A 112,285-nucleotide genomic window follows, 5' to 3' on the forward strand; every position below is an offset into this window, starting at 1 on the left:
GGTCGTGTCGGGCACGAACCAGGGTTTGGAGGCGACCTTCGGCACGTCGACGCGTGAATAGTCGCCTTCGACGTCGTTGAGCGCGCGGAGCAGGTCCTTGGCGTGGACGACGCCGACGATGTTGTCGAGCGAGCCGCGCCACAACGGCATGCGGGTGTAGGGGCTCTGCAGGATCTCGCGCACCAGTGTCTCGGGCGCCATGTCGGCATTGATCGAGCGGATGTTGGTTCGGTGGACCATCACGTCCGACACCTCGAGCTCATGCAGGTCGAGCAGGCCGCCGACCTGGTCGCGGTCCTGCTTGACCACCTGGCCGTCGCGATGGAGTTCATCGACCGCGCCGCGCAGTTCGGCGTGGCCGGAACGCTGCGGCGTCAGCGCAATCAATTCGTAGCCGAGCGAGGCAAGCAGCCGCTCGCGGAAGGCCAGCCCGGCAAGGACCAGCCCCGACAGCGCGCCCGCAGCGATCCAGCCGGCCTCGATCATCCCTGACGCTGCTCCTTGAGGAAGGAAATCACTTCGGAGGCCGGCACGTCCTTGGCGATGAAGGACTGGCCGAGGCCGCGCGTCAGGATGAAGGTCAGTGCGCCGCGCGTCACCTTCTTGTCCTGGGTAATGTAGTTGAACAGCGCCTCGGCGTCCGGCAGGTCCCCAGGGATGTCGGACATGCGCCACGGCAGGCCGACGGCGCGCAGATGCGCCTCGACGCGTGCCGCATCGTCGGGGCTTGCCAGATTGAGCCTGGCCGAGAAGCGGTGCGCCAGCGCCATGCCGATTGCAACACCCTCGCCATGCACCAGCCGTGCGCCGTCATAAGCGGTGGCAGCTTCAAGCGCGTGACCGAAGGTATGGCCGAGATTGAGAAGCGCCCGGTCGCCGGTTTCGAACTCGTCGCGGGCAACCACGTCGGCCTTGGCACGGCAGGACTGCGCTATAGCCTCGATGCGAGCCGCACCACCCGAAAAGACCTCCTGCCAGTTCTGCTCCAGCCAGGCGAAGAAATCCGGGCGGTCGATCAGGCCGTATTTGGCGACCTCGGCATAACCGGCGCGGAATTCGCGCAGCGGCAGCGTGTCGAGGGCCCCGGTGTCGGCCAGCACCAGCTTCGGCTGATGGAAGACGCCGATGAGGTTCTTGCCGCGCGGGCTGTTGATGCCGGTCTTGCCGCCGACAGACGAATCAACCTGCGCCAGCAGCGAGGTCGGCACCTGCACGAAATTCATGCCGCGCCGCACGATGCCGGCGGCAAAGCCGGTGAGATCGCCGATGACGCCGCCGCCAAGCGCGATCACCGCATCACCGCGCTCGAGCCGGGCGGCAATGATCTGGTCGACAACGGTTTCCAGCGAGGAAAAGCTCTTGGTCTTTTCACCGGCTGGCAGTGTGATGACAGCAGGCGCATTGCCGACGGCCGTGAGACTTTCGACCAGCGGTTCGAGATGGGCAGCAGCGACATTCTCGTCGGTGACGATGGCACAACGCGCCTTGGGCAGGCGCTGCTGGATCAGCTCGCCGCCGCGCGCGATCAGGCCCGGGCCGATCAGGATCTCATAGGCGCGGTCGCCAAGTCCGACTTCGACGGTGACGACGCTCATTCGTGATCCTCCGAACCTTCCGAAACGTGAATTCTGCCGGGCACGCCGAGATGGCTGCACAGCGCCTCGATGACCTCGCTGGCGATCGCCTCCTTGCGGTCGTCGCGTGTCGCAACGGTGAGGTCGGCAAGCCCATAGACCGGGTAGCGTTCGTCCATCAGCTTGGCCAGCACGGCACGCGGATCGGCATTCTGCAACAGCGGCCGGTTCTGCTTCTTGGAAACGCGTTCCATCAGAAGGTCGAGCTCGGCCTTGAGCCAGACCGAAACGCCGTGGCCTGCGATTGCCGCGCGGGTCTGTGCATTCATGAAGGCGCCGCCGCCGGTCGACAGAACCTGCGGGCCACCTTCCAGGAGGCGGCCTATGACGCGCTGTTCAAGCGCGCGGAACTCGACCTCACCATAGCGTTCGAAGAGCTCGGGAATTGTCATCCGCGACACGCTTTCGATCTCGTGGTCACTGTCGATGAAGCCGAGGCCGAGCGACTGCGCGACCTTGCGGCCGATGGCGGTCTTGCCGGCGCCCATGAGGCCGACGAAAACGATCGAACGGGTGCCGAGCCGTTCTAGCAGGGCGGCTACGGAGCCTTCGGGAAATGGAGTCTGCGCGTCGGGTGTCATGGCGTCCCTTTCGCCGGCGTATCGACATGAAAAGCCCCGTTGCGTCAAGCGCATGACCGCAAACGCGCCCTTGAATTGCCTGTGACGGCGTCCCATAAGGGCACAGGATAGGACAGACGGGCAAACACATCGATGCCGACACTTTTCCGGTTCCTTGTCACGCTCGCTGTTCTGGCGGGCATCGCATACGGCGCCATGTTTGCGCTGGTGATGTTCGTCGAGCCGAAGAAGGCTGAGATCACCATCCGCATTCCACCGGAAAAGCTCGCGCCAAAAAAATGAAAAGCGGCGCGCGCATCGAGGCCTTCCTCGAAATGATGAGTGCCGAGCGTGGCGCTGCCGACAACACGCTGGCCAGCTATCGCCGCGACCTCGAAGACGCCTCGGAATTTCTCGGCGGCCGCCTCGCCGACGCCGACGCCCCAGCCATCCGCGGCTATCTCGACGACATTGCCGGCCGCGGCTTCGCAGCGACCTCACAGGCACGCAAGCTGTCGGCACTCCGGCAGTTCTTCCGCTTCCTTTATGCCGAAGGCCTGCGAACCGACGACCCCACCGGCGTCCTCGACAGCCCGAAGAAGGATCGGCCGCTGCCCAAGACGATGAGCGAGGCCGAAACAGGCCGGCTGCTTGACCGCGCGGCGATGGAAGCGAGCGAATCCGCCGAGGGCGACAGCCTGGCGGCGACCCGGCTGCACGCGCTTGTCGAGGTGCTCTATGCCACCGGCTTGCGCGTTTCGGAGCTGGTCAGCCTGCCGCTGACGGTGGCGCTGCGCGACGAGCGCTTCTTCGTCGTGCGCGGAAAGGGCGAGAAGGACCGTATGGTGCCGCTGTCAGCCAAGGCGCGCGAGGCGATGCGGCGCTGGCTGGGTGACCGCAATGCCAACCCACGGTTGGTCGAAAGTCCGTTCCTGTTCCCCGCTTCGTCGGAAAGCGGGCACGTGCCGCGCCAGGTTTTCGCCAGAGAACTCAAGGGTCTGGCCGCCCGCGCTGGCATCGCATCGGCGAAAATCTCGCCACACGTACTGCGCCATGCCTTTGCCAGCCACCTGCTGCAGAATGGCGCCGACTTGCGCGCGGTGCAGCAATTGCTTGGCCATTCCGACATTTCGACCACGCAAATCTACACCCATGTGCTGGAAGAAAGGCTGTTGAAACTGGTCAACGAGCATCATCCGCTTGCCGATTAGGGCCCATATCGCTATGTGAGTGCCACGTTCCACTGGCGCGGTGCCACAGTCCCCGGCCCCCGGTGCCTCAAATTTTCAGCGTGGTAGTCCGCTCGCCAATGTACAATTACCTCGATTTCGAAAAACCGGTCCAAGATCTCGAAGGCAAGATCCTCGAGCTCAAGAAGCTTGCCGAAAATGGCGAGGCCGTCGATGTCGGCGACGAGATCAAGCGGCTGGAGAAGCGCTCGCGTGATGCTCTGCGTGACGCCTATAAGGCGCTGACGCCCTGGCAGAAGGTCCAGGTGGCGCGCCACCCCGACCGCCCGCACTGCCTCGACTACATCAACGGCCTGTTCACCGATTTCGCGCTTCTGGCCGGCGACCGCAATTTCGGCGAAGACAATGCCATGGTCGGCGGTTTCGCCCGCTTTCGTGGCGAGCCGGTGCTGGTGCTCGGCCAGGAAAAAGGCAACGACACCAAGAGCCGCCTCAAACACAATTTCGGCTCGGTCCGCCCCGAGGGCTACCGCAAGGCCGTGCGCCTGATGGAAATGGCCGACCGCTTCAACATCCCCGTCGTCATGCTCGTCGACACCGCGGGCGCCTATCCGGGCGTCGGCGCCGAAGAGCGCGGCCAGGCCGAAGCCATCGCGCGCTCGACCTCAGCCTGCCTCGGCCTCAAGGTGCCGTCGATCGCGGTTGTCATCGGCGAAGGCGGCTCGGGCGGCGCGATCGCCATTGCCACCGCCAATCGCGTGTTCATGCTCGAGCATGCGATCTATTCGGTGATCTCACCGGAAGGTGCCGCCTCCATCCTGTGGCGTGACACGACGCGTTCCAAAGACGCGGCGACCAACATGAAGATCACTGCGCAGGACCTGCTCTCGCTCAAGATCATCGACAAGATCATCGACGAGCCGCTGGGCGGCGCTCACCGCAACGCCGAGGCGGTCATTTCGGCCACCGGCGACCTGATCGCCAAGACGTTCGCCGAATTCAACGGCTCGAACATCGATTTCCGCGAGCAGCGCCGCGAGAAGTACCTCTCCATCGGCCGCAGCCTCTAGCATCCGCCCGAAAATCGGAATCGATCTTCGCAAGGCGCAATGCGCAGGCTGTGATTGCACAAACTGTGGGCCTCATGGGCCACGGCACGTTTTCGCCACAAAAATGCCGCCTCGCCCGGCTCAATGAACTTGCCGTGATTTTTCGCGCGTGGGACGGGCCAAGAACTTGCGGTAAGGATTTTTCAAGGTTAACGACCCTAAGGTCGAGGCAGTATCAGGACGGGCCGGTTGTTGGCGCATGCGCCATGACTGCAATGTAGAGACGACATTTAGACCGATGATCGCCAATATCGCACGCGCCGGATTGCTTCTCGCTGCCCTTGCGGTGGCAGGCTGTTCGGAATCCTCCGTGACCGACTTCGTGCCGCAGCACGCCAACAGGCAACTGCCGGCCAAGATCGTGGCCGAAATGAAGGCCAAGGGCATGAACAAGAGCTCGCCCGTGCTGGCGCGCGTGTTCAAGGAAGAGGGCAAGCTGGAGGTCTGGAAACAGAAGACCAACGGCCGCTACGACATCGTTGCCAGCTACGACATCTGCAAGATGTCGGGCAAGCTCGGCCCCAAGTTCACCGAGGGCGACCGCCAGTCGCCGGAGGGCTTCTACACCGTGCGTCCGGGACAGATGAACCCGAACTCCAGCTATCACCTCGCCTTCAACATCGGCTATCCCAACGCCTTCGACCGCGCCAACGGCCGCACCGGCTCGAACCTGATGGTTCACGGCGCCTGCTCGTCGTCAGGCTGCTTCTCGATGACCGATGCGCAGATCGAGGAAATCTACGCCTTCGCGCGCGATGCCTTCAAGGGCGGCCAGACCGAATTCCAGGTCCAGTCCTATCCGTTCCGCATGACCGCGGCCAACATGGCCCGCTACCGCAACGACCCGAACTACCAGTTCTGGGCGATGCTGAAGGAAGGCTACGACCACTTCGAGATCACCAAGGTGCCGCCGAAAGTCGACGTCTGCGAAAAGCGCTACGTCTTCAACCAGGTCCCGGAAGCAGGTGGCACGTTCAACCCGACGGGCGCCTGCCCTGCAGTGACCCAGCCGCAGGCGCTGCAGACCGCCTATCAGGCCTACAAGAGCAAGTATGACGCTGCTTTCGCCAGCGCCACCGGTGGCGACATTCCCGCGCCCAAGCCGACGATTGCCGGCATCAAGGAAGCGGCAATCGTTTCGGACTGGACCAAGCGCCGTGCCCGCGGCGAGCGCGTGACCCTGGAGCCGCCGGCGATGGCCCAGGACGGCAGCATCGTCCAGACCACCGCCCGCATGGGCCGTATCGATTCGGCCGAAGGCCGCCGCATGGCAGCGCTCGATGCGGCAGCGGAAGCCAAGAAGAAGGCTGCCGAGGAAAAGGCGCAAGCCATCGCTGCCGCCAAGGCTGCCAAGCTTGCCGCCCAGCAGCAGGTCGAGATCGCCGCCGTGCCGCAGCCACAGCCCGCAGTGACCGAAGCGCCGACGCAGGCCGCCCAGGCGGCCCCCGCCGAAGAGGCAGGCGCTGCCACCAAGCTCAAGAAGAAGCTGCTCGGCCTGTTCGGCAGCTGATCGGCGTGGGCGAAACCACCGAAATCTACGATCTCAGGGGGCTCAATTGCCCCCTGCCCGTGCTCAAGGCCAAGCGCCGGCTCGCCGACATGTCGTCAGGCGAGCTGTTGTGGCTCGAAACCACCGACCCGCTGGCTGTCATCGACATCCCGGCCTTCTGCCAGGAGGCTGGCCACCGCCTGATCGAGACCACGGCCGTTTCAGGCGGCCACCGTTTTCTGGTCGAACGCGGAAGCTGAGTTCGGAGTCGGTGCGTCCTTGGAGGCAGCGACAGGACCCTACCGCCCGGCGATCGCCAGCGGGTTGTTTTCCATCGCTTCGCGGTCCGGCGTGTCGATGGCAGGTTTGTTGACGAAGGCGGCAAACAGGCGTTCGACATAGTCGCGCGGCAGGTCGATGCCGATCAGCACCAGCCTTGTGCCGCGAACCGCATCCGGCCATGACGGCAAGCGTGCCGGCGGATGCAGCAGTTTCTGCACGCCATGGATGACCAACGGCCGCTCCCGGTCTTCCAGCAGTTCGACGATGCCCTTGATCCGCAACAGCTTGTCGCCTTGCGTCGACAGCAACAGGTCGAGGAACATCTCGACCGTCGAGAAAGGCAGCGCGCCGGCGTGCGTCAGCGAGAACGAGCCGACCCGGCTGTCGTGATGATGGCCATGGTCGTGATCATGATGATGGTCACCGTGGTGATGATGGTGACCGTGGTCACCGTGATGGTGGTGGTCATGCGCATGCGCCTCGCCCAGCCAGCGGCGCACGTCCGCGGTCTTGGTCGCCGGGTCGTAGAGCCCGCACTGCAACAGCTTTGCCACCGCTGCACCTTCGACGTCGCGGATTTCGGCACCCGGGTTGATGCGGGCAAGCCGCGCCCTGAGCGCATCGAGCCATTCGGCATCGTCGACGAGATCGGCCTTGGTCAGCACGATGCGGTCGGCCACCGCCACCTGCTTGGCCGCCTCGACATGGGCGTCGAGCGTCGATGCACCATTGACCGCATCGACAAGGGTGATGACGCCGTCGAGCCGGAAGGCGTGGATGAGTGCGGGATGGCCCATGATCGACTGCAGCACCGGCACCGGATCGGCAAGGCCGGTGGTCTCGATCACAACCCGCGCCAGCCGCTCGATTCGGCCGGTTTGCAGGCGGTCAACGAGATCGGCCAGCGTGTCGACGAGCTCGCCGCGCACGGTGCAGCAGAGGCAGCCGTCGGACAGCTCGATGACACCGTCGGAGGCCTTTTCGACCAGCAGGTGGTCGATGGCGACATCGCCGAACTCATTGATGATGACGGCCGTGTCGGTGAGCTCGGGATCCTTGAGCAGGCGGTTGAGCAGCGTCGTCTTGCCGGCGCCGAGAAAGCCGGTCAGCACCGATACCGGGATCGGGAAAACTGCCTGCGAATTCACGAGCGCGCCTTAACCTTGCCAGCAACTGGTGCAGCACCTGCGGGCGCTGGCCTGTCGGGACGCCAGGTCGGCAACGGCACGCCAGTGTCGACAACGATGTCGCGGCCGCCGAGCGCCTTGGGCATCGGCCCGGTGGCGCCGCCGAGGCTGACGGTGACCCAGTTACGCTGGCGTGTCATTTCAGGAATGATCGAGACCTTGTCGGGCGCAGCCCCTGCCTCGGTCGGCGCCGGCCCATCGGAAGCCGCATGCTTGGCCTTGGGCGAGCAGACTTCCTCGCGCATGCTCGTCGCGACGTCGCGGTTGTCGCCATAGGGCGCAAGCCCTGTAACGCTGACCGACGCGCCGTTGCGAACAAAACCGGTCTGCAGCATCTTCGCCGCCTCTTCGGCGCGATTGTCTGGTGAGTCCGCGCCGAGCACGATCGCCGCAAGTGTCCTGCCGTCGCGGGTGGCGGTGGCGATCAGGTTGAAGCCGGATTCGCAGACAAAGCCTGTTTTCATGCCGTCGGTGCCGGGGAAGCGGCCGACCAGCGGATTGAAGTTCTTGAGTTTGGCCTTGCCGGCAATGATGCCTTCGATGTCGAAATAGGCGGCATATTCAGGATATTCGAGGCGGATCGCCCTGACCAGGATCGCGAGGTCACGCGCCGTCGTATACTGCTCGGGATCGTGGAGGCCGTTGGCATTGACCCAGTGGCTGCCGACCATGCCGAGGCGCTGCGCCTCGGCGTTCATCCGTGCGGCGAAGGCCTCTGGCGTGCCGCCGACATTTTCGCCGATCGCAGCCGCCACGTCGTTGGCCGACTTGACCATGATGATCTTCAGCGCGTTGTCGAGCGTCAGCACGGAACCCGGCTTGTAGCCCATCTTGGCCGGCGGGAAGGCCGCCGCCTTCTTGGAGATCTTGATTGGCGAATTGAGCGCCAGCTCGCCAGCCTGGACGGCGCGGAAGGCGGTATAGGCGGTCATCAGCTTGGTCAGCGAGGCCGGATGCCAGCGCTTGAACGCTTCCTGGTGCTCGATGACGGCGCCCGAATTGACGTCGAAAAGCATCGCCGGATTGGCCGACGCGGGGACAGCGCCCAGCACGGTTGCGACCGTTAGGCCGAGGAGCATGCTTCTGACGAACCTAATCTTCATCATCAAATCCGAAATCGCCTCTTGCCGATCATAGCCGGCCGTCCATAAGATTTCCGTAAACCGGGATGGCAACGCGCTGGCCGGTACGAAAGACCCATGGCCACGGCGTCGCCGCCGCTGCTAAATAACCTATGTGACGCCAAGATGGCAGAGCTTGGGCGATCACAATTGCGAATCCGGACCCCTGGCTCAACAAACAGACGGTCCAACACACAGGAAGTCGAGACCAACATGCCGATCCTGAACCGAGCCGCCGAAATGCAGGACGAGATCGCCGGCTGGCGCCGTCACCTGCACCAGAAGCCGGAACTCAATTTCGACGTCTTCGAGACCGCCGACTTCGTCAAAGCCAAGCTCGAGGAGTTCGGCTGCGACGAGATCGTCACCGGCCTCGGCAAGACGGGCGTCGTCGGCATCATCAAGGGCAGCCTCGGTGCAGGCGGCGTGGTTGGCCTGCGCGCCGACATGGACGCGCTGCCGATCGAGGAGATCACCGGCAAGCCTTATGCTTCGACAGTACCTGGCAAGATGCATGCCTGCGGCCATGACGGCCACACGGCGATGCTTCTGGGTGCCGCCAAATATCTCGCCGAGACGCGCAATTTCGCCGGCCAGGTGGCCGTCATCTTCCAGCCGGCCGAAGAAGGCGGCGGCGGCGGCAACGAGATGGTCAAGGACGGCATGATGGAGCGCTTCGGCATCCAGAAGGTGTTCGGCATGCACAACATGCCGAGCCTGCCGGTTGGCCAGTTTGCCATCCGCCCGGGCGCGATCATGGCGGCGACCGCCGAGTTCACCATTACCGTCAAGGGCAAGGGCGGCCATGCCGCCATGCCGCACCGCGCCATCGACCCGATCGTCGCCGGAAGCCAGTTGGTGACCGCACTTCAGGCAATCGCCTCGCGCAACACCGATCCGGCCGAGGCGATCGTCGTTTCGGTGACCAAGTTCCTCGCCGGCACCGCCTACAACATCATTCCCGAGCAGGCTGTCATTGCCGGCACCGTGCGCACGCTGAAGAAGGAAATCGCCAAGCTCGCCGAGGAGCGCATGGGCGCCATCTGTCGCGGCGTGGCCGAAGCCACCGGCACGGCGATCGAGCTCGACTACGACGCCAACTACCCCGTCACCTTCAACCACGAGAACGAGACCGTGTTCGCAGGCGATGTCGCAGCCTCCGTCGCCGGCGAGCCGCAGGTGCACCGGGCGATCCAGCCGCTGATGGGCGGCGAGGACTTTTCCTACATGCTCGAAGCCCGCCCCGGCGCCTTCATCTTCATCGGCAATGGCGACACCGCCAACCTCCACCACCCCGCCTACGACTTCAACGACGAGGCCATCCCCCACGGCGTCAGCTACTGGGTCCGCCTCGCCGAAACCGCGCTCGCGGCCTGACCTTCGCCGCCCAAACGCCTCCAGGGCCGCCAACCGGCCCTGGACGCAGAAACAGGATTTGGCGGCATCAGTCGCCGCCAAACCGTTTCAGGCAAAGCCTGCCAAAAACCGTTGGCGAATCCGTTCGAAGCCGCTATGTGTGCAGCCGAGTGGTCCCGTAGCTCAGTAGGATAGAGCGGCAGATTCCTAATCTGTAGGTCACAGGTTCGATTCCTGTCGGGATCACCACTCCATTCTCTCGCAGATGTGTTTGAATGCGGCGCAATCGCATTTTGCATGCCCTCGGCGATCTGTGTATCCAAACTCATTCACCTCAATACTCATCTATGCCAACTGCTCATAGCTGTGTGCTGAAAATTCACTTTTCTGACTGACCGAACTTTCCTCAACTGACCACTCCGCCACAGGCCCCAAGCGAGGAACGCGGGCTGGCGGCCAACCGTCGGGAGGGACGTCATGACATCAAGGATTATCGCGATCGGCTGTTCGGTGCTGGCGCTGACCGCCAGCGTGGCTCGGGCCGCCGACTGGGGCAGCAAGGTGCCGACCGAGATCAACATCACCGACCCCTACCTTAAGCAGTGGAACGCGCTGACCTACGACAAGGCGCCGCCGGCGCTCGAGCCGGGCAAGGATTATGGCATGGCGGAGGACGGCACCTTCCGCGCGCCGCGCGCCACGCCTCTGGGCGACAGCCCGGCCTTTCCCGGCCAGCTCGAAGCCTGGGACGACAACAGCTACAGCCACAATGTCGAGGAGATCGCGTTTTATCCGCATATAAGCTCGCCCTGGCATGCCTGGCCCGACGTCGCCGACTTCGACGGCAAGCGCTACATGTATGTGCACGACCGCGACTATATGCGCGTGCTCGACATCACCGACCCGGCCAAGGCCAAGGTCGTCTATTCCAGGGGCGGCGTGTGGGGGCCGGAAGGTTCGAGCGAGGACTGGGACGCCAAGACGGTCCAGGACTATTTCGGCGGCATCACCATCGCCTGGAGCGCTAAGCTGCAGAAGAACGTCGTCGTCGCCTCCTACGAGATCGGCCGCTTCGGCATTCTCGACAACAAGCGCACCCAGCCCGACATCGTCGCGAGCCTGCGCAACTACAATTCGCTCAAGGGCTTCAAGGTCTATGAGATGAACGGGCCGACGCCCGACGACTGGAAGCTGATCGCCACCCGCACCACCGACACCAAGAACCCAAATGCGCCCGTTGGCCAGCAGGAGGGCTCGGGCTCGCTCGACGCACCCGCCTGGTTCGGCGGCAAATACATGTACCTGTCGGCGGCCCCCGACGATTCTTACGCACTGACCGAATACCCCGATTACCTGCACTCGCCGGGCTATCAGGTCTGGGATATGTCGGACCCGGCCAATCCGGTCTTTGTCAGCCAGGTGACGGTGCCCGGCCAGGTGGTCGGCGACAAGGCAAGCGAGGACGCCTATTTGATGAACCCGCGCGCAGGAAACCGCACGTCATGGATGGGTTCGCGCATGCCGCTCTTCCTGCCGACCCCGGTTGAAAAGGGCGGCAAGGTCGCTTTCGGCGCGATGGGCGGGCTCGGCCTCTACACCTTCGATCTTTCCAATCCCGACAGGCCGGAGATCAAGGGGCATGTCGAGACAGCACCGAGCTTTGCCGGCACCGAGTTCGACAATGTCGACACCAGCCAGTATGCGCGCACCGGATACGTCTTCGCCAATGGCTATCCGATGAACTCGAACTGCTACGAGCCCTACAAGGATGTGCTGGTGATCGACGCCAAGGATGTGGCGGCACCCAAGGTGGTGGCGACCTTCCCGCGGCCAACACCGCCGCAGGAAGCGAAATTCACCGACTATTGCCAGCGCAAAGGCAGCTTCGGGCCCAAGCGCTCCGGCACCACGCACCAGCCAGGCCATGGCCGCGACGGCATCGTGCCTTACGCCTTCTACAATGCCGGGCTGCAGATCTTCGACGTCAAGGACCCGGCACAGCCGAAGATATCAGGCTATTTCGTGCCGCGTTTCCCGACGACATCTGAGATGCCCGACTACACCTTCGACAATGCCAGCTTCGCGGTGTTCACCGAATATGACCGCAACATCATCTGGCTGTTTTCGGTCGGCGGCGTGCATGCGCTGAAAACGCCGCTGCTGGGCGAGCCCAAGATGGGGATGAGCGACCACGTCTGGCCGCCGCGCGAGTGAGCCGGCCAACCAGCCCTGAACAGAAAACCCCGGCCTCGCGCCGGGGTTTTTGTTTGGCAGCGCCCGTTCAGTGCCCGGGGTGCAGCGCGTCGTTGAGATACATGCAGGTCAGCATGGTAAAGATGTAGGCCTGGATCACCGCCATCAGAAGTTCGAGCGCCGTCAGCGCAACCGTCATGGCAAGCGGCAGCACGGCGGCGAAAATGCCGAGCGTGCCCATGCTGCCGAGGCTGACGACAAAGCCGGCAAAGACCTTGAGCGTGATGTGACCGGCCAGCATGACGGCAAAAAGGCGCACCGAATGGCTGATCGGCCGCGAGATGTAGGAAACGATCTCGATCGGCACGATGATCGGCGCCAAAGCCAGCGGCACGCCGGATGGCAAAAACAGCCTGAAAAAACCGAGCCCGTTTTTCCAGATGCCATAGAGCGTCACCGTGCCGAACACGATCATGGCGAAAGAGAAGGTGACGATGATGTGGCTGGTGACCGTGAAGGCATAAGGAAACATGCCGGCCAGATTGGCGATCAGGATGAAGACGAACAGCGAAAACACCAGCGGGAAAAATGTCATGCCGCCCTCGCCGGCATTTTCGCGCAAGGTCCTGGAGACGAATTCGTAGATCAGCTCGGTGATCGACTGCAGCCGGGTCGGCACAAGGGCGCGGGCGCTGGTCGAGACCAGCAGGAACAGCCCGCCGAACACCGCGACGCCGACCATATGGGCGGCGGAGTTGGTGAAGGCGATCTCCTGGCCGGCAAACTCGAACAGGGTGAAGATCGGCTTGATTTCAAATTGTTCTATCGGTCCGGCCATGGCGCCTCTCCGGTCTGGTCAATGCGAATGCGAAAGCGCGCGCCCCGGAACCCGATCCAGAAGCCTGACAGGGTCGAGCGCACAAAGCAGTCCGCCGCGCGGAGGCTGCATGTTTTCGCGGTTTCAAGGGGTGAATCAGTTCAGGTGACAAGTCTGCGGCGCCATCTCCTGGATGGGGCCGTCCCCGAACGTACTAGGCACTGGTCGTCCAGTGCGTGGGCTTGTTAGCCCAGCTTGGCTGATTGGGCAAGGCAGGAGGGGACGCGGCGCAAGGCCGCGTCCAAATCGGGATAGGGCATCAGATGTGCAGCGCGTGGCCGAGCGTACGCAGTGCTGCCTCAAGGAAGGCTTCGCCCTGGGTCGGGTGAGCATGGATGGTGCCGGCGATGTCTTCCAGCCTGGCGCCCATCTCGATCGCCAGGCTGAAGGCCGAGGAAAGCTCGGAGACACCGGTGCCGACGGCCTGGATGCCGAGCACCAGATGGTTGTCGGCGCGGGCAACGATGCGCACGAACCCGTCTTCGCCGAGCAAGGTCATCGCCCGGCCATTGGCCGAGAACGGGAATGACGACGACTTGATCTCGATGCCGAGCGCCTTGGCCTCGTCGGGTGAAAGGCCCGCGGTGACGACCTCCGGATCGGTGAAGCAGACGGCGGGGATCGAACGCTTGTCCCAGCTGCGCTTGTGGCCGGCGACGATCTCGGCGACCATTTCGCCCTGGGCCATGGCGCGGTGCGCCAGCATCGGCTCGCCGGTGACGTCGCCGATGGCATAGATGCCGCGCATCGAGGTGCGGCACTGCTCGTCGATGCGGATGAAACGGCCGTCGCGGTCGAGGTCGATCTCTTCGAGGCCCCAGCCTTCGACCAGCGGCTTGCGCCCGACAGTCACCAGCACCTTGTCGGCCGCAATCTTCTGCTCGCTGCCGTCGGCGGCTTCGACCAGAAGCGCATCGCCCTTGGCGGAAAGCCCCTTGGCCTTGGCACCGGTCAGCACCTTGACGCCGAGCGCTTCGAGCCTTTTGGCGACGGGCCGGGTCAGCTCGGCATCATATTGCGGCAGGATGCGCGGCAAGGCTTCGACGACCGTCACCTTGGCGCCGAGCTTGGCAAAGGCTGTGCCAAGCTCAAGGCCGATGTAACCGCCGCCGACGACGGCGAGCGCTTGCGGCACCTGCTTGAGTGCCAGCGCCCCGGTCGACGAGATCACCGCACCGCCGAAGGGCAGGAACGGCAATTCGACAGGCACCGAGCCGGTGGCGATGACGATGGTTTCGGCGCGGATCACCTGCAGGCCGGTTTCGGTGTCGACCTCGACGGTCTTGCCGTCGCGGAAGCGCGCCCAGCCCTGCACCGACTTGACCCGGGCCTTCTTGAGCAGGCCGGCAACGCCTGTGGTCAGGCGGCCGACGATGCGGTCTTTCCAGGCAACCGTCCTGGCGAGATCGAGTGCCGGCGCCGACAGGGAGATGCCGAGCGGGCTTGTGCCCGCCGCCATCTCCGAGACCTTCAGATATTCGTCGGCGGCATGGATCATCGCCTTGGAGGGGATGCAGCCGACATTGAGGCAGGTGCCACCGGGCTTGACCGCTTCGACGATGACGGTGTCGATGCCGAGCTGGCCAGCGCGGATGGCGCAGATATAGCCGCCGGGTCCGGCACCGATGATCAGAAGCTTGCAGGAGATTTCCTTCACAGCCTCAGCCCTCCACGAAGATCATTGCCGGCGCTTCGAGCAGCGCCTTGATGCGCTGGACGAAGACCGCTGCGTCCCAGCCGTCGATGACGCGATGGTCGAAGCTGGAGGACAGGTTCATCATCTTGCGCGGCACGAACTGGGTGCCGTCCCACATCGGCCGGATCATGATCTTGTTGACGCCGACGACCGCCACTTCCGGGTAGTTGATAACGGGCGTGGTGGCGACGCCGCCCATCGCACCGAGCGAGGTGATGGTGATGGTCGAGCCGGTCAGCTCCTCGCGCGTTGCCGTGCCAGCCTTGGCGGCCTCGGCAAGACGGTTGACCTCGGCGGCACAATCCCAGAGGTCGCGCGCCTCGGCGTGCTTGACCACAGGCACCATCAGCCCGCCCGGCGTCTGGGCGGCCATGCCGATATGCACGCCGGCATGGCGATGGATGATGCCGGCGTCGTCGTCATAAACGGCGTTGAGCTGCGGCTGCTCGCCGACGGCCTTGACCAGCGCCCGCATCAGGAACGGCAGGATGGTCAGCTTGGCGCGCTCGGGCTTCTTCGAAGCGTTGAGCTTGGCGCGCAGCTCCTCGAGTGCCGTGACGTCGACCTCCTCGACATAGGTGATGTGCGGGATGCGCGACTTGGCCAGCGCCATCTTCTCGGCGATGCGCCGGCGCAGGCCGATGACCTTGACCTCCTCGACGCCGGTCTTTTCCTGGAGGCCCGCGACGACGACGGCAGCACCACGGGCGGCGAACGCATCGAGATCCTCGTGGGTGACGCGCCCGGCGGGACCGGTACCCGGCACCTGGCGCAGGTCGATGCCTGCCTCCCTGGCGCGTAGCCTGACGGCAGGAGAGGCGAGCGGACGCTCGCCTTCGGGACGCGGCAGGCCGACCGTTGTCGCACGTGGCACAGGCTTGAGCGCTGCCGTGGTAGCGGTAGGCTTCGGGGTGGCTGGCGTTTTTTCTTCTTCTTTCTTAGCCGGCTCAGCAGAGGCTTTGGCAGCTTCTGGCGCCTTGGCCTCCGGCTTGGATTCGGCGGCCGGCTCTGCGGTCGACGGCGCATCGCCGGCGACCTTTATCCTGACAATCGGCGAGCCGACCGGAACCGTGTCGCCGATCTCGGCGCCGAGCCAGACAATTTCGCCGTCGACCGGCGACGGGATCTCGACCGTCGCCTTATCGGTCATGACGGCGGCAAGCACCGCGTCCTCACGCACGAGGTCGCCGATCTTGACGTGCCATTCGACAAGCTCAGCCTCGGCCACGCCTTCGCCAACATCGGGAAGCTTGATGACATGTTCGCCCATGCTCAGGCCTCCATCGTTTCGATCAAAGCTTCGCCGACACGCTTGGGGCCGGGGAAGTAGTCCCATTCCTGGGCATGCGGATAGGGCGTGTCCCAACCGGTAACGCGGGCGACGGGTGCTTCGAGATGGTAGAAGCAGTTTTCCTGTACCAGCGACACGAGCTCGGCGCCGAAGCCGGAGGTTAGCGTCGCCTCATGCACCACCACGCAGCGGCGGGTTTTCTTGACCGAGGCGACGATGGTCTCGAGATCGAGCGGCAAAAGCGTCCGGAGGTCGATGACCTCGGCATCGATACCTGTCTCCTCGGCCGCCGCCTGGGCGACATAGACCATGGTGCCATAAGCGAGAACGGTGACGGCGGAACCCGGCCGGCGGATCTCTGCCTTGCCGAGCGGGGTGGTGTAGTGTCCATCAGGCACCTCGCCCAACTCATGCTTCGACCATGCCGTGACGGGACGGTCGTGATGGCCATCGAAGGGGCCGTTGTACAATCGTTTCGGCTCCAGAAAGATCACCGGATCCGGGTCTTCGATCGAGGCGATCAGCAGGCCCTTGGCGTCGAGCGGATTGGACGGCACGACCACCTTGAGGCCGGAAACATGGGTGAACAGCGCTTCAGGGCTCTGGCTGTGGGTCTGGCCGCCGAAGATGCCGCCGCCAGTGGGCATGCGGATGACGATCGGACAGGTGAACTCGCCATTGGAGCGGTATCGCAACCGTGCCGCTTCCGAAACGATCTGGTCATATGCTGGATAGACGTAGTCGGCGAACTGGATTTCGATACATGGCTTGAGGCCATAGGCAGCCATGCCGACGGCGGCGCCGACGATGCCAAGTTCGCTGATCGGCGCGTCGAAACAGCGCTCCCGACCGTATTTCTGCTGAAGACCCTGGGTGCAGCGGAAGACGCCACCGAAATAGCCGACGTCCTCGCCGAAAACGACGACGTTGTCATCGCGGCCCATGGCGACATCCATGGCGCTGCGGATGGCCTCGATCATTGTCATGCGCGGCATCGGCTACACTCCCGCCTTCTGGCGCTGGCGACGGAGATGCGGCGGCATCTCGGCATAGACGCCCTCGAACATGTCACGCGTCGACGGCTTGCCGCCGGCATGCAGCGTGCCGTGGCTCTCGGCTTCCTTCTGCGCCGTGATCACCGCCTCGAGGATTTCCGCCTCGGTCTGCTTGTGGCGCTCGTCCGACCATAGGCCACGCTTGATCAGGTGGTTCTTCAGCCGGATCACCGGGTCACCCAGCGGCCAGGCATCGGACTCTGTCTTGGGCCGGTAAGCGGATGGATCATCTGACGTGGAATGTGCGCCGACACGGTAGGTGACATATTCGACCAGCGTCGGCCCGAGATTGAGCCTGGCCCGCTCCGTCGCCCATTTCGCCACCGCATGGACAGCGAGATAGTCGTTGCCGTCGACACGCAAGGCCGCGATGCCAAACCCAAGCCCACGCGCCGCAAACGTGCCGGAGCCGCCGCGGGCGATGCCCTGGAAGGTCGAGATCGCCCACTGGTTGTTGACGATGTTGAGGACGACGGGCGCCTTGTAGGTCGAGGCGAAGACAAGTGCGGCGTGGAAGTCGCTCTCGGCGGTGGCGCCGTCACCGACCCAGCCGACAGCGATCTTGGTGTCCCCCTTGATGGCGGATGCCATCGCCCAGCCAACCGCCTGGATATACTGGGTGGTCAGGTTGCCGGAAATCGAGAAGAAACCGTGATCCTTGGCCGAATACATGATCGGCAGCTGGCGGCCCTTCAGCGGATCCATCTCGTTGGAATAGATCTGGTTCATCATGTCGACCATCGGATAGCCGCCGGCGATCAGCAGGCCGGCCTGGCGATAGGTCGGGAAGTTCATGTCGCCCTGAACGAGCGCCTTGCGGAAGGCGCAGCTAACCGCCTCCTCGCCCATATGCTGCATGTAGAAAGAGGTCTTGCCCTGGCGCTGCGCCATCTGCATGCGCGCGTCGAAGGAGCGCAGCGTCATCATGTGGCGCAGCCCTTCGATCTGCTCCTCGTCGGTCAGCGTACCGGCCCATGGACCTACGGCATCGCCTTCGCGATTGAGCACGCGGATGATCGAATAAGCCAGGTCGCGGATCGTCCTGGGATCGACGTCGACCGGCGGCCTGTCGACCGAACCCGCCTTGGGGATCGGCACATTGGAGAAGTCGGGGGTGCCGCCCGGGCGCACTTCCGGCTCGGGCACATGGAACTTCAGCGGCGCGGGATTGTCCGTCACGGATGCTCCTCCTGTCGCGTGCGCAGGCCAATTGGTCCTCCCTGCGCGGCAGACAATTTATGTCAGTAACGCTGACCTATTATCCGATCGTCTTCGAAACCGCAATGGGTCTCGATGCTCCCGACTTTGGCATTCTCTCGGCCTCGGCGAAAGGCCGTTGACACGACGCCGGTTCCGCCTCCATGCTTAGGGTTCACCAGGGGGGTCCCGACAAGGGGCTGAGATTCTGCTGGCTCGCGCAGCGCAGTGACCCGTTGAACCTGATCCAGTTCATACTGGCGTAGGGACGGTGCGAGGCGCAGCAGGCCGGATATCCGGCTCAGGCATTCGGGCTCATTCTTGCCCGAAGTCCCCAGGCAAAACCTCTCCTCCTTCTCATCGCATGGACTGGGTCTCCAACCAGGAGGCTCACTCATGAATGCCCACACCCCATCAGTCACCGTTGGCGAACTTCCCGCGTCGCGGAAGGTCTACAAGCCAGGCAAGCTACATCCCGACATCCGTGTGCCGATGCGCGAGATCTCGCTTCATCCGAGCGCCGGCGAGCCGCCGGTCACCGTCTATGATTCGTCAGGCCCCTACACCGACACGTCGGTGACAACAGACATCGAGCGCGGCCTGCCGCGGCTGCGCGAAGACTGGATCATCGCCCGCGGCGACGTCGAGCGTTATGCAGGCCGCGCGGTCAAGGCTGAGGACAATGGCTTCGTCTCCGGCGAAAGGCTGACGCCGGAATTCCCGGTTCGCAACGCCCCGCTGCGTGCCACCGGCGGCCGCGCCGTCACCCAGCTTGCTTATGCCCGCGCCGGCATCGTCACGCCCGAAATGGAATTCGTCGCCATCCGCGAGAACCTCGGCCGCGAGCAGATCCGGGCCAAGCTTCAACGCGACGGCGAGAGCTTCGGCGCCGTCATTCCCGATTTCGTCACCCCGGAATTCGTCCGCGACGAGGTCGCTCGCGGCCGCGCCATCATCCCCTCCAACATCAACCACCCCGAGAGCGAGCCGATGATCATCGGCCGCAATTTCCTGGTCAAGATCAACGCCAATATCGGCAATTCCGCCGTCACCTCGTCGATGGCCGAGGAGGTCGAGAAGATGGTGTGGGCGACGCGCTGGGGCGGCGACACGGTGATGGACTTGTCGACCGGTCGCAACATCCACAACATCCGTGACTGGATCATCCGCAACGCGCCGGTGCCGATCGGCACGGTGCCGCTCTACCAGGCGCTGGAGAAGGTCGGAGGCATCGCCGAGGACCTGACCTGGGAGGTGTTCCGCGACACGCTCATCGAGCAGGCCGAGCAGGGCGTCGACTATTTCACCATCCATGCCGGCGTGCGGCTCGCCTACATCCACCTGACAGTTGACCGCGTCACCGGCATCGTCTCGCGCGGCGGCTCGATCATGGCCAAATGGTGCCTGCATCACCACAAGGAGAGCTTCCTCTACGAGCATTTCGAGGAGATCTGCGACATCTGCCGAACCTATGACGTCGCCTTTTCGCTCGGCGACGGCCTGCGCCCAGGTTCGATTGCAGACGCCAACGATGCCGCCCAGTTCGCCGAACTGGAGACGCTGGGCGAACTTACCAAGATCGCCTGGGCCAAGGACTGCCAGGTGATGATCGAGGGCCCCGGCCACGTGCCGATGCACAAGATCAAGGAAAACATGGACAAGCAGCTCGAGGTCTGCGGCGAAGCGCCCTTCTACACGCTTGGGCCTTTGACCACCGACATCGCGCCCGGCTACGACCACATCACCTCTGGCATCGGCGCTGCAATGATCGGCTGGTTCGGCACGGCCATGCTCTGCTACGTCACGCCCAAGGAGCATCTTGGCCTGCCCGACCGCGACGACGTCAAGGTGGGCGTTATCACCTACAAGATCGCAGCACACGCCGCCGACCTCGCCAAAGGTCATCCGGCCGCCAAGGTCAGGGACGACGCGCTGTCGCGGGCACGCTTCGAGTTCCGCTGGGAGGACCAGTTCAACCTGTCGCTCGACCCGGAGACGGCGCGTTCCTACCACGACCAGACCTTGCCCAAGGAAGCACACAAGGTGGCGCATTTCTGCTCCATGTGCGGCCCGAAATTCTGCTCGATGCGGATCTCCCACGACATCCGCGCCGAGGCGCAGAAGGAAGGGCTGGCAGCGATGGCGGCGAAGTACCGCGACGGCGGCGACCTCTACATGCCGGTGGAAAGCGCCGAACCCGCGGAGACGGCAGGCCAGCCATGAAGGTGCTGATCCGTGGCGCGGGCGTCGCCGGGTTGACGCTCGCGCATGAGCTGGCCACGCGCGGCGCAAGCGTGACCGTGGTCGACATCAGAAGGCAGATCGCCGGCAATGCCTCATGGCAGGCCGGCGGCATGCTGGCGCCCTGGTGCGAACGCGAGAGTGCCGAAGAGACGGTGCTTTCGCTCGGACGCGGTGCCGCCGACTGGTGGTCCGCCGCCCTGCCCGGGCATGTCATGCGCAACGGTACGCTGGTCGTGGCTCCGGCCCGGGACGCGGGTGAACTCGACCGCTTCGGCCGCCGCACCTCTGGATACCGCGCCATCGACGCCGAGGCGATCGCAGCGCTTGAACCCGACCTCGAAGGCAGCTTCACCCGCGCGCTGTTTTTCGCAGAGGAAGCGCATCTCGACCCGCGCCGGGCGCTGCTTGAGCTGCAGCAAAAGCTTGTCGAGATGGGCGTGCGTTTCGAGTTCGGCTACGGCGCGGTGCACAGTCGGTCGGCCGATGTCGAGGCCGACTGCACCGGCATCACAGGCAGGCTGACAGGCCTGCGCGGCGTGCGCGGCGAGATGCTGATCCTCAAGACGTCGGAGGTGGCGCTGGCGCGGCCGGTGCGGCTGCTGCATCCGCGCATCCCTGTCTATGTCGTGCCGCGCTCGGGCAATCTGTTCATGGTCGGCGCAACGATGATCGAAAGCGATGCCGCCGGGCCGATCACCGCGCGTTCGGTGCTGGAGCTGCTCAACGCCGCTTATGCGCTGCATCCGGCCTTCGGCGAGGCCGAGCTTGTCGAGACCGGCACCGGCATCCGCCCGGCCTTTGCAGACAATTTGCCGCGCGTCGAACGCGACGGAAACACCATCCGCATCAACGGCCTTTACCGCCACGGCTTCCTGCTCGCGCCCGCCATGGCGCACAAGGCGGCCGCCATGATCCTGGGCACAGAGACGGAGAAGGAGCGCGCCCATGAAGCTCACCATTAACGGCTGTCAGCACGAGGTGACGGCCACCACGCTCGCCGCCCTGCTTGCCGAGCTCGACTATGACGGCGGCTGGCTCGCCACCGCACTCAATGGCGAGGTCGTGCCGGCCAGGGAACGCGACGGCTGCGCGCTCGCCGATGGCGACCGCATCGAAATCCTCGCACCGATGAAGGGAGGCTGAGCATGCTCGAACTCTACGGACACCAGGTTTCCTCCCGGCTGCTGCTCGGCACCGCACTTTACCCCTCGCCCGCCATCATGGCCGAGGCGATCACGGCATCGGGCGCCGCAATCGTCACTGTCTCGCTGCGCCGCGAGACTTCCGGCGGCAAGACAGGCGGAAAATTCTGGTCGCTGATCCAGTCGCTCGGGGTGCGCGTCTTGCCCAACACCGCCGGCTGCCACTCGGTCAAGGAAGCGGTGACGACGGCGAAAATGGCGCGCGAGGTCTTTGCCACCCCCTGGATCAAGCTCGAGGTCATCGGCAATCACGACACGCTGCAGCCCGACGTGTTCGGCCTCGTCGAAGCCGCGGGGATTCTCGTTGCCGAAGGTTTCGAGGTCTTCCCCTACACGACAGACGACCTGGTCGTCGCCGGGCGGCTGCTCGATGCCGGCTGCAAGGTGCTGATGCCGTGGTGCGCGCCGATCGGCTCCGCCCGCGGGCCGCAGAACCTCGATGCCTTGCGCAGCCTGCGCGGCCATTTCCCCGAGGTGCCGCTGATCGTCGACGCCGGCATCGGCCGGCCATCGCATGCCGCCACCGTCATGGAGCTCGGCTACGACGCCGTGCTGCTCAACACGGCGGTTGCCAAGGCGGGCGACCCCGTCGCCATGGCTTCGGCCTTCGGCAAGGCGGTTGCAGCAGGTCGCCAAGCCTTCCGCGCCGGCCCGCTTGAACCGCGCGACATGGCCGTCCCCTCCACCCCCGTCATCGGCATGGCAGCATTTTCATGAAGCTCGACCCGTTCTACCTGATTGTCGATTCCGCCGCCTGGATCGAGCGCCTGGTGCCGTTGGGCGTCAAGCTGGTGCAGCTGCGCATCAAGGACATGGATGAGGCCGGCCTGCGCCGCGAAATCGGTGCCGCGAAAACCATCTGCGCGCGCCATGCCTGCCAGCTCATCGTCAACGATTACTGGCGCCTCGCCATCGACGCGGGCTGCGACTTCGTCCATCTCGGCCAGGAGGATCTGGCCGAGGCCGATGTGAAGGCGATCCGCCACGCCGGCATGAAGCTCGGCCTCAGCACCCATGACGACGCCGAACTCGACACAGCACTTGCCGCCGCGCCCGATTATGTCGCGCTTGGTCCCGTCTATCCGACCATCCTCAAGGCGATGAAATGGGCGCCGCAAGGGCTCGACCGCATCGCCCTCTGGAAACGGCGCGTGGGCGCGACACCGCTGGTCGCCATCGGCGGACTCAATGTCGACCGCATAGCAGGCGTCTTCGCGCAAGGCGCCGACGTAGCTGCCGTCGTCACCGACATCACGCTCAACGCTGATCCCGAAGCGAGGACGCGCGAATGGCTGGCAGCGACGGCTCAGTGGCGATGACCCCGCATGTGCTGATCATCGCCGGCTCGGATTCGAGCGGCGGCGCCGGCATCGTCCGCGACGTCGAGACGGTATCGGCCTTCGGTTTGCGTTGCAGCGTCGCCGTCACCGCGGTGACGGTGCAGACACATGCCCGCGTCGAGCGCATCGAACGGATGCCGCCTCAGCTGATTGCCGAGCAGATGCGCGCGGCCATTGCCGCCAATCCGATTGCTGCGGTCAAGATCGGCATGCTGGGAACGGCCGCGACGATCGACACCGTCGCCTCGGTGCTGGCGAGCAGCCTGCCGGTGCCTGTCGTGCTCGATCCGGTGCTTGCTTCGACCTCGGGACGTCAACTGCTCGACGGCGGCGCCGTCGACGCGCTCAAGCGCAATCTGTTTCCGCTCTGCACGTTGGTCACACCCAACCTGCCGGAACTGGCGTTGCTGACCGGCCTGCCGCTGGCCTCCGGCGAAGGCGACATCGTCAGCCAGGCAGCAAAGCTTTTCGAGACCCGAGCGCCCGCCATTCTCGTCAAGGGCGGGCATGCCACGGGAGCGAGCGCCACCGACATGCTGCTCTTGCCCGACCGTGAGCCGATCCGCTTCGAGGCGTCGCGCATCGCGGTTTCCATGCGCGGCACCGGCTGCATGCTTGCAAGCGCAATCGCGGCGCATCTGGCACAATATGAAACGCTGGAGATCAGCATCGGCAAGGCGAAGCGCCATGTCCTCGCCAAGCTGCTGGCGGCCAGGCCGTGAGAGCGACTTTCGGCGTTCAGCCCAGACGGGCGGCGTGCCACCTCAAATGGTCGTCCATGAAGGTCGAGATGAAGTTGTAGGAATGGTCGTAGCCATCCTGCATGCGCAGGGTGAGCCCGATGCCTGCCTTCTTGCAGGCCTCGTCGAGCAGCCAGGGGCGCAGGCCCTCCTGCAGGAAACTGTCAGCCGAGCCCTGGTCGACAAGGAACTCCGGAAACCGCTTGCCGTCCTCGATCAGAAGCGTCGTGTCATAGGCGCGCCATGCAGCTTCATCAGCACCGAGATACTTCTCCAGCGCCGGCTTCGACCAGCCGGCGGTCGACGGCTGGGCGATGGGTGCGAAGGCCGAGCAGCTCTTGAAGCGCTCCGGGTTCTTGAGTGCGATGGTCAGCGCGCCGTGCCCGCCCATCGAGTGGCCAAAGATCGCCTGGCGCGACATATCGGCGGGGAAGTTTGCGGCGATCAGCGCCGGCAGTTCCTCGGTGATATAGGAATACATCCGGTAGTTCGCGGCAAAGGGCTGCTGCGTCGCATCGACATAGAAGCCGGCGCCCGAACCGAACTGCCAGTTGTCCTTTTCGTCGGCCACGCCTTCGCCGCGCGGACTGGTGTCGGGGCAGACGATGATCAGGCCGAGCTCAGCGGCCAGGCGGCGGTATTCGCCCTTGTCCATGACATTGGCGTGGGTGCAGGTCAGGCCCGAGAGATACCACAGCACCGGCACGGGTCCGTTCTTGGCTTGCGGCGGTACGAAGACGGCAAAGGTCATGTCGCAGGCGCAGGCCTCGGAGGCGTGGGAATAGACGCCCTGGATGCCGCCATGCGACTTCGACGTGGAAACGGTCTTCATCTGCTCTGCCTTCTCGTCAAGAATTGCTGCCCCGGCATAACCTCGGGGGCGGCGACCTGCAACCGTTCAAAGAGATGCCGGCGGCGCGGCCGAGGGGTTGTGGAAACCTCGGACACGCCGCCGGTCGACGCCCAGCTTCGGGAACACGCGGGCCAAGCTGGGAGGCTTGAGGGCCGGCGAAAAAGCCGTGGCGTTTGGGGGAGCCGGCCATGGGGGCCTGGCCGGCTTTGGGAGTTAGTAGACGACCACGCTGCGGATGCTTTCGCCTGCATGCATCAGGTCGAAACCCTTGTTGATGTCTTCGAGCTTCAGCGTATGGGTGATCATCGGGTCGATCTGGATCTTGCCCTCCATGTACCAGTCGACGATCTTCGGCACGTCGGTGCGGCCGCGTGCGCCGCCAAAGGCGGTGCCTTTCCAGGTCCGGCCCGTGACCAGCTGGAACGGACGCGTCGCAATCTCCTGGCCGGCGCCGGCGACACCGATGACGATCGACTCGCCCCAGCCGCGATGGCTGGCTTCGAGTGCCTGGCGCATCACCTTGACGTTGCCGGTGCAGTCGAAGGTGTAGTCGGCGCCGCCGATCTGGTCGGCACCACGCTTGGTCATGTTGACCAGATAAGGAACGATGTCGCCCTCGACCTCCTTCGGATTGACGAAATGCGTCATGCCGAACTTCTCGCCCCAGGCCTTGCGCTCATTGTTGATGTCGACGCCGATGATCATGTCGGCACCGGCCAGGCGCAGGCCCTGCAGCACGTTGAGGCCGATGCCGCCGAGGCCGAAGACGATGGCCGTCGAGCCGATCTCGACGCGTGCCGTGTTGATGACAGCGCCGATGCCTGTCGTCACCCCGCAGCCGATGTAGCAGATCTTGTCGAAGGGGGCGTCCGGATTGACCTTGGCGAGTGCGATCTCGGGCAGCACGGTGAAGTTCGAGAAGGTCGAGCAGCCCATATAATGGAAGATCTTGTCCTTGCCGATCGAGAAGCGCGAGGTGCCGTCAGGCATCAGCCCCTGGCCTTGCGTCGAGCGGATCGCGGTGCAGAGGTTGGTCTTGCGGCTGAGGCAGGACGGACAGGAGCGGCATTCCGGCGTGTAGAGCGGAATGACGTGGTCGCCCTTCTTCAGCGAGGTGACACCCTTGCCGACATCGACGACGACGCCGGCACCCTCATGGCCGAGAATGGCCGGGAAGATGCCTTCGGGATCGGCGCCCGACAGCGTGAACTCGTCGGTGTGGCAGATGCCAGTCGCCTTGATCTCGACCAGCACCTCGCCCTCGCGCGGCCCCTCGAGGTCCACCTCCATGATCTCGAGCGGCTTTCCGGCTCCAACGGCGACGGCGGCGCGGGTTTTCATTTTCTTCTCACTCCCAATCTGGATTGTCAGCCGTGCATGTCACCGGCTTGAATGTTGTCTTCTGACTTCAGGCCGCCTTGGCAGGCCCTGCGGGGAACACGCCGGACATGACCGTGAAGCCCTTGATGCGTTTGACCCGATCGCACCAGCGGCGGATCGCCGGATAGTCCTGTCTTGAAATGCCGCCCTCTTCCGACAGCATGATGTAGGGGAAGCAGGCGATGTCGGCGATCGTCGGGTGTGACGCCGAGCAGATCCAGTCGCGCCCCTCCTGCTCGCCGAACCACAGATGCTCATCGAGAATGCGGAACAGCCGGTGCGCGCCAGTGCGGGCCGCCTCGACGTCGAAGTCGTAGAACAGAGCGTCGTGCAGGCGGGCGGCGGATGCGGTGGCGGTGATGCCGTCGGCAAAGGCCAGCCACTGGCTGACCTCGCCGAGCAGGGCGGGATTGTCGCGCGGGTACCAGGTTCCTGCCGCGTCATATTTCGAGGCGAGGTAGACGAGGATCGCCTGGGCGTCGCGCAGGATAAGCCCGTCGTCGTCGATGACAGGCAGCTGGCCGAGCGGATTGATCCTGAGGAACCAGTCCGACTTGTGCTCGCGCCCGGGGTAGAAATCGACCGGCACCGTCTTCCAGTCGACGCCGAGCATGCTCATCAAAAGGCGCAGCTTGTAGCAGTTGCCCGACAGTTCGTAGTCGTAGAGCGTGATCATCAAAAACTCCTAGAGGTCGAGCACAAGCCGCGCCGACTTGGCACGCGACACGCAGGTCATGATCTTGGTGCCGGACTTGCGCTCGGCATCGTTGAGATAGACGTCCTGGTGGTCGGGCTCGCCTTCGATGACGGTGGCAAGGCAGGTGCCGCAGGCGCCCTGCTCGCAGGAAGACGGCATGTCGATGCCGGCGTCGCGCATCACCTCGAGGATCGTCTTGCCGGCGGGCACCGTCAGCGTCATGCAGGAGCGCGCCAGCGCCACCTCGAAACTGGTGCTGTCGTCGATGACATTGGTGTTCTTGAAGTATTCGAAATGCACCGCCGTTTCGGGCCAGCCCATCTCAGCCGCGATATGACGCGCCGCCTCCAGCATCGGGCCGGGACCGCAGAGATAGACATGCTTGTCGGGACCGTAGCCGCTGAGGATCTCGCGCAGCTTGGCGCCGGTCTGGTCTGGCGAAAGGCCGAGATGCGGCTTGAGCGAGGCGCCGAGCGTGCTGGTCTTCTCCGGGAAGGCAAGCTGCGCTTCGTTCTGGGCAAAGTAGTGCAGCTCATGCACCAGGTTCTGGTTGTTGAGCGCCTGGGCCATGGCGAGCAACGGCGTGATGCCGATACCGCCGGCGATGAAGATGGTCTTCACCGCGTCGCGGCGCAGCGGGAAATTGTTGCGCGGCTCGGAAATCGCCAGCACGTCGCCTTCGCGCACTGTCTCGTGCAGGCAGGTCGACCCGCCCTTGGAATCGCGCTCCAGCTTGACGCCGATGACGTAGCTGTCGCTTTCGCCCGGGCCGTTGGTGATCGAATATTGCCGGATCAGCCCATTGGGCAGGTGCACGTCGATATGGGCGCCGGGCTGGAAGGTCGGCAGCAGGCCCTTGATCGGGCGAAGCTCGAAGCCGGCGATACCATCGGCGGCCGGCCACTTCCTGGCGACCTCGACACGGATCGTTGCCTTGCGGCCGTGTTTGCTCTCCTCGGGCATCTCGGCGAGTTCGGGCGAGACACGCTCGATCACCGGCTCCAGCGGCGCCGGTGCCGGCTCGCGCGCCGCCTCGGCCTCGACCGCCAGACGCAGCCTGGAGAGCAGCTCATTGTGATGGCGCAGCACGGCAAGGCGCGCAGCGCCTTCGACCTGCCCGTCGAGCACGCCACGGATCACCGAGCGATTGGAATCGACCGGCTGGACGAAAAACACGGCCAGCGTGGTGGCATCAGCCTCGCTTGAACGCAGCACCACCGAAAAGGTGCTTGCAGCTTCGACCGCGACCTTGGCGGCGGAGCCGTCGATCCTTCCGCTCGGCTGGAAGCGGTAGCCTTTCAGCCTGGCGGCGACCACGTCGGCCGGCGCATTGACCGGGATGCCGCGCAGCGCCAGCAGCCGACCCTCGGCGAGCCCTGCCACCTCCGGCACTTCGCCCTGCGGTTCTTCCGCCGACCAGACGAGACCGTAACGCTCGATGGCGGCAAAGGTGCGGTTGGTGATGGTGCGGGCCGGTGCGTCGGCCGGGTGCGCCGGGATGTAGGTGCAGCCGGCCGTGCGGTTCGAGTAGCGCCAACCATGGTACTGGCACTTCAGCTCGCGGCCATCATTGATGCCGATCGACAGGCGGACGCCGCGATGCAGGCAGCGGTTTTCCCAGATGTTGACGTATCCATCATCGGCACGCCAGACCGCGAACTCGCGGCCGAGCAGCTGGCCGTGAAAAACATGACGCAACGGAAGGTCGTGCGCCGCGGCGATGGGATGCCATCTGGATTTGGCTAGGTCGAGCATATGGTCCTCGCTAAGATCTTTTCGTTGGCGCCCTCAGGCGCTCAGGTGGCGGCCGGGATGACCCCGTAGGTCACGCCCTTCTGGCTCAGCCACCGGCGGTAGGCGATCGCCGACTTGTCGGCACGGATTGGTGTTTCGGCGCGCGGATCGAGCGGCAGGCGCTTCGGGAACTGGTTTTCCAGGATCGGCTTGTCCTGCCCGAAGATGGTCTGCTGGAAGCGCTTGATGACCTTGTCCTCATTGTCTTCGTCCAGCACGCACAGCAGCATGTGGGCGCGGACATGCTCCTGGTCGATAGGCTGCAGGAAGACGGCAATGACATCGAGGCGGCTCTCGTCGAGCGGGCTCGACTTGTAGAGCACCGAGCAATAGGGATGCGGCACGCGGTAGATGTAGTCGACGTCGGCGCCGCCGTCCGAGGCCGTCGATGCCATCGGCTGGAAGAAGCGGCAGCGTGTCGCCAGGATTTCGTCGCGATCGACGGAAATCTCGACATCGTATTCCTTCACTTCCGTGTGCGGTTCGGCGCCGAGGATATCGGTGTGGACATAGGGGAAGTGGCCCATATCGAGAAAGTTCTCGATCGCCCGCGGCGCCGAGACATTGACGCCAAAAGTGGCGGCGTTGAGCTTGCGGCGATCGACCTCGTCAAACTCCGGAATCGGGAACAAGTCGGCCGGCGGGTTGCCGAGCGAGGTCCAGATGTAGCCATAGGCGAGCTTCAGCGGCAGCTTGCCGGAAATGACGGCAATATCGACAGGGCTGCCCTCGGCGAGATCGGCGCGATCGCGCCAGACAGCCGCATTTCCCTCACCGTCAATGGCAAAGCTGAGACGCTCCTCGAGCAGCACCGTGTCGACGACGACACCAGCTGCCACTTCCGACAGGGCGGCCAGCGGGTGCCAGAGGTCGAGGATCACCTGATCCGTGCATCGCGTCTTGGTCATATGCATATCCTTCACAAAGGGTGCGGATCACATCCGCGCCGGTATTGCGCCGTAAGTGACCGGTTTGTCGCGCAGCCAGCGCCGGTACAGCACGGCGACGGCATCGGCCCGGATGGGCGTTTCAGCGCGAGGGTCGAGTGGCAGGCGCCTGGGCACCTGGTTCTCCAGGATCGGCTTGTCCTGGGCGAAGATCAGCTGCATGAAGCTGCGAATGCCAGCCTCGTCGATCCCATCCTTGAGGTAGGCAAGGAAGGGATGGGCAACACAATTGTCCTCATCGACCGGCTGGACGAACAGGGTGATGACGTCGAGCCGATCCTTCTGCACCGGATTGCTCTTGTAGAGCGCCACCGTGTAGGGCCGGATCACCTTGTAGATGTAGTCGACGACAAAACCTCCCTTGGCCGTCGGCGAAGCCACCGGCTGGTAGAACTTGCATTCGGTCGCGACCAGCTCGTCGGCGGCCGTCAGCTCGACCTTGTAGGGCGCGACCTCCGTATGTGGCTCGTCGCCGAGCCAGCCGGTGTGAACGAAGGGGAAATGGCCCATGTCGAGAAAGTTCTCGACCATCCTCAAGCCCGACACCTTGACCGCGATCGAGCCACCGGTGACGAGATACCGATCGCCTTCCTCGGCCTCCGGCACAAAAACGATGTCGCGCTCCGGCTTGCCGAGGCAGGCCCAGAGGAAACCGTAGCGCTTGGTCGAAGTGACCAGGGCGCCGGTGTCGTCGCGGACGACTTCCTTGTTGTAGCGCCCGCGGCAATGGATGGTGATGTCGACGCCCAGCAGACGGGTGTGAAACGGCGCGCCGACCGACAGGTTGGCGAGGTCCGCAACCACATGCCAATCGTTAAGCAGGACTCTGTCGCTACAAAGGGCTGCTGTGCTCATCGCACCCTCCCTGTTGGCTAGCACTTCCCCGTGAACCTAGCTCTGTTATGTCCTCATTGGAAACACAGGATTGGATATCAATCAATAAGAAATTGCATGCCGATGTGAGAATTTTGGTTGACAGGCGCCAGCGATTGAATACCGATATGGAAACCGTAACCCGGGATATGCGACGCCGCCGGCGTGGCGCGAACCCGGGCTGGCCGTCAAGCAAGCCGAAGGCGCTGGCGGGAAGGAGAACGCCATGAGCAACCGCTCGCAGGCCATTGCCGACATACTGACGCGGGCGATCCTCGATCACCGCCTCGTGCCCGGCTGCAAGCTTGGCGAGCGCGAGCTGTCGGAGGTCTTCGACGTCAGCCGCATCGTCATCCGCCAGTCGCTGATCCGCCTTGCCGACGACGGCCTTGCCCAAATCGAGCGCAACCGCGGCGCCTTCGTCGCCCGTCCCAGCATGCAGGACGCGATGGAGATCTATGACGCGCTGACCCTTGTCGAACAGGGCGTCGCCGCCCAGCTGAGCGACCGTCTCGGGCCTGCCGGCTGGGCCGAACTGCGCCAGCATGTCGAGCGCCAGCGCAAGGCCGTGGCTTCAGGCAACGACGCACTCGCCGACGTGCTCGGCCAGGAGTTCCACACCGTCTTCGTGCGCCTAAGCCGCAACAAGGTGATGCAGGAAATTCACGCCCAGCTGGTCCGCCGCACCACCTTGCTGCGTTCGCTGATCACCGCCGACTTCGACTATTGCAACCTGCTCGACGACCACGCCAAGCTCATCGAACTTCTCGAAAAGGGCCGGCTCAAGCCGGCAATGGAGCTGATCGACGCGCACCACCGCTCCGTCGTGCGCGGTTACATCATGGACCGCCAGGTCTTTCCCGAGCTGACGCCACGCGAAGCGCTCGAACCCTATCTCGACGGCAAGGCAGGCGAGCCGCCGAAACCGGCACCAAGGAAGAAGGCAGGAGAGAATGGCGGGGCACGGACGCACACCCATGTCCACGTCGTAAAATAGACCCGGCACAAAGCCGGGCGCATCCAACCAACAGAGGGTTACCACCATGTTCAATCTGACCAGACGGCAATTTCTGCAATATTCCGGTGCCGCGGGCGCGGCACTCGGCACCAGCGGCCTTGCCGGCATCGCCAGCGCCCAGGAGCCGCTCAAGATCGGCGTCGTCTACGTCTCGCCGATCGCCGACATCGGCTGGACCAAGCAGCACAGCCTTGGCGTCGATGCCATCAAGGCCGAGTTCGGCGACAAGGTGGCGCTCACCGTCATCGACAACATCTTCATGCCGCAGGACGCCGAACGCGTCTTCCGCGAGCTCGCCGCTTCCGGCAACCAACTGATCTTCGGCACCTCCTTCTCGCATGGCACGCCGATGCAGAAGGTGGCGCCGCGCTTCCCGAAGGTCGCCTTCGAGCATTGCTCCGGTATCGTCCACCTCGCCAATCTCGGCACCTTCGAGGCCAAGTATTACGAAGGCACTTTCGTTGCCGGTGCCGCCGGCGCGCATATGAGCAAGAATGGCAAGATCGGCTTCATCGGCGGCTTTCCGATCCCCGACATCGTCGGCCCGGCCAACGCGCTTCTGCTCGGCGCCCAGAGCGTCAATCCCGAGGCCACCTGCAACGCCATCTTCCTCAATTCCTGGTTCGATCCGGGCAAGGAAAAGGAAGCCGCCAACACGCTTTTGTCGCAGGGCTGCGACGTCATCTGCTCGATGACCGATACCGCCACCGGCGTGCAGGTTGCCGGCGAAGGCGGCGCATGGTCGATTGGTTACGCCAGCGACATGGCCAAGTTCGGCTCGGGCAAGCAGCTCACCGCCTTCACCCTCGACTGGTCGAGCGACTATGTCGGCGCCGCCAAGGGCGTTGCCGCGGGCACCTGGAAGCCCGAGGCGCGCTGGGACGGCCTGGCCGGTGGCGTCGTCAAGATGGCGCCTTACAATGAGGCGATCCCGGCCGACGTGATCACCAAGCTCAAGCAACTCGAGGCGGACATCGGCTCCGGCAAGATCCACCCCTATGCCGGCGAACTCAAGGACCAGGACGGCAACGTCAAGGTCGCGGCCGGCAGCGTGCTGGCCGATGCCGACATCCGCGGCATGAACTGGTTCGTCAAGGGAATGATCGGCAAGCTCGCCTGATCCTCCCTCGCAACCGCTAGCAATTCCACCGGGGCGCTACAGCGCCTGGTGTCCAGTTGGACACGCAAAGGACGCTGTAGCGCTTAAAATGGGTGCACGATCCTTCCCGAAAATCGGTTCCGATTTTCGGGGTCATGCACCGCCCCGGTTGGTCTATGGCTGCGCACCGTCCAACCCTCACGGCAGGACCCGGCTATGCCCCCACGCCTCGAATTGCGCAACATCACCAAAAGTTATCCCGGCATCATCGCCAATGACGACATCTCGATGTCGATCATGCCAGGCGAAATCCACGCCGTGCTCGGCGAAAACGGCGCCGGCAAATCGACCCTGATGAAGATCATCTACGGCGCCGCCCAGGCGGATTCCGGCGAGATCTTCTGCGACGGCAAGCCCATTGCCGCGCACACCCCGGCGACCTCGCGCGCGCTCGGCATCGAAATGGTCTACCAGCATTTCGCGCTGTTTGAATCGGTCACCGTGGTCGAGAACATCGCACTTGCGGTGTCGAGCAGCTTCGACCTCGACACGCTGGCGCGCCAGATCACTGAACTGTCGAACCGCTACGGCATGCCGATCGACCCCTATCGCCGCGTCCACGACCTGTCCGTCGGCGAGCGCCAGCGCGTCGAGATCGTGCGCTGCCTGCTGCAGGCGCCGAAGCTTTTGATCCTCGACGAGCCGACCTCGGTGCTGACGCCGCAGGCCGTCGTCAAGCTGTTCGAGACGCTGCGCCAGCTCGCCGCCGAAGGCTGTTCGATCGTCTACATCAGCCACAAGCTCGATGAAGTGCAGGAGCTCTGCGACACCGCGACAGTGCTGCGCAACGGCAAGGTCACCGGCACCGCAAGACCCAAGGAAAGCACCTCGGCGCAACTTGCGCGGCTGATGGTCGGCGCCGAGCTGCCCGAAATGCACGTCTCACCCTCGGTGCCGAGCGACAAACCGGTGCTCGAGGTGCGCGGGCTCACCGCCCCTGCCCGCGACAAATACGGCGTCGAACTCAAGAACGTCTCCTTCGAGGTACGCGGTGGCGAGATCGTCGGGCTTGCCGGCGTCTCCGGCAACGGCCAGGCCGAGCTGATCTCGCTGCTCAGCGGCGAACGGACACATGCCAATGCGCTGTCGATCCAGATCGGCGGCAAGGCTGCGGCCCATCTCAACGCCAGCGAAAGGCGCAAACTCGGCATGGCCTTCGTGCCGGAAGAGCGGCTTGGCCGCGGCGCGGTGCCGCCGCACGCGCTGTGGCAGAACGCCGTGCTGACGGCCCACCGCTCCGGCCTGGTGCGCAACGGTCTTGTCGACCGCAAGCAGGCAAACAGCTTCGCCGCCAAGATCATCGAGCGTTTCAAGGTCAAGGCCAACGGCCCGCAGTCGAGCGCCCAGAGCCTGTCGGGCGGCAACCTGCAGAAATTCATCGTCGGCCGCGAGATCGCGCTCGAACCGAAGCTGTTCCTGGTGGCGCAGCCGACCTGGGGTGTCGACGTCGGCGCCGCCGCCTTCATCCGCCAGACGCTTGTCGATCTGAGCCGGTCGGGCGCGGCCGTGCTGGTGATTTCGGAGGAGCTCGACGAACTGTTCGAGATCTGCGACCGGCTGCTTGTCATCTGCCAGGGCCAGGTCTCGCCGCCACTGATCAGGACAAAAACCAACCGCGAGGAAATCGGCCTGCTGATGACAAGGGTCGACCGCGGCAACGGCACCAATGGGAGAGGCGAAGTTGCGATTCAGGATTGAACAAAGACCGGAACCATCCGCCAGGATGCGGGTGGCGGCGCCGGTCATCGCGACCGTGCTCACCCTTCTCGTCGGCTCGCTTTTGTTTGCCGTGCTCGGCTACGACCCGTTGGCGACATTGCAAGCCTTCTTCATCACCCCGCTCAATTCGCTGAACGGGCTGTCCGAGTGGCTGCTCAAGGCGTCGCCGCTCATCCTCATCGCCTGCGGCCTTGCCGTCGGCTTCCGCGCCAATGTCTGGAACATCGGCGCCGAGGGCCAGTTGATCATCGGCGCCCTCGCCGCCTGCGGCGTGGGCTTGTTCTACCCCAATCCCGACAGCTGGCTGCTGCTGCCGCTGATGTTCTTCGCCGGCGCCATCGCCGGCATGGCCTGGGCCGCCATCCCTGCCTTCCTCAGGGCGCGGATGAACACCAACGAAATCCTGGTCACGCTGATGCTGACCTATATCGCGACGCTCTTGTTGTCGTGGCTGGTGCACGGCCCCTGGCGCGACCCGGCCGGCTTCAACTATCCGCAGACGGCCCTGCTGTCGGCGGCGGCGATGTTCGAGCCTTTCGACTATGCCTACCGGCTCAACGCCTCGGTGTTCATCACCGTGGTCGCCGTGTTCCTGATGTGGCTGTTCACTGACCGCAGCTTCCTTGGCTACAAGATGTCGGTCTCGGGCGCAGCCCCTCTGGCAGCACGCTACGCCGGCTTCCGCGAATCCGCTGCCGTGTGGACCGGTTTGCTTGCCGGTGGCGCTGCCGCTGGCATCGCCGGCATGGCCGAGGTCTCCGGCCCGCTCGGACAGCTGTCGCCGCAAATCTCGCCCGGCTATGGTTTCGCGGCGATCATCGTCGCCTTCATCGGCCGTCTTAACGCTTTTGGCATCGTGCTGGGCGGATTGCTGATGTCGCTCTTGTTCCTCGGCGGCGAAGCAGTGCAAATGAACCTCGGCCTGTCGGCTGCGCTCACCCGCATCTTCCAAGGCATATTGCTGTTCTTCTTGCTTGCCGCTGACTTCTTCATCTTCTACCGGCTTCGCCGCATTCCGGAGCATGCCTGATGGACTTGTTCATTGCCATCTTCACCGGCACCATCATTGCCGCAACACCATTGATCTTTGCAGCGCTCGGCGAACTCGTCGTCGAGAAATCGGGCGTCCTCAACCTCGGCATCGAAGGCATGATGCTGATGGGTGCCGCCTTCGCCTTCTGGGCCATCGTCGCCGGGCTGCCGATGCCGGTCGCCATCCTGGCCGGCGCGCTTGCGGGTGCCGCCGCATCGCTGCTGTTCGGCGTGCTGGCGCTGACCTTCCTGACCAACCAGTATGCCGCCGGCCTGGCGCTCGCCATCTTCGGCTCGGGCGTGTCGGCATTTCTCGGCCGCAATTTCGGCTCGGCGCCGATCGACGCACTGAAGAAGATCTACATCCCCTATCTCTCCGACATTCCGGTGATCGGGCCGATGCTGTTCCGCTTCGACCCGATGGTCTATTTCGCCATCATCATGTTCTTCGTCATCAGCTGGTTCCTGTACCGCACCAAGGGCGGGCTGGTGCTGCGCACCATCGGCGAGTCACCCGAGACGGCGCATGCCATCGGCTATCCGGTGATCAGGATCCGCTATCTCGCCGTGCTGTTCGGCGGGCTGATGGCCGGACTTGCCGGCGCCTATCTGTCGGTTGCCTACACCCCACTCTGGGTCGAGAACATGACCGCCGGCAAGGGCTGGATCTCGCTGGCGCTGGTTGTCTTCGCGACATGGCGACCACTGCGCGTGCTGCTCGGCGCCTGGCTGTTCGGCGGCATGACCATCCTGCAGCTGCAGGGCCAGGCGCTTGGTATCGCGGTGCCTTCGGAACTGCTCTCCGCCCTGCCTTATCTGGCAACGATCGTGGTGCTGGTCATCATCTCGCAGAACCGCCAGATGCTGGCGCTGCACTTCCCGGCTTCGCTCGCCAAGCCGTTCCGGCCAGCGACCTGACGGACGAAAGGCGGGGCTAAACGCCCCGCCGCTCACGCCCAGGGATCGCTCACCCGGGGCCAGATCGGACGGACAAGCTTGGTGTAATTGGTCACGCGCGGATTGCTCGGATAGGAGCTCGGCGCGTCGACATAGACGATCTCGGCCGCCACCGGCGCGAAACCGGCATAGAAATGGTTGGTCGACTTGACGAGCAAAATGTCCTTGTCCGCAGGATCAACGCCGAGATTTGAGAAAATGTCGGGCTCGAAGGTCTGGGTGCGGTTGGTGTTGAGGATGACGTCGACCTCGGTACCGACAATACGCACCAGCGCCGTCATCCCGAGCGTGACACGGCTCGGTCCGAAACTCTGCCAGCCTTCCTCGACGGTCTTCAGCACCTGAACCCTGCCGTCGATCGGCTCGCCGGCCTGCGGGCCTGCCTTGCCGCCGAAGCGCAGGTCGATGATGGCGCCTTCGCCGGCGGCATGGCAGAAGGTCACCGCAATCGGATCCCAGATGGTGGCGACGCCAACCTTGTCGAGGCCACGCTCCAGCATCCGGCGCAGAACGAAGGTGCCGTCGCCGGCAACGCCGCCGCCCGGATTGTCCCAGACGTCGGCAATGACGGCAGGCTTGGTCGGGTTGGCCTTGCGCGCGGCCAGCGCCCGGTCGATGCCGGCGTCAGTGTCGAGCATCTCCATCGCCGTCTTTTCGCGCATGGCATAGAGTTCGCGGCCGAGCTTTTCGGCCAGCGCATCGCCCTTGGCCTTGTCATTGTCGGAGACGACCACGATGCGCGAACCCATCTCCGGCACGTCGGAGCCCATGAAACCATGGATCACCGACACCGACAGGATGCCGTCCTTGCCGTGCAGCGCCTTGATGCGGTCGACGAAGGAGCGCATCGGCTCGCGGCTGGTCGGCAACACCGTGATCATGCGGCAGTCGAAGGTCGAGATGACTGGCTTGATCTCGCCGCGCGCAGCGGCCAGTCCAAGTTCGACGACATGTTCGCCGCGCTCATAGAAATCGGTATGCGGGAACTCGAGGAAGGCCGCGAGCACGTTGCAGGCGGCGACGCGTTTCGGCGTCAGATGGCTGTGCGGATCGAACTCGGAAGCGACAACGACGTCGGGCCCGACGATGTCACGGACCCGGGCGAGCAGGTCGCCTTCGCAGTCGTCATAACCCTGCGCCACCATGGCGCCGTGCAGGCCGAGGATGACGGCATCGACAGGCATGGCAGCCCGGAGCTGGTCGAGGATCTCGTCGCGCAGCGCCTCGAAGGTCTGGCGCTGCACCAGTCCGCCCGGCTCGGCCCAGGTCGCCGTGCCCTCGATGACGGTCAGGCGATCGGCCTCGGCGCGACGACGCAGCGCCACGATCGGCGACGAGCACAAGGTCGGCGTCTCCGGATGCTGGCCCGGCCCGGCATAGAACGCCATCTCGAACGATGCACGGTCTGTCGGCACCGGCGAGAAGGTATTGGTTTCTGTCGCCAGCGAGGCGGTGAAGATGCGCATCTTGGGTTCGTTTCTTTGTTGTCGGGAGGTAAGGGTTACTTGACGGCGCCGAGGGCCAGCCCGCGGACCAGGTAGCGCTGCAACCAGACGAACAGGATGGCGACCGGCACGGTGGCGACGAGCGTTGCAGCCATGACGTAGTGCCATTCGACGGTATAGCGGCCGGCGACGAGCGAAAACACCTGGATCGGCAGCGTGTAGCTTTCCTGGCTGCGCAGCATGGTCAGTGCGACGACGAACTCGTTCCACGCATTGATGAAGGTGAAGATGGCGGTGACGGCGATTGCCGGCACGCAGAGCGGCAAAAACACCTTGCGCAGGGTCAGCCAGCGGCTGCCACCTTCCATCCACGAGGCTTCCTCGAGATCGCGCGGGATGGTGTCGAAATAGCTCTGCAGCATCCACACGGTGAAGGCGATGTTGAAGGCCATGTAGACGCCGCCGACGGCATTCAGGCTTTCGACAAGACCGAAGGAAGCGAGCAGCCGGAACAGGCCGAGCACCAGCACGATCGGCGAGATCATCTGCGACACAAGCAGGAAATGCCGGAAGGCGCCATGCCCGGCAAAGCGGAAACGCGACATGGCATAGGCGGCGGGAATAGAGACGAGGATGGCGCCGATGGTGGCGATCAGCGACACGCGCAACGAGTTGACCAGCGCCTGGCCGAAACCGGCCGCGACCCACATGTCGTAGAAATTGCGCCAGCGGAATTCGCTCGGCCACCAGCTTGGCGTCAGCACTTCCTGGGCCGGCTTGACGGCGGTCAGGAACATCACCGCGAACGGAAATAGCGTGACCACAACCAGCGGCGCGAGCAGCGCCCAGGCGATGAAGGTGCGCTTGAGCTTCGGCGAGATCATGCCCGTTCTCCCCGCATGGCGAGCCTGATGTAGATGGCGGTGAAGACGAGCAGGATCGCCAGCATCACCAGCGAGACGGCCGAGGCCTCGCCGAGTTTGCCGACACGGAAAGCCAGCTTGTAGAGATGGGTGACGAGGATGTCGGTCGAATTGGCCGGCCCGCCTTGCGTCATCACCCAGATGATCGGGAACGAATTGAAGACATAGATCGTGTTGAGCACGATGGCGATGTTGACGAAGGGTTTGAGCAGCGGAAAAGTGATCCGCTTGAACTGCTGCACCGGCCCCGCACCTTCGAGGGCGGCGGCTTCGTAGAGGTCGTCGGGGATCGACGATAATCCGCCCAAAAAGATGGTGGTGGTGAACGGCACCGTCACCAGGATGCCGATCATGATTTGCATCGGGAATGCGGTCGCAGCACTAGCCAACCACTGGATGTTCTGGTCGGCGAGGCCGAGCCCGCGCAGGGCAGAGTTCAGCATGCCGCTTTCGCCGTTCAGCGCCCAGCGCCAGACGATGGCCGTCATCGTCAGTGACACCGCCCAGGGCAGCATGACGATGACCCGCGCCACTGAGCGGCCGTAGAAGTCAGTGTTGAGGACGACCGCCACGGGGATCGAGACCAGGAGCGCGCCGCCAACCACGGCGGCCGTCCACACCCCGGTCCGCAGCAGCGCCTTGATGAAATCGGGATCGGCGACCAGCGCCGAGAAATTGGCCACGCCGTTGAAGTCGCGCAGCTGGCCGAAGCGGCTGACGTCATGGGTGGCGATCTGGATCAGGTCGACGACGGGCCAGAAGATCACCACCGCGGCCAGGATCAGGCTCGGCAGCGTCAGCAGATATGGCAGGGCGCGATTGTGCATGAGAGCCTTGGCCGGAGCACGGGAAAGGGAACCGGCGGCGCACCCAGTGCGCCACCGGCGGAAGGAGAAGAGACTACTTCTTCAGGATGCCGTCGGCCTTAACAGCTGCTTCCTTGAGAAGGGCTTCCGGATCGCCCTCGCCAAGATAGACCTTCTGCATCGCATCAGAGGTGATCTGGGCGATTTCTTCCCAGCCCGGAATGACCGGCGCGAAGCGGGCGTCGGGCAGGAGTGCCGTGAAGGCGGCGAGGTCGGCGTTGTTGACGTAGTAGTCCATCTTGGCCTCTTCCTTGTTCACCGGCAGGAAGCCCTCACCCTGGGTGAACTTGGCGCGCCAGTCGGTCTGGAACAGGAAGTCGAGCAGCTTCCAGGCCTCTTCCTTGTTCTTCGAGTTCTTGAACATGACGATGGAATCCGTGACGCCATAGGTACCGCGTGCACCCGTCGGTCCAGCCGGGATGGCAGCGACGCCATATTTCAGGTTCGGCGCTTCTTCCTTGATCTGGTTGGACAGGAAGGGCGCGGTGATCATCATGCCGACCTTGCCCTGCTTGAACAGGTTCTGCACGTCCTCACGCGCATAGGAGGTGACGCCGGGTTGGGTCAGCCCCTCATCGATCAGCGACTTGTAGAGCTTGGCCGCCTCGATGGCGCCGGCGCTGTCGAGGCCCGACGTTCCGTCCTTGTCGAGGATCTCCGAGCCCTGCGACCACATCGCGTAATAATAATAGACGTCGGTCTCGATTTCCTTGCCCTGCAAGCCGTAGCCATAGTTCTCGCCGCCCAGCGCCTTGATCTTGGCGGCAGCGTCCTTGAGCTCGGCCCAGGTCGCCGGCGGGTTGGCGACACCTGCCTTCTCGAGCAGTTCCTTGTTATAATACATGGCGCGCGCCGAAGCGGCGATCGGCAGGCCGTAGGTCTTGCCGTCCATGATCGAAGGCGACAGGAAGGTGTCGATGAAACGGCCCTTGAAGTCGGGCGTGATGTAGCTGTCGAGCGGCTCAGCGACGTCCTGCTGGACGAAGTCGATCAGCCAGCGCGTGCCGATGATCGACAGGTCGGCATTGGTGCCGGCGGTGATGTCGGTGGTCAGCTTCTGCAGCAGCACGTCCCACGGCACGACCTCGAACTTGACGTCGATGCCGGGATTGGCTGCCTCGAACGCCTTTTCCACTTCCTGGAAATAGGGGCCGGTCTTCGAGCTGTATTCGGCAACCGTCACCCGGACCTCGCCGGCATTCGCCTGAGCCGCCAAGGCCAGCACGCTCAACCCGGCCAGCAGGCCGGTCTTCCACTTTGAAATCGCCATGTCGGTGTTCCCTTGCTCCCGCGGGCGCAAGCCCGCTCCTCCAGCGCATTTGCGCTTATATGATTAAGTGACTTTCTTACATTATCGGCGATTTTCAGCATATCAAGCAATTTTCTTTGTTGCTTAATTACATTTTCAGCCATAGTCCTGAAGGCAGAAAGCGGCCAAGATCGCTGTGGGAGCACAGAATTGAACCTAGACGACGAGTTTCGGGAAAAGTCCGTCCTGATCACCGGAGCCGGCGGCGGCCTCGGCCGGGTGCTGGTCACTATTTTTGCCGCGCGCGGCGCCCGCGTCATCGGCTGCGACCAGTCCATCGAGGCGATGGACGGGCTCGAACTCGCCGGCCGCCACAGCTTCGACCTGACCGATCGCGCCAGACTGGAAGCCGCCTCGCGCAAGCTGGTCGAAGCTGACGGCGTGCCCGACATCGTCATCAACAATGCCGGCTGGACGCGCGCCGAAACCATGCCGACGCTGACCCAGGAGCGGATCGAAACCGAGATCGACCTCAACCTGACCGGCGTCGCCAGCCTCACCAACGCATTGCTCAAGCCGATGGTCAAGCGCGCCTCGGGTACCTTCATCTTCATCTCCTCGGTCAACGCGCTGTCGCACTTCGGCAATCCGGCCTATGCGGCTGCCAAGGCCGGCATCAATGCCCTGTCGCGCGCCATTGCTGTCGAGCACGGCCGCCAGGGCATCCGCGCCAACGTCGTCTGCCCGGGCTCTATCCATACGCCCGCCTGGGATCATCGTCTTGCCAAGGACCCCGCGATCCTCGGCAAGCTGCAGCGGCTCTATCCGCTCGGCCGCATCGTCAATGCGCAGGAGGTGGCCGAAGCGGTCGCTTTCCTCGCCTCGCCGCGCGCCTCAGGCATTACCGGCACGGTGCTGCCTGTCGACGCCGGGCTGACCGCCGGCTGCCTGCCTTTCATCGACGACATATTGGGAGCGTGAAGACCATGACCGGCGTGACCTTCCGCAACCTGTCCAAGTCGTTCGGCCAGCACAGCGTGCTCGACAACATCAATCTCGACATTCCGAGCGGCGAGTTCGTCGTGCTCGTCGGCCCCTCCGGCTGCGGCAAGTCGACCTTGCTGCGTATGCTGGCTGGGCTCGAACCGATCAGCCATGGCGATCTTCTGATCGGCGGCGTGCGCGCCAACGACCTGCCGCCGCAGAAGCGCAACATCGCCATGGTGTTCCAGTCCTATGCGCTGTTTCCCCATCTCACCGCGGCCGAAAACATCGGCTTCGGCCCGAAGATCAGAGGTGAGGCAGCGGCGGCGATCGATGCCAAGGTGAAGAACGCCGCTGCCATCCTCAACTTGCATTCCTATCTCGACCGCTATCCGCGCCAGCTCTCCGGCGGCCAGCGCCAGCGCGTCGCCATGGGCCGCGCCATCGTGCGCGAACCCTCGGTGTTCCTGTTCGACGAACCGCTTTCCAATCTCGACGCCCAGTTGCGCGTCCAGATGCGCACCGAGATCAAGGCGCTGCATCAGCGCTTGAAATCGACGGTCGTTTACGTGACACACGATCAGATCGAGGCCATGACCATGGCCGACCGCATCGTCGTCATGAACCAGGGAAAGATCCAGCAGGTGGGTGCACCGCTCGAACTCTACGACAGACCGGCCAACAAGTTCGTCGCGAGCTTCATCGGCTCGCCGTCGATGAGCTTCGTCTCGGGCAGGCTCGGTGCGGCGGGCGCCTATTTCGAGACGGCCGACGGCGAAAGACTGAAGCTGAACGGCGGTCGCGCGTCGGCTTTCGCAGGCGCGGTCGAGGCGGGCATCCGGCCGGAGCACTTCGTCATCAGCGGCACCGATGCGGCGATGAAGCTCAGGATCGACGTCGTCGAGCCGACCGGTTCCGAGACGCACATCTATGGCGCGGTCGGCGGCGAGCAGGTGCGCGCCGTGTTCCGCGACCGCGTGTCGGTCAAGCCGGGCGAGACGCTGCCGGTGACCGCCGATCCCAGGAACATCCATCTTTTCGACAAGGCAACCGGCCTGCCCGTATGAGCAACATCGCCGACATCATCACCCGGCTTCAGGTCATGGCGCAGGACGGCTCCAAGTCCGACAAGCGCCTGGCCAGCCTTGTGCTGTCGGATCTCGACTTCGCTTCCAAGGCCGCCATTTCGGAGATCGCCGCGCGTGTCGGCGTCAGCGAACCGACAGTTACCCGCTTCTGTCGCAACCTCGGCTGCGACGGCGTGCGCGATTTCAAGTTCTTCCTGGCACAGGCCATAGCCATCGGCGGCCAGTATCTCAAGCCCGAGCCGCTGAGCCGCGACGCACGCGAGCAGCGCATCGCCTCCGCCGTCACCGAAGCCGCTGTCGTGGCGATCCAGCGCGCTTCGGACAGTCTCGACATGGGCACGCTGATCTCGGTGGCCGAGCGGCTTTCGGCCTCGCCGCACATCTTGTGCTTCGGCTCCGGCGGCATCTCATCGATGATGGCGACGGAGTTGCAGAACCGCCTGTTTCGCCTCGGCCTGTCTGCCGTGGCCCAGGTCGACGGCCAGCTGCAGCGCATGTACGCGGCGGTCGCCAGGCCCGAGTCGACCGTCGTTGCCTTCTCCGTTTCCGGCCATGCCAAGTCGGTGATCGATGCCGTGCAGGTCGCCCGCCAATATGGCGCGCAGACCGTCGCCATAACCGCGCCCGGATCGGCACTGGCCAAAGTCGCCGACATCGTCATCCCGTTCCAGCCGATCGAGGACGGCAACATCTACAAGCCAACCTCATCGCGTTTCGCCCTGCTCGCCATCCTCGACATGATCGCGACAGCCACCGCCGAATCCCGCGGCACGAACGTGCTCGAAGGCCTGCGCCGCATCAAGCAAAGCCTCAGCATGCTGAAGGTCGACGACCCAAGACTTCCCCTAGGTGACTGAATGAACTCCAGGCAGAACCCCTTCCCCGACGACATCGACCGCGCCCGGATCTGGGAGATGCTGGTCGAGCGCGATATCGCAGCCTTTGTCGATCAGGACTGGTCGATGGTCGCGGACGACTTCGACGAACAGCGCTTCCTCGGCATCCATGCCCACAACGCTGCCAATCCTGACGACTGGAATGCCGCCTTTCCGTCGCTCGGGACCTATCGCGACGAGTGGCTGCGCCAGGCGGCCGAGACGGCTGCAACCGCCTATGCCGAGCCGCTTGCCGACGGCATCTTCCGCGCCACGAACCTGACCGAGATCGACATATCAGGCGATGTCGCCCTGGCGCGCAAGAAGTTCGACGGCACCATCCGCCGCGCTGACGGCAGCGACGACGTGCTGAACTGGCAGACGCTCTACTTCTGCCGCAAGCAGAACGACCGCTGGAGGATCACCGGCTTCGTCGGCTACATGAAATACAAATAGGCTTGCGGCCTGTCCGAACTCTCCAGGCGCCCCGAGGGCGCCTTTTTCGTTTTCCGCCATCTGGTCCCTGCAAGGCAGAAAGTCTGATCTTGCAACCTTTGCGCTTGACTGCAAGATATCTTGCATCTTAAGAGTCGAGTGCAATATGGATGCAAGATGATGACGCTGCTGGATCGCATCAAAAGCCATTCGACCCGCCTCACCGGGGCCGACCAGCGGCTCGTCTCGGCCTTGCTCGAAAACGCCGCCGAGGCAGCCTTCCTCTCGAGCGCCCGGCTTGCCGAACGCGCCAGCGTGCATGAGGCGGCAACGACCCGCCTCGCCCAGAAGCTCGGCTTCAAGGGCTATCCAGAACTGCGCTCACAGCTGCAGCGCGAGCTTGTCGAGAGCCAGGACGCCGCCGAGCGAATGCGCCGCTCCGTCGCCAAGGTCGAGCATGGCGACTTTCTGCTCGACCTGATCGACAGCGAGATCGCAGCGCTCGAGCACCTCCGCCTTGCCGTTTCGCAAGACAGCATCAACCGCGCCGCCGACATGATCGTCGATGCCAAACGCATCTTCCTGTTCGGCCAGGGCCATGCCCAGTCGATCACCCAGTTCCTGCGCCGCCGGCTCGACCGCTTCGGCATGACCACCATCGTGCTCGAAGGCCGTGGCCGCGACATCGCCGAGCGTGTCGTCGGCATGCAGCAGGGCGACCTCGTGCTGGCGCTCGCCTTCCGCAAGCAACCAGCGAGCTATGCACCACTGGTCGAGCATTGCCACGCGCAGGGCGCCAAGGCGGTGCTCGTGACCGACCTCGCCGGCACGATGATGCAGCCGGCTGTCGACCTCGTGCTGGCGGCACCGCGCGGCCGCTCGGGCAGCGAGTTCCAGACGCCGACGGTGCCGTTCGCCATCGTCAACGCCATTCTTCTGACCATCGCCGGCCGGCACCAGACCCGCGTCATGGGCGCGCTGGAGCGCCTGTCCGGCCTGTTCGACGAATTCGATTGAGAAAACCTGGGAGGGAAAGATGCTCAAGTCGATGAAATGGGCGCTGTTTGCAGCGGTCGCCATACTGCCCCTGACGGCAAGCGCCGCCGAACTCGACGCGATGAGCGTCAAGGAACTGCTGCCGCTGGCACAGAAGGAAGGCAAGGTCACCGTCTTCTCGCTGTCGAGCCGTATCGCCAAGGTGGAGAAAGCATTCGAGGAGGCCTATCCCGGCATTGACCTGGTCGGCATCGACATGAGCTCGGTCAAGCAGATCGCCCGCGTCGTCGCCGAGCAGACCGCCGGCGTCAACGCCGTCGACGTGCTCTACATCGCCGACACGCCGGTGGTCTATGAGGACCTGGTCAAGACCAACCGTGTCGTGCCCTACATTCCGCCACGCGTGGCGGGCGAACTCGCCGACGAGCACAAGACGCCGCTTCTGACCCAGCGCCTGTCGACCAAGGTTTTGATGTACAACGAAGTTGCCAATCCCAATGGCGCGCCGGTCAAGAACCTGTGGGCACTGACGACGCCGGAATGGAAGGGCCGCGTGCTGATGGTCGATCCTCTGCAGCGCGGCGAGTTGCTCGACCTCTTGGTCGAGTTCTCGCTCCGCCCCGACGAAATGGCCAAGGCCTATGAGGCGCAGTTCGGCAAGCCGATATCAGTCGACAGCGACCTGCAGGGCGCCGGCGAGCAATTCGTCCGCGACCTCTTTGCCAACGACCTCGTCCTGGTGCCCAACTCCGATGTCATCAACAAGGCGATCGGCGACAAGACCGCCAAGAACCCGCCAGTCGGCTTCGCCACCTATTCCGACCGCCGCGACAACGAGAAGGAAGGCTGGGCACTGCAGGTCGCCAACGACGTCGAGCCGTCCAACGGCATCCTGTTCCCGGCGGTTCTCGCACTGGTCGATAAGGCGCCGAGCCCGGCGGCGGCGCGGCTTTTGATCGACTTCATGATGGGCGACGATTCTGCCACCGGCGGACCGGCCTTCGAGCCCTTCAACGTCGCGGGCGACTATGCCGTGCGGCCGTCGATCAAGGACAACGCCGACTCCGTGCCGCTCAAGGAGCTCAAGGCCTGGCGCATCGATCCGGTGAAGACAGCCGCTGCCCGCAAGCGTATTGCAGACCTGGTGCTGACGCTGCAATGACCGCGGCCGGACCGGCGCCTTGGGGGAGGCGCCGGTCTGTTCTCCGTGCCCAGTTGTCCGCCGCCTCGTGTTGCCGCGGCACCGTTGCCCGCGCACTGCAATTCCCGGAAAGAATGTCATGTCCGCCGTAACAACATCCGTGTTGTCCCGGAGAGGCTTTTTGCGCTCCGAAACACTCGTTCCCATCATCCTGATCCTTGTCGTCGGCATCCTGGTCATCGCGCCGCTGGTCAAGATTGTCCTGTCGACGCTGACCATCGAAGGTCGTGACGCCTGGCAGGCGGTGCTGGCCTCGAAAATGTCCGAAAACCTGTGGTGGCGCCCGCTCTTGAACACGGTGCTGCTCGGCATCGGCGTTGCCACAGGCTGCCTTTTGATGGGCGGCTTCCTTGCCTGGCTCGTCGTGCTCACCGACGTGCCGGCGCCAAGGACGCTCGGCCTGCTCGCCACTCTGCCCTTCATGATCCCGAGCTTTGCCGCGGCCCTTGCCTGGGGTGCTCTATTCCGCAACAGCCGGCTCGGCGGCTCGGTCGGCTTCTTCGAGGCGAACGGCCACATCGTGCCCGATTGGCTCGCCTGGGGCCTGTTGCCGACATTGATCGTGCTCATCGCCCACTATTATTCGCTTGCTTTCACCGTCATCTCGGCGGCCTTGAGCTCCATCGGCGCCGATCTCGTCGAGGCAGCGCAGGTCGCGGGTGCCAAGCGCTCGCGCATCTTCTTCGGCATCATCCTGCCGGTGGTCACACCGGCGCTGATCGCCGCCGCATCGCTGACATTTGCCGGTGCCGTCTCCAACTTCGCCGCCCCTGCCCTGCTCGGCCTGCCGGTCAGGATGCAGACGCTGTCGACGCGCCTGTTCGGGATGATCGAGACCGGCCAAACCGAACGCGGCTTCGTCATCGCACTGCTTCTGATCGTCGTCTCCGCCTCCTTCCTCTGGCTCGGCGAGCGCCTTGTCGCCGGCCGCAAGAACTTCGTCACCGTCACCGGCAAGGGCGGTCGCACCAAACGCTTTCCGCTCGGCAGATGGCGCTGGCCGCTGTTTGCAGTCGCTGTCCTGCTCTGCCTGCTCACCACCTTCCTGCCGGCGCTGATCCTCACCGCCTCCAGCTTCGCCTTGCAGAACGGTTCGCTGTTCTCCAACTGGACGACGCATTTCTGGATCGGCGAAGGCGGCACCGACATGGCCCAGGGCCAGGCCGGCATCTTCCGCAATCCGGTGCTGATCGAGGCGCTGTGGATGACGCTGAAGCTGGCTGTCACGGTGGCGATCACCACCATGGCGCTCGGCCTGGCGCTGGCCCACACCATCGCCCGCAACAAGGGCAGCGTGCTCGCAACCGTCCTCGGCCAGGTCTCGTTCACCCCGATCCTGATTCCCTCGATCGCCTTCGCCGCCGCCTATATCGCGCTGTTCGGGGCGCCGATCGGACCGTTGCCGTCGCTCTACGGCACCTTCCTCCTCCTGGTGCTTGCAGCCTCGGCGCATCTCTTGCCTTATGCCGTGCAGTCGGGCCGCTCGGTGCTCGGCCAGATCTCGGCCGACATCGAGGAAAGCGCGCGACTGACCGGCGCCGGCTTCTTCCGCCGCATGGGCGCGATCATCATGCCGCTCGCCATCCGCGGCCTGCTCGCCGGCGCCCTGCTGGTCTTCGTCAAGATCGTCCGCGACCTGTCGCTGGTGGTGCTTTTGTTCACCTCGACCTCGCCGGTGCTCAGCATGCTTGCCTACCGCTATGCCGCCGAAGGCTTCATGCAGTTCGCCAACGCCATCACCATGGTGATCCTCGTCCTCTGCGTCATCGCCACGCTCCTGGCGCACCGCCTGCAGAACCGTGTCCAGAAGTGGAAATCCGCATGAACCCCGCCAACGGCAATCCGGCTGCGATCGCGATCCGCAACGTCAGCAAGCGTTTCGGCAGCTTCACCGCCGTCGACAATGTCGACATCTCGGTGCCGCAGGGCGCGTTCCTGGTGCTTGTCGGCCCGTCCGGCTGCGGCAAGTCCACGCTGCTCAGGATGCTCGCCGGACTGGAAACACCGAGCGAAGGCGAGATGGCCTTCATGGGCCGCACCGTCTCCGACGGCACGCGCGGCCTTGTCGCCGACGCCGGCGGCCGCGACGCCGGCCTCGTCTTCCAGAGTTATGCATTGTGGCCGCATATGACGGTCGCCGGCAACATCGAGTGGCCGCTCAGGGTAGCCAAGTGGAGCAAGGCGGATCGTGCCGCGCGCGTCGACGAAGTGCTCGGTCTGCTTGGCATCTCGGCGCTGAAGGAACGCTACCCGGCCGAGATATCCGGCGGCCAGCAGCAGCGCGTGGCGATTGCCCGCACCATCGGCCCCAAGCCGAGCATCCTGTTGTTCGACGAGCCTTTGTCCAACCTCGACGCCAAGCTGCGCATCGAGATGCGCAGCGAACTGATGCGCATCCACCGCGCCACAGGTGCCACCTCTGTCTACGTCACCCACGACCAGGTCGAGGCGATGACAATGGCGAGCCATGTCGCTGTGCTCAATAACGGCAAGGTCGACCAGTTCGGCGCGCCGCTCGAGCTTTTGGAAAACCCGCGCACGACCTTCGTCGCCACCTTCCTCGGCACGCCGCCGGCCAATCTCATCTCGGTGACGAAACAGGACGGTGGCCTCGTCTATGATGGCCTGCGGCTGGCCGATGCGCAGCGCGCCAAGGCGCATGACGGCGTCCAGCTTCTCTACCGCGCCCATGACATCAAGGTCGGCGACATCGAGGGGCAACTTGCGATCACCGCGCGCTTCGAGGAAGCCGCCCCTATCGCAGGGCGCACCATGGTGACGGCATTTTCCAACGGCCAACGGCTGACCGCCATGGCCGACGGCTATTTCAGCGCGGCGATCGGCGACCAGATCCGCCTCAGTTTCCTGGGCGAGCCGAGCGCGGTTTTTGCAATGACTGGTGAAAGGATCGACTGATGAGATTGGTAATGGTGCGCCATGGCGAGACCACCTGGAATGCCGAGCACAGGCTCCAGGGCCACGACAACGCGCCGCTATCGCCGCGGGGCATCAGGCAGGTCGAGAGTTTTGCGTCCTTCGCCAGGGCGATGGCGCCCGACCGCGTCGTGGTCTCCGACCTCGGCCGTACGCGCCAGACGGCAAGCCTGCTCGGCTATGGCGACGCGCCGCTCGACCCGCGCCTGCGCGAGATCGATATGGGCAACTGGACCGGCCGCATCAAGCACGAGCTCGAGGCCGAGCGTCCGCACGAATATCTCGCCTGGCGCGCCGGCACCTTCACCCCCGACAGCGGCGAGGCATGGGCGGATTTCTGCGCCCGCATCGTCGAAGGGTTGCGGGACTGCCTGAAGAAGTGCAACGGCGACACGCTCGCCATCGTCCATGGCGGTGTCATCCGCGCTGCCTGCCACGCCTTCCTGGGGCTGCCGCCCTCACGTGTCGTGCCGGTGACGCCTGGTACTGCAACGATACTGAGCTTCGATACGGCCTACGCCCCGACGGCACGGCTCGAAGCCTACAATATCGCGGCTGTGGCGCCCGATTTCGACGCACCGGACTAGCGCAATTCCAGCAAAAAGTGTGCGGCGGTTTTCCGTCCGGAATTGCGCAAAAACAAGAAGATAGAGAGTTTCCGCGAAGAGAAGAAAGAGGAAACGCTCTCGACGCTCGCAACTGGTCTGAACAGGCCCGTGCCTAAGGAAATGGTGCGGCTTCCGTGGTCTCCCAAGGAATGCCGCAATTTCCCCCCGCAAAGAGGCACCAATAGCTAGATATTTAAAACGCAAACCTGCAATATAGACCGGGTCTACAATCGCAGCGCCGCCATCCGCAATGCCGCCCGGAAAATGCATTTGCATCCGCCGGGCGCTAGGGCGCCCGCCCAGTCATGAACACCATTTGGGCAGCGGCGGCATCCCCCGTTTGGAGGATGCCGCACAATAAATGTGCATATGTTGCAGAAACTGCTCGCGAGGCACGAGCTGCCTGCGAGCATCCGGCTGCCGTTTTGCGGCTACTTCGACATCTCTTCGATATATGCAATCACATTGGCGATGTCGGTATCGTCCTTGAGACCGGCAAAAGCCATCTTGTTGCCCGGGACCTTTTCTTTCGGCATCTTCATGTAGGCGGCGATGTTGGCCTCGTCCCAGACTAGGCCGCCGGCGCCCGCCTGCTTCATCGCATCGGAATATTTGGCTTCAAAACTCGGCAGCGTGCCGGCCGTGCGGCCGATGACACCATGCAGCGATGGGCCGATCTTGTTCTTGTCGACCGCCATGTCGTGGCAGGCCATGCATTTGGTGAAGACCTTTTTCCCGGCGGCCGCATCGCCCGCCGCATGAACCGGATTGGTGGCTAGAACCGAAGCTGCAAGAAGGGCTTGAGCGCCCCATGCCGTCAGTTTCATGGCTATCTCCTCACTGTGGCCGGCGCATTGCGCCAACGGGCGCGATACTAATCCGGCGCAAGGCAACGCGCCATGCGCCATTCCGTTGCAGCTTGCCGTTGCAACTGCCGCGGCAAGGAAGGGCGGCTGGTGGACGTGGCTTATCCCGCGCCGAAGGACAGCACGCGGGTGATTTCGGTGTAGCGGGATTCGATCACCATGATTGCGACGAACACCAGGATCACCAGCGGCGGCACGATGATGGCGTAGCTCAGCGCAAGCCGCTCCCAGGCCATGTGCATGAACACGGCAACGATCAGTCCCGCCTTCAGCATCATGAAGATCAGGATCAGGCTCCATCTCAGCATGCCCTGAAGGGCGAAATAATCGACCGCGTAAGAGCAGGCGCTGAGGATGAACAGCCAGCCCCAGACCACCAGATAGAGCTTGATCGGGTGCTGTTGCCCTTCGGCATGCGCCATTGCCGGAGCGGGAGCCGCATGTCCGTGCAGCCCGTGATCCTGCGCCTCTGCCTGTGCCATCGCTTCACCTCACCAAAGATAGAAGAACGCGAAAATGAACACCCACACCAGATCGACGAAGTGCCAGTAGAGCCCCATGATCTCGACGCTCTCATACTGGCCGCGCCGGCTGGTGAAGAACCCCCGCTCGCCGGTCTCGTAATCGCCGCGCCAGACCTTGCGCGCGACGATCAGCAGGAAGATCACGCCGATCGTCACGTGGGTGCCGTGGAAGCCGGTGATCATGAAGAAGGTCGAGCCGAACTGTGCCGCACCCCACGGGTTCTCCCATGGCCGCACGCCCTCGCTGATCAGCTTGGTCCACTCGAAGGCCTGCATGCCGACGAAGGTGGCGCCAAGTAGCGCGGTCAACAGCATCAGGACCGCCGTCTTCCTGCGGTCGCGGCGGTAGCCGAAATTGACTGCCATCGCCATCGTGCCGGACGACGAGATCAGCACGAAGGTCATGATCGCGATCAGGATCAGCGGGATGTTCTGGCCGAACAGATGCAGGGCGAAGACCTCGCTCGGGTTCGGCCACGGCACGACCGTCGACATGCGCGCGGTCATGTAGGACAGCAGGAAGCAGCCGAAGATGAAGGTGTCGCTGAGCAGGAAGATCCACATCATCGCCTTCCCCCAGGACACGCCCTTGAAGGCGCGCTGGTCCGACGACCAGTCGGCGATGAAGCCGCGCAGGCCCGGCGGCCGCGGCGCGGTGTGGTCGACATGTCCCAGCGAGGTCTCGGCCATCGGCGTGTCCTCCTAGCTCAGCAATCTGCGGCAGATGTCGATGAAGTCGGCCGCCCAGCCCATCAGTACGGCAAACAGCACCAGCCAGACGACGAGCAGCGCGTGCCAGTACATGGCGCACAGCTCTGTCGTCAGCACGAGCCGCGCAAGCTTGTCGCCGCGCCATGCCCTGACATTCGCCCGGCCAAGTACGAAGAGCCCGCCGATGATGTGCAGGCCATGCATCGCGGTGATCAGGTAGAAGAAACTGACCGCCGGGTTGTCGGCGGCGTAGTAGCCGCCAGCGGCAAGATCGCGCCATGCCAGCAGCTGGCCGCCCAGAAATGCCACCGACGTCAGCGCTCCGGTCAGCAGCGCGAACTTGAGATTGTCGAGCTGGCCCTTGTGCGCGGCTACCACCGCGCATTGCAACGCCACGCTCGCCAGCACCAGCATGCCGGTGTTGAGCCACAAAAGCCACGGCATCGGCGTCGCTTGCCAGTCGGCATAGGCCATGCGCATGAAATAGGCGCTGATCAAAAGCGCGAAAATCGCGCCGACGACAGCGAGGAAGACCCCGAGCCCGATCTTCGCCGGATGCATGACCGGCGCTTCCGTCTCGGGAAAGGCGTCGATCGGACCGACCTCGAGCCAAGGCTTCGACATCAGCCGCTGCCGCGCCAGCCACCAGCCGGCAATCGCGGTGACCAGGCCCAGGAAGATCAGGATGGCGCTCATGCATGCCCGCCTTGCGTCGACGGGCGCGGGTCGTTCTGCGCGATGAAGTCCTCGGGCGCGCCGGGCACGCTGTAGTCATATGCCCAGCGATAGACGACCGGCAGCTCCTTGCCGAAATTGCCGTGCGGCGGCGGCGTGCCGGCGGTCTGCCATTCCAGCGTCGTCGCCCGCCATGGATTGTCACCCGCCTCCTTGCCGTGGCGGATGCTCCAGAACAGGTTGAACAGGAACACCAGCTGGGCGAAGCCGACGGTGAGTGCCGCAACCGTGATGAACTCGTTCAGCGTGTGAACCGACGGCGGGATGAAGGCGGTGTCGCCGAGCTCGGGATAACGCCGGGGAACGCCGACCAGCCCGACATAATGCATCGGAAAGAAGATCAGATAGGCGCCGATGAAGGTGACCCAGAAATGGAACCGGCCCATGAACTCGTTGAGCATCCGGCCTGATATCTTGGGATACCAGTGATAGATCGCGCCGAAGACCACGAGGATCGGCGCCACGCCCATCACCATATGGAAGTGGGCAACCACGAACATGGTGTCCGACAACGGCACGTCGACGACGACGTTGCCGAGGAACAGGCCGGTCAGCCCGCCATTGACGAAGGTGACGATGAAGGCGAGCGCAAACAGCATCGGAATGGTCAGGTGGATGTCGCCGCGCCACAATGTCAGCACCCAGTTGTAGACCTTGATCGCCGTCGGCACCGCGATGATCAGCGTCGTGGTGGCGAAGAAGAAGCCGAAATAGGGGTGCATGCCCGAGACATACATATGGTGCGCCCAGACCACGAAGCTGAGTGCGCCGATACCGACGATGGCCCACACCATCATGCGGTAGCCGAAGATGTTCTTGCGGGCGTGCGTGCTGATCAGGTCGGAAACGATGCCGAAGGCCGGCAGCGCCACGATGTAGACCTCGGGGTGGCCGAAGAACCAGAACAGGTGCTGGAACATGATCGGGCTGCCGCCATTGTGCGGCGACTGCTCGCCCATCTCGACGATCGCCGGCATGAAGAAGCTCGAGCCGATGGCGCGGTCGAACAACATCATCACGCAGGCGACGAACAGCGCAGGAAAAGCCAGCAGCGCCATGACGGTCGCCGTGAAGATGCCCCACACCGTCAACGGCAGCCGCATCAGTGTCATGCCGCGCGTCCGCGCCTGCAGCACGGTCACGACATAGTTGAGGCCACCCATGGTGAAGCCGATGATGAACAGGATCAAAGACACCAGCATCAGGATGATGCCCGGCCCCGTGCCCCCCGGCGTGCCAGACAAGATCGCCTGCGGCGGGTAGAGCGTCCAGCCGGCGCCGGTCGGCCCGCCGGGCGCAAAGAAGCTTGCCACCAGCACCAGCACGGCGAGGAGGTAGATCCAGTAACTCAGCATGTTGACGTAGGGAAATACCATGTCCCTGGCGCCGACCATCAGTGGGATCAGGTAATTGCCGAAGCCGCCGAGGAACAGCGCGGTTAGCAGGTAGATGACCATGATCATGCCGTGCATGGTCATGAACTGATAATAGGCCTCGGGCGTGATGAAATCGAAGGTGCCGGGAAAACCGAGCTGCAGCCGCATCAGCCAGGACAGCACCAGCGCGACGAGCCCGATGGCCAGTGCCGTACCCGAATACTGGATCGCAATGACCTTGGCGTCCTGCGAGAAGACGTACTTCGTCCACCAGCTGTGCGGATGGTAAAGCTCCATCTCGCCCACTTCGGCCGGCGGGATGAGGTCTGCTCCATGCGGCGTGACATCGACCATGCGTGCACCCTGTTGCTCTATGCCTCTGCTTTCGCGGTGAGGCCGCCTTCGAGCGGTCGCGCCGTGTCTCCTATTCCATGCTGGCCGTGACTTTGCCCCGGTCGACCAGCACGCCAACCTTGGCGGGACCGCTCAACTGGGCAAAGGTCGACTGCTGCTGCAGCCATGTCGTGTAGTCCTGCGCGGTGTCGACCATGACTATGCCGCGCATGAAGCCGTGCCCGGTGCCGCAGAGTTCCGCGCACAGCACCTCGAAGGTTCCCGTCCGTGTCGGGGTAAACCAGAAATAGGTGACCATGCCCGGCACCATATCCATCTTGGCGCGGAACTCGGGCACGTAGAAATCATGCAGCACGTCGATAGAGCGCAACAGCATCTTGACTGGCTTGTCGATCGGCAGATGCAGGTCGGCGGCCTCGACCACGACGTCGTCCTGGCCGTTCGGGTCGTCGGGATTGATGCCGAGCGGATTGTCGGAGCTGACAAGGCGGGCATTGGAGGTGCCGAGCTTGCCGTCGGCGCCGGGCAGCCGGAAGCTCCACTGCCATTGCTGGGCAACGACCTCGACCTCGGTCGCATCCTTGGGCACGGTGACGAATTGCTTCCAGACATAGAGACCAGGCGCCAACATCGCCGCCACGCCAATGGCAGTGATCGCTGTCAGCCAGGATTCGAGCTTCTTGCTTTCAGGCTCGTAGGCGGCCTTCTGCCCTTCCTTGTGGCGGAAGCGATAGACGCAATAGGCCATGAACAGAACGACCGCCGAGAAGACGGCGCCGGTGATCCAGAAGGTCGCAACGAGAGTGCTGTCGATGTAGCCCCAGTTGGAGGCTATCGGCGTCCACCACCAAGGGCTCAGCACGTGGAACAGCACCGAGCCAATGACAACAAGAACGAGTACGAGCGCTATGGCCATCCTCTGTCCTCCCGGCATTCCAGGGGACGCTGTCCCTTGAGGAAGGCCAGCCGCATCATAGCTTGATTTGGCGCGGAAATACTAGGGGATGAGGGCGGTTGCAGGTTGCGTCATGTTCGCGCGGCCACTTGTGGCTGCGGAAACTCTTGCGCGGCAAGGTTTATGCTGTCGAAGGCGAAGTCAAACCAAGCGGGCGGCGCACCGCCCCCGGTCGCGCCGCCCTTCCGGAAGGCAGGCTTCAGACAGCCTGGGCCGGATAGCCGGCGGCGTCGAGCGCCTGGGCCACCTTGGCGGCATCCGCCGCGGTTTCGATCGAGACGGTTTGCGCCTTCAGGTCGATGTCGATGCGGGCGGCAGCGTCCACGCTCTGCACGGCCTTGGTCACCATGCCGGCGCAATGACCGCAGGTCATGTCGGGAACATTCATCTTCAGCATTCAAGAAATCCTTGGTTGGGCCGGCATCGCGCCGTTCCTGCAATCTGGTGTTTCCAGCTACAGGAAGGTCAATCGATTTGTCGATCACGGATATGTTACCAGCTTGGGATTGCGCGAAAACCCGGAAGATCCGGCACTCTCCATCAGGAAAGTTCAGTATTTTCAGCATGTTGACCAAATCGACGATAATCGCAAAAAGTTCTATTGACCTTCCCAACGCTGGAACCCTTAGACCTCTGGGCCGAAAGTGATTAACTAGAGGTCCGCACCGATGAACGCTCCCTTGAACCTGGCAACGACAAGACAAAGCTTCCCGATCGAGGGCATGACCTGCGCGTCCTGCGTGCGCCGCGTCGAGAAGGCGATTGCGGCTGTCCCCGGCGTCGTCACGGCATCGGTCAACCTCGCCACCGAAAGCGCCGATGTGAGCTTCGACGCCGACGTCAATTCCGACGGCGTCATCGCCGCGATCCGCAATGCCGGCTACGACGTGCCGGCCGAGACGATCGCAGTCGAGATCGAGGGCATGACCTGTGCCTCCTGCGTGCGTCGGGTCGAAAAGGCCATCGCCGCAGTGCCCGGCGTGACGACGGCTTCAGTCAATCTTGCCACCGAACGCGCCACTATCGAGACGCTGGGCGGCACCGCCCGCTCGGCCATCGACGCCGCCATCCGCAAGGCCGGCTACGAGCCGCGCCGGACCGACCCGTCGGTCGCGGCCGCCAGCAGCGACAGCCGCGAAGAGGCGCGCAATCGCGAGTTCTCCCACCTCAAGCGCGACTTCGCCGTCGCCGCCACCCTCACCCTGCCGATCTTCGTGCTGGAGATGGGCCGGCATGCCATCCCGGCGCTGCACCACTGGTTGATGATGAACGTCCCCCAGCAGCAGCTCTACATCGCCTTCTTCGTGCTGGCGACCATCGTCCAGTTCGGTCCCGGCCTGCGCTTCTACAGGAAGGGTGTGCCGGCACTGCTGCGCTTGGCACCAGACATGAATTCGCTGGTCGTGCTCGGCTCCACCGCCGCATGGGCCTATTCGGTCGTCGCCACCTTTGCGTCGGGCCTGCTGCCGGCCGGCACCGCCAACGTCTATTACGAAGCGTCGGCCGTCATCGTCACGCTGATCCTGCTCGGTCGCGTGCTCGAGGCCAAGGCCAAGGGCCGCACCTCCGAGGCGATCAAGCGGCTTGTGGGCCTCCAGGCGAAGTCGGCGCGTATCGAGCGCAACGGCAGCTTCGTCGACGTCCCGCTCGATGAGGTTGTCTTCGGCGACGTCGTCCAGGTGCGTCCCGGCGACAAGGTTCCGGTCGACGGCATCGTGCTTTCAGGCTCGTCCTTCGTCGACGAATCGATGATTTCGGGCGAACCCATTCCCGTCAGCAAGGGCGAGGGTGCGGAGGTCGTCGGCGGCACGATCAACAAGACCGGCAGCTTCACCTACCGCGCCACCAAGGTCGGTGCCGACACGCTGCTGGCCCAGATCATCCGCATGGTCGAAACGGCCCAGGGCTCGAAGCTGCCGATCCAGGCAATGGTCGACAAGGTCACCGCCTGGTTCGTGCCTGCCGTGATGGTGGCAGCGGCTGCGACCTTCCTCGTCTGGCTGGTCTTCGGCCCCCAGCCGGCCGCCACCTTCGCGCTGGTCAACGCCGTTGCCGTCCTGATCATCGCCTGCCCCTGTGCCATGGGTCTCGCCACGCCGACCTCGATCATGGTCGGCACCGGCCGCGCCGCCGAACTCGGCGTCCTGTTCCGCAACGGCGAGGCGCTGCAGTCGCTGAAATCGACCGAGGTCGTAGCGCTCGACAAGACCGGTACACTGACCGCCGGCAAGCCTGTCATGACCGATCTGGACGTCGCCCAAGGTTTCAACCGCACCAAGGTGCTGGCGCTGGTGGCAGCCGTCGAGTCCCAGTCGGAGCATCCGGTTGCGGCAGCCATCGTCGCAGCGGCCAAGGATGAAGGCCTTGTTCTGGCCGAGGTCGGTTCCTTCGAGGCGGTGCCCGGCTTCGGCGTCAGTGCCAGCGTCGGCACCCACCACGTCGCCGTCGGCGCCGACCGCTACATGGTCAAGCTCGGCATCTCGGTGAAGGGCTTCGCCGAGACGGCGATCCGCATGGGGCTCAAGGCCAAGACCCCGCTCTATGCGGCGGTCGACGGCAAGCTGGCTGCGGTGATTGCGGTCTCCGACCCGATCAAACCGACGACGCCGCAGGCGATCCGCGCCCTGCACGACTTGGGCTTGAAGGTGGCGATGATCACCGGCGACAACCGTCGCACGGCCGAAGCCATCGCCGCCCAGCTCGGCATCGACGAGGTCGTCGCCGAGGTTCTGCCCGACGGCAAGGTCGACGCCGTCAAGCGCCTGCGTGCCGGTGGCCGGGCAGTGACCTTTGTCGGCGACGGCATCAACGATGCGCCGGCGCTCGCCGAGGCCGATGTCGGCATCGCCATCGGCACCGGCACTGACGTTGCGATCGAAAGCGCCGACGTGGTGCTGATGTCGGGCGACTTGCTCGGCGTGACCAACGCCATCGCCCTGTCGAAGGCGACGATTGCCAACATCAGGCAGAACCTGTTCTGGGCGTTCGCCTACAACGCCGCTCTCATCCCGGTCGCGGCGGGCGTGCTCTACCCGGTCAGCGGCACGCTGCTGTCGCCGATGCTGGCGGCGGGCGCGATGGCAATGTCGAGCGTCTTCGTGCTGGGCAACGCGATGCGGCTGAAGCGCTTCAAGGCTCCGGCCCGTGCTACCACCGTATCCGGCGCACCGTCGTTGGTCCCGGCCGAATAAGTCAGTCCAGCGGCCTGCTTGGGGGCGCGTGCGACCGGAACCTTCCGGCGGCACGCTCGCGCAATGAAGCAGGCCGCTTCTTCCCAACCCCTCAATCACGCGAGGCCACCATGCCGAACGCTCCCTGGATCGAGATCTACACCACGCCCACCTGCCCCGACTGCCTGGCGCTGAAGCGCTGGCTCAACGCTGAGAACCTGCCTTTCGTCGAGCGCGATCTGCGCAACCCTGAAATCGCCGACGAAGCCAAGCGCCGCACCGGCGTGCGGGTCGCACCGATCACCATTATCGACGGCAAGCACGTCTTCTTCGGCACCTTCCCGACCCAGCGCGCCGAGATAGCGGCGCTGCTCGACCTGACACGGGCGGCATGACCATGACCTACCTGACCCTGCCCCAACCGGGCCGCCGCATCGCGGTCGGCGATAGCAAGACGATCCTGCAGGCAGCGCTCGATGCCGGCATCGCCTACCCCCACAGCTGCCGTTCCGGCCGCTGTGGCGCCTGCAAGTCGCGCCTGGTCTCAGGCCATGTCGAGCTCGGCAAACACTCGCCCTTCGCGCTCTCCGAACAGGACCGCGCCGACGGCTTCATCCTTGCCTGCCGTGCAGTGCCGAGCGACGACGTCGTCGTCGAATGGCTGGCCGAAGCCTTCGCTGCTCAGCCGGCAGAGGCACAGAAGGCCGAGGTGGTCGCCATCGAGCGCATGACGCACGACATCCTTTCGATCCGCCTCGCGCTCGCCGATCGTACAAGCTTCCGCTTCGCCGCCGGCCAATATCTGTCGCTGGCGGTGCCGGGTGCACCGGCGCGCAACTATTCGATGGCCAGCCGGCCGAACGAGGAGCTTGTCGAGCTGCATGTCAGGGCCGTGCCGGGCGGCCTGACCAGCGGCCGGATCCACGCTTCGCTTGCTGCGGGCGACACCGTCCAGATAGATGGCCCGGCCGGTTCCGCCTATCTCCGCGAGGTGCATTCAGGCCCGATCGTCGCCCTTGCCGGCGGCAGCGGCCTTGCGCCGATCAAGTCGATCGTCGAGACGGCACTGCATCAGGGCATGGCCCAGCCGATCCATGTCTATTTCGGCGTCCGCGCCGAGCGTGACCTCTATCTGGTCGAGCATTTCCGTGCGCTGGAAAGACAGTTTCGCAACCTGAGCTTCATGCCGGTGCTGTCCCAGACCGCATCCGATGGCTGGCGTAACGGCTTCGTCGCCGATGCGCTGGCACAGGACCACAGCGACCTCACCGGCGCCAAGGCCTATGTCGCCGGACCGCCTGCGATGGTCGATTCCTGTTTGGCGGCACTTGGAGCGCTTGGGGTGCATGCCTTCGACATTCACGCCGACGTCTTCTTCACCCCCGAGGGCAGCGACAACAACGGCGCTTGACCTTGCAGGGGTGCAATCCCCATTGATAGGATATGCAATCCATGCGGCACATCGCAGACACAACCCGCCCTTTCCTCGCCAACCGGCGCGGGCAGATTGGCGCGCGCATTGCCGTCATGGACGACGGCAGGGCCAAGGCGTTCAAGATCCTGCGGCTGATGTTGCCGCTGGCGCTGCTGTTTGTCCTCGCGCTAGGCCAGGCAGCTTCCGCGCATCAGGGCGGCAGCCAGCATCAGCCACATGCTGCCCAGAGCGTATCGCATCATGCCAAGGCTGACATTGCCTGCTGTGGCGACCTCACGCAGGACGAGAAGGCATGCCTGGCGCAGTGCCTCGTCTCGTGCAGCTATTGCGCGCCGTTGCCTATGGCGACGGCCTTCCCCGACCTGACAGGCATTTCGCCGGCTCCGGCCAGAACCGAACCGCTCCACGGATCGATCGCCTCGCCGCATCTCCGGCCACCGTCCCTCTCCTGAACTGACGCGTTTGGACGCGCACGCCCCGGCACATTCCCGTGCCGGGAGACATCAGTTTTGGAGACAATGAAATGAACACCCTTTCGCGCCGCGGCTTCCTCGCGGCATCAGCGGCAACGCTTTGTGCTGCCGCAGTCCCGTCCCTGCTCATGCCGGTCCGCCCGGCCCGTGCCGACGGCCACAAGGTCATCACCGCCGGCAAGCGCGTCATCGAGGTCAAGGGCAAGGCCGCCAATGTCTTCGGCCTTCATCAAGCCGACGGCTCTTCCGGCATCGTCATGAATGCCGGCGAAAACTTCCGCGTCCGGTTGAAGAACCTCATCGGCGAGCCGACCGTCATCCATTGGCACGGCCTCACCCCGCCATGGCAGCAGGACGGTGTCGCCGACATCTCGCAGGAGCCGATCCCCGACGGCGGCAGCCACGACTACGACTTCCCCCTCGCCCGCCCTGGCACCTTCTGGATGCATTCACATTTCGGCCTTCAGGAGCAGTTGATGCTCGCAGCTCCGCTGATCGTTCGCGACCCTGACGAAGCAGGCCAGGACGTGCAGGAGGTGGTGGTTCTGTTCCACGACTTCACCTTCCGCGACCCGCAGGAGATCCTCGCCGAACTCAAGGCGGGCGGCCACGACATGAGCGCCATGGCGCCCGCTCCCGCACCCGAGCCAGCAGCCGGCGGCGGCCACGAGGGCCACAACATGTCCGGCACGGCGATGCCCAGCGGCCAGACAAGCCACGACACGATGGACCATGGCGCGATGGGCGCCATGCAGATGAGTGGCCAGGCGGCCGGCCAGATGGGCGGCATGTCCCACCTGCAGGACGTGCAGTACGACGCGCTTCTGGCCAACGATCGCACCCTCGACAACCCAGAAATATTCTCCGTCGAGCCAGGCGGACGTGTCAGGCTGCGCCTCATCAACGGCGCCGCCTCGACCAACATGTGGCTCGACCTCGGCAAGCTCCAGGGCAAACTCTTTGCGGTCGACGGCATGCCGGTCGAACCGGTTGAAGGCACGCGCTTCGAGTTCGCCGTCGCCCAGCGACTCGACATCCTGCTCGAACTGCCGAAGGAAGCCTCTGCCTGGCCGGTCTTCGCCGTGCAGGAAGGTGGCCGCATGCGCACCGGTGTCGTGCTCGCCGCCAAGGGCGCGTCGGTCGGCAAGCTTGCCGACATGGCCGACGAGGATTTCCCCGCCGTGGGCGTCAACCTTGAGCAAAGGCTGCGTGCCACCAAGCCGCTGTCCGAGAAGGCAGCAACTCGCAAGCACACGATGATGCTCGGCGAAGGCCCCAACTATGTCTGGACGCTCGATGGCGCCATGCACGGCCAGGACAAGCCGCTGGCGGTGGCGAGCGGCGACCGTTTCGAGCTGACCTTCATGAACCACACCACGATGTCGCACCCGATGCATCTGCACGGCCACCATTTCCAGGTGGTCGCCGTCAACGGCAAGCGTTTTGCCGGCGCGGTGCGTGACACGGTGCTGGTGCCGGCCAACATGGGTATGGTGACCATCGCCTTCGACGCCGACAATGCCGGCAAATGGGCGCTGCATTGCCACCATCTCTACCACATGGTTGGCGGCATGATGACGTCGATGGCCTACGCCGACTGAGCCTGAAAGTGGGTCGGGGCGGCATCAGCTGCCCCGGCCCATCACGATTTCGCCAGCCCCTTGAACTTCCAGTTACTGGAAGCTTTATATGACAACAACTCGCTCTCGAGCGCGGTGCATCCGGATGGACGCACAAGGCCGCTCCAGGATGCGCAAGGAGTGACAGATGAACATTGGTACCGCTTCGGAAAAGTCGGGCCTGCCGGCCAAGACCATCCGCTATTACGAGGACATCGGCCTGTTGCGCCCCGACCGCGCCGACAACGGCTATCGCGATTATTCGATGTCGGACGTGCACCGCCTGCGTTTCCTGCAGCGCTCGCGCAGCCTCGGCTTTTCGGTCGAGGAATGCCGCCAGCTGTTGTCGCTTTATGGCGACAAGGAGCGCGAAAGTGCTGACGTCAAGGCCCTTGCCGAGACCAAGCTTACCGAGATCGACCGCAAGCTCGCCGAGCTGACCGAGCTGCGCAACACGCTGCGCCACCTCGTGCATAACTGCCATGGCGACAGCCGCCCGGACTGCCCGATCATCGACGGCCTGTCCGGCCGCGTCACCCAGTAGCCGGCTTTCGATGACCAGCCTCGCCGCCTATGGCGGCCTCTTCGTCGCGGCCTTCGCCGCCGCGACGCTTTTGCCCGCCCAGTCCGAAGCCCTGCTCGCCGGGCTGGTCGTCAATGGCGGCTACTCGCTCGCCCTGCTGATCGCCGTCGCCACCCTCGGCAACGCGCTCGGTTCGCTCGTCAACTGGTTGCTCGGCCGCCAGGTCGAGCGCTTCAAGGACCGCCGCTGGTTTCCCGCCAGTCCGGGCGCTCTCGCCCGCGCCGAGGCCTGGTACCACCGCTACGGCCGCTGGTCGCTGCTGCTCTCCTGGGTGCCTGTTATCGGCGACCCGCTGACCTTGATCGCCGGCATGCTGAAAGAGCCGTTGTGGAGTTTTCTGGGGTTGGTCGGGGCCGCCAAGCTGCTGCGCTACCTCGCAGTGGCGGCGGCAGCGCAGAGTTTCATCTGAGACCAACCCGTCTAGACTGGTCTCCTGAGGCAAGGTCTTGGTCACGGCATGGCAACTGTGTTCAAGCGAAGCGCTTCGGTGCAACAGGCAACCTCAGGCCCTGATCAACACCGGTCCCCGTGCGGCGAACCCCACGCCAACGTCCTGCCCCGGCACGAACGGCGCATCGACGTCGGGCGACACGGCAAAGACCTCGCCGAACTCGGTGCCGATCATGAACTCGAGGTCGGAGCCGACATAGGTCACCTTATCGAGCCTCCCGGGAATGGTGCTCGGCGCGCCCACCGCCCGGATCTGGATCCGGCTTGGCCGCACCGCCAGCTTCGCCGGCCCCGGCCGCATGCCGCGCGCGTCGAGCTGCGTTTCGAAACCGCCTAGCCGCACAGTGGCAAGCTCACCTTCTACCGAGGCGATATCGCAATCGAAGATGTTGGCCTCGCCGATGAAGTCGGCGACGAAGGCATCCGCCGGCGCGTCATAGAGTTCGCGCGGCGTGCCGTCCTGGGCGATGACGGCATTGTTCATGACGATGATGCGGTCGGAGACGGCCAAGGCCTCCTCCTGGTCATGGGTGACGTAGACTACCGTCAGGCCGAGCTTGGTCTGGATGTCGCGGATTTCCTCGCGTACCCGGCGCCTGAGCTTGGCATCAAGATTGGACAGTGGCTCGTCGAACAGCAGCACCTGCGGCTCCAGCACAAGCGCCCGCGCCACGGCGACGCGCTGCTGCTGGCCGCCGGACAGCTCGCTCGGCAGACGGTTGCCGTAGCCGCCGAGGCCGACGAGTTCGAGCCCGGCGCGGGCGCGATCGCCGATCTCATTCTTGGCGAAGCCGGAGAACTTCAACCCGTATTCGACGTTCTCATTGACCGTCATATGCGGAAACAGTGCATAGGACTGGAACACCATCGACACGTCGCGGTCGGTCGCCGGCAGATGCGTAACGTCGGTCCCGCCGATAAGGATTTGTCCGCGCGTCGCCATTTCCAGCCCCGCGATCATGCGCAAAGTCGTCGTCTTGCCGCAGCCGGACGGGCCGAGCAGCGTCACCAGTTTGCCTGCCTCGACAAACAAAGACACGTCGTTGACCGCCGGCGCCGGGCTCTTGCCGTAGACCTTGGTGACCGCGCGAAACTCCACCGAAGCGGCGTTGCTCTTGATCATCAGCTCCCTCCCGAAAATGCCGGTTGGCTCACATTGGTGCGCGACTGCGAGAGTTCATGGCCACGGCGACCGATGTTGCGGCGACCGACAAGCAGCTGCATCAGCCCGACCACCGCCAGCATGACGCCGATCAGCACCGCCGAATAGGCGATCGCGATACCGTACTCGTTGTTTTCGACACGGCCGACGATGTAGCTCGTCGACATGTCGTAGCGGGCGCTGACCAGGAAGATGATGGCGCTGATCGCCGTCATGGCGCGCACGAAGGAATAGACGAGTGCTGCGACGATCGCCGGCCGGAGCAGCGGCAGCACCACCTTGCGGAAGGTCTGCCACGAATTGGCGCCCAGCGTCAGCGACGACTCGTCCAGGCTCTTGTCGATCTGCGACATCGACGCCACCCCTGCCCGCACGCCGACCGGCATGTTGCGGAAGATGAAGGACAGAACGAGGATGATGCCGGTCCCGGTCAGCTCGATCGGCGGCACGTTGAAGGCGATGACATAGCTCACACCGATGACGGTGCCCGGAATGGCAAAGGACAGCATGGTGCCGAACTCGAAAGCGTTCTTGCCGGCAAAATTCTGCCGCACCAGAAGATAGGCGGTGAGCAGGCCGACGGCCGCCGTCAGCGGCGACGAGATCAAGGCGATCTGCAAAGTCGTCCAGAACGAGCTCCAGGCCGAGCCCTTCCAGTGGATGCCGAACTCGTTCCAGCCCACCGCGAATGCCTTCACATAATGGGCGAAGGTCAGGCTGTGATCGACGCCCCACAGCTTGACGAAGCTGCCGTAGAAGATGGTGGCGTAGACGAAGATGGTGAAGGCGACCCAGAAGCCAGCCGTGGCGTAGACGGCGCGCTTGAGGCCCGCGGGCAGCTGCGGATGAACGCCAGCATCGCCCTTTCCGGACATCGTCGTATACGACTTCTTGCCGAGCCAGAAACGCTGGGCGTAAAAGGCAAGCAGCGTGAAGACGAGCAGCACGATGGCGAGCACCGCTGCCTGCGCCTCGTCATTCTGCGCGCCGACGATGGCGAAGAAGATTTCCGTCGACAGCACGTCGAAATTGCCGCCCAGCACAAGCGGGTTGCCGAAGTCGGCCATGCTCTCGATGAAGCCGAGCAGGAAGGCATTGGCGAGGCCCGGTCGCATCAGCGGCAGCGACACCGTCCAGAAGGTCTGCCAGCGATTGGCGCGCAGCGTCTGTGCCGCCTCCTCCATTGACGGGCTGACGCCTTCGACGACGCCGATAAGCACCAGGAAGGCGATCGGTGTGAAGGCGAGCAGCTGCGCGATCAACAGGCCCGGCAGGCCATAGATCCAGCGCGTCGGCTGGATGCCAAACAGCTCCGAAAAGGTCTGCGTGACAGCACCGGATAGGCCGAAGAGCAGGATGATGGCGAGGCCGATGACGAAGGGCGGCGTGATGATCGGCAGCACCGTCAGTGCGCGCAGCAGCTTGCCATGGCGGAAGCCGGTGCGGGTCACCATCAGCGCAAAGACGAGGCCGAGCACCGTCGTCAGCACCCCGACGAGCACCGCGAGGAACAGCGAGTTCCAGGCGACGCCGCAGCGGCTGCCGCCGGCCAGGCAGTCGAGGCTCCAAAGCCGCGGACTGAACAGCTTTCCGAGGAAGGTGGTGACCGAATAGCCGCCGTCCTCGGTGACCAGCGCATTGGCCAGCATCTGCAGAATCGGCATGAAGATGAAAAGGCCGACCGCCGCCACCACGAAAGCGATTGTCGAGACGACGAAGACGTCGCCGCCGACGGCGCCGCGCGCGGCAAGACCGACGGAAAACAGGAACAGGAAGGCGAGGCCGACCAGCAGCGCGCCATAACCCATGCCGAACTGGCGATCGCCAAGCTCGCCGAACAGTCCTTCGAGCCAGCCGAACTGCCAGCCCCGCAAGCCGATGGCGAAACCCTGGAACAGCAGCCAGGCAAAACCCGCGGCACCGACCGCAACCAGCAGCTTGCCGAAGATCGGATCGGATTTCGTCCGCCCCCACAAGAACAGCGGCGCGGCCAGGAGCAGACCGAGCGGCGCCAGCCACAGCTTCTCACCCTTGAGGTTGAGGATCAGCACCGGTGCGAACTCGCTGTCGAGCGGATAACCCTCGAACAGCCAGGAAAAGCCGAAGAACCCGTCTTCGACGCCATACCAGGGCAGCACGGCAAAGCCGAGCAATCCGACCACCGTCCAGAGGACGACGGTCGGATGCAGGCGGCCGCTTACGTCGCGGGAGCGCATGGATTATTGCGGCAGCGAGGAGACCTCCATGTCCCATTTGCCAAGCAGCCGCTTGCGCTCCTCGCTGGAGCCGTACTTCTTGAAGTCGTAGTCGATCAGCTTGATCGTCGAGAGATCAGGCGTCAGCTCGGAGACGGTCGCCGCCTTGTTCGACGGCAGCTGGAACGACTTCACGTCCTTGGCCTTGCCCTGCATGTCGGCGGACAGCGCCCAGTCGTAGAACTTCTTGGCCGCCTCAGCATTGCGCGCGCCCTTGATGATCGACATCGAGCCGATCTCGTAGCCGGTGCCCTCGCAGGGGGCGACCGTCACGATCGGGAAGCCAGCGGCCGTCTGCGCCACCGCATCATGCATGAACACGATGCCGACGGTGGTCTCGCCGAGGCCGGCGGCCTTGATCGGCGCCGAGCCCGACTTGGTGTACTGGTTGACGTTCTTGTGCAGGGCTTTCATAAACTCGAAGCCCTTATCCTCGCCCATCAGCTGCACCATCGTCGCCAGCGTCGTGTAGGCGGTGCCCGACGAATTCGGGTTGGCGATCTGGATCTGGCCCTTGAATTCGGGCTTGGTCAGATCGGCCCAGCACTTCGGCTCAGGCAAGCCGTTCTTGGCGAGCAAGTCCTTGTTGTAACCGAAGCCAAGCGCGCCAGAGTAGACGCCGATCGTCTTGTTGCCGGCCGCCTCGGCCTGCTTGATCGCCCAGTCGTGCAACTCGCCGCGCATCGGCGAGACATATTCCTCGGTCAGGTTTTCCTCGGCTGCCTGCAGATGCGGGTCGCCGGTGCCGCCCCACCACACGTCGCCCTTGGGGTTGCTCGCTTCGGCGCGCACCTGGGCATAGGTCTCGCCCGAGCTCTTGCGGGTCATATCGACGGTGATGCCGGTCTTTTCCTCGAAGCCGGTCTTGATCTGCTGGCACCAGGCCTCGTCGGCGCTGCAATAGAGCGTCAGGCTTTCAGCATGCGCCGACGCGCCGCCGGCCATCATCAACCCGGCCAGCGCGGCCGAACGCAAAAGGGCAGTTTTCATATCTCGATTCCCTCCACACAATTATTCGCCGTCTAACGATCTGTTGTCGCTTTGGTCACTTGCAGAGTGAGTGCTTTTTGCGCATTTTGCAATCGTGTTCATTGCACTATCTTGAGCGTCATGAACCCTAACGGGCCGAGGCGATACAATCGAAGCCGACAGTGCTTCATACCGACAAAGGAATGAACGGGCGAAAATGCCGAAGGACAAGAAGACCATCCGCAAGGCGAGCAAGGGCGAGCGCATTGCCCAGGTCGCTGCTATCCCGTTCCGCGTGAACGAGGGCGGCGAGCTTCAGGTCATGCTTGTGACGTCGCGCGGCACGCGCCGTTTCATCGTCCCCAAAGGCTGGCCGATGAAGGGCAAGAGCGGGCGCCAGGCCGCGCTGATCGAGGCGCGCGAAGAGGCCGGCGTGCGCGGCAAAGCCCTGAAAAAGCCCGCTGGCAGCTATTGCTACTGGAAGCGGCTGTCGACCAGCTTCGTCCACGTCGTGGTCACGGCCTATCTTATCGAGGTGACCGAGGAACTTGAAGCCTGGCAGGAAGCGGGTGCCCGCCAACGCGCCTGGCTGACGCCAACCGACGCGGCCGTGCTCATCGACGAGCCCGAGCTGTCGACCCTGATCCGCAATCTCACGCTCGCCGATCTCCTCCAGCCCGAGCCCGTCGCTGCCTGACAGCGGGCGGCGGGATTTCGGCTCGCCGACATTGCAAGATTCCGGGCTCCAGGATTGCAGACTGCCCGATCCGATTGTATCAGGGGATCAGTCCTTGCACATTTGTGCAAGCAGCCCAATGCGGTCGACGACCGACCCAAACTGGAGCCGCCGATGTCCGAACTCAAGCCGGGCAGGTCATTCGTAAGCGCACAGCAGGTCGCCGAATTGGCCGGCGTTTCACGCTCGGCCGTGTCCCGCACCTTCACCGACGGCGCCAGCGTCTCCGAAACCACGCGCAAGAAGGTGCTCGAGGCCGCCGAAACGCTCGGCTACCACGTCAATCACCTCGCCCGCAGCCTGATCCATGAGGACAGCGGCATCGTCTGCCTCATCGGCGCCGACATCAACACGCCCTACCATTCGCGCCTGATCGACGCGATCACCCGGCGCCTGCAGGCGATCAACCGCGTCGCCATGGTCATCAACACCTCTGGCGACACAGACAGCGTCGAAGCAGCGCTGCGCCAGACGCTGAACTACCGCGCCAACGCGACGGTCGTCCTGTCGGGCACGCCCCCGACATCGTTGATCAACACCTGCCTCAACAGCGGCCAACATGTCATCCTGATCAACCGCGACGATCATCTCGACGGGCCGGAAAACATCAGCGTCGACAATGCGGCGGCCGCCCGCGAGGCCTTCCACATGCTGCACCGTGCCGGCAGCCGGCGCATTGCTGTGGTGTCGTCGCAGGCCGGAACGCCGAGCCTGGTGGCGCGCGAGCGCGCCTTCGAGACGGCCGCTGGTGAAGCGGGGCTGGATGTTACCATCACGCGCGCCGGCCCCACCGGCTACGGCGCAGGTTTCGAGGCCGGACGACTTCTGCTCAGCGGCTCGCACCGGCCGGACGCCGCCTTCTGCGTCACCGACCTTTTGGCCTGCGGTTTCATGGATGCGGCACGCGTCGAGTTCGGCATGAATGTGCCGGAGGAACTCTGCGTCGTCGGTTTCGACGACATCGAGCAGGCAGGCTGGGCGTCATACCAGCTGACCACCTTCCGCCAACCGATCGTGCAGGTGGCCGATCACATCACTATGCTGCTCGACGGCGAGGATCCGCTGCGCCAGCGTGGCGGCAGCGTCAGCTTTCACGCCGACCCGGTCTGGCGCCGGACCGTACGGCCCAAATGATCCCTTGGCATCACCTCGCCAGTGGCGAGGTCGACGGAAAAGTCGCGTGACGGGGCACTGGCCAGCCAGTCGCTCAGCATCCGCATGAACGATGCCAGCCTGTCCTGAAGGCTTCCCGCCGGCCAGGCGCCGGCGGCGAAACGCGCGGCGAGATGACGATAGACCGCGATGCGCGCGGGCTCGATGAAGTCGAGCGCCAGCTCGCGGCCCTTGCGCAGCCTGTACCAGTCGACGATCATCTCAAAGAACGGCAAGTCCTGCAGCTTCGTCGGTCCGGTTCTGGACACCGAAGCAACGACCGAGGGTAGATCTTTCGGAGTCAGCGGCGCCACGGTCCTCGCCAGCATCTCCAGGTCGCCGAGGCAAAGCTGCGGCACGAGCGCAGCCAGGTCCTGCGGCCACTCCTTGGGCAGGTAACGGTGCCTGACCATCTCGGCGAGATGCCGGCTGACGAAATCGGCATGGCCGGTCGCTTCGGTCACAGCAGCCGACGTTCCCTCCTGCTCCGCCTCTACACGATAGAGGGCAAAGGCAATGTCATATGACGGCACGTCGCTGACGACCACCGTCTCGACCTCCAGTCTTTCGCCGGACATCTCTACGACCTTGTAGGCCGGTGGAAAGCCGACCATCGACGGCACGGCGATGTTGACCAGCCAGTCGTCGCCGTCGCGGAAGACGGCGGTGTCGTTGATATGCAGGTGGCCGCTGAAATGCACGTTGATGCCTGTGGCAGCTGCCGCCTTCGACACCTCCGCCCGCGGCGTGCGGCGCAGGAAACTGGTGTCGTTGAGCAGCCTCGCCTCGTCCGCCCAGGTACCGTTGAGCGGGTCGATAACAGGGTAGTGCGAGAAGGCGACCAGCCGTTTGCCCAACGCTTCGGCGCGCGCAGCAACGTCCTTCATCCAGTCGAGGACAAAACCTTTGTTGCGCGGCATCGCGTTCCAGCCGGCGTCCGTGCTGTCGTGGTAACTCTTCTCCAGCGTCGGATCGAGGTCGCCGTTCTTCGGCTCGAAGACATTGGCGTCAATCGACAAGAGCCACAGCCCCTCGACCGGTTCGACGAGGAACGAGGCGTCAATCATCCGCCGCATCGTCTGCCCATCCCCGGACACGATCTCGAAGGTCCGCGCCTCCAGCCTGTCGTCGGTGCCGAACGGGCATTCCCAATGAAGGTCGCCGTCGCGCCTGAAGAAGCCGAGATCACCCAGTGCCGGGATAGCTGCGCCATACCCGCCGCAATACATGTCGTCCGAGACGATGCGCTCGACCGAGCCGCCCTGCTCCGCCAAGGGATCGCTCGTCACCAGCATGTGCGATCCGTCCGGGTTGAGGAAGCGCTTGCTCTGGTGGCGGCCGTGGATCGCATAGAGATCGTGATTGCCGGGCGTCGCCACGAAGCGCAGGCCGAAGCGCCTGGAATACTCGGCAAGCAGCGCCGTCGCCGCGGCCATCGTCGACTGCTGGCCGTCATCGGTCAGGTCGCCGGCGATGATGACAAGCGAGATGCCGCGCCTGACGATGTCGTCGAGCAGTGCGTGCGTGGCATGGAAGCTTTCGTTGAACACCCGCGTCGACGCATTGGTGTCGGCCAGCGTCCGCAACGCCACCCTGTCCCCACGCCCCACGCTCTGGCGATTGTCGATGTCGTGGAAATGCGGGTCGGCGATGACGGCAATCTTCATGTCAGTCTCACAGCAAAACGAGCGCGCCGTCAGTCCTTGGAGGCCAGGGCCGGCGCAGGCAAGCCCTTGTCAATCATGGCGATCCATTGCGCTGCCTTGCGTGCGGCCTCGACCAGCATCGGCTTGGGCGCTTCATGCCATTCGTCGCGGCGCAAATCACGCCGGGTGCGCACATGGTCGAGCGCTGCATCCAGCGTCGGGAACTTGGCCGGCATCTCGACATGCAGGAACAGCGCCACCAGCGACACCGAGCGGCTGCGGCCGCCACGGCAGTTGACCAGCACATTGCCCTTTTCGCGACGCTTGTAGGTGGCCTTGTCAGGCAGCACCTGGCTCAGCGCTCCGCGCAGCAGGTAGAAGCCGGACAGCATCATGGTCTCGGGATTGCCGTGGCCATCGATAAGGCCGAGCTTGTAGTAGCGCACGGCGCCGATGCCGTAGATCGCGTCAGCCGCCTCCCCTTCGCCGAACGGCTCGGTGGCGTAGTTGAAGTCGAGATTGACGGCGCAGTTCACCACCGTGGTGATGTTCTTTTCCCTGAGCAGTTCGAGGTCGCCCGCGCCGTCCATGCCGCCGACATAGATGTCGATGCCGTAGCCGGCGATGTCACGCTCGATCAGGCTGAGCGCCGGGCGCTCATATCGCGGGCTGTTGCTGTCCATCTGGCGGCCTTGACGCTTGAGGGTATCTGGGACTCTCACTTGCCGGCCTCGAGCGCGATGCCGGTGGCCTCGCTCATGCCGAGCGCCACGCCGGGCGCCGCAGCCAGAACGGCCCCGCCCTCGGTCAAGCCGCCGACCGAAAGGAACGGCGCGACGACGCCTCCGGCCTCCCTGACCATCAGCAGCCCCGCCAGGCAATCCCAGGCATGCATGTGGAGCTCGGCATAGGCATCCGAGCGGCCATCGGCGACATAGGCGAGCCCCAACGCGCCCGAGGCGCCGCGACGGACGTTGGCGCCGCGCTCGAGGATGTTGGAGAGCACGTCGAGATAACGCGTGTTGGTCTTGCGATTCGACCAGCCGAACTCGACGCAGGCAGCATCGAAATCGCGCGTCTTGGCAACTGACAACGGCTTGCCATTGCGGGTGCCGCCATGTCCGCGGCGGGCGAAATACAGCTCGTCCAACACCGGGTTGTAGATCGCGCCGATCTCGGTCTCGCCATTGCTGACGAAAGCGATCGAAATGCAGAAATGCGGAATGTCGCGGGCGAAATTCGCCGTGCCGTCGATCGGGTCGACGACCCAGATGTCCGCCTTGATCGCCCCGCCGCCTTCCTCGCCGAGGAAACCGTCCTCGGGGAATTCTTCGGCGAGACGCGCCTTGAGGTGCCGCTCCACAGCCGCGTCCGTCTCGGTCAGGAAATCCTGCGGCCCCTTCATGTCGAAACCGGCCACGCGATTGGTGAACCCGTCGAGCGCCACCGCGCCCGCCGAACGCGCAATGTCACGGCAGAATGCTGCACGCCGGTCGAGGCCGGTATCTGCAGTGGTGGCTGTTGCGTGAACCGTCATTTCTATGCCGCCTGTGGTGTGGTTGACGTCAGATTGCACAGCTGTGCAAAATCGTCAACGCATTAAGTTGGATAATATTTCTGCAGTCGACAGAAGCGCAGAAAGCCCGTGATCTGACATCGATGCACACGCGTTCCAACGATCATGCGGCGTCTCGCGCACGGGCTGCATCGCGTTCGTCGGAGATGCGCCGCGCCACCCGCATCAACGTCGGATAGTCGGCACCTTCCCCGAGTGCGACATAACCGGGACACATGAAGGCGGGCACGCCGGCATCGACCTTGCCAAGGGTCAGCGGGTGATAGCTGCCGCCGGCCTGTGTGAGGATCAGCACCGCTGCCGCCACGTCCCAGGGATTGGAGCCGAAGCCGGCTGACGCATCGACCCAGCCGGCAGCGACATGGCAGAGGCTGAGCGCGCCGCTGCCCGGCCGCCGCAACGTCGAAAACGTCTCGACCAGTTCGGCGAAATTGGCCAGCGTCTGCTCGTGCCCATCGCGCCTGAAATCACGCGCCACCGGATAGCCCGTGATCAGCGTCGCATGTCGCTCGTCAGCTATGGCGCGCGAGCGCAACGGCTCACCATTCAACCAGGCACCGGTCAGGTCGGCCGCAAACAGGTTCCCGGCGACAGGATCATAGACCGCGCCGGCAACGACCGCGCCGTCAATCGCCACGCCGACCGACACACACCAGAAGGCAAAGCCGCGGGCGAAGTTCGAGGTGCCGTCGATCGGATCGACATACCAGCGTACACGGCCGACGCCGCTCTCACCTGCCTCCTCGCCGACAACGATCGAGTCAGGGACTTTGCCCAGGATGAAGGCGCGGATCGCCACCTCGGCTTCCCTGTCGTGTCTGGTCACCACGTCATGCAGGTCGACCTTGTAATCGACATCCATGTTGGAGCGGAACGCCGCCAGCAACGGGGTGCGCATCAGCTGTGCTGCCTGTTCGGCAACCGTCCGCAGGCGCTTCGACTCTTCGATGCTCGTCATGCCGCGATCCCGCACCCGGCTTCGCGGAACAGGCCGAGCAGCCCGACAGGATCCGCCACGATGGCATCCGGCTTGAGCTTGAGGTCATAAGGCAGGTCGTATGTACCTTTGGCTTCCATCAGGATGTTGCCGCCAATGCCGGCACGTTTGCCGCACAGCACGTCGCGGTCGAAATTGTCGCCGACATACCACGCCGCCTCCGGCTCGATGCCGAGCGAACGTGTCGCCAGCCAGATCATCTCGGGGTTCGGCTTGCGCAGCTTGACCTCGTCGCTGTGGACGATGGCGGCGAAGCGCGCGGTGAGGCCATGCGCGTCGAGGAAATCGATATGCACTTGGCCGCACAGCGCGTTGCTGACGATGCCGACCGGCACGCCTGCGCCATCTGCCGCGTCGAGCAGGTCGAGCATACCGGTGCGCAAGACACGCTCGCTCTTCCAGTTGCCCATCTTGCGGCAGAGGTCGTAGGCCTCGGCCACGACGACATCCCGCGCCTGCTGCGGCCAGTCGCCGGCGACGAAGTCGCCCCAGAATTCCTCGTGGCGCAGCTCGCGCGGCGCAAGCGGTCGCGACATCGCATCCTTCCAGTGCGAGTCGGCGATGCCGCCGGCCTTGATGTCGGCGGTGATCTGCTCGACCGAAAGTGCCGACACCTGCGCGCCGGCCTGGACGAGCAGGCCATGCACATGCAAGGCCAGCCGTTCCCGCCAGCCGGGCAGGTGCGTCGTCGATACGATCACGCCGCCAAAGTCGAGCAGCAATGCCCTGGGTGGCGCGAGCTTTCGCCCCGAAATGTCAGACATCATCACGTCTCCAGTTGTTCCCGATGAAAGCGGAAAAAAGCGGGACGGAGCCGAAGGAGAAGGGCCCCGTCCCTAGCCCACCGGGAAACTATTTCTTGTAGGCGACGCGCCAGAGGTCCTGCCAATCCTGGCGCGCGTCCCAATCTTCGAGTGCGGTCGAGGCGTCGTATTGCTGCAGCTTGTCCAGCACCTTGCCGATGCCCGACGGCTCGTCGGCAGGCAGGCCGATGTCGGGGTTGGTCGGCAGCTTGCCGTCCTTCACCTGCGGCGCGATGCCCTCCGCGGTCAGGATGTAGTGGATGAACAGCTTGGCCGCGTTCGGGCTCTTGGTGCCGGTGGCGATCAGTCCGAGCTTGACATAGGTCCAGCCCGGCCAGGGATCGAGCCCTTCGCAGAGCCCGAGCTTGAAACCCTTGTCGGCATTGTCGCGGAACTTGGCCGAGCTCATCAGCCCAAAGAACGGTTCCTCCTGGCCGGGCGCGCCGACAGCTTCGGAGATCGCGTCGTCGGCATCCGCAAGCAGCGGCGAATTGCCGGCAAAGCCCTTGACCCAGGCAGCCGTCGCACTGTCTTCGCCGACCTCGATATCCTTGCCGAAATGCGCCTTGTAGGCAGCCTTCATCTTGTCGTCGTCATGCGTCGCAGTCTGGTTGAACCAGTCGGGATAGGTGCCCTTCGACAGCGGATCGTAGAAGGCGACCTTGCCTTTCCACGTGGCATCGGTGAGCTCCCAGATGTTCTTCACCGGGCAGGCATCGTAGGCCTCGGTGTTGTAGGCCCAGACAGCGGCATTGGTGGTGATCGCCAGCGGGTTCTGGAACTTGACCGGGATCTTGTCGGCCATGTCAGGCGGCAGGTAGCTCTCGACAAATTTCTGCGGCAGCAACTGCGCCAGGCCGGCCGGCGCGTCGGTAATCAGCACCACGTCGCCCTTGACGTTCTTGGCCTGGCCCTCGCGCACGATCATCTCGAGCTGCGCGCTCGCCGACACCTTGATGCCGGTTGCCTTCACACCGTATTTGGCGGTGAAGTTCTCGGCCATTTCGACGATCTTGCCGGTGCTGTCATAGATATTGATCGGCGCTTCCTTCTTCGCCGCCTCGACCAGCGCGTTGAGGTCAAAGGTTTCCGCGCGCGCCGGCGCCGACGCCATCACCATGGCCGTCATCAGCCCGGCCAGCGCCGTCGTTGCCAGTGCAACTTTCCTGCTCGTTCCAAATGCCGGTTTCATCGTTTCCTCCCCAAAAATCCGGCTGAAACGCGCCCGGCGTCAGTGCCGGGCGCGACAATCGCAAGCGCTATTTCTTGTAGTTGATGCGCCAGAGGTCCTGCCAATCCTGGCGCGCGTCCCAGTCACTCTGGGCCGACGCCGAGTCGTAGGGGAAGATCTGGTCCAGCACCTTGCCGATGCCAGAGGGTTCGTCGTCGGGCAGCTTGGCGTCGCTGTTGGTCGACATCTTGCCGTCGGCCGCCTGCGGGGCGATGCCCTCCTCGGTCATCAGATAGTGGATGAACAGCCTGGATGCGTTCGGGCTGTCGGTGCCCTTGGCGATGAAGCCGAGGCTCGGATACATCCAACCGGCAAAGGGCTTCAAATCCTTGCACAGGCCAAGCTTGGAGCCGACGTCCTGGTTGTTACGGAACTTGGCCGAGCTGATCAGGCCGATGAACTGCTCCTTCTGGTCGGGAGCGCCGACCGCCTGGGCAGCTGCCTCGTCGGCATCGGTGAGCAACGGGCCGTTGGCGGCGAGCGCCTTGACCCAGGCGCCGGTAGCGCCGTCCTCACCCGCTTCGAGATCCTTGCCGTAATACTCCTTGTAGGCGGCAGCCACCTTGTCATCGGCGTTGGTCGCCATCTGGTTGAACCAGTCGACATAGGACGCCTTGTTGAGCGGGTCCTGCATGGCGAGCTTGCCTTTCCACTTGGCCTCCGTCAGCTCCCAGATATTCTTGACCGGGCAGCTTTCGTTGAGCTGGGTGTTGTAGGCAAAGACGTTGGCCTCGTTGGAGACGGTCAGCGGGTTCTGGTACTGCGCCGGGATCTTGGCGGCGAGATCCGGCGGCAGCCAGCTCTCGACGAAGCCCTGCGGCACCAGCTGCGCCACGCCGGCGGGCACGTCGCTGATCTGGATGACGTCACCCTGCACGTTCTTGGCCTGGCCCTCGCGGATCACCATTTCCAGCTGCGCCGCGGCATTGGCCTTGGTGCCGGTCGCCTGCACGCCGTACTTCTTGGTGAAGGCCTCGGCCTGCTTCACGATCTTGCCGGTGCTCGAATAGACATTGATCGGCGGTTCCTTCTTCGCCGCCTCGACCAGCGCGTGGAGGTCGAATTCCTCGGCCTGTGTCGCGCCGGCAAACGATCCGACAGCGGCAGCCAGTGCCGTCGCCGCCAGGAGCCGTTTCACACTGAAATCCCTGCTCATTCTCTCCTCCCTTGTCAGGCCGGCGCCATGCCGGCCGTGTCGTTCCCGATGGTCCTGCTTGCTTCGCCCCGGGGCAGTCCTCCACCGCCCGAAGGGAATTCTCCTCAATGCAGCTTCGCCGGCCGCATCAGCCTGTCGGCCACTTCCATGCGCTGGCCTGCCTTGTCGAAGACATGCAGCGCCTTTGATTTGGCCCACCAGGTCACGGCCTCGCCGACCTCGACCTCCGGCGACTGGTGCGTGGTCATGAACAGCTTCTCGCCGCCAGCGGTGAGCTCGATGATCCAGCTGCCGCCGGTGGGCAGGATGCCGGTCACCTCGGCCTGGCCGGCAACGGCGCCGTCGGCCACGCCGCGCTCGGCATCAGCCAGCCGGATCGCCTCCGGTCGGATGCCGATCGAGCCCGCGTCGCGCAACTCAGCGAAACGCGCGCCGAGATAGGCATTGGCGAGCTGCGACACCTCCGATTTTCCATCACCCAGCTCGACGATGTTGATCGGCGGATTGCCGACGAACTGCGCCACGAAGCGGTTGGCCGGCCGCTCGTAGATGTCGTTGGGCGTCCCGACCTGTTGCAGCTCACCCTCGCTCATCACCGCGATGGTGGTGGCCAGCGTCATTGCCTCCCACTGGTCGTGGGTGACAAACACGATGGTGGTCTTGAACTCGCGGTGCAGCCGCTTGAGCTCGGCCCGCATCTCAAGACGAAGAGCGGCATCCAGGTTGGACAACGGCTCGTCGAGCAAGAGCACCTCCGGATTGACCGCCAGCATGCGGGCCAGCGCCACGCGCTGCTGCTGGCCGCCAGACAGTTGCGAGGGATAGCGATCTCGATACTTCTCGATGCCAAGTGTCTTCATCACCTGGTCGACGCGCTGCTCGCGCTCGGCCTTGGGCATTTTGCGCAGGCGCAGGCCGAAGTCGGTGTTCCGCTCGATGGTCAGATGCGGCCACAGCGCGTAGCTCTGGAAGACCAACCCCATCTCGCGCTTTTCCGGCGGCACGAACACGCCATCGACGACCGAATCGACGACACGCTGGCCGACGCGGATCTCGCCCGCCGTCAGATGCTCCAGCCCGGCGATCATGCGCAATGTCGTGGTCTTGCCGCAGCCGGATGGGCCCAACAGGCACATGAACTCGCCATCGCCGATTTCGAGATCGAGATCGGCCACCGCGTTGGCCGAATTGCCGCCGTAGTTCTTCTCGACGCCGCTCAGGTTGATCTTCGGCATGTCAGTTCCCCAGTCCTTGCGCGAGATTGGTCTTGGTCAGCTTCTGGCCGAGCAGCGCGCCGAAATAGGCGAGGCCGGCGATGATCAGCACGACGGCGTTGGCGGCCTGCGTGTAGTGGTAGTCGACGAGCCGGAGCGAATAGGTGGTCAGCACGTCGGTCGAAGGAACCGCCAGCACGACGAACAGGCTGAGACCCTTGATGCCCGAGATGAAAGGCAACAGGATGCCCGTCGTCAGCGACCCCTTCTGGATCGGAATGACGATCGAGATCATGCGGCGGAACCAGCCGGCGCCGGCGATCTGAGCCGCCTCTTCCGGATCCTTTCCGAGCTGTGTCATGGCGGCGATGCCGGCGCGCGAGGCATAGGGCATCTGGTCGGCGATCAGCGCCAGCATCAGGATCAGCGTCGTGCCGTAGAGCGCCGGGATCGGTCCGCGCGGCACGGCAAACAGCGACAGATAGGCAGCTGCAAAGGCGATGCCGGGCACCAGATAAGGCAGGAACGTCACCTGACGCAGGAAGGTGCCGAGCGGCTTTACCGGGGTACGCGCCACCACATAACCGACCAGCAGCCCGAGGATACCTGAGGTGATCGAGGCGACACCGACGATGCGCAAGCTGTTCCAGGCTGCGTTCCAAAGATCCGGGCTGAGCAGGATGCCGGTCTGCAGCGCCACAGTGTTGAGGTTGGTGCCGATCCAGTAGTCGAACGTGAAATTGTCGAGGTTGAACTGGCCGGGCACCCGCATCACAGTCGACAGGAACAGCGTGCCGATCGGCAGGCCGACGCTGAGCAGGAACATCAGCGCGGCAAAGCCGGTCGCCGGCAGCCTGAGGATGCCGAGCGGGCTCAGCCGGTTCATCGAGCCTTTCGAGCCGATGGTGACGAAGCGGCGCGCCTCGCGCATCAGCCGGGCATCGATGGTGATGGTGACGATGCCGATCAGCATGATGGCGCCTGCCAGCACCGCTCCCACGCCGACCTGGCGCGACGAGATGTTCTGGTAGAGCGAGGTCGCCAGGACGTCGAAATTGACCGGCAGGCCGAGCACGTAGGGCACACCGAACTCGCCGAGGCATTTGGCGAAGATCAGCACCATCGCCGACATCAGCGATGGGCGCATCAGCGGCATGATGATCTTGCGGGCCACCGTCAGCCTGCCGGCGCCGAGAATCCGGGCCGAGTCCTCGAGCTGCGAGTCGAAGCGGCGCAGCGCGTTGCCGAACAAAAGGATGACGAAGGGCGAGTAGTGCAGCGCCAGGATGATTGTCACCGGCAACTGGCCGTAGGACAGCCAGTCGGGCGGCGAAAAACCGATCGATTCCAGCCAGCCGGGCTGTCCGCCGACGGTTCGGTTCTTGAACAGGGTCGTCCAGGCCAGTGCGAAGGTCCAGGCCGGTAGCATGTAGGGCACGATGAGGGCGGTGGCGAACCAGCGGCGGCCGAACATGTCGGTGCGGCTGAGCAGCCAGGCAAGCGTGCCGCCGACAAGCATCGACAGCGTGATAGCGCCGGCCGCCACGCTCAGCGTGTTGACCAGCGGCTCCCAGAACAGGTCGTGCGAGATGCGCGAGAGAAAGACGCGGTCGATGTAGTACCAGGTCAGTTCGCCGACATCCTGCTTGATGCGGCGTTCGTCGCCGAACTGCACCCGCATCGCATCCGACAGCATCGAGATGATCGGCACCACGATGAGATAGGCAAACAGTGCCGCGGCGAGCACGCCGATGATCGTCGTCGGCTCGCGCAGCGCCACCTTGGTCCGGTAGCGCAGGCGCTGTGAGCGGGTCGGCGACTTCAGGGTAGCCACAGTCCCGTGGGTTACGGTCGCCGGCTTCACCACCGTCTGGACAGAACTCTGCGATTGGCCGCTCACGAGGTCACGCCCCGCCGGCAGATTCCGTCATGGCTGCTGCACACGTCACCGGGGACGACCCGGCGCAGATGCACTGCATGGCCTGCATGCGATGGCATGAGCATGAATTCTCCTCCGTTGGGCGCCTCGAAGCGGACCTTGCGCCCCGCAGCTTGAGCCGCCCGGACACACCTCACCCATCCTGCTTCCGACACCACCGCCGCCTCCCGGCGGTGCGGCACATTCCCGTGCCTGTTGGCATATTCATTCCATCGACGGTACGTTCATGTCAATCCAGATTCTGCAAAAATTTGCACAGCCGTGCAAAACATATGATTTTGTCTGAAATGGCCAAATTTTGCCATTGCTGGCTTCATCAACCTCGATTGGACAATCCTTGCATGCCGCAAATATGCACTGCCGTGCAATGCACAAAATGTTGCTGCGGCAAAACATGCAGAAATGCCCGGGAAAGCGCACTCGGCGCATGACCCCAAAGCCGCCTCTTTCGCAGTGCACTCAACATCTCTAGGGTGCGCCGCACGCAGGAACCGCAGGAATCGGGCAAGGAAACGGAATGTCGAACGAGCAGAAATCAGCGCCGGCAAAGAACGGCAAGGTGGCGCTGATCACCGGTGTAACCGGACAGGACGGCGCCTATCTCGCCGAGATCCTGATATCGAAGGGTTATGTCGTCCACGGCATCAAGCGCCGCTCGTCGTCCTTCAACACCGGCCGCATCGAGCATCTTTACGAAGACCCGCATGTCGCCGACCCCAGGCTGATCCTGCATCATGGCGACCTCACCGACGCCACCAACCTGATCCGCATCGTGCAGGAAACGCAACCGGACGAGATCTACAATCTCGGCGCCCAGTCGCACGTCCAGGTCAGCTTCGAGACGCCCGAATACACCGCCAACTCCGATGCGCTCGGGCCGCTCAGGCTGCTGGAAGCCATCCGCCTGCTCGGTCTCGTCGGCAAGACGCGCTTCTACCAGGCCTCGACCTCCGAGCTCTATGGCAACATCCCGGCGCCGCAGAACGAGACTTCGGGTTTCGCCCCGCGCTCGCCCTACGCCGCCGCCAAGCTCTACGCCTACTGGATCGTCGCCAACTACCGCGAAGCCTATGGCATCCACGCCTCCAACGGCATCCTGTTCAACCATGAAAGCCCGCTGCGCGGCGAAACCTTCGTCACCCGCAAGATCAGCCGCGCCGTGGCGGCGATCGAGGCCGGCATCCAGGACCGGCTTTATCTCGGCAATCTCGACGCCCGGCGCGACTGGGGCCATGCCCGCGACTACGCGCTCGGCATGTGGATGATGCTGCAACAGGACAAGCCCGACGACTATGTGCTCGCCACCGGCGAAGCCCACAAGATCCGCACCTTTGTCGAAAAGGCCTTCGCCGAGATCGGCACCAGCATCGAATGGCGCGGCGAGGGTGTCGGCGAAACCGGCATGGACAGCGCCACCGGCCGCGTTCTCGTCGAGATCGACCCGCGCTACTTCCGCCCGACCGAAGTCGACTATCTGCTCGGCGACGCCTCCAAGGCACGGCAGGCGCTTGGCTGGCACCACAACACCACCTTCGACCAGCTGGTGGCCGAGATGGTTCGAGAAGATCGTCGCGCGCTGGCAAAAACCGGTGAGCGCAGCAATGGCTGACATCCTCTATCCGCTCGCCGGCAAGCGCGTCTGGGTCGCCGGACACCGCGGCATGGTCGGCTCAGCGCTTATGCGCCGCCTCGCACGGGAAGGCTGCGAAGTCATCACCGCCGGGCGCGACACCGTCGACCTGACCCGGCAGGCCGAGGTCGAGGCCTGGCTGGGCGAGACCCGCCCACAAGCGGTGCTGCTCGCTGCCGCCAAGGTCGGCGGCATCCTCGCCAACGCCACCTATCCCGCCGCGTTTCTCTACGAGAACTTGGCGATCGAAACCAACGTCATCCATGCCGCGCACAAGATCGGCGTGGAAAAGCTTTTGTTCCTCGGTTCGAGCTGCATCTATCCGAAATTCGCGACGCAGCCGATCGCGGAGGATTCGCTGCTCACCGGCGCGCTCGAACCCACCAACGAGTGGTACGCCATCGCCAAGATCGCCGGCCTCAAGCTTGCTGAAGCCTATCGCAAGCAGCATGGGGCCGACTTCATCTCGGCGATGCCGACCAACCTCTACGGCCCGGGCGACAATTTCGATCTCACGTCCAGCCACGTCCTTCCGGCGCTGATCCGCAAGGCGCATGAGGCCAAGTTGTCTGGTGCGGCCGAACTGACGATCTGGGGCAGCGGCACGCCGCGGCGCGAGTTCCTCCATGTCGACGACGCCGCCGACGCCATGGTGTTCCTGCTCAAGTCCTATTCCGGCGACCAGCACGTCAATGTCGGCTCCGGCACCGACGTAACGATCCTTGAACTGGCCGAGACCGTGGCGCGTGTCGTCGGCTTCGAGGGCCGCATCGCCCTCGACACGTCAAAGCCGGATGGCACGCCGCGCAAGCTGATGAGCGGCGACAAGCTCGCCCATCTCGGCTGGCGCCCGCGCATCGAACTCGAAAGCGGCATCCGCTCGACCTACGACTGGTTTGTCAACAACGCGCTTTAGCCGAGACGGATCGCGCCCGCCCGGGCTGGCCCGAATGCCTAGTTGACGATCTGGATGCTGGTGTTGGACGGGCCATAGGCCTGGACCAACTCGTAGAAGTCGGCCGCATTGTCGGGGTGCAGGCGCACGCAGCCATGCGAGGCCGGGCGGCCGAGGCGGCTGATGTGGTTGGTCGCATGTACGGCGTAGCCACCATTGAAGAACACCGAATGCGGCATCGGCGCATTGTCGTACTTCTTCGAATACCACATCTCGTGCATGCGCGTCGGCTTGTAGGAGCCCTTCGGCGTGACATAGCCGCGGCCCGCAGTCGACACTTTCCAGATGAAGGCCGATCGACCATCGATGATGACATGCATGCGCTGCTGGCTGATCGACACCCGCGCCACGATCTTGCTCGCGGCAAAGGCGCTGCCCTGGCCGGCAGCCAGCAGCAGTGCAGCGCCGGTCATTGCGATGGCGGCCATGTTGATTATGCGCTTCTTCAGTTCGGAATTCATGACGTCCCCCTTGAGCCGGCCGCGCCGGCAGTAAAAATGCATTTTCGGAATGGACGTCTTTTGCCAGAGCCGTGTTTCAGACATATTTCGTTTAGATATTCTTTACGTTTCATATTCGTTTCCAAATTGCCAAGTTTGGTTTCGCAGTCATTGACGTCCCTAGGTTTGCAACAGCCGCGCGGCGACGCAAACTGGGCTGAAGCAGCGCTCGCAGGCCGCCGCCGCTTATGATTCATTTGATATGACGCCGGGTTATGCCGCTGAAAGCGCAAGGCAAGCGCCGGCCGGCCCGGCAACGTCCTTGAAACATTCGGAAGCCCTAAAGGCCATCCGGCGGCATCTTCCCGATACAGCCGGCCGGCACATTCAGCCACGACGAAACGAACGTTGCGAAGGTTGGATGAGCGCGAAACGGCTGGCTGCGAGATGGTTCCTGCGGGTGGGCGTCGCTACGGCGATTCTGTCAGGAATCGGCTTTCTGGCCAGTCCGGGCAACGCTATGGCAGCTGAATTGCCACCGGTGCAGGACATGGCGCCGGTGGCCTCCGCAGCCATCTTCTTCGCAGCAGCCTTGTTCGTCGCAACTCTGCACATCGGCCGGGTCCATGGGCGTGGGTGCCTGGCCTGGGTGAGCAGACCCTCGCGCGTCATTCGCAGCGAGGACAGGATACCCGCGCCGTCCACGGCAGGTCAGGCGGCGCGGGTATCTCGGTAGCCATTTTTGATTGAACCCCTGAAACGGAAAACGGGGCCACTGCAATGAAGAGACAATTCGCAGCATCGGTGCTTTCGGCACTGCTCTATGCCCAGGGGCTGCTTGGCTTCGCGGGCGTAGCGAGCGTGCTCCTCAAGGACAGGGCCCATGCCGAAGAGACGGCGATTGTCGAGATGGCCGCGCCGGCGGTCGTTGCTCCGGCAAGCTGACATTTTGGTCAACTCGGCGTCATCAGTTCGGGTTTTCGGTTGGAGTGGTTGTGCCGGCCTCCTGGCCGGCCGTCCTTGTCGGGGGGTCGAAACGATAGCCCGAACCCCGGATGGTCGTGATGCTTTCGGTGTCGAGCTTGCGGCGCAGGCGCACGATGCGCGAGTCGATCGAGCGGTCGAAGGCATCGGCACTTTCAGCCGGCGCCGCCGCCATGATGTCGTCGCGGGTCAGCACGCGCCTTGGTTGCGACAGGAACAGCTTGAGCAGCGCGATCTGGCCGGGCGACAGCTGCTCTTCCTCGCCGGTGCTGTGCATGACGAGTGCGGAGCGCAGGTCGACCGTCGAATTCTCCAGCACCACCAATTCCTGCGTGCCGCGTCCCCGGCGCGTGAGGAGGCCGCCGATGCGCGCGGCGAGCTCCCTCACCACGAGAGGGCTCTCCACGACATCGGCGGCGCCAAGTTCGAGCGCCAGCACCTTGTCGACCAGTTCACCGGGTCGGCAGATCAGCACGAAGTCGGGACCGCCCTCGCCGCCGAAACGGCGCAGCAGGTCACGCCCCTCGGCCGGCGTCACGCCGTCGCCGACAACGACGACATCGATCCCCTTCGCCGACAAAAGCGGCTCGGCCTCCCACAGCCGCTTGGCACAACGCACGTCATGGCCGCGCCGTTCGAGATGATCGGTCAGGTCGGAGGCAATCACCTCCGCAATGGCGATAAGCGCTACGACCGATCTTCCAGCCACGTTCCACCCCGCATCGTCAGCCTCAGTGCGACCATGGCCTGCCGGCGCGGACTGCGCGGCGCCTGCCGTGGCAAGAAAATGCCCAGGGATGCGCTCGGCCGGGGATGGGTCCCCAGTCGCCTCGCCCCTATCCCAAAATCGCCCCTAACGAGGCAGGAAGCCATTGGCAACTGCCCACCTGAAATGATCGCTGGACATCATGTTTATACCCAATCTACTTTCCGCCGGTAGCGGAGGCGAGACTAAACTGCGCGCTCGGATTGTCATCGTCGAAGATGAGCCCGACCTGAGGGATGCCGTCGCCGAATATCTCGGCGCGAACGGCTTCGACGTGACTGCTGTCGAGAGTGCCGCTGCCCTGCGCAGCATCATCGAAACCGAACAATTCCAGCTTGCCATCCTGGATATCGCCATGCCCGGCGAAGACGGGCTGTCGCTCGGCCGCTGGCTCAGGGCGAAAATGCCGATCGGCATCATCTACGCCACCGCCGCAGGCACGGCGCTCGACCGCATCGTCGGCCTCGAGATCGGCGCCGACGACTATATGGTCAAGCCCTACGAACTGCGCGAACTTCTGGCCCGCGTGCGCTCGGTCATCAGGCGCGTGCCGCAGCCCGAGAGTTACCGGCAGTCGCTGCTGGCCGCCCAGCCGCCGCGCCGCACCATCGCCTTCGGGCCGTTCCAGGCCGACCTCGACGGTCGCCTCGTCACCGGCAGCAGTGGCGCCATCATCGATCTCGCCAAGAGCGAATTCGACATGCTCGAGGTTTTCCTGACGCGGCCCAACCGGCTGCTCAGCCGAACCACGATTTCCGAGGCCATCGGCTTTGCCGAAGACCCCGAATCCTCACGCGCCGTAGACATTCGCATCATGCGCCTGAGGAAGAAAATCGAAGACGATCCGGCGAACCCGAAATTTCTGCGCACCGTGCGTGGCGAAGGCTACATCTTCTCCTTGCCCGGCAGCGAAGGCTACTAGCGCATCGACCCGGTAATCGCGGTCGATTTTCGGAAAGCACGATGCGCAGATTATGAAACTGGAGCGTCCTTTATGCGTCCTATTGGACGCATGGCGCACCAAAGCCTCCGGGCCCGCCAGGAACCGCGATGACATTGTTGACCGTCTCCCGCACCGACAACCCGTCGGGCACGCCGAGCCCCACCATCGTGGCCGGGCAGATCGTGCGCCGGCTGCGCGCAGCCCAGGATTGGCAGATCGAGATCGACACGATCCTGCGCAGTCTCGCTACAGGTTTCGGCGGTCATCGCACCATCCTGTTTCGGCTGCGCGACGTGCCCGGCCAGGGCTTCGCGCAGTCGATCGCCGCATTCTGGGTCGACCCGAAGATCGACGCCGTCGCTGCGCCGCCGACGACGATCAACCAGACGCTTGTCGATTCCGACCCGCTGCTTGAACGCCTCGCCGAGGAAGGCCGCCAGGGCAAGATCTTCACCGGCCTGACCCGCGACCTCAGCGGCTTCCTGCGCAATGACTTCGAAAAGCAGCACATCAAGTCGTTCCTGTCGGTGTCGGTGTCGGCGCATGGCCATCTCTGGGGCACGCTCGCCGTCAATGACTGCATCGTCGAGCGCCACTGGAACGACGACGAAATCGCAGCACTCGAGATCATTGCGGCCGCCCTTGGCGATGCCATCGAGCGTTCGCTGTCGGAGTATCATGTCAGTGAGATCATCCGCCGGACGATGCTGCAGGCCTCGCTCGACGCCATCATGGTGGTCGACGAGACCGGCTCGATCATCGAGTTCAACCCGGCGGCCGAGAAGATGTTCGGCTGGACCCGCGACGAAATCCTGGGCAAGGACCTGCTCGACACGGTGATCCCCACCTACTACCGCAAGGGCTACAACAACGGTGCCGAATATTTGGCCGGGCGTGGCTCGCCGATGGTCGGCCACCGGCTCGAGACCGTGACCCAGAACGCGTCGGGCGAGATCATTCCGATCGAGCTCACCGCCAACGAGATGCGGCTCGCCGACCGACGCCTCGTGCTCGGCTCGATCCGCGACCTCAGGGAAAAGCACCGCGCCGAGGAAGAAATCAACCGCCAGCGCGAAAAGCTGCATCAGAACGAAAAGATGGCGGCAATGGGCTCGCTGCTCGCCGGCGTCTCGCACGAGCTCAACAATCCGCTCGCCGTGGTGGTGGCGCAATCGACGCTGCTGCATGAATTTGCCAACGACCCTCAGACCAAGGTCCGCGCCGAGAAAGTGCGGGCGGCCGCGGAACGCTGCGGCCGCATCGTCAAGAGTTTCCTCGGCATGGTCCGTCTGCACCCGACCTCGCGCGCCGAGACCGACCTCAACCAGGTCATCCGCGCCGCCCTCGAAGTCACCGCCTATGGCGCGCGTTCCAGCGGCATCAGCATTGCCACCGAGTTGGTGCCGGGCACGCTGAGCGTCATGGCCGACGCCGACCACATGACCCAGGTGGCCGCCAACTTCCTGGTCAACAGCCAACATGCGCTGGCCGCGGCACCCGGCGACCGCATCATTCGCGTCAGGACGTTCCGCAATGCCGACGGCAGCGCCGGCTTCTCGGTCGAGGACACCGGCCCCGGCATATCAGAGGCGATCCGCGACCGCATCTTCGAGTCCTATTTCACCACCAAGCCGGTCGGCGTCGGCACCGGCATCGGCCTGTCCATCTCGAAGGCCATCGTCGACCGCCACAACGGCAAGGTCTGGTTCGAGCCGGTGATGCCGACGGGTGCCCGCTTCGTCGTCGAACTGCCGCCGATGGGCGACGGCCACGGCACGATGCTCGAAGCGACGCCGAAGTCGAGCGGGCTGCGCCATGCGGTCATCATCGACGACGAGCCCGACGTTGCCGCTTCGCTGGCCGACATTCTCGAACTGATGGGCGTCAAGTCGCGCATCGTTTCGACCTGGGACTCGGTCTCGGAGGCGCTCGCCGATCAGCCCGACATCATCTTTTCCGATTTGCGCATGCCCGACCGCAGCGGCATCACCATCTTCCGCGACATCGTCGCGACACAGCCCGAGATGGCGCCACGCTTCGTGCTCGTCACCGGCGACCTGATCGGCGCCAAAGCCGAGCTTGAGCAGCTGCCGCCCAACCTCAAGCCGCATATTCTGGAAAAGCCGTTCAGCACTTTCGACGTTCGCAGCGCGCTCAGCGCCGTCAGCGAACAGGTCGCCGACGGAGCCTGAGCTCACTGCGCCGTGTAGCCGCCGTCGATGACCAGTTCGGTGCCGGTCACGAAGCCCGATTCGTCCGAAGCGAGATAGAGCACGCCGTAAGCGACGTCCTCGGGTTCGCCGACCCGACCGAGCGGCGTCAGCTCGACCGCCTTGTTGCCTTCGCCGCTCGCAGCCAGCTTGTCCAGCGCGCCCGACGACATCGGCGTGCGGATCCAGCCGGGACAGATCGAGTTGACACGGATGCCGTAGCGCTGCTTGGCGCAGTGCAAGGCGGCCGACTTTGTGAACAGCTTCACCCCACCCTTGCTCGCGACATAGGCAGCCGTCGACGGGCTTCCAACAAGGCCCATGGTCGACGAAAAATTGACGATCGACCCGCCCTTGGCGGTCCTTCGCATCGCCTCGATGCCATATTTGGTGCCGAGGAACACGCCCTCCATGTTGACGGCCATCACCTGGCGCCAGTCGTCGAGGCTGAGGTCCTCGACGCTGCCGAAGGGCGCGCCGACACCGGCATTGTTGACCAGGATGTGGAGCCCGCCGAATGCTTCGAGCGTCCTTGCCATCACCTCTTGCCAGCCTGCTTCCGAGGTTACGTCATGTTCGGCATGGAGGCTGCGTCCACCGGCGATCCTGATCGCCTCGGCGACCTGGCGGCCCTTGTCGGCCTGCAGGTCGCTGACGACGACGGCGGCACCCTGGCGGGCCAGCAGCCTGGCGCTCGCCTCGCCCATGCCTGACGCCGCTCCGGTGACGATCGCAACTTTTCCTTCGACGCGGCCCATCGCTGCTCCCCTCGCTTGAGGGTACGACGGTCGCGCGACGACGGTCGTTGCTGCATCGTCCCGAGAGACTAAGGCCGGCCGACACCGGAACAAAAAAAGCCCCCGCAGCCGAGGCCGCGGGGGAGGTACGCGCTGGAGGATATCTGTGCAGGCGCGGGGATAGGTGGCAGCGCTCGGAGAGCGCTAGAAGATGTTGGGCGTGGTGCGGACCGGCTCGGCACTGGCGATCAGCCTGACCTTACGGGCTTCGCGCATGCCGGTTTCCTTGGCGATGGTCTCGACGCAGATCTTGCTTTCGGCGCCCCAGGCCTGCCCGCGGCAGGCGATATCGGTCTCGGACAGCGGCAGCCGGTCTGTCTTGGCGGTCGTGTGCGCGCCCTCGAACGCACCGAGCCGCGTGCCCATCGAGGCAAAGGCCGGACCACTGGTCGGCGCCAGGGCCATCGACGCCAGCGAGGCAAATACGAAAATCGAAAACATTGCCATCGGGTGATCGTTGGCACGCTGGCGGATGGCAAGGCGCGGGCGGCGATAGATGTGTGAACGCGGCTGGAACTTGTGGTCGAACTCGGCAAGCTGGGTGGAACCGGACATTGGGCAGCTCTTTTCGTTAAATTTCATTCCCCTGTTAATGTGAATGTAATCGCGCTTTGTAACACAGCGATGCTGATCAGTGACGCCTAATGCAACAACCGATAAACATCACAAACAGTCAGCATTTCTGTCTAATCGGTCACAAACAGTCGCAATTTCAGTCATTTCCACCTGGAGGCTGTACCATTTCGAGAAACAGACAGAATCGCCTTTGTAACAGCCTGCCTGAAATTCAGGCACATTCGAAAAGAAACGAAAGGCCGATGCAGTCGCCTGCACCGGCCTTTCGCGATCGCTATGCTGCTGCCTGGCCGACGCCAGACAACAACTCTCAATGTCAGCTGTTGAGCACGTCGGCCCATTCGGGGTGCCGGCGGAATTGCGCCGCCGCAAACGGGCAGAGCGGGATGATCTTCTTGCCCGCCGCGCGCGCGTCCTCGACCGCCCGCGTCACCAGCCTCAGGCCGGCGCCCTGGCCGCGGAACGCATCGGGCACCTCGGTGTGGTCGATGATGAACAGCGTCTCGCTGACATTGCTGTAGGTCATCTCCGCATCGGCGCCGCCGGCACCGCGTATGACATAACGTCCCTTGCTGCCGCGGTCCTCGCGCTCGATCGCCGCCAGTTCTTCAGTCATGCTGCCGCTCCTTTTGTCACGCCGGCGAAAAGGCTTTTCACCGCTTCGATTTCGTTGGGCCGCACCTCGTGGCCGCCGTCATGCCATTCGAGACTGATATCGGCGCCGGCTTGCCGCAAACAGGCGTCGAGCCGGCTCGTCAGGTCAGGCGGACAGATCGGATCGCGCCGCCCCGCCGTGATCAACACATGCCGGCCGCTGAGGCTGCCCTTCACGTCAGGCGCAAACGGGATTAGCGGGTGCATCAGTGCGACAGCATCGAACAAATCGGGCTCGGCAAACAGCACCGAGGCCAGGATGTTGGCGCCATTTGAATAGCCGAGCGCCAGCACCTGCGACGGCTCCACTGCCGCGACATGCGTCTTGACGAATTCGGCCATCTTGCCGGTCGCCCTGGCGAGATCCTCCATGTCGTAGAGGCCCTCGCCGGTGCGGCGGAAGAAGCGCGCCGCACCCATTTCGGAGACGTCGCCGCGCGGCGACACGATGGTCGCCCCCGGCGCCAGCTCACGGGCAAAGCCAAGCAACTGGTTCTCGTCGCCGCCGGTGCCGTGGAAGGCAAAGACCAGCGGTCCGCCGGGTTCCCCCGGCAGCACCTTGTGGATGTAAGCGTCCTTGCTCATCGGTCCCTCCTCAGTCGCCCAGCGGCTGCAGGTTGTTTTCCAGATAATCCCTGAGATGCGCGTGCTGCGACGGCAGCTTCAAAGCCTCGCCGAGATGGGCGGTGTCCTCGTCGCGGTCGAAGCCGGGTTCGTTGGTCGCGATCTCGAACAGCACGCCACCGGGGGTGCGGAAGTAGATCGCCCAGAAATAATCGCGGTCGATCACCGGCGTCACCTGGTAGCCCGTCTCCATCAGCGCCTTGCGCACCTCGAGCTGCTTGGCCCGATTCTCGACAGCAAAGGCGATGTGGTGCACTGATCCCGCACCGAGACCGGCGAAGGACGCACCCGGCAACGTCTCGATGTCGATGACGTCGGCGCCATTGCCGTCCTTCAACGCCAGCCGCTTGATGTTGCCTGACGTGTCGACCGTCTCATAGCCCATGAACTTCAAAAGCTCTTCGGTCGCCCCGCCATCGCGCAGCCTGAGCGAAGCCGAGTGGAAGCCACGGATCGCCTCGTCATTGCCGACGCCGCCCTTGATCCAGGGCGCACGGCTGTCGCCCTTGGCCTCGACAAGCGCGAAACCGTCGCCATCGGGACCGGCGAAGCTCAGGCGCTTCTCGCCGAACTGCTCGTCACGCGCGAGTCCGCTGACGTCCTGCTCGGTGAAGCGCTTCTCCCAGAAGGGCAGCGTACCCTCGGGAACGGAGAACACAGTGGTGCCGACCTCGCCGACCCCGGGACGGCCCTTGCCGATGTTCGGGAACGGAAAATAGGTCATGACAGAACCGGGCGTGCCCAGCTCATCGGCATAATAGAGGTGGTAGACGTCGGGCGCGTCGAAATTGACTGTCTTCTTGACCCGGCGCAGGCCGAGCTTGTGGGTGAAGAACCGGTTGTTTTCAGCCGCATCCCCAGCCATCGAGGTAACGTGGTGCAGGCCCTTGATCTGGTTGAGCATCGTCTTGCTCCTTTCGCTTGCCGCGGCCCCTGCCGCTCTGTTGGGCCGAATATGGGCGCATCGATTGTCGCGTCATAGTGGCCGGTCACAGAATGGTCAGTATTCAAAAAGTGAACAATGAAGGCGAGCTCGTTCACACTTTCTGGTATGCCCGCTGCGGCAGAGAGGACGCTTGCGCATGGCGGTGAATCCGGCTTCCTTGGCCCGCGATTTCAGTTCCAGGGGGCGAGCTTGGCAGGCACCGGCAGACGGCAGAACATTCTTCTCATCACTTGCGACCAGTGGCGCGGCGACAGCCTGTCGGCTGTCGGTCATCCCGTGGTGAAGACGCCAAATTCGGACGCTTTGGCGCGCGAGGGCGTGCTGTTTTCCCGCCACTATGCCGGTGCGGCCCCCTGTTCGCCGGCGCGCGCCTGCCTCTACACCGGCCTCTACCAGATGAACAACCGCGTCTGCCGCAATGGCACGCCGCTCGACGATCGCCACGACAACATCGCCCGTGCCGCGCGCCGCGTCGGCTACGACCCGACCCTGTTCGGCTACACCGACGTCTCGCCCGACCCGCGCAACCGCGCGCCGGGCGACCCGTTCCTGCGCAGCTATGAAGGTGTCCTGCCCGGCTTCACCACGCGCCAGCTTCTGCCCGAGCACCAGAAGGGCTGGCTTTCCTGGCTCACCCAGCGCGGCATCGATTCCAGCGCCGGCTTCCCCGATGTCCACCGGCCGTCCAATGCCGATGCGCTCGAGGTCAGCAACGCGGTTCCCATTTATTCGAAAGACGAAACGCCGGCCGCTTTCCTCACCGGCGAGTTCCTGCGCTGGCTCGGCGAACAGGACAAGGGCGAGCCCTGGTTCGCCCATGTCTCCTTCCTCAGCCCGCATCCGCCCTTCATCGTGCCAGAGCCGTTCAACACCATGTACGATCCGGCGGAAGGCCCGGCCTACAACAGGGCGCCGAGCTTCGAAGCGGAGAAGGCAAGCCACCCCTTCCTCGCCTACCACCTCGAGCATCACCAGGGTAAGTCGAGCTTCATCCCCGGCGCCCCCGGCAAGGTCGGCGACTGGAGCGAGGACGAATTCCGCAAGATCCGCGCGCTCTATTACGGCATGATCTCGGAGGTCGATTCCCAGCTTGGGCGCATCTGGCAAGGCATCCGCGACAAGGGCGACTGGGACAACACCATCGTCATCCTGACCTCCGACCACGCCGAAATGATGGGTGAACACCACATGCTCGGCAAGGGCGGCTGGTTCGACGGCTCCTACCACATCCCGCTCATCGTCAAGGCACCCGGTCATGAGCGGGCGGCCGGTAGCACCGTCGACCGCTTCACCGCTGCCGTCGACATCATGCCGACCTTGCTTGAGCTGGTCGGCGGAGCGGCGCAGCCGCATCTCGACGGCCAATCGCTGAAACCCTTCCTCGATGGCGACGAGCCCGCCGACTGGCGCGACGCCGCCCATTGGGAATACGATTTCCGCTCGGTCGCCAACGGAACCACGGAAGCCTATTTCGGCACCGGTTCGCGACAGCTCAACCTGTCGGTCATCCGCACCGAAACGGTCAAATACGTGCATTTCGGCGGCGGCCTGCCGCCTTTGCTCTACGACCTCGCCAATGACCCCGGCGAAACACGCAACCTCGCCAATGATCCGGAGTGGCTGGCCGTGCGGTTGGAATTTGCCGAAAGGCTGCTGGCCTGGCGCGCCAAGCATCTCGACCAGTCACTGGCGCTATCGGAGCTGGCCGAGAATGGCCCGACAGGCCATTTCCTGCGCTTGCCATAACCTCAACGAAAAGGCCCGCGCCGAAGCGCGGGCCCCTCCTCTCAGGTACGCCGCAACTACTGAACGATGATCAGGCGCTGCTCGTCGCGCTTTTCGGCCCAGCTGCCCGCGTCATAAACGGGATGGCCTTCGAGCTGCTCCTTGGTGAAGGTGGTGTAGAGATATTTCTTGCCGTCGGCATCGACCATGAAGGCAAGGTTGTCGCTGCCGACCGCGACCTTCTTTTCACCGACGCCAAGGAAGCCGCCAACGTCGATGACATAGGCATCGATCTTGCCGTCGGCGGTCATCAGGATATCGCCGATCTCGCCGATATTGGCATCGTCAGCACCATAGACGGTGGTGCCCATCAGCTCTTCGGCGCGCAGATCGGCCGCCGGCAGCTCCTTCAGAGTCGACTTGTCGATCGCCGCCGTCTTGGTGTCGTCGGCCGTCGCCGCATCAGGCGTGGCGGCCGGCGCCTGGGCGGTCTGTTCCGTCGCAGGGGGCGTCGCCTCGGGCGTTGCCGGCGCCTGCGCCGTCTGGTCGGTGGCCGGCGCGGCCGGATCGGTCGCCGCTACGGCTGCGGGAGCCGGATCATAGGCGCGGCGATTGAAATCGGGCAGCGCCTGCAGCTGCTCCTTGGTCGTCGACATCACCAGCCAGCGGTCGCCGTTCTTCTCGGCCCAGTCGAACTTGTCGAAGCTGACGGCGACATTCTTTTCGCCGATACCAAGGAAACCGCCGACACCAATCACCAACTGGTCGGCCTTGCCGTCGGCGGTCAGGACGATGTCGTTGACGTTGCCGATGTTCTCGGCGTCGTCGGCGGTGCCGTTATAGACCTTCTCGCCAATGATGTTGGCGGCAAGGAAGCCCTCGGCATGCGGGATCACCTCAGGTGTCGCGGGGGCAGCTTCCGTAGGGGCTGCCGGAGCCGGTGCAGGTGCTGTGGTGTCCTGGGCATAGGCGCCCGTCGCAAGCAGGGCTGCAATGGCGGTCGTGGCCAAGAGGTTGCGGATCATGTTAAAGTCTCCTCGTGCGTGTTGTTCATGCATGCCGCGCCTTGACCTGTCTTTTGCCGGAACGGTCGGGCGCGGCCTCCTACGGGTTCACAACGCCGTGACCCCGCCATGGTTCCGAATTTTTCGCCTGTCGGGATTGGCCGGCCTGGCCTTCGAAACCGTCGCCCGCAATTGGACGGGCGAGACGAAATCTCCATGGAAACCAAGATACTTAGCCGGGAGCCGTGGTCGTCTGGTTGGCATCTTGATCGATCATCTCGCCATAGAATTCTGCGGCACCCCATGCCGCCATGGCCAGCATCAGCGCTGCCAGAAGCACCAGCAGGACGTGACGGCCGCGCGTTCCCTGACGCGCCTTTCTGGCTGGAATGATCTTGCTCATCGCTGCTCTCCCAAATGGTTCCAGGAGGGCTAACGACAGCATAACGGCATGGTTCCCAAGTTTCGGCCAAGGCTTTTCAAGCGTGCCGCACCCGTCTAGTTTCCCCAGGCCAAGAGGGATGGCCAAGTGCAAGACGACAGAAGCAATGCGAGCAACGACGCCGACGACAGCGCCGACGAGGCCCAAGGGCGCGCGCAGCGCGATCCTGATTTCGACCGGCTGGCAAAGCTTGCAGCCGCCCTGATGTCGGCGCCGGCAGCACTGCTCACCCTCGCCGACCAGGACGGACGACAGCTTGTCCAGGCGGACGTCGGACTGTCCTCCGCTCAGATCACTGAGGCACTGGATCTGGCGGAAGGGTTCCTCGCAAACGGCCCTGCCGAAGCAGTCAACCGTACGCTTTTTCTGCATGCCGGCGCGCCGATCGTCATGTCAGGACGCACCTTCGGAGCACTGCTGGTGCTCGACAACGAACGGCGCCCTGCGCCCGATCCGGACAGGCAGGCGCAGTTGCAGGACGTCGCCGCCCTTGCGGGCAGCCTCGTCGTCCTGCGCGACCGCTCGCAAGCTGGCGCGCGCGCCGAGGCCGCGCTTGTGCATGCCGAAACCCGCCGCGCGATAGCACTTGAAGCCGCTGCCCTTGCCAGTTGGGTCTGGGATCCGCGCACCGGCATCGTCGAATGCGACACGCTGCTGCCCGAACTCTTCAACATGCCGCCGGCTGCAAAAATGCGGGCGCGCGACATCGTCGTTTCCATCGACCGTCGCGACATCGGCAAGACACGCAAGATTTTCCAGGAAGCGCTTGAGGGCAGCGACGACTATTCCGGCGAATACCGCATCCGCGGCTTCGACCCGCCGCGCTGGCTCGCCGCCCGCGGCCGCGTCGTCGAGCGTGACGCCGACGGCCGTCCGACGCTGGTCTTCGGCGTCAACTACGACATCACGGAGCGCCGCAGTGCCGAGGAGCGCCAGCGCCTGCTGTTGCGCGAGATCAATCACCGGGTCAAGAACACGCTCGCCACCGTGCAAGCGCTGGCCACCCAGACGGTGCGCCACGCCCGCGAGCCGCGTGAATTCCTCGACGCCTTCAGCCAGCGCCTGCGCGCGCTTGGCCTCGCCCACGGATTGTTGTCGGAATATGAATGGCGCGGCATCGGCATCCGTGACCTCGCGCGGCTGGAACTCTCGCCCTTCGACGACGATGACGCCCCGCGTATTTCAATCTCTGGCCCCGACGCGCTGCTCAGCCCTGATCAGACGCTGGGCCTGGCTTTGATCCTGCACGAGCTGGCCAGCAATGCGCTCAAATATGGCGCGCTATCTGCGCCGGGTGGCAGCGTTGTGGTGTCGTGGACAGTGACCAGCGACAAGCGGCTGGAGCTACAATGGACTGAAAGCGGCGGACCGGAGGTCGTCCCGCCGAGCCATCACGGTTTCGGCTCGATCCTCATCCGCCGCAGCCTGGCAAAAGTCATCTCCAGCGAGGTGACGCACGAATTTCCGAGCGAGGGCGTGCGTGCGCACATTTCGATGCCGCTGGGTGAAACGGCCGAAGCCTGACATCTGGCGGGCCTATTCGCCCGCCACGCCATCGCCGTCGTCCGGCTTGCGATTCTCGCGATAGATCGCATAGGCGGCCAGCGCCACCACCGGTCCCAGCAGCGCACCGATGCCACCCTTGCTGCGCAGCAATGTCGGCAGCACTGCCATCACGGCCGTCGTACCCAGCGCCGCGATATCGGCGCGCCGGCGACGCTCGTCTTCGCGTGCCCGCGACCCGGCCATCAGCTTGTGCACGAGCAGGATCAACCCCGCCAGCAGCAGGAAACCGAGGCCAAAACCGATTGCCGCTTCGAGGTGACCAAATTTCTCAGCCGCCCAGATGAAGGCGGCGCCGACGAGAAAGCCCGCGCCGCATAGGCCAGCGATCCCGGCCGCCAGGTAGGCAGCTGCCACGCGACGTGTCCGCCTCAGTGCCAAAATCGTCTCGCCGGTCGCGAAACTCGCAATCAGTGATGCCAGCATATGTCCCCCGGCTTGTGCCTGAAAATTGCGCATCGCCGATCGAAGATCGGTTGATCTCCGATCGGCGCGCTAGCGCCGCGCCAGCAGCGCGACGAGAAAACCAACGCCGGCGGCGATGGCAAGCGACGTCACCGGCTTCTCGCGCACGGTGGTCATGATCTGGTCTTCGATGTCACGGGCATTGCTGCGCAACGCTTCGACGGCTGCGTCGCTTTGCGCCTTCATCTGCTCTGCCCCCAGCGCCGCGGCACGCCGCGCAGCGCCGTAGCCATGTTCGCCGGTCGCCGCCAATTGCTTGGCCAACGCCTCGATATCGGCCTTCAATTGCTTGATGTCGGCCTCGAGGTCCGGCGTCGTCTTGGTGCCGTTGCCGGCCTTTCCTGCAGCTGCAGCCATGTCATTGCTCCTTGCGTTCGATGGGGTCGAAACGCCTCATGCGCCTGTCGGTTCCGTCGTTCCAAGGAACCATCGCCGACCACCGGACGTTTTGCCAGCCTCATTCAGCTGGAAAATCTTCGATGCCAACTCGCACCATCAAGAAGGCGCCGACCGTGCGCCTTCCGCCGAAATCCAACTTCGAGATTCTTCTCACGCGCGGTGCACAGGTATCGATCATCTTCATCGGCATCGTCGTCACGGTGTTCGCCCTGCATGCCGGCGAGTTCATCCTCACGCCCATCGGCCTCGGCGTCGTCATCGGCCTGATGCTCGGCCCGCTTGCTTCGCGGCTTGAACGCTTCAAGGTGCCGCCGGCACTGTCGGCGGCGATCGTCGTCCTGCTGTTCATCGTCTCGGTCTGCGTCTTTGCGCTGCTGGTCAGCTCACCGCTCAGCTTCTGGCTCCAACGTCTGCCGCAGATCTGGTCTCAGCTCGCCACCCAGCTGGCTGACCTCAAGGGGCCGCTCGAGACCTTCAAGAGCATGCGCGACCAGCTGCGCCAGGTCACCGGCGGCGAAGGCGTGTCGGTCTCGGTCGACGAAGGCATGGGCGTCGAGACGATGGCGACACTGGCGCCCGCGGTCATCGCCCAGATACTGCTGTTCTTCGCAAGCCTCTATTTCTTCGTCGCCACGCGCGACCAGACCAGGATCGCCATCCTCAGGCTCTGCTTCAACCGTCGCCTGCGCTGGCGCGTCGCCCATATCTTCCGCGACGTCGAGCAACTGGTGTCGCAATATCTGCTGTCGATCACCGTCATCAACATCGCCGAGGGCATCACCGTCGGCATCGGCCTCTATCTGCTCGGCGTGCCCTCGGCGCCGCTGTGGGGCGCGCTCGCCATCCTCACCAATTTCGTCCCCTTCATCGGCCCGCTGGCCATGGTGGCGATCCTGTTCGCCGTCGGCTTGACCGAGTTCGACACGCTGGCTACGAGCCTGCTGCCGGTGATCCTTTATCTCGGCGTCAACACCGTCGAGGGCCAGTTCGTCACCCCGCTGGTCATCGGCAGGACGATGACGCTCAATCCCTTCGTCGTGCTGCTGGCACTGGCGTTCTGGATCTGGCTGTGGGGCGCCGTAGGCGGCTTCATCGCCATCCCGGCCTTGCTCGTCGGCTACGCCATCATCCGCAATGTGCTGCCCGGCGTGAACTGGGGCGTCGACGAACGCGACCGACAATACGGGCGCTAAGCGCAGTTCCAGGAAAAAATTGGCCGCGTTTTCCCGTCCGGAATTGCGCAAGCACAAGAAGACAACGCTCCTGTCAAAGCAGAGGGCGGACACCTTCGTCGAGGCCGCCCCAGTTCGCCAGCGCCATCAATCCCTCGATGTCGAGCACCTTGCAGCCGCCATCGCGCCACTGCACGAGTTTGCGGTCGATCAGCTTGCGGATGGTCTTGTTGGTGTGGACCAGCGACAGTCCGAGCGTGTCGGCGACGTGCTGCTGGGTGATCGGAATCTCCACCTTGCCGGTCCCGTCCATGCCGACCTTCCGCGCCCTGCTGGCAATGAAGGCGAGCAAATAGGCGGCTCGCTCCAGGGCTGACCGGCGCCCGACACTCAACAGGTTCTCGTCGAGCATGCGCTCCTCGCGCGAGGCGATCCAGGTGATGTCGTAGGCCAGCCCCGGATAGCCGCGATAAAGCTCCATCAGCCTGTCGCGCTCGAACATGCACAAAAGCATCGGCGACAGCGCCTCCACCGAGTGCTGCATCTCGCCCATCAGGCTGCCCTGCAGGCCTATCATGTCGCCAGGCAGCACGTAGTTGAGAATCTGGCGGCGCCCGTCCTCCAGCAGCTTGTAGCGAAATCCCCATCCCGCCAGCACAGTGTAGAGATGGGCACTGTTGCTGCCTTCGGAAAGCAGCGTCGCGCCCTTGTCGACGGACAGCTCGCCGCGCTTGAAGCTGCTGACGAAAGCCAGCTCGTCATTGTCGAACGGCCGGAAGGTCGGCAACGGCCTGAGCGGGCACTTCTCGCACGAAACCTGCCGCACAGTGTCGGTCGGAATGCCTTGCTCGGTCATGAATTCCTCCAGAAATGTGACCGGCAACGCCTTGATGGCGCCGAAGGTTCCTCACGGGTGCGCCGCTGCCGCAGCATGTCTTTTTTAAATGACAGCAGCCGCGACTGCCGTCATGTTCGGCTTCGATTCCATGGAGTGCCCCACGACGTGTCGAGCCCGCTTTCAGGACTGCGTATACTTGTTCTCGAAGACGAGGCGCTGATCGCACTCGACGTCGAGCAGCTTTGCAGGGACCACGGCGCCGGCGAAGTCGCCATCGCTGGCAATCTCCGCGAAGCACGTGAAATCTCCGCGCCCTTTGATGCCGCCATCATCGACGTCATGATCGGCGGCGAGCCGACCTTCGACTTCGCCCGCTCGCTGGAAGCGGCTGGCGTTCCGTTCGTATTCGCTTCGGGCTACGACAAGCTTGACGAGATCTTCGTCGACTTCCCTGACGTGACCCTGGTGAGCAAGCCTTACGCCGGCGCCGATCTCATCGAGGCAGTCACCGAGAGCATTCGCAAGCGCGCGCGCTCAGCTGACAGTTGAGCCCATCACCTGGGCCGCGATCGCGTCGGGGCCGTAGTCGGCCTCGCCCGAGATGTCCAGTATCTCCTGCAGCCTGTTGCGGGCGCGGCTGACCCGGCTCTTGATGGTGCCGACGGCACAGCCGCAGATTTCCGCCGCCTCTTCATAGGAAAAGCCCGACGCGCCGATCAGGATGATCGCCTCGCGCTGGTCTTCCGGCAGTTGCTCGAGCGCCTTGCGGAAATCGTCGAGATCAAGTCGGCCGGGCTGGCTCGGATGCACGGCGAGCCGTGCGGTCAGAAGGCCGTCGCTGTCCTGCACCTCGCGGCCACGCTTGCGCATCTGCGAATAGAACTCATTGCGCAGGATGGTGAACAGCCACGCCTTGAGGTTGGTGCCGGGCTGAAAGCTCGACTGCTTGTCCCACGCCTTGACCAGCGTTTCCTGGACAAGGTCGTCGGCCCTGTCGGCGTTCTGCGACAGCGACATGGCGAAAGCGCGCAGGCCAGGAATGGTCGCGAGCAGGTCGCCCTTGAAACCTTGGGAAGCTGCCATGCCCGGTCAGTCCTTCTGCTGCTCAGGTTCGGCTTGTTCCAGCTGGCTCAACAGCTGGGCAAATCGATCCGGCACCTCGTCGGACACCAGTTCATCGTAATATTGCTTGAGCTTGCGGCCGATTTCTGAATTTGCCCCAAGGGGCTCACCGTCGCGAAGACGGTTCGGCCTGGCGCTGGCGGCGCCACTTGTCTGCCTTGTCATATGCTTGCTTTGCCCTTTTGCCCCGTCGGACGTCCCGCCCCAAACGGCGCGCAACAACCTTTGCGGTTTATCGAATTTTGCACCCAACTCCTCAAATGCGGATAGGTTCCACAAAAGAGGAACTTTTGCATAGACCAAGCGTTGTGTGTCGCTTCACAACAGTTTCAGCAACGTCACATGAGGGAGACGTCGACCATGACATTATCCACGAGAATTGCCCCCCACCTGCCTTATCTCCGTCGCTTCTCGCGTGCGGTGGCAGGATCCCAGGAGAGCGGCGATGCGCTGGTGGCTGCGATGCTCGAAGCACTGATCGATGACATCGATGTGTTCCCGTCCGCTTCCAACGATCGCATTGCGCTCTACAAGATATTTGCCCGTCTTTTCACCTCAGTCTCCATCCGCGTTCCCCAGGATGGCCCGAGCCTGGCCTGGGAAAAGCGCGCTGCCGCCAATCTCTCCGCACTCTCGCCGCGTCCGCGCCAGGCATTCCTTCTGGTTGCCGTTGAAGGTTTCAACGAGGCTGAAGCTGCCGAAGTGCTCGACGCCGACGAGGAAGAGTTCACCAAGCTGCTCCATGAAGCGAGCGGCGAAATCTCGCGCCAGGTCGCGACCGACATCCTGATCATCGAGGACGAACCACTGATCGCCATGGACATCGAGGAGATGGTGGAGAGCCTCGGCCACCGCGTCGTCGGCACGGCGCGCACCCGTGCGGAAGCGATAGCGCTGTTCAAGCGGACGCGCCCGAAGATGATCCTGGCCGACATCCAGCTCGCGGACGGCAGCTCGGGCATCGACGCCGTCAACGAGATGCTGTCGTCAGCGCCGTTGCCTGTGATCTTCATCACCGCCTTCCCCGAGCGCCTGCTGACCGGCGAGCGCCCCGAGCCGGCCTTCCTCGTCACCAAGCCGTTCAACCCTGAAATGGTCAAGGCGCTGATAAGTCAGGCATTGTTCTTTGACAGACAGGCAAAGGCTGCGGCATAGGGCTTTTTGGCCTCGCCTCAGGGAACCATCCTTGCGGCGGCACGTTTTTCATTCATCATTTGAAGGAGATAGATCATGCTGTATTGGGCGCTCGTATTCCTTGTCGTCGCGATTATCGCCGGCGCCCTCGGCTTCGGCGGTATCGCCGGAACTTCTGCCGGCATCGCGCAAATCTTGTTCTTCATCTTCCTGGCGTTTCTTGTCATCTCGCTCATTGCGGGCCTGTTCAGGCGCGCGTGATGACGTCGGTAACATGAAGAACCAACCCGAGACTGGAAGCCGGCCCCCTCAGTCGGAGTCCAGCGCCGCCGGGTAGCGCTCAGCACTGACGCGTTACCCGGCGGTCCCATTTGGTTCCAGCCGAAATCATTCGGCTGAACCGCAAGAAGCAGAGCAAAGGCTCTCGTGGCATGGCCAATCCCTCAGCATCAATGGGACCGAGCTCACGATTGGACGCCGCTCTTCTCCACGTCTCCCGCAATGCCGGCATCGCCGTGCTTTACCAGGATCACACCCTGCAGACAGTGTGGTCACACAATCTGCAGCCGCCTTGGGCGGAGGTGCTGGAGGAGCAGTCCGGGACGGTCAACTCCCTGCCGCAACAGCAGGCCGACCGGCTCGTGGCTGCAAAGAAGAACGTCCTTGCCACCGGCAATTCGGACGGGCTCGAGGTCAGCATCGCCGACAACTCGGCAGGCATGCGTTGGTACGATGTCTGTATCGACGCCGACCATTCGTCGAGCGGCCAGGTCCAGGGTGTCGTCGTCACCGTCATCGAAACCACAGAGCAGAAGCGGCGCGAGCAAACGCTGAAGGCGCTGCTGCGCGAGGTCAGCCACCGCTCCAAGAACCTGCTTGCCATCATCCAGAGCATTGCCAGCCAGACCGGTCACTATTCCGGCTCCATCGACGTCTTCCTCGAGCGTTTTCGCGGCCGGCTGCAGTCGCTCGCCTCGTCGCAGGATCTGGTCACGTCGTCGAACTGGCGCGGCGCAGGCTTTCGCGAACTCGTAATCGGCCAGGTCAAACGCTACAGTAACGACACCGAGCATGCCGTCCACATCCTTGGCGAGGATCCCTATCTCACCCCCAATGCCGCCCTGCATATCGGTCTTGCCGTGCACGAGCTGGCGGTCAATTCAGTGAGCTTTGGCGCGCTTTCGCGTGCAGACGGTCACGTCGAGGTGACGGCCAGCAGGGTATCCGGTCCCGATGGCGAAGGGCAGTTGGCGCTGCATTGGTCGGAGGCAATCGGCCCGACTGCCGACGCGACGACACGCAAGAAGCGCTTCGGCTCGGTCGCGCTCGAGCGCGTCGTCCCGGCAGCGCTGAGCGGCAGTGCCGTACTCGAAATCGGCGTCGACAGGCTGCAATACCGTCTCCTCATGCCCCAGGCGAACTTCGAAATCGACAGGGATTAGCCGTCGCCACATGACACCGGAGATTCAAACGGTTTAGCTCGATTGGATCACGGAACTTTTGCCCGCCACCCGCCGTTTCTTGGCCGAGGTGGTTTGTCATGGAACACATCGCAGCGTTTCTGTTGGTCGTTTCCTGCTCGCAGGATTTGACGGGTTGCCGCGAGACACCGGCGCCAGCGCCCTTGTTCGAGGCATATGACGCCTGCCAGGCCGAGTTGCCGAAGGTTCTGACCGCGTTCACATCGCGCGACAGACGCGCCTTTGCCAAATGCCTCGAGGTCGATCCCGCGCTAGAGGACGACTACGACCAACTGACCTGGAATGTGCTGCCCAACGGTATGCTCGAAGCGTCGCTGTCGGTTTCGAGCGTCGTCGTGGCGGCGGATGCGGCGAGCGGCAAGCCGGCATATCTCCACTGATGCGCAAGCGTATCAGCCTGTCCCCTTCAGACCGAGGAGCCGACATCATGCGGATACGCTAAGCCGTTGAATTGATGCGGCGAGCGGAAAAACGATTCCGATTTTTGGACCGATACGCTAAGTATTCACCGGGCGATGTTAAAGTGAGAGGACTGACCACATGAAGAAGCTTATCCTTGTCGTTGCAGCCGTCGTTGCAATCTCAGGCTGCACGACGACCGAGCGCGACGTAGCCACCGGCACGGGCGTAGGTGCTGTTGCCGGCGCTCTCATCGGCGGTGGCCGGGGCGCACTCATCGGCGGTGCGGTCGGCGCGGCCTCGGGCCTGCTGGTCCGCAACCTGCGCAATGGCTACTGCGAATACCGCAACAGCCGTGGCCAGATTTACACGGCGCGCTGCCGCTAAACGGCTTTGCAGACAAAACCCGGCGAAGGCTCTGGCCTCGCCGGGTTTTTCTTTGTGAACCGGGTCTTCTTGCCGATGTCGCGGCGTTCAGCCGCGATAGGGTATGTCGATCTCCACCAGCAGTCCGTCCTTGGCGTAGCGGCGCATGATCTTGCCATCGAGCTCGCGGGTGATGTTCATGTCGATAAGCTTGGTGCCAAAGCCGGTCCTCTCGGGCTCCGATACGCCATTGCCGTTGCGTTCGGCCCAATTGAGCACCAGCCGCCGTTTCTTGCCCTGGCCGTTCATGCGCCAGTTCACCTTCAGGCCGCCAACCGAGTTGTCGCCGTCGCCATATTTCAACGCGTTGGTCGCAAGCTCATGGAAGGTCAGCCCAAGTGCCTGCGTCGTCGTCTCGTCCAGTTCGACCGTCGGACCATTCATCATGTCCTCCGGCAATTCCTTGCCGAACACCTGGCCCAACTCGATGCGCAGCAATTCGCTGAGATCGGCCTTTTGCCAGCGCGAGCGTGTCAGCATGTCCTGCGATGCTGCCATTGCCTGAAGCCGCGCCGAGAAGGACGACGAGAAGTCATTGATGTTCTCGGAGTGCGCCGCGGTCTGCCGCGCCATCGCCAGCACGCGGGCAATCGAGTTCTTGATGCGATGCTTCATTTCCTGAAGCATCAGGTCCTTTTCCAGCAGGCTCTTCTCGGTCGTCTCGTGCAACTGCGCCGCGGCTTCATAGGCGCGCTGCTGATAGCGCGCGACAAGCGCGATCGCACCCGCCAGCACGAGACCGAAAACCCCGAGCATCAGCGGCGCGGCACGCGGCGATGGCGGCGCAAACGCTGTGCTCGGCCTGAAATTGACGGTCCATCTGCGGCCGGCGACATTGGCCTCGCGCGTCACCGAAAACTCGTTGCCATAGCTGGGATCGGGTGGCACCTGCGAGCGGAACAAAAGCGTGTCATCGCCCATCGTCCCGTCGAATACCTCCACCGCCACCGGCAGTAGCGGCGCCTTGCCGAGTGCTGCCTGGAAAAGCTCCGATGTGCGGAAGGCGACATAGAGAAAACCAGCGGGTGCCGGACCTTCTGCCGCCGGGCGGTCGACGCGTGAAAGCACCAGGATCCCGGGCTGCTTCTCGTTGTCGCCCTGGCCGAGCAGCACCCTGCCCGTCGCCCTGGGTTCGCCCTGGGCCGCCATTGCCGATTCGATGGCGGGCCGGCGCAGCGGGTCGGTTGCCATATCGTAGCCCATCGCATCGAGGCTGGCCTTGCTCATCGGCTCGAACAGCACGATGGGCGTCCGCCAGTTCAGCGTCGTCTCAGGATACAGCGCCCGGTCGATGCCGTAGCCGTCCTTCAGTTCGCGCATGACCGTCTCGCTCTGGCTGGTCTCGATCAGCCTGAGGAAGCCTATGCCGCGCAGGCTGGGGAAATTCTTCTCCGCATCGAGCGAAGCGAAATAGTCGCGGAACTGGTCGCGCGAAAGATGGCCCTTCTGCGCCACGAACATCGCTTGCGTCGCATGCAGCAAGGCAAGGTCGAATTCCAGCCTGCCCTCGATGCGGTTGAGCGCGTCGTCGGCGACGGACTGGAATTTGATCCGCGCCGCCTCCACGGTCGCCAGATACACGAGCCCGGCCATCGTCAGGCTGACAAGGGTCACGGCGATAAAGATCAGACTGGGGAAGTACTTTCTCAATTCCGGCTGGCTCGCGTCACCCACGCACCATTAAAGCACGATCGCGCAAAGGTGAAACTGCTTTTCGCGATCGTGCATTGAGCCAGACGTGCGGCCTGCCTGAGCCGGCAAAGGGCCTGTTCAGGCAGCGATCTGCATTGCCCCCGGTCCGGGCGTTGCGCCAGGCGGACACTTGCCGAGAATGATCATGCCCAACACTTCATCCTTGGTCACGTCCTCGGTGCGGGCCGTGCCGACGACCTGGCCGTTCTTCATCACGCAGACACGGTCGGCGAGATCGAACACGTCGTGGATGTCGTGGCTGATGAGAAAGATGCCGATGCCATCGGCCTTGAGCTGCTTGACCAGTTCGCCGACCTGCGCCGTCTCCTGTGGTCCAAGGGCTGCCGTCGGCTCGTCCATGATCAGTATGCGGGCATTGAACAGGATGGCACGTGCGATCGCCACAGACTGACGCTGGCCACCGGAGAGTTTGCTGACCGGCTCCTTGAAGCGCTGGAAGCGCGGGTTGAGCCGGCCCATCACCTTGCGCGCCTCGGCTTCCATGGCGACGTCGTCGAGCGTGCCATAGGCGGTCATGATCTCGCGGCCGAGGAAGAGGTTGGCGGCGGCATCGACATTGTCGGCCAGCGCCAATGTCTGGTAGATCGTCTCGATGCCGTATTTCTTGGCGTCGCGCGGGTTGGAGATCGCGGCCTCCTCGCCCCGGACCATGATGGTGCCGGCGTCGCGCTTGTAGGCACCCGACAGGATCTTGATCAGCGTCGACTTGCCGGCACCATTGTGACCGAGCAGCGCCACCACTTCACCGGGATAGAGGTCGACCGAAGCATCGTCGACGGCACGGATGCCGCCGAAGGCGATAGAGATGTTCTTGAGGTCGACGAGCGGGATACGGGTCTGTTCCATGATCTTGGCTCCCGGATTTCGTTAGACGCGCTTGCGATAGAGCGTGTCGAGCCAGACGGCCACGACCAGCACCAGGCCAACGACGATGTTCTGCAGCGGCGTGTCGATGTTGAGCAGCACCATGCCCGACTGCAATGACTGCATCAGAAGCGCACCCAGCATGGCACCGGCAACGGTGCCGGAGCCACCGGCGAGCGAGGTGCCGCCAATGACCGCTGCCGCGATGACCAGCAGTTCGTCCAGGGTACCGAGCGAGTTGGTAGCCGAGTTCAGGCGAGCACTGGAGACTGCCGCTGAGATCGCCGCCAGCACGCCCATGATCATGAACACCTTCATGGTGATCCAGCGCGTGTTGATACCGGCGAGGTTGGCTGCTTCCGGGTTGCCGCCGATGGCGAAGACATAGCGGCCAAAGCGTGTGCGGTTGGTGACGAAGGTCATGACGATGCCCACTGCCACCGCGATCAGGACGGGAATGGCGATGCCGTGGGCGATGAACAGGCCGCCTTCAGGGATGGTAATGCCGTTGGCCTCGGCGTAGCGACGCACGATACCGATCGGCCAAGGGTAGGAGTTGGCGATCCAGATCGCGCCAAGGATGACCCCGCAGGTAACGGCGCCGAGCAATGCCTCTGCCCAGACCGGCCGCAGCGGAAACTTGAAGCGCTTGCGTTGCTGGCGGCCACGCAGCAGCAGGAACACCACAGCCAGGCATGCGACAAGGCCGACGATCCAACTCCACGTCGCTCCGATGGCGCCCTGCGGACCACCACCCATGAGCTGGAAGGTGGCATCGAGCGGCGCGATCGTCTGGCCTGACGTGACCCACCAGGCCGCCCCGCGCCAGATCAGCAATCCGCCCAGCGTCACGATGAAGGCAGGAACCTCCATGTAGGCGATGACGAAACCTTGCAGCGCGCCTATCATCAGGCCAAGCGCAATACCAATGGCAAGTGCCAACGCCCAGATCCACGGATTACCAAGTTCGAGACCGACGGCTTTGACCAGGAAATGCACCTGGGCAAAGCCCATCACCATGCCGATCAGGCCTTCGGCCGACCCGACCGACAGGTCGATATTGCGCATGACGATAACCAGCACCATGCCGGTCGCCATAATCGCCACGGCAGACGCTTGCACCGACAGGTTCCACAGATTGCGGGCGGTCAGGAAGGTGCGGCTGTCGAATTCGAACGGGTTGACGCCAAGGCGCAAGCTCGAAATCACCTGCAGCCCGACCCAGATCAGAAGCAGCGCACCGACCATGCCGAGCATGCGCGTATCGATCTCGGTTGCCTTGAGAAAGCGTCCGACCGGGCCGAGTTCGGTCGTTCGCGCTCGGTCTGCCGGCGCGTTGGTTGTCGTGTCTGTCATTGATACCTCCCGACCGGATAGCCGTCTAAGCGGCAGCCGGTGTGCGCATGATAGGGTCAATCCGCCATGTCATGAAGCGGGCGCTTTTGAAAAACGCCGCGGGCAAGCCGCGGCGTTTGACCGACCGGATCGAACCGATCTCAGTTGCAGGCTGCGACCGAACCGGCCGCCACGCCCTGGCAGACCACGTCCTTGCCAACCCAGCCGGCGTCGATGACGACGTCGAGGTTGTCCTTGGTGATCGGAACAGGCGTCAGGAAGACCGAGTTCAGCTCGAGGCCGCCAGGCGTCTTGAACTTGGTGACGTTGGCGATCTCTTCCATCTTCTTGCCATCGGCGAGCTGCGAGGCGATTTCGGCGGCGTTCTTGCCGAGCTCGCGCGCGTCCTTCCACACCGAGACGGTCTGAGTGCCGAGCGCGATGCGGTTCAGCGCGGCATGGTCGCCGTCCTGGCCCGACACCGGCACCGAGCCGGCAAGGCCCTGTGCCTGAAGCGCTGCGATCGCGCCACCGGCGGTGCCGTCGTTCGAAGCCACGACCGCGTCGATCTTGTTGTCGTTGGCGGTCAGGAACTGTTCCATGTTCTTCTGGGCATTGGCCGGCAGCCAGCCATCGGTATAGGCCTCGCCGACATTCTTGATCTTGCCGGCGTCGACGGCTTCCTTGAGCACTTCCATCTGCCCGGCGAACAGGAAGTCGGCGTTCGGATCTGCACCGCTGCCCTTGATGAAGACGTAGTTGCCTTCAGGCTTGGCGGCGAACACGCCCTTGGCCTGCATGCGGCCGACTTCCTTGTTGTCGAAGGTCAGGTAGAAGGCGTCCTTGTTCTCGATCAGGCGGTCGTAGCCGACAACAGGAATGCCTTCGGCGACGGCCTTGTCGACAGCCGGTCCGATGGCCGAGGCGTCCTGAGCCAGGATGATCAGGGCGTTGGCGCCCTGGGAGATCAGGCTTTCGACGTCGGTCAGCTGCTTGGCCGGCGACGACTGCGCGTCAGCCGAGATGTACTTGTCGCCGGCGGCCTCGATGGCGGCCTTCATGGCGGCTTCGTCGGTCTTCCAGCGCTCTTCCTGGAAGTTCGACCAGGAGACGCCGATGACCTTGTCCTTTGCCGAAGCCACTGCCGTAAGCGACAGAGTCATGGCAACGCCCGCCAGGATGGCGGTGGTAAACTTTTTCATTATTTCCTCCCTGCGCCCAATGGGCGCGCCTACTTCGCGATAGCCCTTGGAGAAGCTCTTTTTTTCGAGCCTCGAAAAAATACTGACTCAATGCCCGGCCACTGTCAACATGGTTTCGCGAGCGCTCCTTATTTTTTTCGGAGCCCGAAATAAATAGAGACATTTGGCGCTGGCTCTGTCACAATCACTTGGCGCGTAAGGGACTGCCGCTTAAGAAGGGCAGCGCTTCGCCGGGAGGAAGACGAGCACATGTCGGTCGGCATACGTCACGACGATCTGAGACGGCGCAACCGCGCCATGGTTATATCCGCGGTTCGCCGAGCCAGCCAGCCATCGCGCACCGAAATCGCTGCCACCACCGGCCTCAGCCATTCGACGATCTCGACGATTTCCTCCGATCTCATATCAGAAGGCATCCTTGCCGAGGCCAAGTTCAGCGAACCCGTCTCCATGAAACGGGGGCGGCCGCAGGTCGGGTTGATGCTCGATGCCGACGCTGCGTCTGTCGTTGCGGTCGTGCTCTCGCTCAACAGCCTGTCCGCCGCCATCATCGACTATGCCGGCAACACCGTGACCGAAGAGACCCGGCGGCTTGTCACGCAGCAGATGCCTGCCGAGGCGCTGGTCGACGAATGCGTCGGAATGGTCCGGCGCCTGATCGACAGCGCCGGCGCTTCGGGCGGCGCCGTCCTACGCATCGCCATCGCCGTCCAGGGCATCACCGACGCCGCCTCGCGCAAGCTGTTGTGGTCTCCCATCACCCGCTACGACGACATCCCCTTCGCCGACCGGCTGGAGCAGGAGTTCGGCGTACCTGTTTCGGTTGAGAACGACTGCAACATGATCGCCGAGGCCCTGCGCTGGCGAGATCCGGTGCGTTATCGCGACGACTTCATCGCCATCCTGCTCTCGCACGGCATCGGCATGGGCCTAGTCATCAAGGGCGAGCTGTTCACCGGCACGCAGTCGTCGGGTGCCGAGTTCGGCCACATGATCCACCGCCCGGACGGCGCGCTTTGCCGCTGCGGCCGCCGCGGCTGCATCGAGGCCTATGCCGGCAACTACGCCATCTGGCGCAACGCAAGGGTTGGCGACGAGAATGCCGAGCCGCTGGCCGACCTGTCCGACGACGACATCAGGGCCGTGGCAGATGCGGCACGTGACCATGATGGCCCCGAACGCGAGGCCTTTCGCAAGGCCGGCGAAGCCATCGGCTTTGGACTCGGCTCGATGTTTGCGCTGTTCGACCCGGCCCCCCTCGCCTTCGTCGGCGTCGGCGCAACCGCCTTCGACATCATGGAGCCACATGTGCGCGCGGCCATCGCCAAGACGGCGGGCGGGCTGCACTCGAAGGCGATCTCCTTCGACACCGAACCCAACGAGGTTCCGCTCAAACGCGAGGGCGCGATGATGCGCGCGCTGCTTGCCGTTGATCAGGAGATTTTTGCCGCAGGCACGGCTCCACGCCGTGCCGGTGCCGACGTCGCCTAGCTGAGCGGAAAAGAGCCCGAAGCGGCTCAGTCCTCGCGGATGGCGTAGCCGGCACCGCGAATGGTCCGGATCACGTCAGGCATGCGGCCGTTGTTGACCGCCTTGCGCAGGCGCCCGACATGCACGTCAACGGTGCGCTCGTCGATATAGATCGTCTCGCCCCAGACATTGTCGAGCAACTGGCTGCGCGAGAACACGCGGCCCGGGTGCCGCATCATGAATTCGAGCAAGCGGAATTCGGTCGGCCCGAGCTTGATCTCGCTCTTCTTGCGGTAGACGCGGTGCGACTCGCGGTCGAGCATGATGTCGCCGACCTTGAGCACCGAGGACAGCACCTCGGGTTTGGCCCGGCGCAGCAGCGCCTTGACGCGCGCCATGAATTCCGGCGTCGAGAACGGCTTGACCAGGTAGTCGTCGGCCCCGGTCGAAAGCCCGCGCACCCTGTCGCTTTCCTCGCCCCGCGCCGTCAGCATGATGATCGGCAGGCGTTCGGTGTCGGGACGCATCCTGAGCCGGCGGCACAGTTCGATACCCGACAGCGCCGGCACCATCCAGTCGAGCACCAGCAGGTCGGGCACGTTTTCCTGGAGCCGGATCTCGGCCTCGTCGCCACGCGTGACGACCTCGACCTGATAGCCTTCGGATTCGAGATTGTAGCGAAGCAGCACGCCCAGCGGCTCTTCGTCTTCGACGACCATGACCTTGGGAGCGATCATTGGCTATACCTTGTCCTTGCGCATGGCCGCTTCTGGACCATGCGCTGATTTAACCTATGCAGCGCCCCCGCGCCAAACGCATGCGGTTGCGGAAATGCTCAGGCCGGAACCGTCGTCGTGGTCTCGTCGACCTTGGGCCGGTTCAGCGGCAGCTGCGTACCCGTCACGACGAAATAGGCGTTCTCGGCGATGTTGGTGACATGGTCGCCGATGCGCTCGAGGTTCTTGGCGCAGAACAGCAGATGCGTGCAGGCCGTGATGTTGCGCGGATCTTCCATCATGTAGGTCAGGAGTTCGCGGAACACGGCGGTGTACTGGATGTCGATCTTCTGGTCGTCGGCGCGCAGATCCTTCAGGCCCTCGGCCTGACGCGCGACATAGAGATCGACGACGCCGCGAACCTGGCCGAGCACCAGCTGCGCCATCGCATCGATCGAATGCGAGAGATTGCGCGGGGTCGGCGACTGGCCGACAGCGCCGACCCGCTTGGCAATGTTCTTGGCGAGGTCGCCGATGCGCTCGAGGTCACCCGCCATGCGGATGGCACCGACCACGGCGCGCAAATCCTGCGCCATCGGCTGGCGCTTGGCGATCAGCGTGATCGCCGAATTGTCGAGATCGCGCTGCTTGGCGTCCATGATCGTATCGTCGGCAACGACGTTTTGCGCCAGTGCCTGGTCGGACGTGAGAAGCGCGCGGATGGCGCCGGCCACCATTGCGCTGGAAAGATCGCCCATGTCGCGGATGAGCTGGTCGACGTGCTGAAGTTCTTCGTCGAAGGACCGGACTGTATGTTCGCCCATGATTTCTTCCTCGTATCGTGTGCCGCGACGAAACCCACTCAGCCGAAGCGGCCGGTGATGTAGTCCTGCGTCCGCTTGTCGTCGGGGTTGGTGAACATCTTGTCGGTCGGGCCTTCCTCGACGAGATAGCCGAGGTGGAACATCGCCGTGCGCTGCGACACGCGCGCCGCCTGCTGCATCGAGTGCGTGACGATGACGATCGTGTAGTTCTCGCGCAGTTCGTCGATCAGCTCCTCGACCTTGGCGGTGGCGATCGGGTCGAGCGCCGAACACGGCTCGTCCATCAGGATCACCTCGGGCGAAACGGCGATGGCGCGCGCGATGCACAGGCGCTGCTGCTGGCCGCCCGACAGGCCGGTGCCCGGCTCGTTGAGACGGTCCTTGGCTTCGTTCCACAGAGCGGCCTTCTGCAGGCTCTTCTCGACGATCACGTCGAGCTCGGCCTTGTTCTTGGCGAGACCATGGATGCGCGGGCCGTAGGCGACGTTCTCGTAGATCGACTTCGGGAACGGGTTCGGCTTCTGGAACACCATGCCGACGCGGGCGCGCAGCTCGACGACGTCGATCTTGGGATCGTAGATGT

At 64.0% G+C, this 112,285-nt stretch carries 112 protein-coding genes, 1 tRNA gene and 1 riboswitch (2 of these 114 running past the window's edge); of the genes, 53 read left to right on the plus strand and 60 right to left on the minus strand.

Annotation, left to right across the window (positions count from 1 at the left end):
• The 3 genes in view from Amn_RS23670 to Amn_RS23680 are tightly spaced (each overlapping or abutting the next) and all read right to left on the minus strand, a layout consistent with a single transcriptional unit that may run on beyond the window.
• Positions 1 to 486, minus strand: the 5' portion of a protein-coding gene (locus Amn_RS23670) for an HlyC/CorC family transporter (RefSeq protein ID WP_154386100.1). The gene continues 438 nt to the left of window position 1, outside the view; the window shows 486 of its 924 coding nt (coding positions 1-486); the start codon lies at positions 484 to 486; the stop codon falls past the left edge of the window.
• Positions 483 to 1,595 (minus strand): 3-dehydroquinate synthase, encoded by a 1,113-nt coding sequence (gene aroB / locus Amn_RS23675; protein WP_286292421.1) that lies wholly within the window; start codon positions 1,593 to 1,595, stop codon positions 483 to 485. The genes Amn_RS23670 and aroB overlap by 4 nt, the downstream gene beginning before the upstream one ends.
• Positions 1,592 to 2,215: a shikimate kinase gene (locus Amn_RS23680; protein WP_067957558.1), complete on the minus strand. Its 624-nt coding sequence runs from the start codon at positions 2,213 to 2,215 to the stop codon at positions 1,592 to 1,594. The genes aroB and Amn_RS23680 overlap by 4 nt, the downstream gene beginning before the upstream one ends.
• 132 nt (positions 2,216 to 2,347) lie before the next feature.
• Between Amn_RS23680 and Amn_RS23685 the strand changes: the two genes are divergently transcribed.
• The 5 genes from Amn_RS23685 (at position 2,348) to Amn_RS23705 (ending at position 6,242) form a co-directional block, all read left to right on the plus strand.
• A complete protein-coding gene (locus Amn_RS23685) occupies positions 2,348 to 2,497 on the plus strand; it encodes a histidine kinase (protein WP_067957555.1) in 150 nt (49 codons plus the stop codon).
• Entirely contained in the window at positions 2,494 to 3,405 is a 912-nt protein-coding gene (locus tag Amn_RS23690; RefSeq protein ID WP_182575159.1) for a site-specific tyrosine recombinase XerD, read from the plus strand. Before Amn_RS23685 ends, Amn_RS23690 begins: the two co-directional genes overlap by 4 nt.
• A 98-nt stretch (positions 3,406 to 3,503) precedes the next feature.
• Positions 3,504 to 4,454 carry an acetyl-CoA carboxylase carboxyltransferase subunit alpha gene (locus tag Amn_RS23695; RefSeq protein ID WP_067957550.1) on the plus strand — a complete coding sequence of 317 codons (951 nt, stop codon included), beginning with the start codon at positions 3,504 to 3,506 and terminating at the stop codon, positions 4,452 to 4,454.
• 277 nt (positions 4,455 to 4,731) lie between these two features.
• Positions 4,732 to 6,003 carry a L,D-transpeptidase family protein gene (locus Amn_RS23700; RefSeq protein WP_286292429.1) on the plus strand — a complete coding sequence of 424 codons (1,272 nt, stop codon included), beginning with the start codon at positions 4,732 to 4,734 and terminating at the stop codon, positions 6,001 to 6,003.
• 5 nt (positions 6,004 to 6,008) lie between these two features.
• Positions 6,009 to 6,242, plus strand: a complete 234-nt coding sequence (locus Amn_RS23705) for a sulfurtransferase TusA family protein (RefSeq protein WP_067957542.1) — start codon at positions 6,009 to 6,011, stop codon at positions 6,240 to 6,242.
• A 39-nt stretch (positions 6,243 to 6,281) separates the two neighbouring features.
• Here the strand turns inward: Amn_RS23705 and Amn_RS23710 are convergent, their stop codons facing one another.
• Positions 6,282 to 7,412 (minus strand): CobW family GTP-binding protein, encoded by a 1,131-nt coding sequence (locus Amn_RS23710; protein ID WP_286292432.1) that lies wholly within the window; start codon positions 7,410 to 7,412, stop codon positions 6,282 to 6,284.
• Positions 7,409 to 8,557, minus strand: coding sequence for a D-alanyl-D-alanine carboxypeptidase family protein (locus Amn_RS23715; protein WP_263006006.1), 1,149 nt, complete (start codon positions 8,555 to 8,557; stop codon positions 7,409 to 7,411). The genes Amn_RS23710 and Amn_RS23715 overlap by 4 nt, the downstream gene beginning before the upstream one ends.
• Positions 8,558 to 8,785: 228 nt before the next feature.
• Here Amn_RS23715 and Amn_RS23720 point away from each other — a divergent pair, with 228 nt between their 5' ends.
• From Amn_RS23720 to Amn_RS23730, 3 genes are all read left to right on the plus strand, one after another.
• Positions 8,786 to 9,949, plus strand: coding sequence for a M20 aminoacylase family protein (locus Amn_RS23720; protein ID WP_067957538.1), 1,164 nt, complete (start codon positions 8,786 to 8,788; stop codon positions 9,947 to 9,949).
• Between the two features lie 151 nt (positions 9,950 to 10,100).
• Positions 10,101 to 10,177 (plus strand) — tRNA-Arg (locus Amn_RS23725).
• A 228-nt stretch (positions 10,178 to 10,405) separates the two neighbouring features.
• Positions 10,406 to 12,142 carry an LVIVD repeat-containing protein gene (locus Amn_RS23730; RefSeq protein ID WP_263006005.1) on the plus strand — a complete coding sequence of 579 codons (1,737 nt, stop codon included), beginning with the start codon at positions 10,406 to 10,408 and terminating at the stop codon, positions 12,140 to 12,142.
• Between the two features lie 67 nt (positions 12,143 to 12,209).
• Here the strand turns inward: Amn_RS23730 and Amn_RS23735 are convergent, their stop codons facing one another.
• The 5 genes from Amn_RS23735 to Amn_RS23755 form a co-directional block, all read right to left on the minus strand.
• The gene (locus Amn_RS23735) at positions 12,210 to 12,959 is read right to left on the minus strand and encodes a F0F1 ATP synthase subunit A (protein ID WP_263006004.1); all 750 of its coding nucleotides are present in this window, start codon (positions 12,957 to 12,959) and stop codon (positions 12,210 to 12,212) included.
• Positions 12,960 to 13,257: 298 nt separating this feature from the next.
• On the minus strand, positions 13,258 to 14,655 hold the full coding sequence (gene lpdA, locus Amn_RS23740; protein ID WP_185910317.1) for a dihydrolipoyl dehydrogenase: 1,398 nt from the start codon (positions 14,653 to 14,655) through the stop codon (positions 13,258 to 13,260).
• Positions 14,656 to 14,659: 4 nt separating this feature from the next.
• The gene (locus tag Amn_RS23745) at positions 14,660 to 15,964 is read right to left on the minus strand and encodes a dihydrolipoamide acetyltransferase family protein (protein WP_154385621.1); all 1,305 of its coding nucleotides are present in this window, start codon (positions 15,962 to 15,964) and stop codon (positions 14,660 to 14,662) included.
• A 2-nt stretch (positions 15,965 to 15,966) separates the two neighbouring features.
• Complete coding sequence (locus Amn_RS23750) at positions 15,967 to 16,980, minus strand: alpha-ketoacid dehydrogenase subunit beta (RefSeq protein WP_067957526.1); 1,014 nt, start codon at positions 16,978 to 16,980, stop codon at positions 15,967 to 15,969.
• Between the two features lie 3 nt (positions 16,981 to 16,983).
• Positions 16,984 to 18,219 (minus strand): 3-methyl-2-oxobutanoate dehydrogenase (2-methylpropanoyl-transferring) subunit alpha, encoded by a 1,236-nt coding sequence (locus Amn_RS23755; protein WP_185910316.1) that lies wholly within the window; start codon positions 18,217 to 18,219, stop codon positions 16,984 to 16,986.
• A gap of 188 nt (positions 18,220 to 18,407) precedes the next feature.
• Positions 18,408 to 18,524, plus strand: a riboswitch (TPP riboswitch).
• 109 nt (positions 18,525 to 18,633) lie between these two features.
• Here Amn_RS23755 and thiC point away from each other — a divergent pair.
• The 6 genes from thiC to Amn_RS23785 are packed head-to-tail and all read left to right on the plus strand — an operon-like array spanning position 18,634 to position 23,745.
• A complete protein-coding gene (gene thiC / locus Amn_RS23760) occupies positions 18,634 to 20,460 on the plus strand; it encodes a phosphomethylpyrimidine synthase ThiC (protein WP_154385622.1) in 1,827 nt (608 codons plus the stop codon).
• Positions 20,457 to 21,443 carry a glycine oxidase ThiO gene (gene thiO / locus Amn_RS23765; RefSeq protein WP_154385623.1) on the plus strand — a complete coding sequence of 329 codons (987 nt, stop codon included), beginning with the start codon at positions 20,457 to 20,459 and terminating at the stop codon, positions 21,441 to 21,443. The genes thiC and thiO overlap by 4 nt, the downstream gene beginning before the upstream one ends.
• Entirely contained in the window at positions 21,427 to 21,624 is a 198-nt protein-coding gene (gene thiS, locus Amn_RS23770; protein ID WP_154385624.1) for a sulfur carrier protein ThiS, read from the plus strand. The genes thiO and thiS overlap by 17 nt, the downstream gene beginning before the upstream one ends.
• 2 nt (positions 21,625 to 21,626) lie before the next feature.
• Positions 21,627 to 22,400, plus strand: a complete 774-nt coding sequence (locus Amn_RS23775) for a thiazole synthase (RefSeq protein WP_154385625.1) — start codon at positions 21,627 to 21,629, stop codon at positions 22,398 to 22,400.
• Positions 22,397 to 23,002 carry a thiamine phosphate synthase gene (locus tag Amn_RS23780; RefSeq protein WP_286292449.1) on the plus strand — a complete coding sequence of 202 codons (606 nt, stop codon included), beginning with the start codon at positions 22,397 to 22,399 and terminating at the stop codon, positions 23,000 to 23,002. Before Amn_RS23775 ends, Amn_RS23780 begins: the two co-directional genes overlap by 4 nt.
• Positions 22,972 to 23,745, plus strand: a complete 774-nt coding sequence (locus tag Amn_RS23785; RefSeq protein ID WP_154385627.1) for a hydroxymethylpyrimidine/phosphomethylpyrimidine kinase — start codon at positions 22,972 to 22,974, stop codon at positions 23,743 to 23,745. Before Amn_RS23780 ends, Amn_RS23785 begins: the two co-directional genes overlap by 31 nt.
• 16 nt (positions 23,746 to 23,761) lie before the next feature.
• Here the strand turns inward: Amn_RS23785 and fghA are convergent, their stop codons facing one another.
• From fghA to Amn_RS23815, 6 genes are all read right to left on the minus strand, one after another.
• The gene (gene fghA / locus Amn_RS23790; RefSeq protein ID WP_154385628.1) at positions 23,762 to 24,595 is read right to left on the minus strand and encodes an S-formylglutathione hydrolase; all 834 of its coding nucleotides are present in this window, start codon (positions 24,593 to 24,595) and stop codon (positions 23,762 to 23,764) included.
• A gap of 234 nt (positions 24,596 to 24,829) precedes the next feature.
• Positions 24,830 to 25,957: an S-(hydroxymethyl)glutathione dehydrogenase/class III alcohol dehydrogenase gene (locus Amn_RS23795; RefSeq protein ID WP_067957500.1), complete on the minus strand. Its 1,128-nt coding sequence runs from the start codon at positions 25,955 to 25,957 to the stop codon at positions 24,830 to 24,832.
• Between the two features lie 67 nt (positions 25,958 to 26,024).
• Entirely contained in the window at positions 26,025 to 26,672 is a 648-nt protein-coding gene (locus tag Amn_RS23800) for a glutathione S-transferase family protein (RefSeq protein ID WP_067957496.1), read from the minus strand.
• Between the two features lie 9 nt (positions 26,673 to 26,681).
• Positions 26,682 to 28,448, minus strand: coding sequence for a Rieske 2Fe-2S domain-containing protein (locus tag Amn_RS23805; protein ID WP_286292450.1), 1,767 nt, complete (start codon positions 28,446 to 28,448; stop codon positions 26,682 to 26,684).
• A 41-nt stretch (positions 28,449 to 28,489) separates the two neighbouring features.
• Entirely contained in the window at positions 28,490 to 29,395 is a 906-nt protein-coding gene (locus Amn_RS23810; protein WP_067957489.1) for an aromatic ring-hydroxylating oxygenase subunit alpha, read from the minus strand.
• A gap of 27 nt (positions 29,396 to 29,422) precedes the next feature.
• The gene (locus Amn_RS23815; RefSeq protein ID WP_192314222.1) at positions 29,423 to 30,289 is read right to left on the minus strand and encodes an aromatic ring-hydroxylating oxygenase subunit alpha; all 867 of its coding nucleotides are present in this window, start codon (positions 30,287 to 30,289) and stop codon (positions 29,423 to 29,425) included.
• Between the two features lie 244 nt (positions 30,290 to 30,533).
• Here Amn_RS23815 and Amn_RS23820 point away from each other — a divergent pair, with 244 nt between their 5' ends.
• From Amn_RS23820 to Amn_RS23840, 5 genes are all read left to right on the plus strand, one after another.
• Positions 30,534 to 31,304, plus strand: coding sequence for a GntR family transcriptional regulator (locus Amn_RS23820; protein ID WP_067957483.1), 771 nt, complete (start codon positions 30,534 to 30,536; stop codon positions 31,302 to 31,304).
• 46 nt (positions 31,305 to 31,350) lie between these two features.
• Positions 31,351 to 32,445 (plus strand): BMP family ABC transporter substrate-binding protein, encoded by a 1,095-nt coding sequence (locus tag Amn_RS23825; protein ID WP_067957480.1) that lies wholly within the window; start codon positions 31,351 to 31,353, stop codon positions 32,443 to 32,445.
• A gap of 195 nt (positions 32,446 to 32,640) precedes the next feature.
• Complete coding sequence (locus Amn_RS23830; protein ID WP_154385633.1) at positions 32,641 to 34,182, plus strand: ABC transporter ATP-binding protein; 1,542 nt, start codon at positions 32,641 to 32,643, stop codon at positions 34,180 to 34,182.
• Positions 34,166 to 35,233, plus strand: a complete 1,068-nt coding sequence (locus Amn_RS23835) for an ABC transporter permease (protein WP_154385634.1) — start codon at positions 34,166 to 34,168, stop codon at positions 35,231 to 35,233. Before Amn_RS23830 ends, Amn_RS23835 begins: the two co-directional genes overlap by 17 nt.
• A complete protein-coding gene (locus Amn_RS23840; protein WP_083948481.1) occupies positions 35,233 to 36,153 on the plus strand; it encodes an ABC transporter permease in 921 nt (306 codons plus the stop codon). The genes Amn_RS23835 and Amn_RS23840 overlap by 1 nt, the downstream gene beginning before the upstream one ends.
• 32 nt (positions 36,154 to 36,185) lie before the next feature.
• Here the strand turns inward: Amn_RS23840 and Amn_RS23845 are convergent, their stop codons facing one another.
• The 4 genes from Amn_RS23845 to Amn_RS23860 all read right to left on the minus strand — a co-directional run bounded on the left by Amn_RS23845 (position 36,186) and on the right by Amn_RS23860 (position 40,696).
• Positions 36,186 to 37,658 (minus strand): M81 family metallopeptidase, encoded by a 1,473-nt coding sequence (locus tag Amn_RS23845; protein ID WP_067957470.1) that lies wholly within the window; start codon positions 37,656 to 37,658, stop codon positions 36,186 to 36,188.
• A gap of 35 nt (positions 37,659 to 37,693) precedes the next feature.
• On the minus strand, positions 37,694 to 38,521 hold the full coding sequence (locus tag Amn_RS23850; protein WP_067957467.1) for a carbohydrate ABC transporter permease: 828 nt from the start codon (positions 38,519 to 38,521) through the stop codon (positions 37,694 to 37,696).
• Positions 38,518 to 39,387, minus strand: coding sequence for a carbohydrate ABC transporter permease (locus tag Amn_RS23855; RefSeq protein WP_067957464.1), 870 nt, complete (start codon positions 39,385 to 39,387; stop codon positions 38,518 to 38,520). The genes Amn_RS23850 and Amn_RS23855 overlap by 4 nt, the downstream gene beginning before the upstream one ends.
• A gap of 73 nt (positions 39,388 to 39,460) precedes the next feature.
• Positions 39,461 to 40,696, minus strand: coding sequence for an ABC transporter substrate-binding protein (locus Amn_RS23860; protein ID WP_192314206.1), 1,236 nt, complete (start codon positions 40,694 to 40,696; stop codon positions 39,461 to 39,463).
• A gap of 189 nt (positions 40,697 to 40,885) precedes the next feature.
• Here Amn_RS23860 and Amn_RS23865 point away from each other — a divergent pair, with 189 nt between their 5' ends.
• From Amn_RS23865 to Amn_RS23905, 9 genes are all read left to right on the plus strand, one after another.
• Positions 40,886 to 41,656, plus strand: a complete 771-nt coding sequence (locus Amn_RS23865; RefSeq protein ID WP_067957460.1) for an SDR family oxidoreductase — start codon at positions 40,886 to 40,888, stop codon at positions 41,654 to 41,656.
• Positions 41,657 to 41,661: 5 nt separating this feature from the next.
• Positions 41,662 to 42,726, plus strand: a complete 1,065-nt coding sequence (locus Amn_RS23870) for an ABC transporter ATP-binding protein (RefSeq protein WP_067966113.1) — start codon at positions 41,662 to 41,664, stop codon at positions 42,724 to 42,726.
• Positions 42,723 to 43,604: a MurR/RpiR family transcriptional regulator gene (locus tag Amn_RS23875; RefSeq protein WP_067957457.1), complete on the plus strand. Its 882-nt coding sequence runs from the start codon at positions 42,723 to 42,725 to the stop codon at positions 43,602 to 43,604. The genes Amn_RS23870 and Amn_RS23875 overlap by 4 nt, the downstream gene beginning before the upstream one ends.
• Positions 43,605 to 44,078, plus strand: coding sequence for a hypothetical protein (locus tag Amn_RS23880; protein WP_067957455.1), 474 nt, complete (start codon positions 43,605 to 43,607; stop codon positions 44,076 to 44,078).
• Between the two features lie 156 nt (positions 44,079 to 44,234).
• Entirely contained in the window at positions 44,235 to 45,074 is an 840-nt protein-coding gene (locus Amn_RS23885) for a MurR/RpiR family transcriptional regulator (protein WP_154385639.1), read from the plus strand.
• Positions 45,075 to 45,093: 19 nt separating this feature from the next.
• A complete protein-coding gene (locus Amn_RS23890) occupies positions 45,094 to 46,215 on the plus strand; it encodes an ABC transporter substrate-binding protein (protein ID WP_067957449.1) in 1,122 nt (373 codons plus the stop codon).
• Positions 46,216 to 46,333: 118 nt separating this feature from the next.
• Positions 46,334 to 48,079, plus strand: a complete 1,746-nt coding sequence (locus Amn_RS23895) for an ABC transporter permease (protein ID WP_286292480.1) — start codon at positions 46,334 to 46,336, stop codon at positions 48,077 to 48,079.
• Positions 48,076 to 49,170, plus strand: a complete 1,095-nt coding sequence (locus tag Amn_RS23900) for an ABC transporter ATP-binding protein (protein ID WP_067957445.1) — start codon at positions 48,076 to 48,078, stop codon at positions 49,168 to 49,170. Before Amn_RS23895 ends, Amn_RS23900 begins: the two co-directional genes overlap by 4 nt.
• A complete protein-coding gene (locus Amn_RS23905) occupies positions 49,170 to 49,775 on the plus strand; it encodes a histidine phosphatase family protein (protein WP_067957442.1) in 606 nt (201 codons plus the stop codon). Before Amn_RS23900 ends, Amn_RS23905 begins: the two co-directional genes overlap by 1 nt.
• Before the next feature lie 452 nt (positions 49,776 to 50,227).
• On the opposite strand, the gene Amn_RS23910 is transcribed toward Amn_RS23905, so the two are convergent.
• From Amn_RS23910 to Amn_RS23940, 7 genes are all read right to left on the minus strand, one after another.
• The gene (locus tag Amn_RS23910; protein ID WP_067957437.1) at positions 50,228 to 50,623 is read right to left on the minus strand and encodes a c-type cytochrome; all 396 of its coding nucleotides are present in this window, start codon (positions 50,621 to 50,623) and stop codon (positions 50,228 to 50,230) included.
• 140 nt (positions 50,624 to 50,763) lie between these two features.
• Complete coding sequence (locus Amn_RS23915; RefSeq protein WP_154385642.1) at positions 50,764 to 51,144, minus strand: cytochrome C oxidase subunit IV family protein; 381 nt, start codon at positions 51,142 to 51,144, stop codon at positions 50,764 to 50,766.
• 9 nt (positions 51,145 to 51,153) lie between these two features.
• Complete coding sequence (locus Amn_RS23920; RefSeq protein WP_154385643.1) at positions 51,154 to 51,876, minus strand: heme-copper oxidase subunit III family protein; 723 nt, start codon at positions 51,874 to 51,876, stop codon at positions 51,154 to 51,156.
• Positions 51,877 to 51,888: 12 nt separating this feature from the next.
• A complete protein-coding gene (locus tag Amn_RS23925; RefSeq protein WP_154385644.1) occupies positions 51,889 to 52,593 on the minus strand; it encodes a cytochrome c oxidase subunit 3 in 705 nt (234 codons plus the stop codon).
• Positions 52,590 to 54,362, minus strand: coding sequence for a cytochrome c oxidase subunit I (gene ctaD, locus Amn_RS23930; protein WP_286292488.1), 1,773 nt, complete (start codon positions 54,360 to 54,362; stop codon positions 52,590 to 52,592). The genes Amn_RS23925 and ctaD overlap by 4 nt, the downstream gene beginning before the upstream one ends.
• 70 nt (positions 54,363 to 54,432) lie before the next feature.
• Positions 54,433 to 55,278 carry a cytochrome c oxidase subunit II gene (locus tag Amn_RS23935; RefSeq protein ID WP_192314180.1) on the minus strand — a complete coding sequence of 282 codons (846 nt, stop codon included), beginning with the start codon at positions 55,276 to 55,278 and terminating at the stop codon, positions 54,433 to 54,435.
• Positions 55,279 to 55,516: 238 nt separating this feature from the next.
• Positions 55,517 to 55,714: a heavy-metal-associated domain-containing protein gene (locus Amn_RS23940; protein ID WP_067957421.1), complete on the minus strand. Its 198-nt coding sequence runs from the start codon at positions 55,712 to 55,714 to the stop codon at positions 55,517 to 55,519.
• On the opposite strand from Amn_RS23940, the gene Amn_RS23945 reads away from it, so the two are divergent.
• From Amn_RS23945 to Amn_RS23980, 8 genes are all read left to right on the plus strand, one after another.
• Positions 55,689 to 55,922 carry a hypothetical protein gene (locus Amn_RS23945; protein ID WP_154385647.1) on the plus strand — a complete coding sequence of 78 codons (234 nt, stop codon included), beginning with the start codon at positions 55,689 to 55,691 and terminating at the stop codon, positions 55,920 to 55,922. The genes Amn_RS23940 and Amn_RS23945 overlap by 26 nt on opposite strands.
• 63 nt (positions 55,923 to 55,985) lie before the next feature.
• A complete protein-coding gene (locus Amn_RS23950; RefSeq protein WP_286292495.1) occupies positions 55,986 to 58,508 on the plus strand; it encodes a heavy metal translocating P-type ATPase in 2,523 nt (840 codons plus the stop codon).
• A 110-nt stretch (positions 58,509 to 58,618) separates the two neighbouring features.
• On the plus strand, positions 58,619 to 58,882 hold the full coding sequence (locus Amn_RS23955; protein WP_154385649.1) for a glutaredoxin family protein: 264 nt from the start codon (positions 58,619 to 58,621) through the stop codon (positions 58,880 to 58,882).
• Positions 58,879 to 59,898 (plus strand): 2Fe-2S iron-sulfur cluster-binding protein, encoded by a 1,020-nt coding sequence (locus tag Amn_RS23960; RefSeq protein ID WP_502874738.1) that lies wholly within the window; start codon positions 58,879 to 58,881, stop codon positions 59,896 to 59,898. Before Amn_RS23955 ends, Amn_RS23960 begins: the two co-directional genes overlap by 4 nt.
• Before the next feature lie 41 nt (positions 59,899 to 59,939).
• Positions 59,940 to 60,374: a hypothetical protein gene (locus Amn_RS23965; RefSeq protein ID WP_154385651.1), complete on the plus strand. Its 435-nt coding sequence runs from the start codon at positions 59,940 to 59,942 to the stop codon at positions 60,372 to 60,374.
• A gap of 71 nt (positions 60,375 to 60,445) precedes the next feature.
• A complete protein-coding gene (locus Amn_RS23970; protein ID WP_286292499.1) occupies positions 60,446 to 61,996 on the plus strand; it encodes a multicopper oxidase family protein in 1,551 nt (516 codons plus the stop codon).
• Positions 61,997 to 62,162: 166 nt separating this feature from the next.
• Entirely contained in the window at positions 62,163 to 62,558 is a 396-nt protein-coding gene (gene cueR, locus Amn_RS23975) for a Cu(I)-responsive transcriptional regulator (protein ID WP_154385653.1), read from the plus strand.
• Between the two features lie 10 nt (positions 62,559 to 62,568).
• On the plus strand, positions 62,569 to 63,006 hold the full coding sequence (locus Amn_RS23980; RefSeq protein WP_154385654.1) for a YqaA family protein: 438 nt from the start codon (positions 62,569 to 62,571) through the stop codon (positions 63,004 to 63,006).
• A 93-nt stretch (positions 63,007 to 63,099) separates the two neighbouring features.
• Here the strand turns inward: Amn_RS23980 and Amn_RS23985 are convergent, their stop codons facing one another.
• The 3 genes from Amn_RS23985 to Amn_RS23995 are packed head-to-tail and all read right to left on the minus strand — an operon-like array spanning position 63,100 to position 67,454.
• Positions 63,100 to 64,170 carry an ABC transporter ATP-binding protein gene (locus Amn_RS23985; RefSeq protein WP_286292503.1) on the minus strand — a complete coding sequence of 357 codons (1,071 nt, stop codon included), beginning with the start codon at positions 64,168 to 64,170 and terminating at the stop codon, positions 63,100 to 63,102.
• On the minus strand, positions 64,170 to 66,425 hold the full coding sequence (locus Amn_RS23990) for an ABC transporter permease (RefSeq protein ID WP_154385656.1): 2,256 nt from the start codon (positions 66,423 to 66,425) through the stop codon (positions 64,170 to 64,172). The genes Amn_RS23985 and Amn_RS23990 overlap by 1 nt, the downstream gene beginning before the upstream one ends.
• A gap of 3 nt (positions 66,426 to 66,428) precedes the next feature.
• Positions 66,429 to 67,454 carry an ABC transporter substrate-binding protein gene (locus tag Amn_RS23995; protein ID WP_182573794.1) on the minus strand — a complete coding sequence of 342 codons (1,026 nt, stop codon included), beginning with the start codon at positions 67,452 to 67,454 and terminating at the stop codon, positions 66,429 to 66,431.
• Between the two features lie 196 nt (positions 67,455 to 67,650).
• On the opposite strand from Amn_RS23995, the gene Amn_RS24000 reads away from it, so the two are divergent.
• Positions 67,651 to 68,130: an NUDIX hydrolase gene (locus tag Amn_RS24000; protein WP_154385658.1), complete on the plus strand. Its 480-nt coding sequence runs from the start codon at positions 67,651 to 67,653 to the stop codon at positions 68,128 to 68,130.
• 153 nt (positions 68,131 to 68,283) lie between these two features.
• Positions 68,284 to 69,303 carry a LacI family DNA-binding transcriptional regulator gene (locus tag Amn_RS24005; RefSeq protein WP_182573793.1) on the plus strand — a complete coding sequence of 340 codons (1,020 nt, stop codon included), beginning with the start codon at positions 68,284 to 68,286 and terminating at the stop codon, positions 69,301 to 69,303.
• On the opposite strand, the gene Amn_RS24010 is transcribed toward Amn_RS24005, so the two are convergent.
• From Amn_RS24010 to Amn_RS24050, 9 genes are all read right to left on the minus strand, one after another.
• Positions 69,261 to 70,988: a metallophosphoesterase family protein gene (locus tag Amn_RS24010; protein ID WP_286292511.1), complete on the minus strand. Its 1,728-nt coding sequence runs from the start codon at positions 70,986 to 70,988 to the stop codon at positions 69,261 to 69,263. The two genes, Amn_RS24005 and Amn_RS24010, sit on opposite strands and share 43 nt — an antisense overlap.
• A 29-nt stretch (positions 70,989 to 71,017) precedes the next feature.
• Complete coding sequence (locus Amn_RS24015) at positions 71,018 to 71,650, minus strand: dual specificity protein phosphatase family protein (RefSeq protein WP_286292514.1); 633 nt, start codon at positions 71,648 to 71,650, stop codon at positions 71,018 to 71,020.
• 35 nt (positions 71,651 to 71,685) lie between these two features.
• Positions 71,686 to 72,504 carry an inositol monophosphatase family protein gene (locus tag Amn_RS24020; RefSeq protein WP_263005983.1) on the minus strand — a complete coding sequence of 273 codons (819 nt, stop codon included), beginning with the start codon at positions 72,502 to 72,504 and terminating at the stop codon, positions 71,686 to 71,688.
• 142 nt (positions 72,505 to 72,646) lie between these two features.
• Positions 72,647 to 73,501: an inositol monophosphatase family protein gene (locus Amn_RS24025; RefSeq protein WP_286292518.1), complete on the minus strand. Its 855-nt coding sequence runs from the start codon at positions 73,499 to 73,501 to the stop codon at positions 72,647 to 72,649.
• On the minus strand, positions 73,498 to 74,304 hold the full coding sequence (locus Amn_RS24030; protein ID WP_286292520.1) for an HAD family hydrolase: 807 nt from the start codon (positions 74,302 to 74,304) through the stop codon (positions 73,498 to 73,500). The genes Amn_RS24025 and Amn_RS24030 overlap by 4 nt, the downstream gene beginning before the upstream one ends.
• 88 nt (positions 74,305 to 74,392) lie before the next feature.
• Positions 74,393 to 75,535: an ABC transporter substrate-binding protein gene (locus Amn_RS24035; protein WP_286292522.1), complete on the minus strand. Its 1,143-nt coding sequence runs from the start codon at positions 75,533 to 75,535 to the stop codon at positions 74,393 to 74,395.
• Between the two features lie 67 nt (positions 75,536 to 75,602).
• Positions 75,603 to 76,730, minus strand: coding sequence for an ABC transporter substrate-binding protein (locus Amn_RS24040; RefSeq protein ID WP_286292524.1), 1,128 nt, complete (start codon positions 76,728 to 76,730; stop codon positions 75,603 to 75,605).
• Positions 76,731 to 76,834: 104 nt separating this feature from the next.
• Positions 76,835 to 77,965: an ABC transporter ATP-binding protein gene (locus Amn_RS24045; protein WP_067957374.1), complete on the minus strand. Its 1,131-nt coding sequence runs from the start codon at positions 77,963 to 77,965 to the stop codon at positions 76,835 to 76,837.
• 1 nt (position 77,966) lies between these two features.
• Positions 77,967 to 79,808, minus strand: coding sequence for an ABC transporter permease (locus Amn_RS24050; protein WP_376775246.1), 1,842 nt, complete (start codon positions 79,806 to 79,808; stop codon positions 77,967 to 77,969).
• A 592-nt stretch (positions 79,809 to 80,400) separates the two neighbouring features.
• Between Amn_RS24050 and gmd the strand changes: the two genes are divergently transcribed.
• Positions 80,401 to 81,492 carry a GDP-mannose 4,6-dehydratase gene (gene gmd, locus Amn_RS24055; RefSeq protein WP_067957370.1) on the plus strand — a complete coding sequence of 364 codons (1,092 nt, stop codon included), beginning with the start codon at positions 80,401 to 80,403 and terminating at the stop codon, positions 81,490 to 81,492.
• Positions 81,485 to 82,429: a GDP-L-fucose synthase gene (gene fcl / locus Amn_RS24060; RefSeq protein ID WP_286292527.1), complete on the plus strand. Its 945-nt coding sequence runs from the start codon at positions 81,485 to 81,487 to the stop codon at positions 82,427 to 82,429. The genes gmd and fcl overlap by 8 nt, the downstream gene beginning before the upstream one ends.
• Positions 82,430 to 82,467: 38 nt before the next feature.
• On the opposite strand, the gene Amn_RS24065 is transcribed toward fcl, so the two are convergent.
• Entirely contained in the window at positions 82,468 to 82,929 is a 462-nt protein-coding gene (locus Amn_RS24065; RefSeq protein WP_067957364.1) for a L,D-transpeptidase, read from the minus strand.
• Between the two features lie 759 nt (positions 82,930 to 83,688).
• Here Amn_RS24065 and Amn_RS24070 point away from each other — a divergent pair.
• Complete coding sequence (locus tag Amn_RS24070) at positions 83,689 to 83,853, plus strand: hypothetical protein (RefSeq protein WP_169808315.1); 165 nt, start codon at positions 83,689 to 83,691, stop codon at positions 83,851 to 83,853.
• Between the two features lie 22 nt (positions 83,854 to 83,875).
• Here the strand turns inward: Amn_RS24070 and Amn_RS24075 are convergent, their stop codons facing one another.
• Entirely contained in the window at positions 83,876 to 84,601 is a 726-nt protein-coding gene (locus Amn_RS24075; RefSeq protein ID WP_067957358.1) for a response regulator transcription factor, read from the minus strand.
• Positions 84,602 to 84,800: 199 nt separating this feature from the next.
• On the opposite strand from Amn_RS24075, the gene Amn_RS24080 reads away from it, so the two are divergent.
• Positions 84,801 to 85,580 carry a response regulator gene (locus Amn_RS24080; protein ID WP_154385668.1) on the plus strand — a complete coding sequence of 260 codons (780 nt, stop codon included), beginning with the start codon at positions 84,801 to 84,803 and terminating at the stop codon, positions 85,578 to 85,580.
• 128 nt (positions 85,581 to 85,708) lie between these two features.
• Positions 85,709 to 87,793, plus strand: coding sequence for a PAS domain S-box protein (locus Amn_RS24085; RefSeq protein ID WP_067957355.1), 2,085 nt, complete (start codon positions 85,709 to 85,711; stop codon positions 87,791 to 87,793).
• 2 nt (positions 87,794 to 87,795) lie between these two features.
• Here Amn_RS24085 and Amn_RS24090 read toward each other — a convergent pair whose 3' ends face one another.
• From Amn_RS24090 to Amn_RS24110, 5 genes are all read right to left on the minus strand, one after another.
• Positions 87,796 to 88,569 carry a glucose 1-dehydrogenase gene (locus Amn_RS24090; protein WP_154385670.1) on the minus strand — a complete coding sequence of 258 codons (774 nt, stop codon included), beginning with the start codon at positions 88,567 to 88,569 and terminating at the stop codon, positions 87,796 to 87,798.
• Between the two features lie 183 nt (positions 88,570 to 88,752).
• Positions 88,753 to 89,163: a hypothetical protein gene (locus Amn_RS24095; protein ID WP_286292536.1), complete on the minus strand. Its 411-nt coding sequence runs from the start codon at positions 89,161 to 89,163 to the stop codon at positions 88,753 to 88,755.
• Positions 89,164 to 89,500: 337 nt separating this feature from the next.
• Positions 89,501 to 89,800 carry a GNAT family N-acetyltransferase gene (locus Amn_RS24100; protein WP_067957347.1) on the minus strand — a complete coding sequence of 100 codons (300 nt, stop codon included), beginning with the start codon at positions 89,798 to 89,800 and terminating at the stop codon, positions 89,501 to 89,503.
• On the minus strand, positions 89,797 to 90,423 hold the full coding sequence (locus Amn_RS24105) for an alpha/beta hydrolase (protein ID WP_286292539.1): 627 nt from the start codon (positions 90,421 to 90,423) through the stop codon (positions 89,797 to 89,799). Before Amn_RS24105 ends, Amn_RS24100 begins: the two co-directional genes overlap by 4 nt.
• 10 nt (positions 90,424 to 90,433) lie before the next feature.
• Positions 90,434 to 91,366 carry a VOC family protein gene (locus Amn_RS24110; protein WP_067957341.1) on the minus strand — a complete coding sequence of 311 codons (933 nt, stop codon included), beginning with the start codon at positions 91,364 to 91,366 and terminating at the stop codon, positions 90,434 to 90,436.
• Between the two features lie 231 nt (positions 91,367 to 91,597).
• On the opposite strand from Amn_RS24110, the gene Amn_RS24115 reads away from it, so the two are divergent.
• Positions 91,598 to 93,154 carry an alkaline phosphatase family protein gene (locus Amn_RS24115; protein WP_182573781.1) on the plus strand — a complete coding sequence of 519 codons (1,557 nt, stop codon included), beginning with the start codon at positions 91,598 to 91,600 and terminating at the stop codon, positions 93,152 to 93,154.
• Positions 93,155 to 93,210: 56 nt separating this feature from the next.
• Here Amn_RS24115 and Amn_RS24120 read toward each other — a convergent pair whose 3' ends face one another.
• A complete protein-coding gene (locus Amn_RS24120; protein WP_182573780.1) occupies positions 93,211 to 94,158 on the minus strand; it encodes a PRC-barrel domain-containing protein in 948 nt (315 codons plus the stop codon).
• 211 nt (positions 94,159 to 94,369) lie between these two features.
• Positions 94,370 to 94,540 carry a hypothetical protein gene (locus Amn_RS24125; protein ID WP_169808314.1) on the minus strand — a complete coding sequence of 57 codons (171 nt, stop codon included), beginning with the start codon at positions 94,538 to 94,540 and terminating at the stop codon, positions 94,370 to 94,372.
• Between the two features lie 126 nt (positions 94,541 to 94,666).
• Here Amn_RS24125 and Amn_RS24130 point away from each other — a divergent pair, with 126 nt between their 5' ends.
• On the plus strand, positions 94,667 to 96,103 hold the full coding sequence (locus Amn_RS24130) for a sensor histidine kinase (protein ID WP_286292543.1): 1,437 nt from the start codon (positions 94,667 to 94,669) through the stop codon (positions 96,101 to 96,103).
• Between the two features lie 12 nt (positions 96,104 to 96,115).
• Here Amn_RS24130 and Amn_RS24135 read toward each other — a convergent pair whose 3' ends face one another.
• Together Amn_RS24135 and Amn_RS24140 are read right to left on the minus strand one after the other, a co-directional pair.
• Positions 96,116 to 96,568 carry a hypothetical protein gene (locus tag Amn_RS24135; protein ID WP_067957333.1) on the minus strand — a complete coding sequence of 151 codons (453 nt, stop codon included), beginning with the start codon at positions 96,566 to 96,568 and terminating at the stop codon, positions 96,116 to 96,118.
• A 69-nt stretch (positions 96,569 to 96,637) separates the two neighbouring features.
• The gene (locus Amn_RS24140) at positions 96,638 to 96,964 is read right to left on the minus strand and encodes an ElaB/YgaM/YqjD family protein (RefSeq protein ID WP_067957331.1); all 327 of its coding nucleotides are present in this window, start codon (positions 96,962 to 96,964) and stop codon (positions 96,638 to 96,640) included.
• Positions 96,965 to 97,086: 122 nt separating this feature from the next.
• Here Amn_RS24140 and Amn_RS24145 point away from each other — a divergent pair, with 122 nt between their 5' ends.
• Complete coding sequence (locus Amn_RS24145; protein ID WP_067957328.1) at positions 97,087 to 98,199, plus strand: AI-2E family transporter; 1,113 nt, start codon at positions 97,087 to 97,089, stop codon at positions 98,197 to 98,199.
• A 73-nt stretch (positions 98,200 to 98,272) separates the two neighbouring features.
• Here Amn_RS24145 and Amn_RS24150 read toward each other — a convergent pair whose 3' ends face one another.
• Positions 98,273 to 99,034 (minus strand): Crp/Fnr family transcriptional regulator, encoded by a 762-nt coding sequence (locus Amn_RS24150; RefSeq protein WP_067966099.1) that lies wholly within the window; start codon positions 99,032 to 99,034, stop codon positions 98,273 to 98,275.
• A 147-nt stretch (positions 99,035 to 99,181) separates the two neighbouring features.
• On the opposite strand from Amn_RS24150, the gene Amn_RS24155 reads away from it, so the two are divergent.
• Positions 99,182 to 99,565 carry a response regulator gene (locus Amn_RS24155; protein WP_067957325.1) on the plus strand — a complete coding sequence of 128 codons (384 nt, stop codon included), beginning with the start codon at positions 99,182 to 99,184 and terminating at the stop codon, positions 99,563 to 99,565.
• Here Amn_RS24155 and Amn_RS24160 read toward each other — a convergent pair.
• Complete coding sequence (locus Amn_RS24160) at positions 99,551 to 100,099, minus strand: RNA polymerase sigma factor (protein WP_067957322.1); 549 nt, start codon at positions 100,097 to 100,099, stop codon at positions 99,551 to 99,553. The two genes, Amn_RS24155 and Amn_RS24160, sit on opposite strands and share 15 nt — an antisense overlap.
• Positions 100,100 to 100,105: 6 nt before the next feature.
• Entirely contained in the window at positions 100,106 to 100,303 is a 198-nt protein-coding gene (locus Amn_RS24165; protein ID WP_154385735.1) for a NepR family anti-sigma factor, read from the minus strand.
• A 195-nt stretch (positions 100,304 to 100,498) separates the two neighbouring features.
• Here Amn_RS24165 and Amn_RS24170 point away from each other — a divergent pair, with 195 nt between their 5' ends.
• From Amn_RS24170 to Amn_RS24190, 5 genes are all read left to right on the plus strand, one after another.
• Positions 100,499 to 101,293 carry a response regulator gene (locus tag Amn_RS24170; protein ID WP_067957319.1) on the plus strand — a complete coding sequence of 265 codons (795 nt, stop codon included), beginning with the start codon at positions 100,499 to 100,501 and terminating at the stop codon, positions 101,291 to 101,293.
• A gap of 75 nt (positions 101,294 to 101,368) precedes the next feature.
• Positions 101,369 to 101,533 carry a DUF1328 domain-containing protein gene (locus tag Amn_RS24175; protein WP_018429836.1) on the plus strand — a complete coding sequence of 55 codons (165 nt, stop codon included), beginning with the start codon at positions 101,369 to 101,371 and terminating at the stop codon, positions 101,531 to 101,533.
• 209 nt (positions 101,534 to 101,742) lie between these two features.
• Entirely contained in the window at positions 101,743 to 102,714 is a 972-nt protein-coding gene (locus Amn_RS24180) for a sensor histidine kinase (protein ID WP_246670797.1), read from the plus strand.
• A gap of 98 nt (positions 102,715 to 102,812) precedes the next feature.
• Entirely contained in the window at positions 102,813 to 103,133 is a 321-nt protein-coding gene (locus Amn_RS24185) for a hypothetical protein (RefSeq protein ID WP_067957315.1), read from the plus strand.
• Positions 103,134 to 103,293: 160 nt separating this feature from the next.
• A complete protein-coding gene (locus Amn_RS24190) occupies positions 103,294 to 103,539 on the plus strand; it encodes a YMGG-like glycine zipper-containing protein (protein ID WP_067957313.1) in 246 nt (81 codons plus the stop codon).
• 87 nt (positions 103,540 to 103,626) lie between these two features.
• On the opposite strand, the gene Amn_RS24195 is transcribed toward Amn_RS24190, so the two are convergent.
• The 4 genes from Amn_RS24195 to xylF form a co-directional block, all read right to left on the minus strand.
• On the minus strand, positions 103,627 to 105,228 hold the full coding sequence (locus Amn_RS24195) for a CHASE domain-containing protein (protein WP_286292753.1): 1,602 nt from the start codon (positions 105,226 to 105,228) through the stop codon (positions 103,627 to 103,629).
• A gap of 120 nt (positions 105,229 to 105,348) precedes the next feature.
• Complete coding sequence (locus Amn_RS24200; RefSeq protein ID WP_067957308.1) at positions 105,349 to 106,137, minus strand: ATP-binding cassette domain-containing protein; 789 nt, start codon at positions 106,135 to 106,137, stop codon at positions 105,349 to 105,351.
• A 21-nt stretch (positions 106,138 to 106,158) separates the two neighbouring features.
• Positions 106,159 to 107,511, minus strand: coding sequence for a sugar ABC transporter permease (locus tag Amn_RS24205; protein ID WP_067957307.1), 1,353 nt, complete (start codon positions 107,509 to 107,511; stop codon positions 106,159 to 106,161).
• Between the two features lie 140 nt (positions 107,512 to 107,651).
• Positions 107,652 to 108,692, minus strand: coding sequence for a D-xylose ABC transporter substrate-binding protein (gene xylF, locus Amn_RS24210; protein ID WP_067957302.1), 1,041 nt, complete (start codon positions 108,690 to 108,692; stop codon positions 107,652 to 107,654).
• Positions 108,693 to 108,941: 249 nt separating this feature from the next.
• Here xylF and Amn_RS24215 point away from each other — a divergent pair, with 249 nt between their 5' ends.
• Positions 108,942 to 110,183 carry an ROK family protein gene (locus tag Amn_RS24215; protein WP_067957299.1) on the plus strand — a complete coding sequence of 414 codons (1,242 nt, stop codon included), beginning with the start codon at positions 108,942 to 108,944 and terminating at the stop codon, positions 110,181 to 110,183.
• A 26-nt stretch (positions 110,184 to 110,209) separates the two neighbouring features.
• On the opposite strand, the gene phoB is transcribed toward Amn_RS24215, so the two are convergent.
• The 3 genes from phoB to pstB form a co-directional block, all read right to left on the minus strand.
• On the minus strand, positions 110,210 to 110,899 hold the full coding sequence (phoB, locus tag Amn_RS24220) for a phosphate regulon transcriptional regulator PhoB (protein ID WP_067957297.1): 690 nt from the start codon (positions 110,897 to 110,899) through the stop codon (positions 110,210 to 110,212).
• Positions 110,900 to 110,997: 98 nt separating this feature from the next.
• Entirely contained in the window at positions 110,998 to 111,702 is a 705-nt protein-coding gene (gene phoU / locus Amn_RS24225; protein ID WP_286292762.1) for a phosphate signaling complex protein PhoU, read from the minus strand.
• 38 nt (positions 111,703 to 111,740) lie between these two features.
• A protein-coding gene (gene pstB, locus Amn_RS24230; protein ID WP_154385679.1) for a phosphate ABC transporter ATP-binding protein PstB crosses the window boundary here: on the minus strand, positions 111,741 to 112,285 show its 3' portion. 280 nt of this gene lie beyond the right edge of the window; the window shows 545 of its 825 coding nt (coding positions 281-825); its start codon lies beyond the right edge, outside the window — the gene reads right to left on this strand; its stop codon occupies positions 111,741 to 111,743.

It is taken from the genome of Aminobacter sp. Y103A, from assembly GCF_030294925.1.
GTDB classification, from domain to species: Bacteria; Pseudomonadota; Alphaproteobacteria; order Rhizobiales; family Rhizobiaceae; genus Aminobacter; species Aminobacter ciceronei.

Bases quoted from the DNA above. Each gene is read 5' to 3' on its own strand.
- phoU (WP_286292762.1), bottom strand. From the start codon at position 111,702: ATGGGCGAACATACAGTCCGGTCCTTCGACGAAGAACTTCAGCACGTC.
- Amn_RS23960 (WP_502874738.1), top strand. From the start codon at position 58,879: ATGACCATGACCTACCTGACCCTGCCCCAACCGGGCCGCCGCATCGCG.
- Amn_RS24200 (WP_067957308.1), bottom strand. From the start codon at position 106,137: ATGGAACAGACCCGTATCCCGCTCGTCGACCTCAAGAACATCTCTATC.
- Amn_RS24005 (WP_182573793.1), top strand. From the start codon at position 68,284: ATGTCCGAACTCAAGCCGGGCAGGTCATTCGTAAGCGCACAGCAGGTC.
- Amn_RS24040 (WP_286292524.1), bottom strand. From the start codon at position 76,730: ATGAGCAGGGATTTCAGTGTGAAACGGCTCCTGGCGGCGACGGCACTG.
- Amn_RS24160 (WP_067957322.1), bottom strand. From the start codon at position 100,099: ATGGCAGCTTCCCAAGGTTTCAAGGGCGACCTGCTCGCGACCATTCCT.
- Amn_RS24110 (WP_067957341.1), bottom strand. From the start codon at position 91,366: ATGCTCAACCAGATCAAGGGCCTGCACCACGTTACCTCGATGGCTGGG.
- fcl (WP_286292527.1), top strand. From the start codon at position 81,485: ATGGCTGACATCCTCTATCCGCTCGCCGGCAAGCGCGTCTGGGTCGCC.
- Amn_RS23965 (WP_154385651.1), top strand. From the start codon at position 59,940: ATGCGGCACATCGCAGACACAACCCGCCCTTTCCTCGCCAACCGGCGC.
- Amn_RS23990 (WP_154385656.1), bottom strand. From the start codon at position 66,425: ATGCGCTCCCGCGACGTAAGCGGCCGCCTGCATCCGACCGTCGTCCTC.
- Amn_RS24120 (WP_182573780.1), bottom strand. From the start codon at position 94,158: ATGATCCGCAACCTCTTGGCCACGACCGCCATTGCAGCCCTGCTTGCG.
- Amn_RS23810 (WP_067957489.1), bottom strand. From the start codon at position 29,395: ATGACCAAGACGCGATGCACGGATCAGGTGATCCTCGACCTCTGGCAC.
- Amn_RS24065 (WP_067957364.1), bottom strand. From the start codon at position 82,929: ATGAATTCCGAACTGAAGAAGCGCATAATCAACATGGCCGCCATCGCA.
- Amn_RS24035 (WP_286292522.1), bottom strand. From the start codon at position 75,535: ATGAAACCGGCATTTGGAACGAGCAGGAAAGTTGCACTGGCAACGACG.
- Amn_RS24135 (WP_067957333.1), bottom strand. From the start codon at position 96,568: ATGCTGGCATCACTGATTGCGAGTTTCGCGACCGGCGAGACGATTTTG.
- Amn_RS23920 (WP_154385643.1), bottom strand. From the start codon at position 51,876: ATGGCCGAGACCTCGCTGGGACATGTCGACCACACCGCGCCGCGGCCG.
- Amn_RS24070 (WP_169808315.1), top strand. From the start codon at position 83,689: ATGAAGAGACAATTCGCAGCATCGGTGCTTTCGGCACTGCTCTATGCC.
- Amn_RS23795 (WP_067957500.1), bottom strand. From the start codon at position 25,957: ATGAAAACCCGCGCCGCCGTCGCCGTTGGAGCCGGAAAGCCGCTCGAG.
- Amn_RS24215 (WP_067957299.1), top strand. From the start codon at position 108,942: ATGTCGGTCGGCATACGTCACGACGATCTGAGACGGCGCAACCGCGCC.
- xylF (WP_067957302.1), bottom strand. From the start codon at position 108,692: ATGAAAAAGTTTACCACCGCCATCCTGGCGGGCGTTGCCATGACTCTG.
- Amn_RS23925 (WP_154385644.1), bottom strand. From the start codon at position 52,593: ATGAGCGCCATCCTGATCTTCCTGGGCCTGGTCACCGCGATTGCCGGC.
- Amn_RS23900 (WP_067957445.1), top strand. From the start codon at position 48,076: ATGAACCCCGCCAACGGCAATCCGGCTGCGATCGCGATCCGCAACGTC.
- Amn_RS23730 (WP_263006005.1), top strand. From the start codon at position 10,406: ATGACATCAAGGATTATCGCGATCGGCTGTTCGGTGCTGGCGCTGACC.
- Amn_RS23700 (WP_286292429.1), top strand. From the start codon at position 4,732: ATGATCGCCAATATCGCACGCGCCGGATTGCTTCTCGCTGCCCTTGCG.
- Amn_RS23905 (WP_067957442.1), top strand. From the start codon at position 49,170: ATGAGATTGGTAATGGTGCGCCATGGCGAGACCACCTGGAATGCCGAG.
- Amn_RS23840 (WP_083948481.1), top strand. From the start codon at position 35,233: ATGGACTTGTTCATTGCCATCTTCACCGGCACCATCATTGCCGCAACA.
- thiC (WP_154385622.1), top strand. From the start codon at position 18,634: ATGAATGCCCACACCCCATCAGTCACCGTTGGCGAACTTCCCGCGTCG.
- Amn_RS23685 (WP_067957555.1), top strand. From the start codon at position 2,348: ATGCCGACACTTTTCCGGTTCCTTGTCACGCTCGCTGTTCTGGCGGGC.
- Amn_RS23895 (WP_286292480.1), top strand. From the start codon at position 46,334: ATGTCCGCCGTAACAACATCCGTGTTGTCCCGGAGAGGCTTTTTGCGC.
- Amn_RS23750 (WP_067957526.1), bottom strand. From the start codon at position 16,980: ATGCCGCGCATGACAATGATCGAGGCCATCCGCAGCGCCATGGATGTC.
- Amn_RS23785 (WP_154385627.1), top strand. From the start codon at position 22,972: ATGGCTGGCAGCGACGGCTCAGTGGCGATGACCCCGCATGTGCTGATC.
- Amn_RS23745 (WP_154385621.1), bottom strand. From the start codon at position 15,964: ATGGGCGAACATGTCATCAAGCTTCCCGATGTTGGCGAAGGCGTGGCC.
- Amn_RS23885 (WP_154385639.1), top strand. From the start codon at position 44,235: ATGATGACGCTGCTGGATCGCATCAAAAGCCATTCGACCCGCCTCACC.
- Amn_RS24170 (WP_067957319.1), top strand. From the start codon at position 100,499: ATGACATTATCCACGAGAATTGCCCCCCACCTGCCTTATCTCCGTCGC.
- Amn_RS23825 (WP_067957480.1), top strand. From the start codon at position 31,351: ATGTTCAATCTGACCAGACGGCAATTTCTGCAATATTCCGGTGCCGCG.
- Amn_RS23995 (WP_182573794.1), bottom strand. From the start codon at position 67,454: ATGAAAACTGCCCTTTTGCGTTCGGCCGCGCTGGCCGGGTTGATGATG.
- ctaD (WP_286292488.1), bottom strand. From the start codon at position 54,362: ATGGTCGATGTCACGCCGCATGGAGCAGACCTCATCCCGCCGGCCGAA.
- Amn_RS23875 (WP_067957457.1), top strand. From the start codon at position 42,723: ATGAGCAACATCGCCGACATCATCACCCGGCTTCAGGTCATGGCGCAG.
- Amn_RS24140 (WP_067957331.1), bottom strand. From the start codon at position 96,964: ATGGCTGCAGCTGCAGGAAAGGCCGGCAACGGCACCAAGACGACGCCG.
- Amn_RS23680 (WP_067957558.1), bottom strand. From the start codon at position 2,215: ATGACACCCGACGCGCAGACTCCATTTCCCGAAGGCTCCGTAGCCGCC.
- Amn_RS24000 (WP_154385658.1), top strand. From the start codon at position 67,651: ATGCCGAAGGACAAGAAGACCATCCGCAAGGCGAGCAAGGGCGAGCGC.
- Amn_RS23860 (WP_192314206.1), bottom strand. From the start codon at position 40,696: ATGGCGATTTCAAAGTGGAAGACCGGCCTGCTGGCCGGGTTGAGCGTG.
- Amn_RS23855 (WP_067957464.1), bottom strand. From the start codon at position 39,387: ATGCACAATCGCGCCCTGCCATATCTGCTGACGCTGCCGAGCCTGATC.
- Amn_RS23850 (WP_067957467.1), bottom strand. From the start codon at position 38,521: ATGATCTCGCCGAAGCTCAAGCGCACCTTCATCGCCTGGGCGCTGCTC.
- Amn_RS24095 (WP_286292536.1), bottom strand. From the start codon at position 89,163: ATGTCCGGTTCCACCCAGCTTGCCGAGTTCGACCACAAGTTCCAGCCG.
- Amn_RS23950 (WP_286292495.1), top strand. From the start codon at position 55,986: ATGAACGCTCCCTTGAACCTGGCAACGACAAGACAAAGCTTCCCGATC.
- Amn_RS24150 (WP_067966099.1), bottom strand. From the start codon at position 99,034: ATGACCGAGCAAGGCATTCCGACCGACACTGTGCGGCAGGTTTCGTGC.
- Amn_RS23695 (WP_067957550.1), top strand. From the start codon at position 3,504: ATGTACAATTACCTCGATTTCGAAAAACCGGTCCAAGATCTCGAAGGC.
- Amn_RS23880 (WP_067957455.1), top strand. From the start codon at position 43,605: ATGAACTCCAGGCAGAACCCCTTCCCCGACGACATCGACCGCGCCCGG.
- Amn_RS23735 (WP_263006004.1), bottom strand. From the start codon at position 12,959: ATGGCCGGACCGATAGAACAATTTGAAATCAAGCCGATCTTCACCCTG.
- aroB (WP_286292421.1), bottom strand. From the start codon at position 1,595: ATGAGCGTCGTCACCGTCGAAGTCGGACTTGGCGACCGCGCCTATGAG.
- Amn_RS23845 (WP_067957470.1), bottom strand. From the start codon at position 37,658: ATGCGCATCTTCACCGCCTCGCTGGCGACAGAAACCAATACCTTCTCG.
- Amn_RS24080 (WP_154385668.1), top strand. From the start codon at position 84,801: ATGTTTATACCCAATCTACTTTCCGCCGGTAGCGGAGGCGAGACTAAA.
- Amn_RS24105 (WP_286292539.1), bottom strand. From the start codon at position 90,423: ATGAGCAAGGACGCTTACATCCACAAGGTGCTGCCGGGGGAACCCGGC.
- Amn_RS23830 (WP_154385633.1), top strand. From the start codon at position 32,641: ATGCCCCCACGCCTCGAATTGCGCAACATCACCAAAAGTTATCCCGGC.
- gmd (WP_067957370.1), top strand. From the start codon at position 80,401: ATGTCGAACGAGCAGAAATCAGCGCCGGCAAAGAACGGCAAGGTGGCG.
- Amn_RS24190 (WP_067957313.1), top strand. From the start codon at position 103,294: ATGAAGAAGCTTATCCTTGTCGTTGCAGCCGTCGTTGCAATCTCAGGC.
- Amn_RS24185 (WP_067957315.1), top strand. From the start codon at position 102,813: ATGGAACACATCGCAGCGTTTCTGTTGGTCGTTTCCTGCTCGCAGGAT.
- Amn_RS23805 (WP_286292450.1), bottom strand. From the start codon at position 28,448: ATGCTCGACCTAGCCAAATCCAGATGGCATCCCATCGCCGCGGCGCAC.
- Amn_RS24125 (WP_169808314.1), bottom strand. From the start codon at position 94,540: ATGAGCAAGATCATTCCAGCCAGAAAGGCGCGTCAGGGAACGCGCGGC.
- Amn_RS23815 (WP_192314222.1), bottom strand. From the start codon at position 30,289: ATGAGCACAGCAGCCCTTTGTAGCGACAGAGTCCTGCTTAACGATTGG.
- Amn_RS24025 (WP_286292518.1), bottom strand. From the start codon at position 73,501: ATGACGAGCATCGAAGAGTCGAAGCGCCTGCGGACGGTTGCCGAACAG.
- Amn_RS24100 (WP_067957347.1), bottom strand. From the start codon at position 89,800: ATGACTGAAGAACTGGCGGCGATCGAGCGCGAGGACCGCGGCAGCAAG.
- Amn_RS23870 (WP_067966113.1), top strand. From the start codon at position 41,662: ATGACCGGCGTGACCTTCCGCAACCTGTCCAAGTCGTTCGGCCAGCAC.
- thiO (WP_154385623.1), top strand. From the start codon at position 20,457: ATGAAGGTGCTGATCCGTGGCGCGGGCGTCGCCGGGTTGACGCTCGCG.
- Amn_RS24085 (WP_067957355.1), top strand. From the start codon at position 85,709: ATGACATTGTTGACCGTCTCCCGCACCGACAACCCGTCGGGCACGCCG.
- Amn_RS23800 (WP_067957496.1), bottom strand. From the start codon at position 26,672: ATGATCACGCTCTACGACTACGAACTGTCGGGCAACTGCTACAAGCTG.
- Amn_RS24165 (WP_154385735.1), bottom strand. From the start codon at position 100,303: ATGACAAGGCAGACAAGTGGCGCCGCCAGCGCCAGGCCGAACCGTCTT.
- Amn_RS24030 (WP_286292520.1), bottom strand. From the start codon at position 74,304: ATGTCTGACATTTCGGGGCGAAAGCTCGCGCCACCCAGGGCATTGCTG.
- Amn_RS24205 (WP_067957307.1), bottom strand. From the start codon at position 107,511: ATGACAGACACGACAACCAACGCGCCGGCAGACCGAGCGCGAACGACC.
- Amn_RS24145 (WP_067957328.1), top strand. From the start codon at position 97,087: ATGCCAACTCGCACCATCAAGAAGGCGCCGACCGTGCGCCTTCCGCCG.
- Amn_RS23985 (WP_286292503.1), bottom strand. From the start codon at position 64,170: ATGATCAAGAGCAACGCCGCTTCGGTGGAGTTTCGCGCGGTCACCAAG.
- phoB (WP_067957297.1), bottom strand. From the start codon at position 110,899: ATGATCGCTCCCAAGGTCATGGTCGTCGAAGACGAAGAGCCGCTGGGC.
- Amn_RS23780 (WP_286292449.1), top strand. From the start codon at position 22,397: ATGAAGCTCGACCCGTTCTACCTGATTGTCGATTCCGCCGCCTGGATC.
- Amn_RS23915 (WP_154385642.1), bottom strand. From the start codon at position 51,144: ATGGCACAGGCAGAGGCGCAGGATCACGGGCTGCACGGACATGCGGCT.
- Amn_RS24020 (WP_263005983.1), bottom strand. From the start codon at position 72,504: ATGACGGTTCACGCAACAGCCACCACTGCAGATACCGGCCTCGACCGG.
- Amn_RS23720 (WP_067957538.1), top strand. From the start codon at position 8,786: ATGCCGATCCTGAACCGAGCCGCCGAAATGCAGGACGAGATCGCCGGC.
- fghA (WP_154385628.1), bottom strand. From the start codon at position 24,595: ATGAAGACCGTTTCCACGTCGAAGTCGCATGGCGGCATCCAGGGCGTC.
- Amn_RS23890 (WP_067957449.1), top strand. From the start codon at position 45,094: ATGCTCAAGTCGATGAAATGGGCGCTGTTTGCAGCGGTCGCCATACTG.
- Amn_RS23980 (WP_154385654.1), top strand. From the start codon at position 62,569: ATGACCAGCCTCGCCGCCTATGGCGGCCTCTTCGTCGCGGCCTTCGCC.
- Amn_RS23940 (WP_067957421.1), bottom strand. From the start codon at position 55,714: ATGCTGAAGATGAATGTTCCCGACATGACCTGCGGTCATTGCGCCGGC.
- Amn_RS23945 (WP_154385647.1), top strand. From the start codon at position 55,689: ATGTCGGGAACATTCATCTTCAGCATTCAAGAAATCCTTGGTTGGGCC.
- Amn_RS23955 (WP_154385649.1), top strand. From the start codon at position 58,619: ATGCCGAACGCTCCCTGGATCGAGATCTACACCACGCCCACCTGCCCC.
- Amn_RS24010 (WP_286292511.1), bottom strand. From the start codon at position 70,988: ATGAAGATTGCCGTCATCGCCGACCCGCATTTCCACGACATCGACAAT.
- Amn_RS24090 (WP_154385670.1), bottom strand. From the start codon at position 88,569: ATGGGCCGCGTCGAAGGAAAAGTTGCGATCGTCACCGGAGCGGCGTCA.
- Amn_RS23935 (WP_192314180.1), bottom strand. From the start codon at position 55,278: ATGGCCATAGCGCTCGTACTCGTTCTTGTTGTCATTGGCTCGGTGCTG.
- Amn_RS23970 (WP_286292499.1), top strand. From the start codon at position 60,446: ATGAACACCCTTTCGCGCCGCGGCTTCCTCGCGGCATCAGCGGCAACG.
- thiS (WP_154385624.1), top strand. From the start codon at position 21,427: ATGAAGCTCACCATTAACGGCTGTCAGCACGAGGTGACGGCCACCACG.
- Amn_RS23910 (WP_067957437.1), bottom strand. From the start codon at position 50,623: ATGAAACTGACGGCATGGGGCGCTCAAGCCCTTCTTGCAGCTTCGGTT.
- Amn_RS24015 (WP_286292514.1), bottom strand. From the start codon at position 71,650: ATGGACAGCAACAGCCCGCGATATGAGCGCCCGGCGCTCAGCCTGATC.
- Amn_RS23715 (WP_263006006.1), bottom strand. From the start codon at position 8,557: ATGATGAAGATTAGGTTCGTCAGAAGCATGCTCCTCGGCCTAACGGTC.
- Amn_RS23820 (WP_067957483.1), top strand. From the start codon at position 30,534: ATGAGCAACCGCTCGCAGGCCATTGCCGACATACTGACGCGGGCGATC.
- Amn_RS23690 (WP_182575159.1), top strand. From the start codon at position 2,494: ATGAAAAGCGGCGCGCGCATCGAGGCCTTCCTCGAAATGATGAGTGCC.
- Amn_RS24175 (WP_018429836.1), top strand. From the start codon at position 101,369: ATGCTGTATTGGGCGCTCGTATTCCTTGTCGTCGCGATTATCGCCGGC.
- Amn_RS23775 (WP_154385625.1), top strand. From the start codon at position 21,627: ATGCTCGAACTCTACGGACACCAGGTTTCCTCCCGGCTGCTGCTCGGC.
- cueR (WP_154385653.1), top strand. From the start codon at position 62,163: ATGAACATTGGTACCGCTTCGGAAAAGTCGGGCCTGCCGGCCAAGACC.
- Amn_RS24045 (WP_067957374.1), bottom strand. From the start codon at position 77,965: ATGCCGAAGATCAACCTGAGCGGCGTCGAGAAGAACTACGGCGGCAAT.